At 66.4% G+C, this 113,062-nt stretch carries 110 protein-coding genes and 2 pseudogenes (2 of these 112 only partly in view); 51 read left to right on the top strand and 61 right to left on the bottom strand.

Annotation, left to right across the window (positions count from 1 at the left end; translation table 11 throughout):
* Nucleotides 1-1,339, bottom strand: partial view of a multidrug effflux MFS transporter gene (locus ACIA48_RS25365; RefSeq protein ID WP_396738149.1) — the 5' portion only. The gene continues 5 nt to the left of window position 1, outside the view; 1,339 of the gene's 1,344 nt are visible here — the first part of the coding sequence; its start codon is at nt 1,337-1,339; the stop codon falls past the left edge of the window.
* Nucleotides 1,340-1,484: 145 nt separating this feature from the next.
* On the opposite strand from ACIA48_RS25365, the gene ACIA48_RS25360 reads away from it, so the two are divergent.
* The 3 genes from ACIA48_RS25360 to ACIA48_RS25350 all read left to right on the top strand — a co-directional run bounded on the left by ACIA48_RS25360 (nt 1,485) and on the right by ACIA48_RS25350 (nt 7,094).
* Nucleotides 1,485-2,237, top strand: coding sequence for a hypothetical protein (locus ACIA48_RS25360; protein WP_396738146.1), 753 nt, complete (start codon nt 1,485-1,487; stop codon nt 2,235-2,237).
* Nucleotides 2,238-2,413: 176 nt separating this feature from the next.
* Nucleotides 2,414-6,133, top strand: a complete 3,720-nt coding sequence (locus ACIA48_RS25355) for a multifunctional oxoglutarate decarboxylase/oxoglutarate dehydrogenase thiamine pyrophosphate-binding subunit/dihydrolipoyllysine-residue succinyltransferase subunit (RefSeq protein WP_396738143.1) — start codon at nt 2,414-2,416, stop codon at nt 6,131-6,133.
* A 130-nt stretch (nt 6,134-6,263) separates the two neighbouring features.
* The gene (locus tag ACIA48_RS25350; RefSeq protein ID WP_396738140.1) at nt 6,264-7,094 is read left to right on the top strand and encodes an SDR family NAD(P)-dependent oxidoreductase; all 831 of its coding nucleotides are present in this window, start codon (nt 6,264-6,266) and stop codon (nt 7,092-7,094) included.
* A 10-nt stretch (nt 7,095-7,104) separates the two neighbouring features.
* On the opposite strand, the gene ACIA48_RS25345 is transcribed toward ACIA48_RS25350, so the two are convergent.
* From ACIA48_RS25345 to ACIA48_RS25335, 3 genes are read right to left on the bottom strand one after another with little or no spacing between them, the layout of a single operon-like run.
* Complete coding sequence (locus ACIA48_RS25345) at nt 7,105-7,944, bottom strand: glycine betaine ABC transporter substrate-binding protein (RefSeq protein WP_396738137.1); 840 nt, start codon at nt 7,942-7,944, stop codon at nt 7,105-7,107.
* A gap of 8 nt (nt 7,945-7,952) precedes the next feature.
* Nucleotides 7,953-9,137 (bottom strand): NADP-dependent malic enzyme, encoded by a 1,185-nt coding sequence (locus tag ACIA48_RS25340; protein WP_396738134.1) that lies wholly within the window; start codon nt 9,135-9,137, stop codon nt 7,953-7,955.
* Between the two features lie 48 nt (nt 9,138-9,185).
* Nucleotides 9,186-10,175, bottom strand: coding sequence for a malate dehydrogenase (locus ACIA48_RS25335; RefSeq protein ID WP_396738131.1), 990 nt, complete (start codon nt 10,173-10,175; stop codon nt 9,186-9,188).
* 153 nt (nt 10,176-10,328) lie between these two features.
* Here ACIA48_RS25335 and corA point away from each other — a divergent pair, with 153 nt between their 5' ends.
* A complete protein-coding gene (gene corA, locus ACIA48_RS25330; RefSeq protein WP_396738128.1) occupies nt 10,329-11,432 on the top strand; it encodes a magnesium/cobalt transporter CorA in 1,104 nt (367 codons plus the stop codon).
* Here the strand turns inward: corA and ACIA48_RS25325 are convergent.
* From ACIA48_RS25325 to ACIA48_RS25300, 6 genes are all read right to left on the bottom strand, one after another.
* Complete coding sequence (locus ACIA48_RS25325; protein WP_396738125.1) at nt 11,429-12,022, bottom strand: suppressor of fused domain protein; 594 nt, start codon at nt 12,020-12,022, stop codon at nt 11,429-11,431. The two genes, corA and ACIA48_RS25325, sit on opposite strands and share 4 nt — an antisense overlap.
* A complete protein-coding gene (locus tag ACIA48_RS25320; RefSeq protein ID WP_396738122.1) occupies nt 12,019-13,206 on the bottom strand; it encodes an ABC transporter ATP-binding protein in 1,188 nt (395 codons plus the stop codon). Before ACIA48_RS25320 ends, ACIA48_RS25325 begins: the two co-directional genes overlap by 4 nt.
* A 4-nt stretch (nt 13,207-13,210) precedes the next feature.
* A complete protein-coding gene (locus ACIA48_RS25315; protein ID WP_396738119.1) occupies nt 13,211-14,047 on the bottom strand; it encodes a carbohydrate ABC transporter permease in 837 nt (278 codons plus the stop codon).
* Nucleotides 14,047-14,958 (bottom strand): carbohydrate ABC transporter permease, encoded by a 912-nt coding sequence (locus tag ACIA48_RS25310; protein ID WP_396738116.1) that lies wholly within the window; start codon nt 14,956-14,958, stop codon nt 14,047-14,049. Before ACIA48_RS25310 ends, ACIA48_RS25315 begins: the two co-directional genes overlap by 1 nt.
* Complete coding sequence (locus ACIA48_RS25305) at nt 14,955-16,349, bottom strand: ABC transporter substrate-binding protein (RefSeq protein WP_396738114.1); 1,395 nt, start codon at nt 16,347-16,349, stop codon at nt 14,955-14,957. The genes ACIA48_RS25310 and ACIA48_RS25305 overlap by 4 nt, the downstream gene beginning before the upstream one ends.
* A 204-nt stretch (nt 16,350-16,553) precedes the next feature.
* Complete coding sequence (locus tag ACIA48_RS25300; protein ID WP_396738111.1) at nt 16,554-17,078, bottom strand: general stress protein; 525 nt, start codon at nt 17,076-17,078, stop codon at nt 16,554-16,556.
* 120 nt (nt 17,079-17,198) lie between these two features.
* On the opposite strand from ACIA48_RS25300, the gene ACIA48_RS25295 reads away from it, so the two are divergent.
* Nucleotides 17,199-17,915, top strand: coding sequence for a DUF4190 domain-containing protein (locus tag ACIA48_RS25295; RefSeq protein WP_396738108.1), 717 nt, complete (start codon nt 17,199-17,201; stop codon nt 17,913-17,915).
* Nucleotides 17,916-17,936: 21 nt separating this feature from the next.
* The gene (locus ACIA48_RS25290) at nt 17,937-18,377 is read left to right on the top strand and encodes a DUF4190 domain-containing protein (protein ID WP_396738105.1); all 441 of its coding nucleotides are present in this window, start codon (nt 17,937-17,939) and stop codon (nt 18,375-18,377) included.
* Between the two features lie 4 nt (nt 18,378-18,381).
* Here the strand turns inward: ACIA48_RS25290 and ACIA48_RS25285 are convergent, their stop codons facing one another.
* Nucleotides 18,382-19,338 carry an HpcH/HpaI aldolase/citrate lyase family protein gene (locus ACIA48_RS25285; protein ID WP_396738102.1) on the bottom strand — a complete coding sequence of 319 codons (957 nt, stop codon included), beginning with the start codon at nt 19,336-19,338 and terminating at the stop codon, nt 18,382-18,384.
* A gap of 25 nt (nt 19,339-19,363) precedes the next feature.
* On the opposite strand from ACIA48_RS25285, the gene ACIA48_RS25280 reads away from it, so the two are divergent.
* The 4 genes from ACIA48_RS25280 to ACIA48_RS25265 all read left to right on the top strand — a co-directional run bounded on the left by ACIA48_RS25280 (nt 19,364) and on the right by ACIA48_RS25265 (nt 23,958).
* Nucleotides 19,364-20,659 (top strand): magnesium transporter MgtE N-terminal domain-containing protein, encoded by a 1,296-nt coding sequence (locus ACIA48_RS25280; RefSeq protein ID WP_396738099.1) that lies wholly within the window; start codon nt 19,364-19,366, stop codon nt 20,657-20,659.
* Nucleotides 20,656-21,207: a DUF1003 domain-containing protein gene (locus tag ACIA48_RS25275; RefSeq protein WP_396738097.1), complete on the top strand. Its 552-nt coding sequence runs from the start codon at nt 20,656-20,658 to the stop codon at nt 21,205-21,207. Before ACIA48_RS25280 ends, ACIA48_RS25275 begins: the two co-directional genes overlap by 4 nt.
* 87 nt (nt 21,208-21,294) lie before the next feature.
* Entirely contained in the window at nt 21,295-22,782 is a 1,488-nt protein-coding gene (locus ACIA48_RS25270; RefSeq protein WP_396738095.1) for a lytic transglycosylase domain-containing protein, read from the top strand.
* 33 nt (nt 22,783-22,815) lie between these two features.
* A complete protein-coding gene (locus ACIA48_RS25265; RefSeq protein WP_396738092.1) occupies nt 22,816-23,958 on the top strand; it encodes an Mrp/NBP35 family ATP-binding protein in 1,143 nt (380 codons plus the stop codon).
* Here the strand turns inward: ACIA48_RS25265 and tatB are convergent.
* The 4 genes from tatB to sigE all read right to left on the bottom strand — a co-directional run bounded on the left by tatB (nt 23,955) and on the right by sigE (nt 27,193).
* Complete coding sequence (tatB, locus tag ACIA48_RS25260) at nt 23,955-24,368, bottom strand: Sec-independent protein translocase protein TatB (RefSeq protein WP_396738089.1); 414 nt, start codon at nt 24,366-24,368, stop codon at nt 23,955-23,957. The two genes, ACIA48_RS25265 and tatB, sit on opposite strands and share 4 nt — an antisense overlap.
* Before the next feature lie 2 nt (nt 24,369-24,370).
* Complete coding sequence (locus tag ACIA48_RS25255; protein ID WP_396738086.1) at nt 24,371-25,861, bottom strand: S1C family serine protease; 1,491 nt, start codon at nt 25,859-25,861, stop codon at nt 24,371-24,373.
* Between the two features lie 68 nt (nt 25,862-25,929).
* Entirely contained in the window at nt 25,930-26,331 is a 402-nt protein-coding gene (gene rseA, locus ACIA48_RS25250; RefSeq protein ID WP_396738082.1) for an anti-sigma E factor RseA, read from the bottom strand.
* A gap of 88 nt (nt 26,332-26,419) precedes the next feature.
* The gene (gene sigE, locus ACIA48_RS25245; RefSeq protein WP_396738485.1) at nt 26,420-27,193 is read right to left on the bottom strand and encodes an RNA polymerase sigma factor SigE; all 774 of its coding nucleotides are present in this window, start codon (nt 27,191-27,193) and stop codon (nt 26,420-26,422) included.
* A gap of 177 nt (nt 27,194-27,370) precedes the next feature.
* Between sigE and ACIA48_RS25240 the strand changes: the two genes are divergently transcribed.
* The 4 genes from ACIA48_RS25240 to ACIA48_RS25225 all read left to right on the top strand — a co-directional run bounded on the left by ACIA48_RS25240 (nt 27,371) and on the right by ACIA48_RS25225 (nt 31,344).
* Nucleotides 27,371-28,039, top strand: coding sequence for an O-methyltransferase (locus tag ACIA48_RS25240; protein WP_396738080.1), 669 nt, complete (start codon nt 27,371-27,373; stop codon nt 28,037-28,039).
* Between the two features lie 110 nt (nt 28,040-28,149).
* Nucleotides 28,150-28,839, top strand: coding sequence for a TetR family transcriptional regulator (locus tag ACIA48_RS25235; protein ID WP_396738077.1), 690 nt, complete (start codon nt 28,150-28,152; stop codon nt 28,837-28,839).
* On the top strand, nt 28,811-29,746 hold the full coding sequence (locus tag ACIA48_RS25230; RefSeq protein ID WP_396738074.1) for an ATP-binding cassette domain-containing protein: 936 nt from the start codon (nt 28,811-28,813) through the stop codon (nt 29,744-29,746). The genes ACIA48_RS25235 and ACIA48_RS25230 overlap by 29 nt, the downstream gene beginning before the upstream one ends.
* The gene (locus ACIA48_RS25225; protein ID WP_396738071.1) at nt 29,743-31,344 is read left to right on the top strand and encodes an ABC transporter permease; all 1,602 of its coding nucleotides are present in this window, start codon (nt 29,743-29,745) and stop codon (nt 31,342-31,344) included. The genes ACIA48_RS25230 and ACIA48_RS25225 overlap by 4 nt, the downstream gene beginning before the upstream one ends.
* A 51-nt stretch (nt 31,345-31,395) precedes the next feature.
* Here ACIA48_RS25225 and ACIA48_RS25220 read toward each other — a convergent pair whose 3' ends face one another.
* Together ACIA48_RS25220 and ACIA48_RS25215 are read right to left on the bottom strand one after the other, a co-directional pair.
* Nucleotides 31,396-32,682, bottom strand: coding sequence for an HNH endonuclease (locus ACIA48_RS25220; RefSeq protein ID WP_396738068.1), 1,287 nt, complete (start codon nt 32,680-32,682; stop codon nt 31,396-31,398).
* A gap of 46 nt (nt 32,683-32,728) precedes the next feature.
* Complete coding sequence (locus ACIA48_RS25215; RefSeq protein WP_396738065.1) at nt 32,729-33,739, bottom strand: hypothetical protein; 1,011 nt, start codon at nt 33,737-33,739, stop codon at nt 32,729-32,731.
* 136 nt (nt 33,740-33,875) lie between these two features.
* On the opposite strand from ACIA48_RS25215, the gene ACIA48_RS25210 reads away from it, so the two are divergent.
* Nucleotides 33,876-34,499, top strand: coding sequence for a DUF4126 domain-containing protein (locus ACIA48_RS25210; RefSeq protein ID WP_396738062.1), 624 nt, complete (start codon nt 33,876-33,878; stop codon nt 34,497-34,499).
* Here ACIA48_RS25210 and glgC read toward each other — a convergent pair.
* Nucleotides 34,496-35,710 carry a glucose-1-phosphate adenylyltransferase gene (glgC, locus tag ACIA48_RS25205; protein ID WP_396738060.1) on the bottom strand — a complete coding sequence of 405 codons (1,215 nt, stop codon included), beginning with the start codon at nt 35,708-35,710 and terminating at the stop codon, nt 34,496-34,498. The two genes, ACIA48_RS25210 and glgC, sit on opposite strands and share 4 nt — an antisense overlap.
* A gap of 127 nt (nt 35,711-35,837) precedes the next feature.
* Between glgC and glgA the strand changes: the two genes are divergently transcribed.
* Complete coding sequence (glgA, locus tag ACIA48_RS25200; RefSeq protein ID WP_396738058.1) at nt 35,838-37,001, top strand: glycogen synthase; 1,164 nt, start codon at nt 35,838-35,840, stop codon at nt 36,999-37,001.
* Nucleotides 37,002-37,028: 27 nt separating this feature from the next.
* On the opposite strand, the gene ACIA48_RS25195 is transcribed toward glgA, so the two are convergent.
* The 5 genes from ACIA48_RS25195 to folP all read right to left on the bottom strand — a co-directional run bounded on the left by ACIA48_RS25195 (nt 37,029) and on the right by folP (nt 40,058).
* The gene (locus ACIA48_RS25195; protein ID WP_003406247.1) at nt 37,029-37,196 is read right to left on the bottom strand and encodes a DUF3117 domain-containing protein; all 168 of its coding nucleotides are present in this window, start codon (nt 37,194-37,196) and stop codon (nt 37,029-37,031) included.
* Between the two features lie 124 nt (nt 37,197-37,320).
* Complete coding sequence (locus ACIA48_RS25190; protein ID WP_396738013.1) at nt 37,321-37,902, bottom strand: DNA-3-methyladenine glycosylase I; 582 nt, start codon at nt 37,900-37,902, stop codon at nt 37,321-37,323.
* A complete protein-coding gene (locus ACIA48_RS25185; protein ID WP_396738010.1) occupies nt 37,899-38,273 on the bottom strand; it encodes a DivIVA domain-containing protein in 375 nt (124 codons plus the stop codon). The genes ACIA48_RS25190 and ACIA48_RS25185 overlap by 4 nt, the downstream gene beginning before the upstream one ends.
* 10 nt (nt 38,274-38,283) lie before the next feature.
* Nucleotides 38,284-39,237, bottom strand: a complete 954-nt coding sequence (locus ACIA48_RS25180; RefSeq protein WP_396738007.1) for a glucosyl-3-phosphoglycerate synthase — start codon at nt 39,235-39,237, stop codon at nt 38,284-38,286.
* Nucleotides 39,234-40,058, bottom strand: a complete 825-nt coding sequence (gene folP / locus ACIA48_RS25175) for a dihydropteroate synthase (protein WP_396738483.1) — start codon at nt 40,056-40,058, stop codon at nt 39,234-39,236. The genes ACIA48_RS25180 and folP overlap by 4 nt, the downstream gene beginning before the upstream one ends.
* A gap of 140 nt (nt 40,059-40,198) precedes the next feature.
* Between folP and ACIA48_RS25170 the strand changes: the two genes are divergently transcribed.
* Nucleotides 40,199-40,735, top strand: a complete 537-nt coding sequence (locus ACIA48_RS25170; RefSeq protein WP_396738004.1) for a dihydrofolate reductase family protein — start codon at nt 40,199-40,201, stop codon at nt 40,733-40,735.
* Here the strand turns inward: ACIA48_RS25170 and fadD6 are convergent.
* Both fadD6 and ACIA48_RS25160 read right to left on the bottom strand, forming a co-directional pair.
* On the bottom strand, nt 40,732-42,543 hold the full coding sequence (gene fadD6, locus ACIA48_RS25165) for a long-chain-acyl-CoA synthetase FadD6 (RefSeq protein ID WP_396738001.1): 1,812 nt from the start codon (nt 42,541-42,543) through the stop codon (nt 40,732-40,734). The two genes, ACIA48_RS25170 and fadD6, sit on opposite strands and share 4 nt — an antisense overlap.
* Nucleotides 42,544-42,606: 63 nt before the next feature.
* A complete protein-coding gene (locus ACIA48_RS25160) occupies nt 42,607-43,167 on the bottom strand; it encodes a TIGR00730 family Rossman fold protein (protein WP_396737998.1) in 561 nt (186 codons plus the stop codon).
* A gap of 29 nt (nt 43,168-43,196) precedes the next feature.
* On the opposite strand from ACIA48_RS25160, the gene ACIA48_RS25155 reads away from it, so the two are divergent.
* Nucleotides 43,197-45,284: an AAA family ATPase gene (locus tag ACIA48_RS25155; protein WP_396737995.1), complete on the top strand. Its 2,088-nt coding sequence runs from the start codon at nt 43,197-43,199 to the stop codon at nt 45,282-45,284.
* A gap of 1 nt (nt 45,285) precedes the next feature.
* Here ACIA48_RS25155 and ACIA48_RS25150 read toward each other — a convergent pair whose 3' ends face one another.
* The 4 genes from ACIA48_RS25150 to dapE all read right to left on the bottom strand — a co-directional run bounded on the left by ACIA48_RS25150 (nt 45,286) and on the right by dapE (nt 50,007).
* A complete protein-coding gene (locus tag ACIA48_RS25150) occupies nt 45,286-46,008 on the bottom strand; it encodes a hypothetical protein (protein ID WP_396737992.1) in 723 nt (240 codons plus the stop codon).
* Nucleotides 46,009-46,020: 12 nt separating this feature from the next.
* Nucleotides 46,021-47,145 carry a hypothetical protein gene (locus ACIA48_RS25145; protein ID WP_396737990.1) on the bottom strand — a complete coding sequence of 375 codons (1,125 nt, stop codon included), beginning with the start codon at nt 47,143-47,145 and terminating at the stop codon, nt 46,021-46,023.
* A 76-nt stretch (nt 47,146-47,221) separates the two neighbouring features.
* A complete protein-coding gene (locus ACIA48_RS25140; RefSeq protein WP_396737988.1) occupies nt 47,222-48,859 on the bottom strand; it encodes an ABC-F family ATP-binding cassette domain-containing protein in 1,638 nt (545 codons plus the stop codon).
* Between the two features lie 80 nt (nt 48,860-48,939).
* Nucleotides 48,940-50,007, bottom strand: a complete 1,068-nt coding sequence (dapE, locus tag ACIA48_RS25135) for a succinyl-diaminopimelate desuccinylase (RefSeq protein WP_396737985.1) — start codon at nt 50,005-50,007, stop codon at nt 48,940-48,942.
* A gap of 15 nt (nt 50,008-50,022) precedes the next feature.
* On the opposite strand from dapE, the gene dapD reads away from it, so the two are divergent.
* Entirely contained in the window at nt 50,023-50,976 is a 954-nt protein-coding gene (gene dapD, locus ACIA48_RS25130) for a 2,3,4,5-tetrahydropyridine-2,6-dicarboxylate N-succinyltransferase (RefSeq protein WP_396738481.1), read from the top strand.
* Here the strand turns inward: dapD and ACIA48_RS25125 are convergent.
* The gene (locus ACIA48_RS25125; RefSeq protein WP_396737982.1) at nt 50,973-52,157 is read right to left on the bottom strand and encodes an ROK family protein; all 1,185 of its coding nucleotides are present in this window, start codon (nt 52,155-52,157) and stop codon (nt 50,973-50,975) included. The two genes, dapD and ACIA48_RS25125, sit on opposite strands and share 4 nt — an antisense overlap.
* A 53-nt stretch (nt 52,158-52,210) precedes the next feature.
* Here ACIA48_RS25125 and ACIA48_RS25120 point away from each other — a divergent pair, with 53 nt between their 5' ends.
* Nucleotides 52,211-53,389 (top strand): MFS transporter, encoded by a 1,179-nt coding sequence (locus ACIA48_RS25120; protein WP_396737979.1) that lies wholly within the window; start codon nt 52,211-52,213, stop codon nt 53,387-53,389.
* Between the two features lie 6 nt (nt 53,390-53,395).
* Here ACIA48_RS25120 and ACIA48_RS25115 read toward each other — a convergent pair whose 3' ends face one another.
* From ACIA48_RS25115 to ACIA48_RS25105, 3 genes are read right to left on the bottom strand one after another with little or no spacing between them, the layout of a single operon-like run.
* Nucleotides 53,396-53,986, bottom strand: coding sequence for a M15 family metallopeptidase (locus ACIA48_RS25115; protein ID WP_396737976.1), 591 nt, complete (start codon nt 53,984-53,986; stop codon nt 53,396-53,398).
* Nucleotides 53,983-54,339 (bottom strand): VOC family protein, encoded by a 357-nt coding sequence (locus ACIA48_RS25110; RefSeq protein WP_396737973.1) that lies wholly within the window; start codon nt 54,337-54,339, stop codon nt 53,983-53,985. Before ACIA48_RS25110 ends, ACIA48_RS25115 begins: the two co-directional genes overlap by 4 nt.
* Nucleotides 54,330-55,736, bottom strand: coding sequence for an acyl-CoA synthetase (locus ACIA48_RS25105; RefSeq protein WP_396737970.1), 1,407 nt, complete (start codon nt 55,734-55,736; stop codon nt 54,330-54,332). The genes ACIA48_RS25110 and ACIA48_RS25105 overlap by 10 nt, the downstream gene beginning before the upstream one ends.
* Before the next feature lie 21 nt (nt 55,737-55,757).
* Between ACIA48_RS25105 and ACIA48_RS25100 the strand changes: the two genes are divergently transcribed.
* Genes ACIA48_RS25100 through ACIA48_RS25090 form a run of 3 tightly spaced genes read left to right on the top strand, consistent with a single transcriptional unit; the run spans nt 55,758 to nt 57,280 of the window.
* Nucleotides 55,758-56,294 (top strand): NUDIX domain-containing protein, encoded by a 537-nt coding sequence (locus ACIA48_RS25100; protein WP_396737967.1) that lies wholly within the window; start codon nt 55,758-55,760, stop codon nt 56,292-56,294.
* Between the two features lie 36 nt (nt 56,295-56,330).
* The gene (locus ACIA48_RS25095; protein ID WP_396737965.1) at nt 56,331-56,726 is read left to right on the top strand and encodes a YybH family protein; all 396 of its coding nucleotides are present in this window, start codon (nt 56,331-56,333) and stop codon (nt 56,724-56,726) included.
* 50 nt (nt 56,727-56,776) lie between these two features.
* Nucleotides 56,777-57,280 (top strand): hypothetical protein, encoded by a 504-nt coding sequence (locus ACIA48_RS25090; protein ID WP_396737962.1) that lies wholly within the window; start codon nt 56,777-56,779, stop codon nt 57,278-57,280.
* On the opposite strand, the gene ACIA48_RS25085 is transcribed toward ACIA48_RS25090, so the two are convergent.
* A complete protein-coding gene (locus ACIA48_RS25085; protein ID WP_396737959.1) occupies nt 57,274-58,236 on the bottom strand; it encodes a proline dehydrogenase family protein in 963 nt (320 codons plus the stop codon). The two genes, ACIA48_RS25090 and ACIA48_RS25085, sit on opposite strands and share 7 nt — an antisense overlap.
* Before the next feature lies 1 nt (nt 58,237).
* Nucleotides 58,238-59,866 (bottom strand): L-glutamate gamma-semialdehyde dehydrogenase, encoded by a 1,629-nt coding sequence (gene pruA, locus ACIA48_RS25080; protein WP_396737956.1) that lies wholly within the window; start codon nt 59,864-59,866, stop codon nt 58,238-58,240.
* A 93-nt stretch (nt 59,867-59,959) separates the two neighbouring features.
* Here pruA and ACIA48_RS25075 point away from each other — a divergent pair, with 93 nt between their 5' ends.
* Nucleotides 59,960-61,540, top strand: coding sequence for a PucR family transcriptional regulator (locus ACIA48_RS25075; protein WP_396737953.1), 1,581 nt, complete (start codon nt 59,960-59,962; stop codon nt 61,538-61,540).
* 46 nt (nt 61,541-61,586) lie between these two features.
* Entirely contained in the window at nt 61,587-62,138 is a 552-nt protein-coding gene (gene idi / locus ACIA48_RS25070; protein WP_396737950.1) for an isopentenyl-diphosphate Delta-isomerase, read from the top strand.
* Here idi and ACIA48_RS25065 read toward each other — a convergent pair.
* From ACIA48_RS25065 to ACIA48_RS25030, 8 genes and pseudogenes are all read right to left on the bottom strand, one after another.
* Entirely contained in the window at nt 62,135-63,139 is a 1,005-nt protein-coding gene (locus ACIA48_RS25065; protein ID WP_396737947.1) for a DUF5914 domain-containing protein, read from the bottom strand. The genes idi and ACIA48_RS25065 overlap by 4 nt on opposite strands.
* A complete protein-coding gene (locus ACIA48_RS25060) occupies nt 63,136-64,662 on the bottom strand; it encodes an FAD-dependent oxidoreductase (RefSeq protein ID WP_396737944.1) in 1,527 nt (508 codons plus the stop codon). Before ACIA48_RS25060 ends, ACIA48_RS25065 begins: the two co-directional genes overlap by 4 nt.
* Nucleotides 64,659-65,369: a class I SAM-dependent methyltransferase gene (locus tag ACIA48_RS25055; RefSeq protein WP_396737941.1), complete on the bottom strand. Its 711-nt coding sequence runs from the start codon at nt 65,367-65,369 to the stop codon at nt 64,659-64,661. The genes ACIA48_RS25060 and ACIA48_RS25055 overlap by 4 nt, the downstream gene beginning before the upstream one ends.
* Nucleotides 65,366-65,602, bottom strand: a pseudogene (locus ACIA48_RS25050) (lycopene cyclase domain-containing protein); the annotation flags it as partial. The pseudogene ACIA48_RS25050 and the gene ACIA48_RS25055, both read right to left, overlap by 4 nt.
* Nucleotides 65,600-65,914: pseudogene (locus tag ACIA48_RS25045) on the bottom strand (lycopene cyclase domain-containing protein); the annotation flags it as partial. The pseudogenes ACIA48_RS25050 and ACIA48_RS25045, both read right to left, overlap by 3 nt.
* Nucleotides 65,911-66,861 (bottom strand): phytoene/squalene synthase family protein, encoded by a 951-nt coding sequence (locus ACIA48_RS25040; protein WP_396737938.1) that lies wholly within the window; start codon nt 66,859-66,861, stop codon nt 65,911-65,913. The gene ACIA48_RS25040 and the pseudogene ACIA48_RS25045, both read right to left, overlap by 4 nt.
* Nucleotides 66,858-68,366 (bottom strand): phytoene desaturase family protein, encoded by a 1,509-nt coding sequence (gene crtI, locus ACIA48_RS25035; protein WP_396737936.1) that lies wholly within the window; start codon nt 68,364-68,366, stop codon nt 66,858-66,860. Before crtI ends, ACIA48_RS25040 begins: the two co-directional genes overlap by 4 nt.
* 2 nt (nt 68,367-68,368) lie before the next feature.
* A complete protein-coding gene (locus ACIA48_RS25030; RefSeq protein WP_396738479.1) occupies nt 68,369-69,481 on the bottom strand; it encodes a polyprenyl synthetase family protein in 1,113 nt (370 codons plus the stop codon).
* A 226-nt stretch (nt 69,482-69,707) separates the two neighbouring features.
* Here ACIA48_RS25030 and ACIA48_RS25025 point away from each other — a divergent pair, with 226 nt between their 5' ends.
* The 3 genes from ACIA48_RS25025 to ACIA48_RS25015 are packed head-to-tail and all read left to right on the top strand — an operon-like array spanning nt 69,708 to nt 73,018.
* Nucleotides 69,708-71,201, top strand: coding sequence for a carotenoid oxygenase family protein (locus ACIA48_RS25025; RefSeq protein WP_396737933.1), 1,494 nt, complete (start codon nt 69,708-69,710; stop codon nt 71,199-71,201).
* 9 nt (nt 71,202-71,210) lie between these two features.
* Nucleotides 71,211-72,392: a sensor histidine kinase gene (locus tag ACIA48_RS25020; protein ID WP_396737930.1), complete on the top strand. Its 1,182-nt coding sequence runs from the start codon at nt 71,211-71,213 to the stop codon at nt 72,390-72,392.
* Complete coding sequence (locus ACIA48_RS25015; RefSeq protein ID WP_396737927.1) at nt 72,389-73,018, top strand: response regulator; 630 nt, start codon at nt 72,389-72,391, stop codon at nt 73,016-73,018. Before ACIA48_RS25020 ends, ACIA48_RS25015 begins: the two co-directional genes overlap by 4 nt.
* Nucleotides 73,019-73,028: 10 nt before the next feature.
* On the opposite strand, the gene ACIA48_RS25010 is transcribed toward ACIA48_RS25015, so the two are convergent.
* Genes ACIA48_RS25010 through ACIA48_RS25000 form a run of 3 tightly spaced genes read right to left on the bottom strand, consistent with a single transcriptional unit; the run spans nt 73,029 to nt 75,909 of the window.
* Nucleotides 73,029-73,481 (bottom strand): VOC family protein, encoded by a 453-nt coding sequence (locus ACIA48_RS25010; protein WP_396737925.1) that lies wholly within the window; start codon nt 73,479-73,481, stop codon nt 73,029-73,031.
* Nucleotides 73,478-74,644: a M24 family metallopeptidase gene (locus tag ACIA48_RS25005; RefSeq protein WP_396737923.1), complete on the bottom strand. Its 1,167-nt coding sequence runs from the start codon at nt 74,642-74,644 to the stop codon at nt 73,478-73,480. Before ACIA48_RS25005 ends, ACIA48_RS25010 begins: the two co-directional genes overlap by 4 nt.
* Complete coding sequence (locus ACIA48_RS25000) at nt 74,641-75,909, bottom strand: M24 family metallopeptidase (protein ID WP_396737920.1); 1,269 nt, start codon at nt 75,907-75,909, stop codon at nt 74,641-74,643. The genes ACIA48_RS25005 and ACIA48_RS25000 overlap by 4 nt, the downstream gene beginning before the upstream one ends.
* A gap of 99 nt (nt 75,910-76,008) precedes the next feature.
* Between ACIA48_RS25000 and ACIA48_RS24995 the strand changes: the two genes are divergently transcribed.
* The 4 genes from ACIA48_RS24995 to ACIA48_RS24980 are packed head-to-tail and all read left to right on the top strand — an operon-like array spanning nt 76,009 to nt 79,924.
* Nucleotides 76,009-77,277: a cytochrome P450 gene (locus ACIA48_RS24995; protein WP_396737918.1), complete on the top strand. Its 1,269-nt coding sequence runs from the start codon at nt 76,009-76,011 to the stop codon at nt 77,275-77,277.
* 9 nt (nt 77,278-77,286) lie between these two features.
* Nucleotides 77,287-78,789: a flavin-containing monooxygenase gene (locus tag ACIA48_RS24990; protein WP_396737915.1), complete on the top strand. Its 1,503-nt coding sequence runs from the start codon at nt 77,287-77,289 to the stop codon at nt 78,787-78,789.
* Nucleotides 78,762-79,202, top strand: coding sequence for a VOC family protein (locus ACIA48_RS24985; protein WP_396737912.1), 441 nt, complete (start codon nt 78,762-78,764; stop codon nt 79,200-79,202). Before ACIA48_RS24990 ends, ACIA48_RS24985 begins: the two co-directional genes overlap by 28 nt.
* The gene (locus ACIA48_RS24980; RefSeq protein WP_396737909.1) at nt 79,199-79,924 is read left to right on the top strand and encodes an SDR family NAD(P)-dependent oxidoreductase; all 726 of its coding nucleotides are present in this window, start codon (nt 79,199-79,201) and stop codon (nt 79,922-79,924) included. The genes ACIA48_RS24985 and ACIA48_RS24980 overlap by 4 nt, the downstream gene beginning before the upstream one ends.
* Here ACIA48_RS24980 and dapC read toward each other — a convergent pair.
* Both dapC and fdxA read right to left on the bottom strand, forming a co-directional pair.
* Nucleotides 79,914-81,023 (bottom strand): succinyldiaminopimelate transaminase, encoded by a 1,110-nt coding sequence (gene dapC / locus ACIA48_RS24975; protein ID WP_396738477.1) that lies wholly within the window; start codon nt 81,021-81,023, stop codon nt 79,914-79,916. The two genes, ACIA48_RS24980 and dapC, sit on opposite strands and share 11 nt — an antisense overlap.
* Nucleotides 81,023-81,346 (bottom strand): ferredoxin, encoded by a 324-nt coding sequence (fdxA, locus tag ACIA48_RS24970; RefSeq protein WP_396737906.1) that lies wholly within the window; start codon nt 81,344-81,346, stop codon nt 81,023-81,025. The genes dapC and fdxA overlap by 1 nt, the downstream gene beginning before the upstream one ends.
* A 311-nt stretch (nt 81,347-81,657) precedes the next feature.
* Here fdxA and ACIA48_RS24965 point away from each other — a divergent pair, with 311 nt between their 5' ends.
* The 3 genes from ACIA48_RS24965 to ACIA48_RS24955 all read left to right on the top strand — a co-directional run bounded on the left by ACIA48_RS24965 (nt 81,658) and on the right by ACIA48_RS24955 (nt 85,377).
* The gene (locus tag ACIA48_RS24965) at nt 81,658-82,227 is read left to right on the top strand and encodes a PadR family transcriptional regulator (protein WP_396737904.1); all 570 of its coding nucleotides are present in this window, start codon (nt 81,658-81,660) and stop codon (nt 82,225-82,227) included.
* Nucleotides 82,224-84,233: an FAD-dependent oxidoreductase gene (locus ACIA48_RS24960; protein WP_396737901.1), complete on the top strand. Its 2,010-nt coding sequence runs from the start codon at nt 82,224-82,226 to the stop codon at nt 84,231-84,233. Before ACIA48_RS24965 ends, ACIA48_RS24960 begins: the two co-directional genes overlap by 4 nt.
* Before the next feature lie 106 nt (nt 84,234-84,339).
* Nucleotides 84,340-85,377 (top strand): LmeA family phospholipid-binding protein, encoded by a 1,038-nt coding sequence (locus ACIA48_RS24955; protein WP_396737898.1) that lies wholly within the window; start codon nt 84,340-84,342, stop codon nt 85,375-85,377.
* A gap of 65 nt (nt 85,378-85,442) precedes the next feature.
* On the opposite strand, the gene ACIA48_RS24950 is transcribed toward ACIA48_RS24955, so the two are convergent.
* The 4 genes from ACIA48_RS24950 to mshB all read right to left on the bottom strand — a co-directional run bounded on the left by ACIA48_RS24950 (nt 85,443) and on the right by mshB (nt 90,262).
* Entirely contained in the window at nt 85,443-86,003 is a 561-nt protein-coding gene (locus ACIA48_RS24950) for a YceI family protein (RefSeq protein ID WP_396737896.1), read from the bottom strand.
* 113 nt (nt 86,004-86,116) lie between these two features.
* Nucleotides 86,117-88,696, bottom strand: a complete 2,580-nt coding sequence (locus tag ACIA48_RS24945) for a bifunctional FO biosynthesis protein CofGH (protein WP_396738475.1) — start codon at nt 88,694-88,696, stop codon at nt 86,117-86,119.
* Nucleotides 88,697-88,840: 144 nt separating this feature from the next.
* Complete coding sequence (locus tag ACIA48_RS24940; protein WP_396738474.1) at nt 88,841-89,224, bottom strand: hypothetical protein; 384 nt, start codon at nt 89,222-89,224, stop codon at nt 88,841-88,843.
* A gap of 159 nt (nt 89,225-89,383) precedes the next feature.
* Nucleotides 89,384-90,262: an N-acetyl-1-D-myo-inositol-2-amino-2-deoxy-alpha-D-glucopyranoside deacetylase gene (gene mshB, locus ACIA48_RS24935; protein ID WP_396737893.1), complete on the bottom strand. Its 879-nt coding sequence runs from the start codon at nt 90,260-90,262 to the stop codon at nt 89,384-89,386.
* Nucleotides 90,263-90,302: 40 nt separating this feature from the next.
* Here mshB and ACIA48_RS24930 point away from each other — a divergent pair, with 40 nt between their 5' ends.
* Nucleotides 90,303-91,541, top strand: a complete 1,239-nt coding sequence (locus ACIA48_RS24930; RefSeq protein ID WP_396737890.1) for a chloride channel protein — start codon at nt 90,303-90,305, stop codon at nt 91,539-91,541.
* Here the strand turns inward: ACIA48_RS24930 and ACIA48_RS24925 are convergent.
* The 3 genes from ACIA48_RS24925 to ACIA48_RS24915 form a co-directional block, all read right to left on the bottom strand.
* Nucleotides 91,535-93,400, bottom strand: a complete 1,866-nt coding sequence (locus tag ACIA48_RS24925) for an ABC transporter family substrate-binding protein (protein ID WP_396738472.1) — start codon at nt 93,398-93,400, stop codon at nt 91,535-91,537. The two genes, ACIA48_RS24930 and ACIA48_RS24925, sit on opposite strands and share 7 nt — an antisense overlap.
* Before the next feature lie 65 nt (nt 93,401-93,465).
* Nucleotides 93,466-95,355, bottom strand: a complete 1,890-nt coding sequence (gene typA / locus ACIA48_RS24920) for a translational GTPase TypA (RefSeq protein ID WP_396737887.1) — start codon at nt 95,353-95,355, stop codon at nt 93,466-93,468.
* A 26-nt stretch (nt 95,356-95,381) separates the two neighbouring features.
* The gene (locus ACIA48_RS24915) at nt 95,382-95,600 is read right to left on the bottom strand and encodes a hypothetical protein (protein ID WP_396738501.1); all 219 of its coding nucleotides are present in this window, start codon (nt 95,598-95,600) and stop codon (nt 95,382-95,384) included.
* Between the two features lie 168 nt (nt 95,601-95,768).
* On the opposite strand from ACIA48_RS24915, the gene ACIA48_RS24910 reads away from it, so the two are divergent.
* A complete protein-coding gene (locus ACIA48_RS24910) occupies nt 95,769-96,035 on the top strand; it encodes a hypothetical protein (RefSeq protein ID WP_396737885.1) in 267 nt (88 codons plus the stop codon).
* On the opposite strand, the gene ACIA48_RS24905 is transcribed toward ACIA48_RS24910, so the two are convergent.
* Nucleotides 95,987-97,030, bottom strand: a complete 1,044-nt coding sequence (locus ACIA48_RS24905; protein ID WP_396737883.1) for a helix-turn-helix domain-containing protein — start codon at nt 97,028-97,030, stop codon at nt 95,987-95,989. The genes ACIA48_RS24910 and ACIA48_RS24905 overlap by 49 nt on opposite strands.
* A gap of 113 nt (nt 97,031-97,143) precedes the next feature.
* On the opposite strand from ACIA48_RS24905, the gene ACIA48_RS24900 reads away from it, so the two are divergent.
* Nucleotides 97,144-98,433, top strand: a complete 1,290-nt coding sequence (locus ACIA48_RS24900) for a cytochrome P450 (RefSeq protein WP_396737881.1) — start codon at nt 97,144-97,146, stop codon at nt 98,431-98,433.
* Here the strand turns inward: ACIA48_RS24900 and ACIA48_RS24895 are convergent.
* Entirely contained in the window at nt 98,424-99,500 is a 1,077-nt protein-coding gene (locus tag ACIA48_RS24895) for a hypothetical protein (RefSeq protein ID WP_396737878.1), read from the bottom strand. The two genes, ACIA48_RS24900 and ACIA48_RS24895, sit on opposite strands and share 10 nt — an antisense overlap.
* A 43-nt stretch (nt 99,501-99,543) precedes the next feature.
* Between ACIA48_RS24895 and ACIA48_RS24890 the strand changes: the two genes are divergently transcribed.
* A complete protein-coding gene (locus ACIA48_RS24890; protein WP_396737875.1) occupies nt 99,544-100,320 on the top strand; it encodes a DUF6745 domain-containing protein in 777 nt (258 codons plus the stop codon).
* A gap of 8 nt (nt 100,321-100,328) precedes the next feature.
* Here ACIA48_RS24890 and ACIA48_RS24885 read toward each other — a convergent pair whose 3' ends face one another.
* Entirely contained in the window at nt 100,329-100,718 is a 390-nt protein-coding gene (locus ACIA48_RS24885; protein ID WP_396737872.1) for a (deoxy)nucleoside triphosphate pyrophosphohydrolase, read from the bottom strand.
* A gap of 26 nt (nt 100,719-100,744) precedes the next feature.
* Between ACIA48_RS24885 and ACIA48_RS24880 the strand changes: the two genes are divergently transcribed.
* Nucleotides 100,745-101,029, top strand: a complete 285-nt coding sequence (locus ACIA48_RS24880; protein WP_083123947.1) for a 4a-hydroxytetrahydrobiopterin dehydratase — start codon at nt 100,745-100,747, stop codon at nt 101,027-101,029.
* On the opposite strand, the gene ACIA48_RS24875 is transcribed toward ACIA48_RS24880, so the two are convergent.
* Entirely contained in the window at nt 101,007-102,242 is a 1,236-nt protein-coding gene (locus ACIA48_RS24875) for a mannosyltransferase (protein WP_396737869.1), read from the bottom strand. The genes ACIA48_RS24880 and ACIA48_RS24875 overlap by 23 nt on opposite strands.
* A gap of 98 nt (nt 102,243-102,340) precedes the next feature.
* Here ACIA48_RS24875 and ACIA48_RS24870 point away from each other — a divergent pair, with 98 nt between their 5' ends.
* Together ACIA48_RS24870 and ACIA48_RS24865 are read left to right on the top strand one after the other, a co-directional pair.
* Entirely contained in the window at nt 102,341-102,910 is a 570-nt protein-coding gene (locus tag ACIA48_RS24870) for a hypothetical protein (RefSeq protein ID WP_396737866.1), read from the top strand.
* A 54-nt stretch (nt 102,911-102,964) separates the two neighbouring features.
* Complete coding sequence (locus ACIA48_RS24865; RefSeq protein WP_396737863.1) at nt 102,965-103,930, top strand: hypothetical protein; 966 nt, start codon at nt 102,965-102,967, stop codon at nt 103,928-103,930.
* A 10-nt stretch (nt 103,931-103,940) separates the two neighbouring features.
* On the opposite strand, the gene ACIA48_RS24860 is transcribed toward ACIA48_RS24865, so the two are convergent.
* Nucleotides 103,941-104,087 (bottom strand): DUF1059 domain-containing protein, encoded by a 147-nt coding sequence (locus ACIA48_RS24860; RefSeq protein WP_083123951.1) that lies wholly within the window; start codon nt 104,085-104,087, stop codon nt 103,941-103,943.
* Between the two features lie 33 nt (nt 104,088-104,120).
* Between ACIA48_RS24860 and ACIA48_RS24855 the strand changes: the two genes are divergently transcribed.
* A complete protein-coding gene (locus ACIA48_RS24855; protein WP_396737860.1) occupies nt 104,121-104,780 on the top strand; it encodes a nitroreductase family protein in 660 nt (219 codons plus the stop codon).
* A gap of 109 nt (nt 104,781-104,889) precedes the next feature.
* Nucleotides 104,890-105,276 carry a recombinase family protein gene (locus tag ACIA48_RS24850; protein ID WP_396737857.1) on the top strand — a complete coding sequence of 129 codons (387 nt, stop codon included), beginning with the start codon at nt 104,890-104,892 and terminating at the stop codon, nt 105,274-105,276.
* Here ACIA48_RS24850 and ACIA48_RS24845 read toward each other — a convergent pair.
* Nucleotides 105,273-105,851 carry an HhH-GPD-type base excision DNA repair protein gene (locus tag ACIA48_RS24845; RefSeq protein ID WP_396737854.1) on the bottom strand — a complete coding sequence of 193 codons (579 nt, stop codon included), beginning with the start codon at nt 105,849-105,851 and terminating at the stop codon, nt 105,273-105,275. The two genes, ACIA48_RS24850 and ACIA48_RS24845, sit on opposite strands and share 4 nt — an antisense overlap.
* Nucleotides 105,852-105,889: 38 nt before the next feature.
* Here ACIA48_RS24845 and ACIA48_RS24840 point away from each other — a divergent pair, with 38 nt between their 5' ends.
* From ACIA48_RS24840 to ACIA48_RS24810, 7 genes are all read left to right on the top strand, one after another.
* Complete coding sequence (locus ACIA48_RS24840) at nt 105,890-107,074, top strand: sensor histidine kinase (RefSeq protein ID WP_396737851.1); 1,185 nt, start codon at nt 105,890-105,892, stop codon at nt 107,072-107,074.
* Complete coding sequence (locus ACIA48_RS24835; RefSeq protein ID WP_396737848.1) at nt 107,071-107,832, top strand: LytR/AlgR family response regulator transcription factor; 762 nt, start codon at nt 107,071-107,073, stop codon at nt 107,830-107,832. Before ACIA48_RS24840 ends, ACIA48_RS24835 begins: the two co-directional genes overlap by 4 nt.
* Entirely contained in the window at nt 107,825-108,199 is a 375-nt protein-coding gene (locus ACIA48_RS24830; RefSeq protein WP_396737845.1) for a hypothetical protein, read from the top strand. The genes ACIA48_RS24835 and ACIA48_RS24830 overlap by 8 nt, the downstream gene beginning before the upstream one ends.
* A complete protein-coding gene (locus ACIA48_RS24825) occupies nt 108,196-109,935 on the top strand; it encodes a cation acetate symporter (protein WP_396737842.1) in 1,740 nt (579 codons plus the stop codon). Before ACIA48_RS24830 ends, ACIA48_RS24825 begins: the two co-directional genes overlap by 4 nt.
* Nucleotides 109,936-110,146: 211 nt before the next feature.
* Nucleotides 110,147-110,482, top strand: coding sequence for a DUF485 domain-containing protein (locus tag ACIA48_RS24820; protein ID WP_396738470.1), 336 nt, complete (start codon nt 110,147-110,149; stop codon nt 110,480-110,482).
* The gene (locus ACIA48_RS24815; RefSeq protein WP_396737839.1) at nt 110,479-112,119 is read left to right on the top strand and encodes a cation acetate symporter; all 1,641 of its coding nucleotides are present in this window, start codon (nt 110,479-110,481) and stop codon (nt 112,117-112,119) included. The genes ACIA48_RS24820 and ACIA48_RS24815 overlap by 4 nt, the downstream gene beginning before the upstream one ends.
* 54 nt (nt 112,120-112,173) lie before the next feature.
* Nucleotides 112,174-113,062: the 5' portion of an MFS transporter gene (locus ACIA48_RS24810; RefSeq protein WP_396737836.1), read on the top strand. It continues 302 nt past the right edge of the window; the window shows 889 of its 1,191 coding nt (coding positions 1-889); its start codon is at nt 112,174-112,176; its stop codon lies off the right edge, out of view.

Raw genomic sequence — 113,062 nt, 5'->3', positions numbered from 1 at the left:
CCGGCTCTGGAACGGCGTCGCCGATGACGCCGTCCCGTTCATTGTCCTTGGACACAGGCGCCGGCGTACCCACCGCCCGAGCCCCGCCGCGCAGCGTCAGGGCTAATGCGAACAACGCGATCACCATACCGACCGTCATCACCAGCGCGAGCGCGAACTCATCGTTGCCGAGCACCCCGACGAGCGGCGCGACGGCCGCACCCAGACCGAACTGGACCGCGCCCAGCGCTGCCGCCGCCGTGCCGGCCGCCTCCGGATGCCGGGTCAGCGCCACGGCTGGAGCGTTCGGAATGACCAGACCCATCGCACCGAGGATGGCCCACACCGGTATGACGAATCCGAACAGTCCACCGACGCGGGCAGTTGAAAGACCGACGAACACAATGCCCACCACGGACGCCGCTGCCAGCGCCCACAGCGCAATGGTCTGCGGTGAGAACCGGCGCAACAGCACGACGTTGAATTGGGTGGCGCCGATCAGCGCGACGGCACCTGCCGCGAACACCAAAGCGAAAGCCTGCTGGTCCAACCCGTACCGGCCCTGCAGCACGAAGGCCGCACCCGCGATGTACGCGAACAAGCCGGACATGCCGAGCGCGGCGACGAGGACCAGCACCACGAAGCGGACGTCGCGCAAAACCTCGACGTAGGTCGCGGCGATGCTGCGCACCTTCAGCGGTCGTCGATGTGACACCGGCAGGGTTTCCGGCAACGCCAGCGCGGCCAGCAACAACAGGGCCCCCGCCATGATCACCAGCACGGCGAACACCCAGTGCCAGGAGGCCTTCAACAGCACGACGGCACCCAGCGACGGGGCGAGCACCGGAGCGGCGCCGAGCACGAGCATCACTCTCGAAAAGACCGTGGCGGCGGCCGACTCTTCAAACAGATCCCCGATGGCGGCGAACGCCACGACCATCGCCGCGGCGGCGCCGACACCCTGCAACCCGCGTGCGATGCCGAGTACGGCGATGTTCGGCGCGAACAGGCACAGCAGCGACGCCAGCATGTGCAGGACGATGCCTGCCATCAGCGGCTTGCGACGGCCGAGCGAGTCCGACAGCGGCCCGACGATCAGCTGACCCAGGGCGAGGCCGGCGAGTGTTCCGGTAAGCGTCAGCTGGGCCACCGAAGACGAAACCCCGAGATCATCGGCGATCTTGGGCAGCGCGGGCAGGTACATGTCGATGGTCAGCGGACCCAGCGCGACCAACAGTCCCAGGATCAGAACCATCTTGGTGCGGCTCGGCGACTTGGTCTCCTGGGAGGCCTCCCGCGACGACACCCCGGAGGTCTTCGATTCGGCGGTTGTCGCGGTCACGGGGGGTGATGTTGCCATGAAAGTGGTTAGCGTCGCTTCCCAATATTTTCTTCCCGGTAGCGCAGACAGTGAGCGCGATCATGTTCGGGCACCCGACGCCGGTGGTCGTACGTTTATATAGCGCTAGCCTGAAGGCCAGTCGATTCGGACAAGGGGGCCGCACATGAGTGCCCGGTCAAGCGCCAAGAACCAGTTGCCCGCGACCAGAAATGGCGCCAACGAGAATCCGACCGCCGCGGCGAAAGTGCTTTCGGCCATCATCGAGGGCAGCACCCGCGTCCAGGCGCCCGCCGTCAAGGCCTACGTCGACCGCCTCCGCAGCGCGAGCCCCCACGCGACACCGGCCGAGATCATCGCCCGCCTCGAGAAGCACTACCTCGCCGCGGTGATGGCCAGCGGTGCGGCTGTCGGTTCGGCCGCCGCCTTCCCGGGAATCGGCACGTTGGCCGCCATGTCGGCTGTCGCGGGTGAGACGGTCGTATTCCTCGAGGCGACGTCGGTATACGTGCTGGCCGTCGCCGAGGTATTCGGTATCCCCGCAGACCATCGCGAGCGTCGGCGGGCTCTGGTGCTCGCCGTGCTGGTCGGCGAGGACAGCAAGCGCGCGGTGGCCGACCTGCTCGGACCCGGCCGCACGAGCGGCTCGTGGCTCGCCGACGGCGCGGCGACATTGCCGCTGCCCGCGGTATCACAACTGAACTCGCGTCTGCTGAGGTACTTCGTCAAGCGCTACACGCTCAAGCGCGGAGCGATCGCATTCGGTAAGTTGCTGCCGGTCGGCATCGGCGCCGTCGTCGGCGGTGTCGGCAACCGGCTGATGGGCAAGCGCATCGTGACCAACGCGCGCAACGCCTTCGGCGATCCACCCCCGCGCTGGCCCGCAGCGGTTCACGTCCTGCCTGCCCCGCGAAACTAGCCGTCACCGGCTATGCCTCTGACCACAACGACCATAAGGGCGTTGTCATGGTCTGGTTGTTGCAGGAGCGATAGCCTTTAGTCGGCGGACAGCGGGTACCCGCTGACTACAGGAGAAAATTCGGCGAGCGCCGAGGGCGCTTGCGTGAGGCGAAGGAATCGAGGCGAGTAGCTGCCGTGAGCTCACCATCACCATTCGGACAGAACGAGTGGTTGGTCGAGGAGATGTATCGCAAGTTTCGCGAGGACCCCTCTTCGGTAGATCCCAGTTGGCATGAATTCCTTGTCGACTACTCCCCCGAGCCGACCACCGACAGTCAAACCGGCAATGGCCAGCGGACAGCTGCGCCCGTCGCCCCGCCCGAACCCGCGCCTGCACCGCCGGCCAAGCCTGCCGAGGCCAAACCGAAGGCGGAGAGCAAGCCCGCACCGAAGGCCGACACCAAGTCGGAGGCCAAGAGCGAGCCCGCCGCGAAGCCGAAGCCGAAGCCGGCCCCGGCGCCCGCGGAAGGTTCCGAAACCCAGGTTCTGCGCGGCGCCGCCGCGGCCGTCGTGAAGAACATGTCGGCGTCCCTCGAGGTACCCACCGCAACGAGCGTGCGCGCCATTCCGGCCAAGCTGATGATCGACAACCGGATCGTCATCAACAACCACCTCAAGCGCACCCGCGGCGGCAAGGTCTCCTTCACCCACCTCATCGGCTACGCGCTGGTGCAGGCGGTGAAGAAGTTCCCGAATATGAACCGCCATTTCGCCGAGGTCGACGGTAAGCCGAACGCGATCACCCCCGAACACGTCAACCTCGGTCTCGCGATCGACCTGCAGGGCAAGGACGGCAACCGCCAACTCGTCGTCGCAGGTATCAAGAACTCCGAGAACATGCGGTTCGGCCAGTTCCTCGCCGCCTACGAGGACATCGTGCGGCGCGCCCGCGACGGCAAGTTGACCGCCGAAGACTTCGGCGGTGTGACGATTTCGCTGACCAATCCCGGCACCATCGGCACCGTGCACTCCGTGCCGCGGCTGATGCGCGGGCAGGGCGCCATCATCGGCGTCGGCGCGATGGAGTACCCGGCCGAGTTCCAGGGCGCAAGCGAGGAGCGCATCGCCGAGTGGGGTGTCGGCAAGCTGGTGACCTTCACCTCGACGTACGACCACCGCATCATTCAAGGCGCGGAGTCCGGGGACTTCCTGCGCACCGTGCACGAGCTGCTGCTGAGCGACGATTTCTTCGACGAGATCTTCCGCGAGCTCGGTATCCCGTACGAGCCGGTCCGCTGGCGCACCGACAATCCGGACTCGATCGAGGACAAGAACGGTCGCGTCATCGAATTGATCGCGGCCTACCGCAACCGCGGCCACCTGATGGCCGACATCGACCCGCTGCGACTGGACCAGTCCCGGTTCCGCAGCCATCCGGACCTCGATGTGAACTCCCACGGCCTGACGCTGTGGGATCTGGATCGTGAGTTCAAGGTCAACGGCTTCGGCGGGGCCGAGCACAAGAAGCTGCGCGACGTGCTGGGGCTGCTACGCGATGCGTACTGCCGTCATGTCGGGGTCGAGTACACCCACATCCTGGAGCCTGATCAGCAGAAGTGGCTGCAGGAACGCATCGAGGTCAAGCACGAGAAGCCGACGGTCGCCGAGCAGAAGTACATCCTGTCGAGGATGAACGCCGCGGAGGCCTTCGAGACCTTCCTGCAGACGAAATACGTTGGCCAGAAGCGATTCTCACTGGAGGGCGCCGAAACCGTCATCCCGATGATGGACGCGGCGATCGACCAGGCCGCCGAACACGCCCTCGACGAGGTGGTCATCGGCATGCCGCACCGCGGCCGGCTCAACGTGTTGGCCAACATCGTCGGCAAGCCGTACTCGCAGATCTTCAGCGAGTTCGAGGGCAACCTGAACCCGTCGCAGGCGCACGGCTCCGGCGACGTCAAGTACCACCTCGGCGCGAGCGGCAACTACATCCAGATGTTCGGCGACAACGACATTGCGGTGTCGCTGGTGGCCAACCCGTCGCACCTCGAAGCCGTCGACCCGGTGCTCGAGGGCCTCGTGCGCGCCAAGCAGGACCTGCTGGACAAGGGTGACGGTCCCGACGGCTTCTCGGTCGTGCCGATGATGCTGCACGGCGACGCCGCGTTCGCCGGACAGGGCGTGGTCGCCGAGACGCTGAACCTGGCGCTGCTGCGGGGCTACCGCACGGGCGGCACGATCCACATCATCGTCAACAACCAGATCGGATTCACCACGCACCCGGGCGACTCGCGCTCGTCGGAATACTGCACCGACGTAGCGAAGATGATCGGCGCACCGATTTTCCACGTCAACGGGGACGACCCGGAGGCCTGCGTCTGGGTGGCACGGCTGGCCATGGACTTCCGCCAGAAGTTCAAGAAGGACGTCGTGATCGACATGCTCTGCTACCGCAGGCGCGGGCACAACGAGGGCGACGATCCGTCGATGACGCAGCCGTACATGTATGACGTCATCGACACCAAGCGCGGATCACGAAAGACCTACACCGAAGCCCTGATCGGCCGCGGCGACATCTCGATGAAGGAAGCCGAGGACGCCCTGCGCGACTACCAGGGTCAACTCGAACGGGTCTTCAACGAGGTTCGTGAGCTCGAGAAGCACGAGATCGAGCCGAGCGCGTCGGTGGAGTCCGACCAGATGGTGCCCGCCGGCATGAACACCGCCGTCGACAAGTCACTGCTGGCCCGCATCGGCGATGCCCATTTGGCCTTCCCGGAGGGTTTCAACGTGCATCCGCGCGTAAAGCCAGTGCTCGAGAAGCGCCGCGAGATGGCCTACGAGGGCAAGGTCGACTGGGCGTTCGCCGAGCTACTCGCGCTGGGATCCTTTCTGGCCGAAGGTAAGACGATCCGGCTGTCGGGGCAGGACACCCGGCGCGGCACGTTCACCCAGCGCCACTCGGTGATCATCGACCGCAGCACCGGTCAGGAATTCACACCGCTGCAGCTGCTCACCACAAACTCGGACGGCTCACCGACCGGCGGCAAGTTCATGGTGTACGACTCGGCGCTGTCCGAATTCGCCGCGGTGGGCTTCGAATACGGCTACTCGGTCGGCAACCCCGACGCACTTGTGTTGTGGGAGGCGCAGTTCGGCGACTTCGTCAACGGTGCGCAGTCGATCATCGACGAGTTCATCAGCTCGGGCGAGGCCAAGTGGGGCCAGCTGTCCGATGTGGTGCTGCTGCTGCCGCACGGCCACGAAGGCCAGGGCCCGGACCACACGTCGGCACGCATCGAGCGGTTCCTGCTCCTGTGGGCTGAGGGCTCGATGACCATCGCGATGCCGTCGACGCCTGCGAACTACTTCCACCTGCTACGCAGGCACGGGCTGGACGGGATTCACCGGCCGCTCATCGTGGCCACGCCGAAGTCGATGCTGCGAAACAAGGCCGCTGTCAGCGACCTTCGCGAGTTCACCGAGATGAAGTTCCGCTCGGTGCTCGAGGAGCCCACGTACACGGAGGGCACCGGCGACCGCGACAAGGTCAAGCGAGTCCTGTTGACCAGCGGCAAGATCTACTACGAGCTGGCGGCACGCAAGGCCAAGGAGGAGCGCGACGATGTGGCGATCGTGCGCATCGAGCAGCTCGCCCCGCTGCCGAAGCGACGCTTGAGTGAGACGCTGGACCAGTACCCGAACACCGAGGAGTACTTCTGGGTGCAGGAGGAGCCGGCCAACCAGGGTGCGTGGCCGACGTTCGGGCTGACGCTGCCCGAGGTCTGCGCGGACCGGTTGACAGGCATCACGCGCATCTCACGGCGCGCGATGTCGGCACCGTCGTCAGGTTCGTCGAAGGTGCATGCCGTCGAGCAGCAGGAGATCATCGACGAGGCGTTCGCGCGCTAGCGTCGTCGATGGTGTTGACGGGTTGATCGTCTGCACCTGGCGCGTGGGGTCAACCCCTTAGGGAGCCGCCTTACCCGCTACCGCGAGTACCGACTACCCTCGATTCGAGTCAACGGACACGAGGAGTGGCATGCAGGGCTTCGCGGGAAAAGTCGCCGTGGTGACGGGCGCCGGATCGGGCATCGGGCAGGCTCTGGCGATCGAACTCGGGCGCTCAGGCGCCAGCGTGGCGATCAGCGACGTCGACACCGAGGGCCTCGCGGTCACCGAGGAGCGCCTGAAGGCCATCGGCGCCAAGGTGAAAACCGACCGGCTCGACGTCACCGAACGTGAGGCCTTCGAGCTGTACGCGGACTCGGTGGTCGAGCACTTCGGCAAGGTCAACCAGGTCTACAACAATGCGGGCATCGCGTACGTCGGCGATGTCGAGTTCACGCCCTTCAAGGACATCGAACGGGTGATGGACGTCGACTACTGGGGAGTGGTCAACGGCACCAAGGTCTTTCTGCCACATCTGATCGCCTCGGGCGACGGACACGTGGTGAATGTGTCGAGCCTGTTCGGCATTTTCTCGGTGCCCGGCCAGGCGGCGTACAACTCGGCGAAGTTCGCGGTCCGCGGGTTCACCGAGGCGTTGCGTCAGGAGATGATCGCCGCCGGCCACCCGGTGAAGGTGACCACCGTGCATCCCGGCGGCATCAAGACCGCGATCATGCGTAATTCGACCGCGGCCGAAGGTGTCGACAAAGAGGGTCTGACAAAGACTTTCGACAAGAGGCTGACAATCACCACACCCGAGAAGGCGGCACAGATCATTCTCGACGCCGTCCGCAAGAACCGGGCACGAGTGCTCGTCGGCCCCGACGCGAAGATCCTGGACGTCATCGTGCGGATCACGGGCTCGGGTTACCAGAAGCTGTTCTCGACGGTCGTATCGCGGCTCGTACCCAACGCACACTGACGCGCGAGAGTCAGTCGCCGAGTGGGTGTTCGGCGAGGAACGCGCCCGCGACCAGACCCGGTTCGGTGCCGTCCTCGACCTGAGCGCGCATATCGGCCAGCGCGGCGGTATCCAATACGCCTGCCACCTCGTTGAGCGCCAGCACCTGCGATTCGTTGAGCTCGTTGCGCCGGTAGAGCGGCACCAGGTTCTCGGCACGGATCAGTGACGTGCGGTCTGACAGCATGAGCAGCTCGGTCGGGATGTTCGGGGCCGCCGTCGACGTCCACGCGGCATTCACCTGCCCCGCCCGTACAGCCGCGAACAGGGTTGCGCGGTCGGGATATTCGCGTGGCTTCGGCAGCTTGCAGGTGCCTATGGCGTCGGGCTTGGCCGCCTTCTTGACCACGCCGATCTTGAGTTTGTCGCAGTTGCGGGTCGCCGCCGTCAGATCCCGCCCACCCCAGGCTTGGGCGGTCGCCGCGGTCACGGCCAGCGCGGGTTTGTCCTCGGCCGACGTCGTGTAGTCGCCCGCGGCGATGCCTTCGGGTAGCGCCGACACCATCTCCCGGTAGACCTGCGTCGCCGACCGCGCCGTCGAATCGGGAAAGAACCTGTGCAGCACACGGCCGGTGAAACCGGGGACCACCCGCGCCTCCCCCGAGTCCAGTTTCGTCAGCGGATCCGGTGACGTCTCGACGTGGGCCGGGCTGCCGTAGAACCGCAACGCCTCGGCGTAGATGTGCGCGATCAGCGCCGACTCGGGATCGTCAGTCGACCCGACCGCCAGCGACGGCGTCTCGTGGTGGACGCCGCAACCGGCTGCGCTCACCGCGACGAGCGCAGCGAGCGCGCAGGCGAGCCGGCGCACCGAGAAACCTAGGCCTGCGAGGCCGCGGCAACCGCCTGGGCCACGGCGGGGGCCACCCGCGGGTCCAACACGCTGGGCACGATGTAGTCGACCGCGAGATCGTCGCCGACCACCGAGAAAATCGCCTCGGCCGCAGCCACTTTCATCTCCTCGGTGATGCGCCGGGCCCCGGCGTCGAGCGCACCGCGGAACACCCCCGGGAACGCCAGCACGTTGTTGATCTGATTCGGGAAGTCGCTGCGCCCGGTGGCCACTACCGCCGCATAGTGCTTCGCGTCGTCGGGGTGGATCTCCGGGTCGGGATTGGACAGCGCGAACACGATCGCGTCCGGCGCCATCGTCGCGACGATCTCGGGCGGCACCACACCGGCGGACAGCCCGAGAAACACGTCGGCCCCCTTCAGCGCCTCGGCCATACCTCCGGACAGGCCGTTCGGATTCGTCTGCTCGGCAATGTCGGCCTTGTACGCGTTCAGATTGCCGCGGTCCTTATGCAGGATGCCCTGCGAGTCCAGCAGCGTGATATCGCGAACTCCCCTGGCCAGCAATATCTTTGCGCAGGCAACACCGGCGGCCCCGGCGCCCGAGACGACCACCCGCAGCCCGGTGATGTCCCGGTCGAGCACCTTCGCCGCGCCGATCAATGCCGACAGCACGACGATCGCGGTGCCGTGCTGGTCGTCGTGCATCACCGGGCAGTCCAGCGCCTCGATGACACGCCGCTCGATCTCGAAGCAACGCGGCGCCGAGATGTCCTCGAGGTTGACCGCGCCGAACGACGGCCGCAGCCGCACCAGCGTCTCGACGATCTCGTCGGGATCTTTGGTGTCGAGCACGATCGGGACCGAGTCGAGGTCGGCGAACGCCTTGAACAGCGCGCTCTTACCTTCCATCACCGGAAGCGACGCCGCAGGCCCGATATCGCCGAGGCCGAGGACCGCGCTGCCGTCACTGACCACCGCGACCATGCGGTTGGCCCATGTGTAACGCGCAGCCAAGGTGTGGTCGGCCGCGATCGCACGACTGACCTGAGCAACGCCGGGCGTGTAGGCGACCGACAGCGCACGCTGGGTGTCGAGCGGCGCGTTCAGCGCTACCGACAGCTTTCCGCCCACATGCGCAGCGAAGATCTCGTCGTCATGTAGGACGATCGGGGCTCTCTTGTCAGACAGGTTTCTCACCGCTTGGGACACGGCGCTCAGGTTACTGACGAACTGGTAGGTAACCTAATCGACTTTGTCTCAGATAAGTCCCAGGTCAGTGACGGCTTTCCGCTCGTCAACCAGCTCAGCGGTCGACTTGTCGATGCGCGCACGGGAGAAGTCGTCGATCTCCAGTCCCTGCACGATCGACCAGTTGCCGTCCTTCGTCGTCACCGGGAACGACGAGATGATGCCCTCGGGCACGCCATAGCTGCCGTCGGACAGAACGGCCATCGATACCCAGTCGCCCTCGGGGCTGCCCAGCAGCCAGTCGCGGGCGGCATCGGTGGTCGCCGAGGCGGCCGAGGCCGCCGACGAGGAGCCGCGGGCGTCGATGATCGCCGCACCGCGCTTGGCGACGGTCGGGATGAAGTCGTTCTCGATCCAGTTCTGGTCGTTGACGACCTCGGCGGCGTTCTTGCCACCCACCTCGGCGTGGAAGATGTCGGGGTACTGGGTGGCCGAGTGGTTGCCCCAGATGGTGACCTTCTTGATGTCGGTGACCTTGGCGCCGGTCTTCTGGGCCAGCTGCGAGATCGCCCGGTTGTGATCGAGGCGGGTCAGGGCGGAGAACCGCTCGTTCGGGATGTCGGGGGCGTTGGTCATCGCGATCAGCGCGTTGGTGTTGGCCGGATTACCGGTCACTCCGATGCGGACGTCGTCGGCGGCCACCTCGTTGAGGGCCTTGCCCTGCGCGGTGAAGATCGCGCCGTTGGCCTCGAGCAGGTCGCCGCGCTCCATGCCCGGCCCGCGGGGACGGGCCCCGACCAGGAGCGCCAGGTTCACCCCGTTGAAGATCTTGTTGGCATCGGCTCCGATCTCGACCCCGGCCAGCAGCGGGAACGCGCAGTCGTCAAGCTCCATCACCACGCCTTCGAGGGCCTTGAGCGCAGGTTCGATCTCCAGCAGTCTCAGCTCGATCGGACGGTCTGGGCCGAGCAGTGAACCGCTGGCCAGACGAAACAGCAGGCTGTAGCCGATCTGGCCGGCGGCACCGGTGACCGCGACCTTGAGGGGAGATGTGCTCACGTCAGGTGCTCCTTGGACGGATTTGGATGCCCGCACCGCGGGCGCGTTGCCTTCGGGGACGAAACTAGCAGGGTCGCAAAGTGACGTGCCGCGTAGCATTCATCAAGGCCCATCAGACCTGCGCTGTAGGTCTTGACCAGGGGAGAGTGACCGATGCCATCGTTTCGTCAGCTACCGCCGTCACTTCGACCCATCGTGCGCGCCAAGGCCACCCAACCGGATGCCGCCTCGATCCATGTTCCCGTCGCGCGAGCGATGGTCGATTGCGCCGTCTATTGCCAGGGCACCCGGCTGCCCGGCAAATACACCCACGCCGCGGCGCTGAACAAGGTGCACGAACTCGAGGCGGAGGGCAAGGACGCCTTCGCGTGGATCGGGCTGCACGGACCCGACGAACACCAGATGCAGGCCGTCGCCGACGTCTTCGGCCTGCACCCGCTGGCCGTCGAGGACGCGGTGCACGCACACCAGCGGCCGAAGCTGGAGCGCTACGACAACACCCTGTTCCTGGTGCTCAAGACCGTGAATTACGTAGAACACGAATCCGTGGCGATGGCCCGCGAGATCGTCGAGACCGGCGAGATCATGATCTTCGTCGGCCAGGATTTCGTGGTCACCGTCCGTCACGGAGAACACGGCGGGCTTGCCGGTGTCCGCAAGAAGTTCGACGCCTCGCCCGCCAGTCTGAACCTCGGGCCCTACGCGGTGATGCACGCGATCGCCGATCACGTCGTGGACAACTATCTCGACGTCACGGATCTGATCGAACAGGACATCGACGCGATAGAAGAGGACATCTTCTCCCCCACCCGCAAGACCGACATCGAATGCATATACCTGCTCAAACGCGAAGTCGTCGAACTACGCCGAGCAGTCAGTCCCCTGACTACCGACCTGCAGCGCATCGGCAGCGACTACGAGGACATCGTCTCGATCGAAGTACGGCGCTACATGCGCGACGTGCTGGACCACACCATGAAGGCATCCGAACGGATTGCCAGCTACGACGAACTGCTCAGCTCACTGGTGCAGGCAGCGGCCGGCAAGGTCGCGATGCAGCAGAACGTCGACATGCGCAAGATCTCGGCGTACGTCGCCATCGCCGCGGTCCCGACGGCCATGGCGGGCATCTACGGCATGAACTTCGACCATATGCCCGAATTGCATTGGACCTACGGCTATCCCGCGGTGCTGCTCGTGATGGTCGTCATTTGCGCGCTGTTGTTCCGGGCGTTCCGGCGCAACCACTGGCTCTAGCTCGGCTGCGCGGCTCTCCTGGTCGGATCAAGCACGTCGACGCCGTCCTGCACCCATGCCTCGCGCATGGCTTCGGCACCTTTGAGCCGCACCCACGCCGCCTCGGTCGCGGTGATCGGCGTTGCGCTCAGCACTGTCACCGGCGGCAACGGGTCGGTCAATGCGATGTCATCGATATCGCTGCGGCTCAAGAGAAAAGCGGAGAACGACGCGCCCTCCCACAGCGGTGTCTCCAGATCGATCAGCGCGTCCGGTTCCAGGATCAGACCTTCGACGGCGGGAGCGGCGGCCAGGATCGCCAGTGAGCGGGCGAGGCCCTTGGGCGTCGGCCCGGAGAGCGCGACGACGGCCTCGGCGCGGGGGCCATGCAACGCATCGGTCACCATTTCCGTGGGATCGAACATGGGGTGACGCGAACAGCCAACCGACACATAATGACTGACACCGCCACTGTCGGGGCCGAAGCGCAACACGTCGATCCGCTCGGTGCCCAGAAACGTGACGCTGGCCTCGACAGGCTCAGCGGTGATGCCGGCACGGGTGAAGTGCTCGCGCAGGTGTGCGCGAACGGCGGCCGGTACGTCGATCACTCGGCCGGCGCGGGCGCCGCGTCGGGGAGCGTGAGGTTCTTACCCGTGTCGGCGTCGAAGATCGTCAGCTTCGACGTGTCGAAGGCCAGCGTCACCGTGTCGCCCTGCTTCGCCTGGGATTCGGTGGAAACCCTTGCCACGAACTCGTTTTCGCCGACACCCGACTCGCTGGCCAACTCGGCAAGCTGGGCAGCCTGCGCACCCGCACCCTCGCTCCTGAAATGCAGGTACTTGTCGGCGCCGAGCGATTCGACCATGTCGACCGTCACGTCGAACGTCAGCGCCCTGATGCGCGCATAGCCGTCCATCACCGCGGAGTCCTCGAGGTGTTCGGGCCGGATGCCGACGATCACGTTGTTGGGCGTCTGGTGCCTGGCGACCAGGTCGTGGACTTCCTGGGTCAGTGTGACCTCGCCGAACGGCAGACGCACGCCGACGTCGGTCATGGTGGCCGGAAAGAAGTTCATCGCAGGCGATCCGATGAAGCCCGCGACGAACAGATTGGCCGGGCGGTTGTACAGCTCGTCCGGCGTGCCGATCTGCTGGGCTTCCCCGGCGAGCAGCACCACCACGCGGTCGCCGAGCGTCATGGCCTCGGTCTGGTCATGGGTGACGTAGACCGTCGTGGTACCCAGCTTGTCCTGCAGGCGGGCGATCTCCGAACGCATCTGCACGCGCAGCTTGGCATCCAGGTTCGACAGCGGCTCGTCCATCAGGAACGCCTTGGGATTGCGCACGATCGCCCGCCCCATGGCCACCCGCTGGCGTTGACCGCCGGACAGCTGCGCGGGCTTACGATCCAGAAGCTGGCTCAGGTCAAGAACTTTCGCGGCCTCCTCGACCTTCTGCGCGATCTCGGCCTTGTTCATCTTGGCCAGGGTCAGCGGGAACGCGATGTTCTGGCGCACGGTCATGTGCGGATATAGCGCATAGGACTGGAACACCATCGCGATGTCGCGGTCCTTGGGCGCCTTCTCGTTGACGCGCTCGCCGCCGATCCTCAGCTCGCCGGAGGAGATGTCCTCCAGACCGGCAATCATGTTGAGCGTGGTCGACTTTCCGCAGCCCGAGGGTCCGACAAGGATGATGAACTCGCCGTCGGCGATGGTCATCGAAAGTTCCTTCACGGCCGTAGCGCCGTTCGGGTAACTCTTGGTCACCCGGTCCAACACGATTTCGGCCATGGAACTACCCCTTCACCGCGCCGGACGTGAGGCCGGCGACGATTCGTCGCTGGAAGATGAGAACAAAGATGATTATCGGGATGGTGATGACCATTGCGCCCGCGGCGATCGACCCGGTCGGTTCTTCGAACTGCGAACTGCCGGTGAAGTTGGCGATCGCCACCGGCGCTGTGATCGCACGCTGGGTCGCCGTCAGTGACAACGCCAACAGCAGGTCGTTCCACGCAAAGATGAAGACCAAAATGGCGGCGGTGACGATGCCGGGTGCGGCCAGCGGGGCGATCACCTTGCGGAAAGCCTGCGCCGGTGTGGCGCCATCCATCTTGGCGGCCTTCTCCAGATCCCACGGGATCTCCTTGAAGAACGCCGAAAGGGTGTAGATCGCCAGCGGCAGCGCGAAGGTGATGTACGGGATGATCAGCCCCGGCCAGGTGTCGAACAATCCCAGCCTGCGCTCGATGTTGAACAGCGGTGTCACCAACGAGATCTGCGGGAACATCGCGATCAGCAGAGCCACACCGACCAGCAGTCGCTTACCCGGGAACGCCAGTCGCGCCACCGCGTATGCCGCCATGCCACCGATCACCACCGCGATCACTGTGGTGATCAAGCCGATGCCGATCGAGTTGATCAGCGCCGAGCTGAACGCATCGCCGGAGAAGATTCCCTTGTAGTTGTCGAAGGTGACCTGCGTCGGTATCAGCTTGCCGTCCTTGACACTTGACGTCGGCTTCAGCGACAGGCTCAGGATCCACAGCACCGGCAGCAGCGCATAGACGATGACGATGATGTTGACGACCGTCCAGCCGGTCGCCCGGCCCGCACCAACCCGTTCTCTCATCAACGCCCCTCCTCTTCAGAGCCGGGCGCCGCCGCACCGAAGAGCTTGATGTAGATGAACGCGATGATCGCCACCGACAGAAATATCAGCACGCTGATCGCGGATCCCAGCCCCAGGTTGAACGCCTTGAACAGGTTGTCGTAGCCCAGGATTGAGACCGAACCGGTGTCGTTGGCTCCCCCGGTGAGCACGTAGATGTTGTCGAAGATGCGGAACGCGTCCAGCGTGCGGAACAGCAGCGCGACGAGAATCGCGGGTTTGATCAGCGGCAGGATCACCTTGACCAGCCGCTTCCACGCCCCCGCACCGTCGACTTGGGCGGCGTTGAGCAGATCCTGTGGCACCAGCGCCAAACCGGCGAGCAACAGCAGCGCCATGAACGGCGTCGTCTTCCATACCTCGGCGAGGACCACGATGGCCAGCGACGGCAACTGCTCGGTGAGCGGAGCGCTGCCCTCGGGCAGGAGGTTGGCCAGATACCCGGTGCCGGGCGTCCACGCGTAGTACCAGCTGTAGGACGCCGCGACCGTGACAATACCGTACGGAATCAGGATCGCCGTGCGCACAACGCCTTTGCCGAAGATCGTGCGGTGCATCACCAGCGCCAGTGCCATGCCCAGCACGAACTCGATGGCAACCGACACGACGGTGATCGCCAGCGTGACGACGAACGCAGTCCACCAGTACCTGTCGGACAGCACCGTGATGTAGTTGTCCAGGCCGACGAACTCGACGTCGTCGGGCTGCGCGAGGTTGTAGCGCTGCAGGCTGAGCCACACCGCATACCCGATCGGGTAGGCGGTGACGGCCAGCATCAAGATGACGGCGGGTGCGATTAGCGTGAAGGCCAGGCGCCGTTCGGATTTCGTGTCATCGGTGCCGACCTTGACCGGCTCAGCGGTGGCGGTCACGGAATCAGCCCCTTACCGTCGATCGCCTTCTGCACCTGCACGGTCAACTCGTCGGCCATCCGCTCCGGATCGATGTCCGTCACGGGGGCCAGCGTCGCCGAGATACGGGTGGAGACCGCCTGATAGACCGGCGTCGCGGGCCGGACGGCCGCGTTGGTCAACTGCTCGCGGATGATCTCGTACTGCGGGTACTTCTTTTGGAATGTCGGATCGTCGTAGAGCGATGCGCGGACTGCGGGCAGCCCTCCCTCGACCGATGTGTAGCGCTGATTCTGCGTATTGCGCATGCACCGGATGGCCTCGAACGCCTCTGCGGGATGTTGCGTCGTCTTGGCCACGGCGAGGTTGAGGCCGCCCAGTGTCACCCTGGCGGGCTCGTCGGTCACGCCCGGGTAGTTCGCGAATCCGAATACCTTCTTGCTGGCCTCGTAGGCCGCTTCGAATTGTTCGTCGCTCGGCGAGAAGGTGCCGACGTCGTTGATACTGCCCGCCAGCGCGGGGTCGTCGTTCAGCGGCAGAAACGAAACCCCGCCCTTGACCGCGTTCTCCAGCATCGACGGCAGCACGAACGGCCAGTTCACCTCGAGCGCGGCCTTGCCCTGTTCCAGCGCAAGACGCGCGGTGCCCTCGTCCGTCTGCGTGATCGACGGATCGGCGCCGGGTGCGGTGGCAACCGCCTTCATGATCTCGAGCGCCTTGACCGTCGCGGCACGGTGCTCTTCGGTGTCGGTCAGTGTGACTGTTTTGCCGTCGTCGGAAAGAACTTGACCGCCAGCGCTTTCCAACAGCGTGTTGAACCACACCACCAGACCCTCGTACTGCTTGGCCTGCAGCGCGATCCAACTCGGCTTGCCCTCGGCGTGCAGACGCGTGGCCTCGGCCACCATCGCGTCCCATGTCGCAGGTGGCTCGTCCATCAAGTCTGCTCGGTACCAGAGCAATTGGGTGTTCGTGGTGATCGGCGCGGCATACAGCTTGTCCTGCCACCTCGCGGTTTCCAGCGGGCCCGGCAGGGTGTCGGTGGTCGCATCGGCCTCGGCCTTGCCCGCCGGGTCGTCGGACAGCGGCAATGCCCAACCGGCCTCGGCGAACTCGGCGGTCCACACCACGTCGAGCGCCATCACGTCGAGCGTCTTGTCATTGCCCGTCAGCCGACGCGCCAACTGCAACCGCTGAGCGTCTGCTTCTTTCGGCAGGCTGATCTGCTGGATGGTGAAGCGACCGCCCAACTCCTCGTTGCACCGCTTGGCGACCGCGGTGAACGTGGCCATCTCGCTGGCCGGTGTGTAGTAGTTGATGACGATTCCGCCGCCGGCTGATCCGCACGCCGAAACCATCGACGCCGCCGTCAGTGCGGCCAACGCCGCAGCACCAAGCCGCCGTGGGCGCACCGCTGCCTCCGTCCGGGTCTGATGTCGTCGCCGGGCGACTCCGGGTCCGACGTCGCCGCCGGGGCGGCTCCGGGGAACCACCCCGCGCGGAAACCGTATTGCCAGTTACGCGTGATTTGCAACACTTGCCGCGCGTGCATCCGACACCGTTACGCAATTGCGCGTGTGAGCAAAGTGCCAGCTAACGCCAGCGCGTTCCCGGGACTAGATCTTCAAGCGTGCCAGCAGATCCCGGCCACGCTCGGCGCTCTGCGGGTCGCACAGCACGTCGTAACGTCCGGCGACGAGTTGCATCGTCGAGCTGAAATCTCTTGTGCCACGGGCCATCGCGTACGGAATCGCCGATGTGATGAGGCCGAAGAACACCCCGGCGATGAGGCCGGTAATCAGCGCGCCCCACGGGCTGGGGCTGAAGAATCCCAGGATCAGGCCGATGAACAGGCCCAGCCACGCCCCGGTGAGAACACCGCCGCCAAGCACCTTGGGCCAACTCAGCCTGCCGGTGACGCGTTCCACCTGCATCAGGTCGACGCCGACGATCGTCACCTGTTCGACGGGAAACTCCTGATCCGATAGGTAGTCGACCGCGCGCTGCGCCTCGGCGTAGGTCGGATAGGACCCGATGGGCCACCCTTTCGGCGGTGTGGGCAGAGCCGCGGGCCCCCGTCGGGTGGTCGGTGTGCCTGGCGTTGCGCCGGCCGGCTGTCCAGGCTGGAAGGGGCTGGTCATCGGTAAATCATTCTCCTCTATTGCGCGCCCGGTGTCGCCGCGGTTTCCGCTGGCGATCTCACCCACCACAACGTCTTCGGCTCCGCAAACGTGCCCTGTATTTGCGCTAGGTTGAACAGCATGACAAATCCGGGCGACGACGCTGGCCAAACGGCATCATCCGGCTCCGGCGACGGGGCATCCGAGCCGGCATCGACCAGCTACGAGGCACCGCCGATCGAGCAGAGCCAGGAGCCGTCCGCGGAATTGCACGAAGGTGCGACTCAGGTTTACGAACAGCGGCCGCTCGATCAGCCAACGCAGGTCTACGAGCAGAGGCCATTCGAGCAGCCCGGGTATACGCCTCCGCCGGCGTACGACCCCACACCCCAGTCGGCCCCGGACTATCCGCAAAGCGGGTTCCCGCCGCCACTCGATCAACCCGGTTATCCGCCGCCCCCGCCGTTCGGCACGCCGCCTCCCGGGTTCGGTCCACCGCCTCCCGGCTTCGGTCCTCCGCCTCCGCCTCCGGGCTACGGCCCGCCACCCGGCTTCGGTCCTCCGCCTCCGCCTCCGGGCTTCGGTCCCCCTCCGGGGTATCCGGCTTCGCCGTACGCCGCGTACGGGCCACCAACGGAGAAAACCAACGCGATGGCGATCGGCTCGCTGGTGGCGTCGATCGTCGGATTCTGCTGTGGCATCGGCGCGATCGTCGGCATCGTGCTCGGCATCGTCGCCATGAACCAGATCAAAACGAGCGGTGAGAAGGGCCAAGCCCTGGCAATCGCCGGCATCGCGGTCGGTGTGGTGGCAATCATCCTGAACGGGCTCATCACCATCGGTGCAATGAGCGGTTGATCGTCGGACACGGGCGGACAGATGAACATCAGCGACCCCGAACGTCCGGCGCAGGAGTCGCAGCCCGGCGGCTTCGAGTACCCCAGTAACTATCCCGACTATCCGTCCGAGTCCGGGTTCCCACCGCCGATCTATCCGCCGCCTCCACCACCCGGATACCCGGGCATGCCAGCGTATTACCCGGCGTATGACCCGTATCGACAGCTGACGCCGCCCGGCACGAACGGCAAGGCGATCGCTTCGCTCGTCACGTCGATCGCGGGCTGGGTGTGCTGCGCACCGTTGGCGACCGTCGGGCTGATCCTGGGTGTGATCGGGATGCGCGAGACGAGACGCACCGGACAAGAGGGGTGGGGAATGGCCCTGGCTGGCACGATAATCGGCGGCCTGTTCACGGTCGCGCTGGTGATCGTCTTACTGCTCTACATCGCGCTCATGTTCAGTGGGTGGCAGTGGACCTAGTGCGCTAGCTGGGCGGGCGGAACGGCTCGCCTTTGCGTTCCATACCGGCAGCGCGTCCCTTGCCTGCGATCACCAACGCCATCTTGCGGCTGGCCTCGTCGATCATCTCGTCGCCGAGCATCACCGCACCTCGCGCACCGCCGGCCCGCGAGGTGTGCCACTCGTAGGCCTCGAGGATCAGCTCGGCGTGGTCATAGGACTCCTGGCGCGGGCTGAAGATCTCATTGCCCGCCTCGATCTGGTCCGGGTGCAGCACCCACTTGCCGTCGTAACCCAGCGCCGCGGACCGGCCGGCGATCCGTCGGAAGCCGTCGACGTCGCGCACCTTCAGATACGGACCGTCGATCGCCAAGATGCCGCGCGTACGGGCCGCGACGAGGATCCGCATCAACACGTGATGGTGGGCGTCGCCAACGTCGTAGCCCTCGGGCTGCTCGCCGACCTCGAGCGTGCGCATGTTGAGGCTGGCCGCCATGTCTGCGGGACCGAGCACCAACGCCTGCACGCGCGGGGCCGCCGCGATCGCATCGATGTTCGTCAGGCCTTCGGCGTTCTCGATCTGAGCTTCAATACCGATGCGGCCCAACGGTAATCCGTGCGTCGCCTCGAGTTGACTCAGCAGCAGGTCGAGCGCGTGGATGTGCGAGACGTCGGAAACTTTCGGCAATACGACGATGTCCAGCGACGCTCCTGCCGCCGACACGACGTCGATCACGTCCGCGTGTGTCCACGGCGTCGTCCAGTCGTTCACCCGAACACCGCGCAACTGTTCGCCCCAACCAGGCTCGCCCAATGCCGCCGCCACAGCGGCACGCGCATCGGCCTTGGCGTCGGGTGCGACCGCGTCCTCGAGATCGAGGAACACCTCGTCGGCGGGCAGACTCTTTGCCTTCTCGATCATCTTCGCGCTGCTACCCGGAACCGAAAGAATCGTTCGACGGGGTCGATAGCGGTTTTCCACAACCCCACTCTCTACCCTTTTAGGCATGGCGGCGGTCAACAGGGTCTATGCGGCCCGACTCGCGGGGATGGTGGTGCTGGGGCCTGACGGGGAGTCCCTAGGCCGCGTGCGCGACGTGGTGATCAGCATCAGCATTGTGCGCCAACAGCCGCGCGTGCTCGGTCTTGTCGTTGAATTGCTCACGCGCCGAAGAATTTTCGTACCGATTCTGCGGGTGACGTCCATCGATCCCGGCGCTGTCACATTGGCGACCGGCAGCGTTTCGCTGCGCAAGTTTCACCAGCGCCCCGGTGAGGTGCTGGTGCTCGGCCAAGTGGTCGAAACCCGGGTCAGGGTCGACGATCCCGATCAGGAACATCTGGCCGGCCTCGATGTGTACGTGGTCGATCTCGGCATAGAGCCGACCCGCACGCGCGACTGGATGGTGACCAAGGTGGCGGTGCGCCCGGCGCGGCGCCTTGGCCGCCGCGGCAATGTGCAGATCGTCGACTGGCAACACGTGCAGGGGCTCACCCCGTCGGGCCTGGCGATGCCCGACCAGGGCGTCGCTCAACTGCTCGAGCAGTTCGTGGGGCAGCGCGCCGTCGAGGTGGCCGAGGCGATTCGCGAGCTACCCGAGAAACGCCGATACGAGGTGGTCAACGCACTTGACGACGAGCGGTTGGCCGACGTGCTGCAGGAGCTGCCAGAAGACGAGCAGGCGAACATGCTCAGGCGGCTGCCCCCGGAGCGCGCCGCAGATGTGCTCGAGGCCATGGACCCCGACGATGCCGCCGACCTTCTGGGCACCATGACGCCGACAGACGCCGAACAGTTCCTGCGCCGAATGGACCCCGAAGACTCCGAGGATGTGCGCCGGCTGCTGTCCCACTCGCCCGACACCGCAGGTGGTCTGATGACGTCGGAACCGGTGGTGCTGGCCCCGGACACCACAGTTGCCGAGGCGCTGGCCCGCGTCCGCGACCCCGACTTGACCCCGGCGCTGGCGTCCCTGGTTTTCGTGAGCCGCGCTCCCACCGCCACCCCGACCGGCCATTACCTGGGCTGCGTGCACCTGCAGCGGCTCCTGCGGGAACCCCCCGCAGAGTTGGTCAGCGGGATCGTGGACACCGACCTGCCGAATCTGGCGCCTGAGGACTCGCTGTCGGCGGTGACGCGGTACTTCGCCGCCTACAACCTGGTGTGCGGCCCCGTCGTCGATGAGGAGAACCACCTGCTCGGCGCGGTCTCGGTCGATGACGTGCTCGACCATCTACTGCCTCATGACTGGCGCGAGCAGGAAGAGCCCGAGCTCTTCACCACGGCCGAGGGTGCGTCATGAGCGACATGACGGCGCGCCAGCGTCTGGACACCCCGCGGGTCTCCCGCCGCCGCTTCTCACTCAACGTCGACGCCGAGGCCGTCGGCAAGTTTTCCGAGTCCATCGCACGGTTCCTCGGCACCGGCCGCTATCTCGCGTGGCAGACCATGCTGGTGATCATTTGGATCATCCTGAATCTGTTTGCCGTGGGGCTGCAATGGGATCCGTATCCGTTCATCCTGCTCAACCTCGCCTTCTCCACGCAGGCCGCATATGCGGCGCCGCTGATTTTGCTGGCTCAGAATCGGCAGGAGAATCGGGACCGGGTGTCGCTGGACGAGGACCGTCGGCGGGCCGAACAGACCAAGGCCGACACCGAGTATCTGGCCCGTGAGCTGGCCGCATTGCGATTGGCGGTCGGCGAAGTGGCCACCCGCGACTACCTGCGGCGCGAGCTCGAAGAGATCCATGAGTTGCTCAATCGATTGCAGCCGCCGACGGGGTCCGACAAGCGTGACGGCGCCGCGAAAGCGGAGCCCGGTGAGCGCCGCTCGAAAAAGCCCAGCTGAATCACGTAACGCCATTGCTGTAACGCGCGAGATAAGTACTAGGTATGGTGACTTGGTTCACAAACACCACAGACCAAGGACGGTTGAGTGCACATAGGGGGAGGGCGCGCTCTCAAGGCAGCGCGACGCCAGGCTGAGCGGGCTGCGCACCACGTCGCCGGCGCTGCGTCCCGCGTCCGCACCACCGACATCAGCGGTGCACTGCGACCGTCACATTTGCGCGGCACCCTGACCCCTGCCCGCGCCCGCGCCGCCTCCGGGTTCGCGGTCATCGCGCCGATCATTCTGGTCGGGGCTGTGGGTGCCTCGGTACAGCCGGACACGCCGGTCCGCGACGCCGCGGTGACACCGTTGGCCGCTGTCGAGTCGTCCTCGGTCGACCGCGCGGGCGCGACGGTGGTGGCTGTCACGAAAGAGCCGACCGACTTCCACATCGCCGCGTCCGCAGCGTCTTCTCCGACGCCCGCGATGGGTGTGAACGCGCCTGGAACACTTCGCATTCCGGCGATGGCACTCTCGGCGTACCGCAACGCCGAGCGGATGATGGCCGTGGCACAACCCGGCTGCGGCGTCAGCTGGAACCTGCTGGCAGGCATCGGGCGTATCGAATCGATGCACGCCTACGGTGGCGCCACAGACTCCCGGGGTACCGCCGTGCGGCCGATCTACGGACCGGCACTGGACGGGACACTGCCGGGCAACGAGGTCATCGTCCAGAACCGCAACGCCGAGCGCGTCACCTACGCCCGCGCAATGGGCCCAATGCAGTTCCTGCCCGGTACGTGGTCGCGCTACGCATCCGACGGCGACGGCGACGGCAAGGCCGAGGTGCAGAACCTTTTCGATTCGACTCTCGCGGCGGCCCGCTATCTGTGCAGCGGCAACATGAACCTGCGCGACCAGTCCCACGTGATGTCCGCGATCCTGCGTTACAACAACTCGGTGGCCTACGCGCGCAATGTGCTGGGCTGGGCCGCCGCGTACGCCACCGGCGTCGTGCCCGTCGACCTGCCGCCGATCACCGGGTCGGTCCCCGTACTTGGCGACGATGAGGCCGGCGCCACGCATCTCAACGCATACGAGGGCCTCGGCCCCGGGTTGCCGCTCAACGCGCTCGGCCTGCCCTCGAACGATCCACTGGCACTGATGCCGGTGCTGTCGCGCAGCGATGTCGCCAGCCAGCTCCCCGGATTTGTCCCGGGCCAGCGGCTAGGTCCGCTGCCGGGTCCCGCGCCCGGCCCGCTGGCAGCACCGCCCGTACAGACGCAACAGCCGTGGGTGCCGCCGTGGGTGCAGCCGCCTCCGAAGCCGGAGTGCGCCGTGTTCTGCATCAAGGATCAGCCCGCGCCGCTGCAAGCTGCGATCGGACCGACAGCCCCGCCGGGAATGGCACCGCCACCCGGTCCTCTGGCACCCGCGCCGGGTCCCCTTCCGGCGGCACCTGCGCCGGGTCCGTTGGCACCGCCTCCTGGCCCGCCGCCCGGTCCCGTCGCACCGCAAGGTGCACCTCCGGGACCGGCGCCGGGGCCTGCCGAAGCGCCGCTGCCCGGTCCTGCGCCCGGCCCGACTGGTTAGGACGCGTGTCGGGTCGGCTTAGACTCGACAGTGATGTCTTCTACTTCCTCTGACCTCGAGTCCGCGGTCCGTTCCGGGCTGACGAAAGTGATCGACCCCGAATTGCGGCGGCCGATCACCGAGCTCGGCATGGTGAAAAGCGTCACCATCGAACCGGACGGCGGGGTTCATGTCGAGGTGTATCTGACCACCGCGGCGTGCCCGAAGAAGACCGAGATCTCCGAGCTCGTCAGCCAGGCCGTCGCCGATGTCCCCGGTACCGGCGCCGTGAAGGTGACCCTCGACGTGATGAGCGACGAGCAGCGGACCGAGCTGCGCAAGCAGCTGCGCGGCGATTCCCGCGAGCCTGTCATTCCGTTCGCCCAGCCCGGCTCGTTGACCCGGGTGTACGCCGTGGCGTCCGGTAAGGGTGGCGTCGGCAAGTCCAGCGTCACCGTCAACCTGGCCGCCGCCATGGCCGCGCGCGGCCTGTCGGTCGGCGTGTTGGACGCCGACATCTACGGGCATTCGGTGCCGCGGATGATGGGCACCACTGACCGGCCCACCCAGGTCGAGTCGATGATCGTGCCCCCGGTCGCGCACGACGTCCGCGTCATCTCGATCTCGATGTTCACCCAGGGCAACACACCCGTCGTCTGGCGCGGACCGATGCTGCACCGTGCGCTGCAGCAGTTCCTGGCCGACGTCTACTGGGGCGATCTGGACATCCTGCTGCTCGACCTGCCGCCGGGCACCGGAGACATCGCCATCTCGGTGGCCCAGCTGATTCCCGGCGCGGAGATCCTGGTGGTGACGACGCCTCAATTGGCGGCCGCCGAAGTCGCCGAACGGGCCGGCGCTATCGCGCTGCAGACCCGGCAGCGCATCGCAGGCGTGGTCGAGAACATGTCCGGTCTCCTGCTCCCCGACGGCACGACGATGCAGATCTTCGGTGAGGGCGGCGGCAAACAGGTCGCCGAGAGCCTCTCGCGTTCGGTGGGCGCCGATGTGCCCCTGCTGGGCCAGGTTCCGCTGGATCCCGCGTTGGTGGCCGCGGGTGACGCTGGGGTGCCGCTGGTCCTGTCGGCGCCGGATTCGGTAGCGGGCAAGGAATTACGCAGCATCGCCGACGCACTGTCGAGCCGCAAGCGCGGACTCGCAGGCATGTCGCTGGGCCTCGACCCGGCGGGGCGCTAAGTCGCGTCGCTGTCGTAAGGGGTCTTCGCCGGCGGTGTCTCCGGTGGCGTGGGCGTCGGGGCCGCGGGTATCGGCGCACCGTCGCTGACGGGTTTCTCGATATTGGTTGCCGGGGTGTCGAGTTTGCCCGTGAAAATCGAATCATCGCCGTCGAGAAGATGTTTGGTTAGCGCGGCACGCGGCGTCATACCCCGTAGCTTGTTCAGCTGACTCAACGGCTCGCGAAGGTCGTCGAACTCCGGACCCAGGTCGTCACGCAGCTGGCTGGTGGCGCCGCTGATGTAGTCGCGGGCCTGCCGCAAGGTGCTCGACGTCCACCGGATGGCACCCGGCAGCCGTTCCGGTCCCAGGATCACCAGACCAGCGATCACCAGGACCAGCATCTCGCCCCAGCCGACGTTGGCGAACATCTCTAGGTGCTGTTGTCGGGGCCGGGGTTGACGGTCAGAACGACGGGCCTGCCGTCACGCATGACCTCGATGGGCGCGTCCTGTCCGATCTTGAGTTGGCGCACCGCGACGACGAATTCGTCTGCGTCAGCGACGGTTCGGTCCCCCACCTTCACGACGACGTCGTTCTCCAGGATGCCCGCCTTCTCCGCCGGACTCCCCGCCTTCACGTTGGCCACCTGAGCGCCCGACGCGAGGTCGTTGCTCACCGAGCGGGCGGTCAGGCCCAGCGTCGGGTGTGCGATCTTGCCGTCCTTGATCAGTGACTCGATGACCGTCTTGACCTCGTTCACCGGAATCGCGAAGCCGAGGCCACTGGCACTGTCGGACAACGACTTACCCGCGGTGTTGATCCCGATGACGTCACCATTCATGTCGATCAGCGGGCCACCGGAGTTGCCGTGGTTGATCGAGGCGTCGGTCTGCACGCCGTCGATGACGGTGTCGGTATCCGAGCCATCACCGGACAGCGGGACCGGGCGGTGCAACGCGCTGATGATGCCCTGCGTGACCGTGCTGCGCAGACCCAGCGGGGCACCTGCGGCGATCACCTCTTCGCCGACGAAAAGCTTGTCGGAGTCGCCCAGTTTGGCGACCGTCAGATTGTCGACGTTGTCGACCTTGAGCACGGCGAGGTCGGTCTTGGGGTCACGGCCGACGAGGTTGGCAGGCACTTCCTTACCGTCGTTGAAGACCACGGTCATCTTGTACTTGCTCGCGTTGACCGCGGCCTCTGAAATCACGTGGTTGTTGGTGACGATGTAGCCGCGGCCGTCGACGACGACGCCTGAGCCCTGAGAACCTTCCTCGTCACTCTTGGTCTCGATCGTGACCACCGAATCAGCAATCGCCGCAGCAACTTTGGCGAACCGTCCCTCTGGCGCGTCGCCGACATCGCTGGTCTCCAGGGTCACCTTGGAGGTGGTGAACGCCTGGACCACCTCTGCCGTGGTTCGGCCCACCCAGCCACCGGCGAAACCGATGACGATCGCGACGATGCCGAGGACCGCCAGCGCGACGTAGGACACCTTGCCGCCGAAGAGGACGTCGCGCACACCAAGCTTTCCGGTGTTGAGGTCCGACACCGTGCGTGGCGGCTGGGTCATCGCCGGGGTGCCCAGCTCCACCGGGGCGCCCGGATTGCGCCACGGGTCATCGAATTCGTCGGCGCCCTGCCCGTCGCGCTCGGCGTCCAGGGCGCCGGCGTCCGCCGGGTGACGCTGAAGCGAGTCGCCGCCGGCATACGGTCGGCCGAATGCCTCGGCCAGCACCGGATCGGGAGGCTGATCCTTTGGCGTGAAGGCACCTTGGTCGCGATACTTCTCCGCACCGAGGAAGGACCCGCTCACGCCGTCGGGCCTGCCGAACGCGCGCCGTGACGCCGGGTCGACCGGCGGCCGCGACACCGGTCGCGGTTCGAGACGTTCGCGCCCGGTCTCGTCCAGATTGCTCACCCGTTCATCACCTCTATCCGAACGCCAGCAATGGCCGGCGCACGCCGTTGATCAACTTTGTATCCACCCTACCGGCGCTTACGGCGGCCCTGATGCGCGCCGTCAGCTAACTGCGCGTCCTGCGTCGACGCGGCCGGATCTCCGGCGTTGCCACTGCAGAGCGGAATCTGTGACAGCTGACCCAGCAACGAGCTCGGGATGGCTATCGGATGAGATTCCCGCAGTGCACTCCGTGCCTGACGCTGCGCATCGACCTCTGCGGCGCACTGCGGGCACAACGACAGATGGCTGGCCGCGCGCAGATGTGGAGTCAGGCGCAATTCGTTGTCGACGAACGCCGCGATGGCCTCGGTCGACAGATGCTCAGTGGACCCGAACTGTCGAGGCCCCACGGGCCCTTCGCTCTGTGACGCCAGCTGAGCAGGCAGCCAGGAGAACGCGCGGCGGAACACATGCCCCGGGTCGACCATCGCCCAGCTCCTCTCGGCGTACTCGCGTCGCGTAAACGTTACTGACTCGAATGTAGCGCGGCGCGCGGCGCCAAACACCTGCGAACACTCAGGCTGACTTGGCCGTGTCCCGGTAGTGGGTCGATTCCCCGTCACCGTGACGGGCCAAGTAGTCACGCAGCGCCTGCCGACCGCGGTGGATGCGGCTGCGGACGGTGCCGAGCTTGACGCCCAACGTCGCGCCGATCTCCTCGTAGGACAAGCCCTCGACGTCGCACAGGACGACTGCGGCACGGAACTCCGGCGGCAGCGAGTCCAGCGCGGCCTGCAGGTCAGGACCCAGGCGCGAGTCGTGGTAGATCTGCTCGGGGTTCGGATCGTCGGCGGGCACCCGGTCGTAGTCCTCGGGCAGCGCCTCCATGCGGATGCGGCCCCTTCTGCGCACCATGTCCAGGAACAGGTTGGTGGTGATGCGGTGCAGCCAGCCCTCGAACGTGCCCGGCTGATAGTTCTGCACCGAGCGGAAGACGCGGATGAAGGTCTCCTGCGTGAGGTCCTCGGCGTCGTGCTGGTTTCCGGACAGGCGGTAGGCCAGCCGGTAGACGCGGTCGGCGTGCTGGCGCACCAGCTCGTCCCAGGACGGCATCGTGGTGTGGTCACCCGTGGCGTCGAAGACGGCGGTGCCGGTCAGTTCATCGGAAGGCTCAACCCATTCCCCGTCGGTGTATTGCTCGAGGTGAGCCATCGACGAGGGAGCGTTCTTGGTGGTGGTCGTCAGATCCTCCTGGTCACAGCCGTCAACCTGTATCGACGGCCCGATGTTGGCGGCAACATGAAACTCCCTGCGCTTATTCCCTGCGTCCCAACGTCCGCCGTCGTCCATGCGACATACCGTCTCGAACCCTGGTGTGCCTGGCATATGAGCACACTGAACATTTCCTGAGAAAGATTTTCTACCCATTTTCGACCTGCGAAAACCGAGCGATTCCGACCGAAATCCGCAGTTCGGGGACGGGCGTGTCGCGGGCGTGCCCTTCAGGGGAGGTTCTACGCTGCGGGCATGGCAGGCATCGACGACGTCATCGGGGGCGGACCGCAGCAGAGTCGCGCCGAATCGATCGTCAAGCATGCCGAGCAGTCCATCTCCGAGGACGCGATCGTCGCGGCAGCCCGAGAGCGCGCTGTCGAACTCGGCGCGGGCGCGGTGACCCCCGCAGTGGGCGCATTGCTGTGCGTGTTCGCCAAGATGACCGGAGCCAAGGCGGTGGTCGAAGTGGGTACCGGCGCCGGGGTGAGCGGGTTGTGGCTGCTGTCAGGCATGCGCGAGGACGGCGTGCTCACCACGATCGACGTCGAGCCTGAGCATCAGCGCATCGCCAAGCAGGCGTTCACCGAAGCCGGAGTCGGTCCAGGCCGCAGCAGGCTGATCAGCGGCCGGGCACAGGAAGTGCTCACCCGTCTCGCCGACGAGTCCTACGACCTGGTGTTCATCGACGCCGATCCAGCCGACCAGCCGCATTTCGTCACCGAAGGCGTGCGGCTGCTGCGTTCCGGCGGAGCCATCGTCGTGCACCGCGCCGCGCTGGGCGGACGCGCAGGCGACGCGAACGCGAAAGATGCCGAGGTGGCGGCGGTGCGAGAAGCCGCACGGCTCATCGCGGAGGACGAGCGGCTCACTCCGGTGCTGATCCCGCTGGGCGACGGCTTGCTCGCCGCTGCCCGCGACTGATTTTTCGCCGAACACTCGCCCACGTCAGCGCCGCCTCGGCGCGATCTTTACGGAGTCTTGACGGGTCAACTCCTTGACTGTCGGCTGAACGCGCGTTTAGCGTACTAAACATGCGTTCAGCGCCCGATGATCGAACGGCCATCGCCCGGATCCGCGATGCCGCGATCGACCAATGGGGCCAGCACGGGTTCAACGTCGGACTTCGGCGCGTCGCCGAGGCCGCGGGCGTATCCGCCGCGCTGGTGATCCATCACTTCGGATCCAAGGACGGACTGCGCAAGGCGTGCGACGAATACGTCGCCGAAGAGATCCGTCAGTCGAAATCGGATGCGATCCAGTCGAGCGATCCGGCGAGCTGGTTCGCGGCGATGGCTGAGATCGAGTCGTATGCGCCGATGATGGCCTACCTCGTCCGCAGCATGCATTCCGGCAGCGACCTCGCAAAAACGTTCTGGCAGAAGATGATCGAGAACGGCGAGGAATACATCGAAGCGGGCGTGCGGGCCGGCACCATCAAGCCCAGCCGCGATCCGAAGGCCAGGGCCAAGTTCCTGGGCATGGCCAGCGGTGGCGGCTTCCTGCTGTATCTGCTGATGCACGACAACTCATCCGACCTGCGCGCAGTCCTTCGCGATTACAGCGAAGACATGATTCTGCCCGCCCTCGAGCTCTACACGCAGGGCCTGATGGCCGACTCGACGATGTACGACGCGTTCCGGGCGGCCCGCGAACAAGGCATTCCGTTCAGTAATCCCAGTGAAGGAGATCGAAATGACGGCACCGTCCCTACAAAGGGCTAACGCCGGTGAGCAATCGCACTTGGCGGTCGAGATCCGGGGACTGTCGAAGTCATTCGGGCGCACCAAGGCGCTCGACGGTCTCGACCTGACTGTCGCGCCGGGCGACATCGCCGGCTTCCTCGGACCCAACGGTGCGGGCAAGTCCACCACGATCCGCGTGCTGCTCGGTCTGCTGCGCGCCGATGGCGGAACCGTGCGGCTGCTTGGCGGGGATCCGTGGCACGACGCCGTCGACCTGCACCGCCGAATCGCCTACGTCCCAGGTGATGTGACGTTGTGGCCCAACCTGACCGGGTTGCAAGCCATCGACTTCCTGGCCCGACTGCGGGGCAACGGCGTCGACACCCGCAGACGCGACCAGCTGATCGAGCGCTTTGAACTCGACCCGCACAAGAAGGCACGCACCTACTCCAAGGGAAATCGGCAGAAGGTGGCAATCGTCGCCGCGTTTTCCACCAATGCCGAGCTCTATATTCTCGACGAGCCGACCTCCGGCCTGGACCCGTTGATGGAGAAGGCGTTTCAGCAGTGCGTTCAGGAAGTGGCCGAGCGCGGTGCCGCGGTGCTGCTATCGAGTCATATCCTCGCCGAGGTCGAGAAGCTGTGTGACAGTGTGACGATCATTCGCGCGGGCCGCACAGTCAAGTCGGGATCGCTCGACGAGCTCCGGCACCTGATGCGGACAACGGTGACAGTACGCACCCGCACCGATGGGCAGGCGCTGCAACGTAGTTCGTTCGTTCACGACTTCGCGATCAACGACGGCCACTACACGTTCTCGGTCGACCGCAACGAACTGGACCGTGCCATGGACCAGCTCACTGAACTGGGCATCCTGGATCTGACCGTGACACCGGCGTCGCTCGAGGACATGTTCCTGCGCGAGTACCAGGGAGCCTCGCGATGAGCACCGTCCTTGTCCCGCCCACCACGGGAGCCGGGTTGTGGACGGGCACGGTGAGCCTGCTGCGGCTGGCGCTGCGCCGCGATCGGGTTCGCCTCTCGATCTGGCTGGTGGCCCTGACACTGATGATGGCGTACGCGCCGAACGCGATAAAGCTGGCGTATCCGGACGAGGCACAGCGCCAGGCTCGGGTCAACCTGATGAAGACGCCTGCGGCGATCATCATGGGCGGACCGATGTTCGGCGGCAACGAGACCGATCTCGGCGCGATGATGGCCAACGAGCTGATGCTCACGATGATCGTCGCATCGTCGATTCTGGCCATTCTCACCGTCATCCGGCATACGCGGGCCGAGGAGGAAAGCGGCGCAGCGGAACTGGTGCTGTCCTCGGTCGTGGGACGGTACGCCCGGACCACCGCCGCGTTGATCCTTGCCGGCGGCGTGAACGTCGTGCTGGCAGTGACCATGACGCTGGCGATGGCCTCCACCGGTTTTGGGTTCGTGGACACGGCTGCCATGTGCCTCGGGATCACCGGCGTGGCCATGGTATTCGGTGCGGTGGCCGCGGTCACCGCACAGCTGTGGCGGCAAGCGCGCACTGCGACGGGAGCTGCGATGGCCGCTTTGGCGCTGGCCGTCTTCGTCCGCGGGATCGGCGACGTCATCGACAACTCGGGCAGCGCATTGAGCTGGTTCTCACCGATAGCGTGGGCTCAACAGATGCGAGCCTTCGTCGACCTGCGCTGGTGGCCGTTCGCCTTCCTGGTTGTCCTGACGGTCGGGCTGATCGCGTTGGCGGCCGCCCTGGAGAGCAGGCGGCAGTACGACGACGGCACCATCCCGTCCACTGGAGAGCGCCCCAATGCGCATGCCATCAAATCCGTACTCGGCCTACACCTGACGCTGCAACGCGGCCAGACGATCGGTTGGGCGGTGGGACTGTTCCTGGGCGGCTTGGCCTTTGGGTCGATGACAAAGTCACTGTTGGACGCCGCCGAAGAGAACGAACTGATTCAGCGAGTGCTGGTCGCGCAAGGCACCGACAGCGTCTACACGACGATGACGCAGTTCCTTGCCGCCGCGGCCACCGCATACGTCGTGTCGGCGGTGCTGCGGGTACTCGGTGACGAGGAGAAGGGCCTCGGCGAGTCGGTACTGGCCGGCGCGGTGTCACGGTGGCGCTGGCTGCTCACCGCCGTCGCCTCGGCGCTCATCGGCTCCGCCGTGCTGATGTTCTTCGCAGGCTTCGGCAATGGTCTGGGTGCCGGCATCACCCTCGGCGAGCCGGGATTGATCGTGCGGCTGACGTTTGCAGGTCTCGCGTACGTGCCTGCGATGGCCGTGATGGCGGGTATCGCGGCGCTCGGAGTTGCGATCCGGAGGGCCTGGATCGGCTGGCTTGCAGTCACATTCGTCGTCACGTCGCTGTACCTCGGCGCACTGCTGCGACTGCCGCGCTGGCTGCTCGACCTCTCCCCTGTCGGCCAGACGACAGCGCCATCGGACTACCCGGTGCTTGCGTTGGTCATGATGATCGTGGTCGCAGCTGCACTGGCTCTGCTCGCCGGTGCGGTCTACCGGCGCCGCGACGCCGCGTGAACTGGTCGAAAAGGTGCACTACCGTCTCATGCCCGGCGTCTGGTGAGGCACTCAGGCGGCGGTCAACCCGGCGAGGTGATTGGCGATCATTGCCTCGACGTCACTCGCCCTGAACATGACCACGTCGTTGAGCAATGGTGGTGCATGTGACTCGTGGTGCGCACCTGTCGGCGTGACGTACACCGCCGTGTGCCGCTGGCCGTCATCATCGAAGGTATGGACACGCCAGCCGGGCGCCTCCTTGGCGTAGTTGCACGCCTCACACTCGCCGAGACCGTTGGCTGCCGTGGTCGAGCCGCCGCGTGCGTGTGGAGTGGCGTGGTCGGTGTGCCGAATCGGCGCATCGCAGTACGGGGTGCGGCATGTGTCGTCTCTGAACCCGATGAACGTCGCGAGACCCCTTGGGAAGAACCGTGATCGGGACTCCATCGCCACCAATGCTCCCGAGCCTGGATGGCGATAGAGCCGACGCAGCGTGGCTTTGGACTGCTCGTCAGCGATGGCATCGCCCGCAAGCCGACACGCGATCGCGGCGGGCACCGGACCGTACCCGGGAATGTGCGCCGGCGTGGTGCCGCCGCCCAGCAGAGTCTCATCGGTGATGACGAGGTTAACCGCGACGGGAACCGGGACGTCGGCGGGCTGACCGGTGACGCGCTCGACAAGAGTGTCGGCCATGACCTGACCACGGCCGCGGTCGTCGAAGATGGTGTCGGCTTCGCGCTTCAGAGCGGCATAGACGGATACCCCCTGAGCCATGGGCAATAAAGCGGTCACGTACGTCATCGCGTCGGGGGCCGGTCGCACGGTCACGGTGCGTTCGGATTGGGCACGGACCGCCTTGTCCACGACAGCCTGCGGGTCGAGTTCGTAGGCGATGGTCTTGGCTTTGGCCTCAATCCTCTTGTCACCGAGGCCTTCCAACGCCGACTGGTCGGCGCACATTCTCGCGTCGAGTGTGCGGCGGTCCTCGAGGGACAGGCACGCCGACTCGCGCACGATGAGCGTCGCACGCCATTCGGAGAGCGCACCAGACTCCAACGCGGCCAGGGTGTAGGGCATTTCGTGGACGAGTGCGCGTGCGAAGCCGAGGTGCCGCCCGCCACGGTTGGGGGAATCGTGGCGGGCCAGCGCGATCTCGGCCGCTAGGCCGCGGCCTCGTTTGGTGGCGGGCACGCCCTCGGTCGCCTCGCGAGCTCGGCGGGCCGTGTCGAGATCGGCGGTGACTCTGGCCTGTTCGGCAGCAGCGGCGGATTTCCCGCGTTCGAGCTCCGCGATGCGTTCGACCAGCGACGCCTCATAGGCAAGCGGGTCGAGAACCGCTGCTGATTCGAACATACTTTCGACTCTACTCCAGGAGTCCGACAAAAGTGGTCGTAACCGATCAGACCGCGGTGCCGAACCAGTCGGCGTCGTCGTCGATCCGCTTGAACCGAAGTTGCCTCAGCCACTTGTCTTCCCAAGCGTCAAGCGTCTCGAGCACCTCATCGGTGAGGTCCGAACGGACGCCAGCCTCGTCGTGCGCGAATCGAACGAACGCACGCAGCAAAATGGGGGCCGCCTCCACTCCGTCCAACGAGTAACAATCGGTTTCGTCTAGCACGTGGTCGAACAACCATCGTTTGGCCCGACGTTCGGTCCAGCGCAGAGGGTCTCCGGCGCCGTGTTCAACACCGAACTCGACCAAAGACTCGAGCAGCTCGGCTTGCCGTCGCCCGAATGGTGCACCTCCGGGTGATGCGGAAAACCGTGCGATGAGCGCGGTGACCTCCTTGGAACTCCACTCGGGTCGCGGCAGCGCTGAGCCGCCCGCCGGTAGATCTCGAATCAACCATTCGACCAGCGGGCCGTACTCCGGCCAACCCGAAGCCGCGCGGGGCGCAATCCGCACTTCGAACTCAACGGCGGCGGTCAAACGCGCGCGGATATCGGCGAGATCGACTTCGTCGTGCCGCATGTCAGTTGCCGGTTCGTCTATCCAGTTGACAACCGCCTCGAGCGGCCCGCGGTAAATGTCGACTCGGCGGATGAAGTCTCCGAGATCGAGATCGAAGTCGACCGCACACGTGAATTCGCCAACCGCAGGCACCCGAAACTGCAGGAGAACGATGTCGTTTGGGTCGAGCACGTGACTGACCCGCATGGCTCGATGGACCTTCGTCTGCCCGAGCTGGGCAACCCACTTCGGCGTCAGCGGACGCCGGGCGGCGAGCTCTCCACGGATCTGGTTCGCCAGTTCGTCGTCATCGCCGAGGAACTCGGCCAGAACGGCGAGCACTGTCGAGCCCTGTGCCGTGCACTCCCCGGTCATGTTGGCAACCACGCGCGCGCGATCGAGCGGCTCCGGGGCGCCGACCCGAGCGCGTCGACGTGGATCCGATTCGTACATCATCATGCTCGCGAGTACGAGCAGGCTGAACGGATCTCTACCCGCCTTCCGGACACTCCGTTTATTTCGGTTCCGTCTTGACCCCATGCCGTCAAAGTACGAACACGCACTGACAACTTTCACGCCAACGCATAATGCCTAGATGGAGCTGCTGACTGGACTCGGGTTGGCCACCGCCGCGGGCCTCAACGCGTATATCCCGCTGCTGGCGCTAGGACTGCTGTCGCGGTTCACCGACCTCGTCACGCTGCCCCATGGGTGGACCTGGCTAGAAAACGGTTGGGTGATGGCGATCGTCGCCGTCCTGCTGCTGGTCGAGATCGTCGCCGACAAAATCCCCGCGCTCGACAGCATCAACGACGCGATCCAAACATTCGTCCGCCCGACGGCCGGCGGCATCGTGTTCGGGTCTGGCACGGCGGCGCAGACCAACGCCGTCGCCGACCCAGGTGCCTTCGCGCAATCCGGACAGTGGATCCCCGTCGCGATCGGTGTCGTTGTCGCACTGGTGGTGTCGTTGACGAAATCCGCGGTGCGACCGGCCGCCAACGTCGCCACCGCAGGCGTGGCGGCGCCGGTGCTGAGCACGGTCGAGGACGGCATCAGCATCGGGCTGGTCTTTGTGGCGATCCTGGTTCCCGTGCTGGTGCTGGTGGCCGTTGTCGTGTTGGCGTGGGCGGTGTGGCGCCTGGTACGCCGACGACGCCGCGCAAAGGAAGCGAAGGCCGCCAACCTGAGCCCACCTAAGGTAGGGGACGAACCCTAGATCCAGACGCCCTTGCCCACGGCCACTACGCCACCAGCGCTGATCGCGAAGCGTTCGCGGTCCCTCTCCAGGTCCACGCCCACCATCTCGCCGGGTCCCACGACGACGTTCTTGTCCAGGATCGCGTGGCGCACGACGGCACCACGGCCGATTCGGGTGCCCGGCATGATCACGCTGCCCTCCACGATCGCACCGTCGTCGACGACGACGTTGGAGGACAACACCGAATTGCGCACCGACGCAGCCGAAATGATGCTGCCCGCACCGACCACCGATTCCTGCGCCGAGCCGCCGTTGACGAATTTCGCAGGCGCCAGGTTCGCCGACTCGCCGAGGATCGGCCAGCGCCGGTTGTACAAGTTGAACACTGGATGCACTGACACCAGATCCATGTGGGCGTCGTAGAACGCATCGAGCGTCCCGACGTCGCGCCAGTAGCCGTGATCGCGCTCGGTGGAGCCGGGGACTTCGTTGTCGTTGAAGTCGTACACCGCGGCCATACCGTCGGAGACGAGGCGCGGGATGATGTCGCCACCCATGTCGTGATCGGAGTGGTCCTCGTCGGCGTCGGCCTTGATCGCATCGACGAGCACCTTGGTGCTGAAGATGTAGTTGCCCATCGATGCGAACGTCTGCTCGGGATCGTCAGGTGTACCGGGCGGGTCGGCGGGCTTTTCGATGAACGCCCGGATGCGTCCCGACTCGTCGGAGTCGATCACACCGAACGCACTCGCTTCGGCGCGCGGAACTCGGATACCCGCGACCGTGACGCCCGCGCCGCTCTCGATGTGGAACTGGAGCATCTGCTCCGGATCCATCCGGTAGATGTGGTCGGCACCGAACACGACGACGTAATCGGGGTCCTCGTCGTAGATCAGGTTCAGCGATTGCAGGATGGCGTCCGCGGAACCGGTGTACCACCGCGGACCGAGACGCTGCTGTGCGGGCACCGGGGTGATGTACTCGCCGGCAAGCCCCGAAAGCCGCCAGTTCTGCGAGATATGGCGGTCCAGCGAATGCGATTTGTATTGCGTCAGAACGCAGATCTTCAAGTACCGCGCATTGACGAGATTCGACAGGACAAAGTCGATCAACCGGTACGCGCCGCCGAACGGAACGGCCGGCTTGGCCCGGTCGGCGGTCAGTGGATAGAGCCGTTTGCCCTCGCCGCCCGCCAGGACGATACCCAGCACGTGTGGCAGTTCCCGCATGATTCAAACCTAACTGCAGCCGCGGACGGCGGCTAGCCATTCGCGCCTGTCTGTCAAGGTTATTGACGCCTAGCCTGCTTGCGAAACAAAGCTGCGTTTACGAGATACGGCTACTACCGTCGTCACCATGCGGGTGGCGATGATGACTCGGGAGTATCCGCCCGAGGTCTACGGCGGAGCGGGCGTACACGTCACCGAGCTCGTCGCCCAGTTGCGTCACCTATGCGAGGTCGACGTGCACTGCATGGGCGCACCGCGCGATGGCGCGATCGTCGCGCAGCCCGATCCCGCGTTGCTGGGGGCCAACCCGGCTCTGTCGACGTTGTCGGCGGACCTCAACATGGTCAACACCTCGGGTCAGGCCAGTGTGGTGCATTCGCACACCTGGTACGCCGGGCTGGCAGGTCACCTCGCCGCGCTGCTGTACGGCGTACCGCATGTCCTGACGGCGCACTCGCTGGAGCCGATGCGGCCGTGGAAGGCCGAACAGCTCGGCGGCGGCTACAGGGTGTCGTCATGGGTGGAGAAGACCGCGGTGGAAGCGGCCGACGCGGTGATCGCCGTCAGCTCGGGCATGCGCGACGATGTGTTGCGCACGTATCCGGCGCTGGATCCGAATCGGGTGCACGTGGTGCGCAACGGGATCGACACAGACGTTTGGTATCCGGCCCCGCCGGAGCCGGGCGAGTCGGTGCTCGCCGAACTCGGGGTCGACACGACCCGGCCGATCGCCGCGTTCGTCGGGCGGATCACCCGTCAGAAGGGCGTCCCGCATCTGATCGCGGCGGCACACAAATTCACCCCCGACATCCAGCTGGTGCTCTGCGCTGGCGCTCCCGACACCCCAGAGATCGCGGCGGAGGTCACCGAGGCCGTTCAGGATCTGGCACGCAGCCGCACCGGCGTCTTCTGGGTACGCGAAATGCTACCGATTTCGAAGATTCGCGAAATTCTCTCAGCTGCAACAGTTTTCGTATGTCCGTCGGTGTACGAACCGCTCGGCATCGTCAATTTGGAGGCGATGGCCTGCGCGACGGCGGTGGTGGCGTCCGACGTCGGGGGCATCCCCGAGGTGGTGGCCGATGGTCACACCGGTGTCCTGGTGAAGTACGACGCGAACGATCGCACGGGGTATGAGTCGCGGTTGGCCGACGCGGTCAACGCGGTGGTCGCCGACCCGCAGCGCGCCACACAATACGGTCAAGCGGGCAGGCGGCGCTGCATCGACGAGTTCTCCTGGGCGCACATCGCCGAGCAGACCCTCGAGATCTACCGGAAGGTGACTTCCTAGGCGCGAACGCTCACAGGCACGCGCCGACTAGCTGGTGACGCCCTTGAGTTCGTCGCCGAGCGCGGCCGCCTCATCTGGGGTCAGTTCGACGACCAAACGTCCGCCGCCCTCCAGCGGTACCCGCATCACGATGCCTCGCCCCTCCTTGGTTGCTTCCAGTGGACCGTCGCCGGTCCGGGGCTTCATCGCCGCCATCGAGTGCTCCCTCCACATGAGCCAGCCCGCCGGTGGGCCTAACGAATCCCCTCTATTGTTCCCTATCCGCGCCGTCGCGTGTGCAAAGACCCGGGGATGACGATCTTGACGGCCCGTCGACGGGTCACTGGAATGTCGCTGGCACCCAGCAGTCTGCGGTGTGGTCGTCGACCATTCCGGTCGCCTGCATCAAGGCGTAAGCGGTCGTCGGCCCGACGAATCGGAAGCCTCGCCGCTTCAGTTCCTTGGCCATCGCCTTCGACTCCGGGGTCACCGCCGGGACGTCACCCATGGCCGCGGGGCGCGGCCTTCGCGGTGGCGCGAACGACCACAGCAACTCGCCGAGGTCGGTGTCCAGATCGCCGACCGCGCGGGCGTTGGCGATGGTGGCCTCGATCTTCGCGCGGTTACGCACGATCCCGGCGTCCTCCATCAACCTCGCGATGTCACGGTCGCCGTAACGCGCGATGCGCTCGACATCGAACTTGTGGAAAGCGCGTCGGAAGTTCTCCCGCTTGCGCAGGATGATCAGCCACGACAGCCCGCTCTGGAATGCCTCCAGCGTGACGCGCTCGAAGAGCGCCTTGGAGTCGCGCAGCGGCTGGCCCCACTCGGTGTCGTGGTAATCCCGATACATGACGAAATCATCTGCAGACAAGCGTGATTCGTCGATCCACGCACAGCGGACGCGCTCGTCTGCAGTCACGATTCGCCCTCCGCCTCCGACGACGGCAGCGCGTGCGCACCGCCCTCGATGTGGCGCCGTTCCTCCGCGTCGTCCGCAATCCCGTGCGCCGCGCGAACCGCGGCCAGCTGCCCGCGCACCAAGTCGAGTTCCTGACCCAGTCGGTCGAGCACCCAGTCCACCTCGCTGGTCTTGTAGCCGCGCAACGTCTGACTGAACTTGACTGCCTCCACATCGGCACCGGTGACGCCAGAGGCGGGCAACACGGTGGCCGTTGTATCGCGCGGCAACGGCGGCAAAGACTCGCCGCGTCCGAAGAGCACGCTGCCGAGCGCGAACAGCACGATCGCAATGAGGACCAGCACGACCAGATACAGCAGAACCAGGGTCACGCCCTCGATATTAGGCAGGCCGCAGGCTGTTCATCGGCGGCCGGTCGACGAGTGACACCTCCGAGGTGCGCGGCGTGAAATCGTCGCCGTCGGCGAAGAACTGTGTGAGGCCGACGCCGGAATCCGGCACGCCGCACCGCGAGAACAGGGTCGCGATGACCTGTCGGCTCATCGCGGCCAGTTCGGTGAGCGGCCGGTTGCGGTGCTCGCGGACCCCCAGATTGACCTGCGCAATCGCGTTCAGGCCAAGCCGGTCGTATGTATCGACCAGCAGGCCGATCTCCACGCCGTACCCGGGCGCGAACGGCACCGACGTCAGCAGTTCGCGGGTGCCTGCGTACTCACCGCCGAGGGGCTGCAGCAGACAGGTCAGTTCGGGGCGCAGCGCGGCGAGCAGCGGCCTGGCCACCAGCTCGGTGACCCGTCCCCCGCCATTGGCGTCCTCGCTGCCGCTGACCTTCAGCGGCCGCCGGTAGAACCCCTTGACCAGGTGCACACCATCTGAGGTCAGCAGCGGGCCCAGCAGCTTGGGCACGAACATGGGGTCAGGGTCGATCAGGTCGGAGTCGACGAAGACGACGATGTCGCCGGTCGTGACGGCCAGTGACCGCCACAGCACCTCGCCCTTGCCCGGCTGGGGCGCGACCTCGGGCAGCGCCACCTCGCGGCTGATCACCCGTGCGCCCGCGGCGAGTGCGCGGATCTCGGTGTCGTCGGTCGAACCGGAATCAAGCACGATGAGCTCGTCGACCAGGCCACCGAGCAGCGGTGTGATGGTCTCGACGACGTTCGCGACGGTCTCTTCCTCGTTGAGGGCGGGCAACACCACCGAGATGGTGCGGCCGGCTTTCGCGGCCTCGAGTTCAGCAATCGTCCACATGGGCCGGCTCCAGCTGTTGTCGGCCAGCCAAGGGTGTTCCGCAATGGCGGCGGGCTCCGTTGGCTGTTCAATTAGCACAGTCATGCCAGTCCCCTCACTGTGCGCGTCGGTGGACGCGTTCCCTGGATCGACGCGACCATCTCCAGTACGCGTCGAGTGGGACCCACCTCATGCACTCGGAACATGGCGGCACCATCGGCAGCGGCCAGGGCGGTCGCAGCCAAAGTGCCTTCCAAGCGTTCAGTCAGGTCCACACCCAGAGTTTCCCCGACAAAATCTTTGTTGCTCAGCGCCATCAGGACCGGCCATCCAGTTTTTACAAGGTCTTTTACGTGGCGCAACAAACTAAGACCGTGATAAGTGTTCTTGCCGAAATCGTGGGTCGGATCGATCAAGATGGCGTCTTTCGCGACCCCGCACGCGACCGCGCGCTCGGCTGCCGCCGTCACCTCTGAGATGACATCGTCGACGACGCCGCGTTCGGAGATGCCGTAATTGACGCGGAACGGGCGCGTACGGGGCACGGCGCCGCCAGTGTGCGAACAGACCAGCCCGGCGCCGAACTCCGCGGCGACCTCCGGCAGGCCTGGGTCATGACCTCCCCAGGTGTCGTTGATCAGGTCCGCACCGGCCGCGCAGGCCTGCTTGGCCACCACCGCCCGCCAGGTGTCGACGCTGATCAGCTGATCGGGATAGGTGTGGCGGAGCCACTCGATGAACGGCACGACGCGGGCGATCTCCTCATCGACGTCGACCGAGCTGCCCGGGCCTGCCTTCACCCCGCCCACGTCCACGATGTCGGCACCGTCCTCGATCACGCGATGGGCGGCCGTCTTGGCTGCTTCGTCGGTGAACGTCGCTCCGCGGTCGTAGAACGAGTCGGGCGTGCGGTTGACGATCGCCATGATCAGCGCGCGGTCACCGGCCACCGGGCGACCCAGAAACGTCGACTGCACGCCTTCCAGGCTACGGGCGATGAGGTTTCGCCTGCGGTCCAGTCAACCCAAGCGAGTAATGAGTGCAGAAACCCAGAAGAGGAGTTGCAATGCGCCGGGTCGTCCTGTTTCACATGTGGTCGCTCGACGGTGTTGCCGAGGAGCCCGGCGATTGGGTCTTCGAGGTTGATCAGGCCGTATTCGACAACATCGCCGAGGTGATCGGCCGCCAGGACGCCGTGCTGCTGGGTCGCGGCACCTATGACTACTGGTCGGGACACTGGCCCAACGAAGGTGAAGAGCCCTTCCGGAGCTTCATCAACGCCACCACGAAGCACGTGTTCACGTCGCGACCGCTCGAGCCCGACTGGTCCAACACGGTCGTCGTCGACGGCCCGGCGCAGGCGTACGTCCGCGGGCTCAAGGAGCAGGACGGTGCCGACATCGGTATCCACGCGAGCGTCGGCCTCGCCAAGTCACTCCACGACGCCGGCCTGATCGACGACTACCGGCTGCTCATCGCGCCCACCTTCGCCGGGAGCGGCCACCGGATGTTCGACGGGCAGCAGGAACTACGCCGCCTGGAACTCGTCGACTCGCAGGCCACCGAAAGCGGTGCGCTGCTGCTGCATTACCGGAACCGCTAGTTCTTGGGCTTCTTGCCCGCCGCGACCTCTTCGGGGTACTCGTCGTAGAACTCGACGTAGCCCTCTTCCCGGCCCGACAGGACGTAGATCGGATCGTCGATCTCGACGTCGTCGTCGTCACCCTCGCCCGTGCTGCCGCCGTAACCCTCTTTGCGGAGGTCGACCTTCTGGCTCTTGAACGTCGACGTGTGCGCGAGTTCCTTGACCACCCGCACGAACAGCGGCACCGCATAGCCGGGAAGCTTGTCGTAGACGGCTTTGGCCAACGCCTTACCGTCGAACTCTTCGCCTTCCTTGAGCTGGACCGCAGCCATGCCGGCCCGGCCACCCGCTCCCTCGACCTCGACGCCGAACACCGTGGCCTCCTCGATCTGAGGATCCCTCGACACCGCGGCCTCGACCTCAGTCGTCGCCACGTTCTCGCCCTTCCACCGGAAGGTGTCGCCGAGGCGGTCGGTGAACGCGGCATGCCCGAATCCCTGCGAACGCATCAGGTCGCCGGTATTGAACCAGCAGTCGCCTTCCTTGAACGCGTCGCGGACGAGTTTTTTCTCGGTGGCCTTCTTGTCGGTGTAGCCGTCGAACGGCTGGAAGTTGCTCACCTTCGACAGCAGCAGACCCGGCTCGCCGGTCTTGACTTTGCGCACGCGGCCGTTGTCGTCGCGCACCGGATCCCCGCTTTCGGCGTCGTACTCCACGAAAGCCACCGGCGTCGGGCAGATCCCGGTCGATTTGTCGATGTTGAGCACGTTGACGAACGCGGTGTTGCCCTCGCTGGCGCCGTAGAACTCACACACGCGCGGGATGCCGAAGCGCTTGGTGAAGTCGTCCCAGATGGCCGGCCGCAGCCCGTTGCCGATGATGACCCGAACCTTGTGCTTGCGGTCGGTGTCCTTCTCCGGCTGGTTCAGCAGATAGGCACAGATCTCGCCGATGTAGATGAACGCCGTCGCGTTGTAGCGGATCACGTCGTCCCAGAACTTCGAGGCGGAGAACGACTTGCCAAGCGCCAGAGTCGCTCCCGCGTTGATCGTCGATCCGAGAGCCACCGTCAGCGCGTTGTTGTGATACAGCGGCAGGCAGCAGTACAACACGTCGTCGCTGTGCAGGCGCAGGCCGAGACCACCGAAGCCGGCGAGCGCGCGCAGCCACCGGTAGTGGGTCATGACGCTGGCCTTGGGCATGCCGGTGGTGCCCGAGGTGAAGATGTAGAAAGCCTTGTCCTTGGCCAGCACCGCCGCCGTCGTCGCGGGGTCCTGGGTGGGGGCGGTGGCGGCGAGCCGATCCAACTCCTCGACCGTAATCAGTCCGGTGGTGTCGGCGCCGCTTTCGGAGATCGGCTCGATCAGATCGGTTGCGGCAACGATCGCCTTGGCGTCGAGCAGTCCGATGCTGTGGGACAGCACATCGCCGCGCTGGTGGTAGTTGAGCATGCCCGCGATGGCGCCGCACTTGACCACGGCCAGCATGAGCAGCACCGCTTGCGGGGAGTTGCGCAGCATGACGCCGACGACGTCGCCGTGCCCGACCCCGCGAGCGGCCAGCACCGCGGCGTAGCGGTTGGCCGTCTCATTGGCCTGCCGGTAGGTCAGCTCCTGGTCCTCGAACCGGATGAACGGCTTGTCGCCGTAGCGCGCCGCCCGGTCCTGGAAGACCTTGCCGATCGACGTCTTGGCGGTGGGACGCGCCATGAAACCCGTCATCGCGCCGCGCAACATCACGGGGGCGTCCATCAACAGACGCGGTACTTGGGTGGCGAGGTCGAGCAGTCCGACGCTTTTGCGGACGCCGGATTTTTGGTCGGTCATTGCGGTGCAGTCCCCTCCGGTGTTCGCTTTTGAACACCACCCTATCGGCGCGGGTGAGGACGATCACCCACGCGGTCCGCAGGCGGCAAGAGCCGCCTCGACGTCATCGACGACCACCAACCGGTCCAGCGCCCGCTGGGTGACGTAGCCCGTGTCGATCAGCCCGTGCAGCCAATTGAGCAAACCGGTGTAGTGCCCGAACGGGTCGAGCATCACCACCGGTTTGTCGTGCATACCCAGGTAGCCGGCGGTCCAAGCCTCGAAGAACTCCTCGAGTGTGCCGATACCGCCAGGCAGAGCTATGAACGCGTCGGCGCGGTCCTCCATCACCTGCTTGCGTTCGCGCATGGTGTCGGTGACGACGAGTTCGTCGGCGTCGATGTCGGCGACCTCGCGGTGCACCAGCGCTTTGGGGATCACTCCCACGGTCTGACCGCCGCGCGCTCGGGCCGCGACCGCCAACGCTCCCATCGCCGACACGTTGCCGCCACCGGACACCAGCGTCCAGCCGCGGTCCGCGATCGCGCCACCCACCTGCTCGGCGAGCGTCAACAGCTCCGGATGCGTCGGACCTGACGCGCAATAGACGCAGACCGCCCACTCGCGGTCGGGTTCTGGGGACACACACTAAAACGTAGCCATAGACTCGCGCCGTGCCAGTGGAGTGGGTGACCGTGCCGCTTGAACCGGCACTGAAAGCCCTGGAAACCGGTTGGGGAACCCGGGCCGGGACGGTGATCATCGGTCCCGCGGGAGTCGGCAAGACGACGCTGGCGCGTGCCGCGGTAGACCGTCTGGGCGACCGATTCGACCGCGTCGATTGGGTCACCGCGACGACGCCGTCGGCCGCCATTCCATTCGCCGCGTTCAGCCACCTCATCGACGTCCCCGATGCGGGCAAGACCGCGGAGGTGCTGCGCGCGGCGCGTGCAACGCTCGGCGACGGACGACTGCTGGTGATCGACGATGCGCATCTGCTGGACAAATTGTCCGCGGCACTGGTCTACCAGCTGGCGGTGAGCGGCGCCGCGTCGCTGATCGTGACGGTCGCACCCAACGGGCCTGTGGTCGAAGAAATCTCGGCATTGTGGGATGACGACCTGCTGAATCGGGTCGACCTACAGCCCCCCGGCCACGACGACAGCAGGCTTGCCGCTCTGGTCGACGAGTTCGTCAACGCCCTTCCCGCGTCCGCGCATCGGGTGCTGGAGTACCTCGCCGTCGACGACCCGTTACCGCTGGCGGAGTTGGCCGACCTGGTCGGCCGCGATGCCGTCACCGAAGCTGAGTCGGCGGGCGCCATCACCGTCGACGGCGACCATGTGCGTCCGGCCCACCCGTTGTTCGTCGACGCGGTTCGCGACGCGCAGGGCGGGCCTGAATTACGCCGATTGCGAACCGATTTGGTCGAACGACTCGGTGCCGCACCACCTCGTGATGTGGTGGCGATGCTGCGACTGGCCGTGCTCGGACTGGACAGCGATCGTCCGCAGCCGACCGCCGAAATCGTCGCCGCCGCGGGTGAGGCCCTGCGCCTCGGCGACCTGGTGCTTTCCGAGCGGCTCGGCCAGGTTGCGCTGCAACGTGCGGCGTCCCTGCCCGCCCGGCTGACGCTTGCCTACGCCCTCGCCTGGCAGGGCCGGGGCCGCGATGCCGAATCTGTTCTGGCTCAGGTGGATCCGTCCACGCTGTCGGAACCCGAGTTGATGGCGTGGGCATTGCCGTTGGCCGCGAACCAGTTCTGGATGCTGTCGGAGCCGGAGAAGGCGACCGCGTTTCTGCAGGCGACCCGCAACAAGGTGGCCTCACCCGCCGCCCGAACCACCCTCGACGCGCTGTCAGCGACGTTCGCGATGAATGCCGGCGGTCCGGCCCGGGCGCTGCAGATCGCGGACGAGGTGCTTACGTCACCGTCGGCCGACGACACCGCAATCGGGTGGGCATCGGCTGCGGCGGCGTTGAGTTCGGCCCGCATGGGACGCTTCGGTGAAGTCGACGCATTCGCCGAAAGAGCCATCGCCGCTGGGCATCCGGGACTGCTGCGGTTCACCAGTGGATTCGGCCAGACGACCGCGCTCGTGATGGCCGGCGATCTGGACAGCGCACAGGAACTGGGGCAGCAGCTCACCGACTTCGCCCAGCTGCAGCAGCCCGGACGTGCGATCGGCGAGGTGCTGGTGGCCGATGTGCTGATCGCGAAGGGCGAACTCGATACGGCGGTGCGGCTACTACGGAGAGCGGCGGGGGCGTTGGCGCCGACCGGCTATTCCTGGGGACCGCTCGCGTGGATGCTGTTGGCACAGGCGCTCGGCCAGCAGGGTGCGACGGTCGAGGCAGGAAAGGCGTTGTCCCGAGCTGAGTCTCGACACGGATTGAAGTCGATGCTGTTCGCGCCGGAACTCGCGCTGGCTCGGGCATGGACCATGTCCGCGCGGGGCGACAAACACGGCGCCGTCACGGCGGCGCGCGACGCGGCCCGAAGCGCGGAACGCGGCGGGCAGACAGCGGTCGCGTTGCGGGCCCAACTGGATGCGGTGCGGCTCGGCGATCTTCGCGCTGCCGACGGTATCGCGCGTGCCGGCGTCGAATGCGATTGTGCACTAGGGCAATTGGCGCTCACCTACGCTCGCGCGTTGGTCGGCCGCGACGCGGCGGGACTGCGCGAGGCGTCACAGCAGCTGACGGCGATCGGCATGCACCGTGCGGCCGCCGACGCTGCCGCGCAGGCCGCCGAAAACTGACTTAGAGCCTGCGGCCCAGGTCGTCGTCGGTGGCGGGCCCCGGCGGTGCGACGGGCGCCGCGCCCGCGCCCTCCTGCGGTCCGGACGCCAAGCCGCCCTCGTCGGCGCGCAGCAGCGGTTCGCGCTGCGGCGCTTGCTGCACGGGCTGCTCGGTCGGCCGGTCTTCACGTTCGGCGCGCTCCTCGAGGCGCTCCACCCGCTCTTCCAGCTGGTCACGGCCCGGCTGCGCCGCGGGAGCCGTACCAGGTGGCTGGCCCGGTGCCGGCGCACCACCGGCAGGAGCGCCACCGACCGGCGCACCGCCGCCCGGTGACTGACCACCCTCGCCTCCGCCACCTTGAGCGGCCTTCATCACCTGCTCGATCAGCGATCCGAACATGCCGGACCCGCCCTGAGCCGCCTGTGAGGGCGCACCCGCCATCTGGCCCGCTTGTTCGCCGAGCTTGCCCAGCATTCCGACCACCTGACCGACGGACTGCGATCCGGACTCGTCGCCCGTCGCATACGCCGCCTGCGACTCGACCACCTTGCCCGAGTACATGTGCTCCTTGGCCGCGAGCGTGGCGACGTTCGCCGTCAACTGTGCGGCCAACGTCGGAAGCACAGCCGAGATCGTCGCGCTCATCGCGTCCGCGCCCGGCGGAAGCATTGGGATCTCCGGCAATTCGATCTGTGCCGCAGTCCAGCTGATGTTCTCGGGCTTCTTCAGTGGGCTACCGGTCACTGCTCTCCCCCATCACCAGTCATCGTCGTCGTCGCCCTCGTCCAGGTCATGATCGAGCAGCTCGGGTATCGCGAGCCCCTGCGCTGTGCCACCGCCACCGTCGCCGCGCTGGCCCATCATCGGGCCCATACCGCCCATACCGCCGGCCGCGGCCATCGGTGCCACACCGCCGACCGCACCGGCGCCGGCCAGGGCACCTTCGGGCGGCGCGGTGGACACGGACTTGGTGTTGCCGCCCACCAGGTTCGCCATCAACGGCGTCTGCGACGGCACCCCACCCGACCCGGGCAGCGAGGCCGCGCGGGTCATGCCGGCACCGCCGCCCGCACCGCCCCCGCCGGTCAGCGGGTGATTGGAGAATGACGAGAACGGCAGCCCGGCCGCGCCCATCGCATCCGACTTGCCGCCCTGGCCGAACATCGAGGTCAGCTGCTGCAGCGGTTGGGACAGCTGCTGAAGCGGCTGCATCATCTGCTGGGGTATCTGCATCAGCATCTGTGGAAGCTGCCCTGCCATCTGCCCCATTTGGCTGAGCATCTGCATCGCCTGGTCGGAGCCCCCAGCGGCCTGTTTGGCAGCTTCCTCGGTGGAATCCTTGGCCTCTTTGGAGCCGGGCACCAACCCAGCGCCGGGCAGCGGGAGGCTGGGCGGCACCCCGAGCGTGTTCGCGAGCTCGGTCGTATTGGTGGTGATGTTGGCCATGTTCTGCGAGAGGCCCATCATTGCCCGGCTGCGGGCCAGCTCACCGGCGTTGGGCAAGGGCATCGCTGCGATGGCTTCGCACTCGACCTGCGTCTCCTGCGCGATGGTGTTGGCCAGCAGTTTCGTCTTCACCACCGTGGCCTCCATCGCGCGCAGCTTCACCGCGATCGCGGTGGCGTGCATGGCGTTGGCTTCGTGACCGCCGATGATCGTGGTCGCCTCGCCTGCGGCGGCCAGCGCTCCGGCGCCCTCCCACTCATTGGTGAGCTGCATCAGCTGTCCCTGCTGCTGAGGGACAATCGTGCCGCTGATCTTGGCCGCCAGCGCCTCGAACTTGGCGGCCGTCGCCGCCAGCATCTCTTCGTCGACGTTCGGCCAGCCCGGACCGGTCACTGTCTGACCGCCGTACGGGCTGGTGTCGGGCTCGATCGCCATAGGGACCGAATTTACCGTGCCGGCGGTAGCTGCCCGTCCGCAAATTCTGTCCGTCAAGATCGACGATCAGCGCCGACTAGTCCGATTCCAGCCGTCCTGCCGATAGCCGCAGGGTGCGCTGTACGCCGATCTGCGCCAGGAACCGCTCGTCGTGGCTGACGACCACGAACGCTCCCTCATACGCATTCAGCGCCGATTCCAGCTGCCCGACACTGACCAGGTCGAGGTTGTTGGTCGGCTCGTCGAGCAGCAGCAGCTGCGGTGCCGGCTCCGCGTAGAGCACACACGCCAGCGTCGCGCGCAGTCGCTCGCCTCCCGACAGCGCCGAAACCGGCAGGTGGATGCGGCTACCGCGAAACAGGAACCGGGCCAGCAGATGCATACGCCGGGTTTCGGACAGGCTGGGCGCCCACGCGGCGAGGCTTTGCGCGACGGTCGACTCGGGGTCGAGCAGGTCGAGTCGCTGCGACAGGTACGCCACTCGGCCGTCGGCACGAGTGACGGTCCCGGCGTCGGGTGCCAACTCGCGTGAATCCGATGTCGCCCCCGGGGCGGCTCCGGCGATGATGCGCAGCAGCGTCGACTTACCCGCACCGTTGGGCCCGGTGAGCGCGATGCGTTCGGGACCGCGGATCGTCAGCTCGGCATCGGTGAACAACGTCCTCGGGCCGCGGCGGGCGGTCAGCCCCTCGGCCCGCAGCACTGTGCGGCCGGCGGGCACATTCGTCTCGGGCAGTTCCAGCACCAGCATGTCGTCGTCCCGCAGTGCGCGCTCCGCCTCGTCGAGGCGTGTCTTCGCATCGGCGACGCGCGCAGCGTTGACCCCGTCGATCCGGCCCGCTGATTCCTGCGCGCTGCGCTTCCTCGCGCCGATGAGGATCTTCGGCAGCCCGGCGTCCTTCACGTTGCGCGCGGCCGTGGACGACCGTTTGGCCGCGCGTTCGCGCGCCTGCTGCATCTCGCGCTTCTCGCGTTTGAGATGTTGTTCGGCGTTGCGGATGTTGCCCTGTGCGACGCGCTGCGCCTCGTTGACCGCTTCCTCGTACATCGTGAAATTGCCACCGTAGAACAACATTTCGCCACGGTGCAGTTCGGCGATGCGGTCCATGCGGTCGAGCAGCACGCGGTCGTGGCTGACCAGCAGCAGGCATCCGGTGAAGTCGTCGAGCGCGTCGTACAGCGCCTGCCGCGCGTCGACGTCGAGGTTGTTGGTCGGCTCATCGAGCAGCAGCACATCGGGCTGCCGGAGCAGCTGCGCGGCCAGCCCGATCGTGACGACCTCGCCGCCGGACAGCGAGCCGAGGCGACGGTCGAGATCGACGTGGCCAAGCCCGAGCCGGTCCAGCTGCGCGCGGCTGCGGTCTTCGACATCCCAGTCGTCACCGATGGCGGCAAAAACGTTGTCACGGGCGTCGCCTGCGGCCAGCGCGTTCAGTGCCTCGATGACGGGCGCGACGCCGAGCACTTCGGCGACTGTCATGTCCGCCGAGAACGGCAGCGTCTGGGGCAGGTAGGCGACGGTGCCGTCGACGCTGATCGAACCGCCGGTGGGCTTGCGGTCGCCGACGATCAACTGCAGCAGCGTGCTCTTACCCGCACCGTTGGGTGCGACCAATCCGGTGCGGCCCTCGCCCACGGTGAAGGACAGGTCCGCGAACAGGCAGGCGCCGTCGGGGAACGCGAATGACAAGGCAGAACTGGTAATAGAAGACATGCGAGAGATCTCTCGTAACAGAAAACGACTGGGACACCGGAGTCGTTGTCTCACCGCATGCTTCCAGAGTACGGATCAGGTCAACCGGTTAAATATCTCCGCAGCATGTCGGTGGCAGCGGTGATCGCCGCGGTGTCGACGCGCTCGTCGACGCGGTGCGCCAGATTCGGATCGCCCGGCCCGTAGTTGACAGCCGGGATGCCGAGCGCCGCGAACCGCGCCACATCGGTCCAGCCGTACTTCGCCCGCACCTGTCCCCCAGCCGCGTCGACCAGTGCCGCAGCGGCGGGTGCCGTCAGACCCGGCAGTGCACCGCTGGCCGAGTCGGTCAACTCGATCTCCACGTCGAGCCCGTCGAACACCTCGTGCACGTGCGTGGTGGCGTCGGCGACGCTGCGGTCGGGGGCGAACCGGAAGTTGACGGTTACCGAGGAGGCGTCGGGGATCACGTTGCCCGCGATTCCGCCGTCGATACGAACGGCCGACAACCCCTCGCGGTACGTGCAGCCGTCGATGTCGACGTTGCGTGCTTCATAGGACGACAGCCGGTCCAGGACCGCACCGAGTTTGTGGATTGCGTTGTCGCCCAACCAGGATCGCGCCGAATGCGCACGGGTACCCGAGGCCCTCACAACGACACGAAGCGTGCCCTGGCAGCCGGCTTCGATGTACCCGCCCGAGGGCTCGCCGAGGATGGCGACGTCGGCCTGCAACCACTCGGGCAGTTCGCGTTCGATACGGCCGAGACCGTTGGCGCTCGCTTCGATCTCCTCACAGTCGTACATCACCAGAGTGATGTCGTGCGCGGGTTCTGGCACCGTCGCCGCCAGGTGCAGGAAGACGGCGTCACCCGACTTCATGTCGGACGTGCCACAGCCGTGCAGGACGCCGTCGGCCAGCCGACTGGGCAGGTTGTCGGCGACGGGAACGGTGTCGGTATGGCCCGCGAGCAGCACGCGCGAGGGCCGGCCCAGGTTGGTGCGCGCGAGCACCGCGTCGGCGTTGCGGACGATCTCGAATCCGGTCGTCTGCTCGCGCAGCGCGGTTTCGATCTCGTCGGCGATGCGACGCTCGTCGCGCGATTCGCTGGGGATGTCCACCAGCGCCGCGGTCAGAGCGATCGGGTCGCCGTGCAGATCTAGAGCCACGTGCCTGACGTTAGTCTGAGCGGCGTGACTTCTGCTGCAGGTACAGGCCTGGCGACGATCGCGGCCGACGGAACGGTCCTGGACACGTGGTTTCCGGCGCCGGAACTGGGTGCCGATGGCCCCGCGGGTACGACCCGGCTGTCGGTCGCCGAGATTCCCGAGGAACTGGGCGTCCTGACCGGACCCGACGAGGACCGCGGCGTCGAGATCGTCGCCGTCCGGACGGTCATCTCGTCGCTGGACGACAAGGCGACCGACGCCTATGACGCGTATCTGCGGCTGCACCTGCTGTCGCACCGGCTCGTGGCGCCACACGGACTGAACGCCGACGGCTTCTTCGGCCTGCTGACCAACGTCGTGTGGACCAACCACGGGCCGTGCTCGGTCGACGGCTTCGAGATCGTGCGCGCGCGGCTGCGCCGACGCAGTCCGGTGACGGTGTACGGCGTCGACAAGTTCCCCCGGATGGTGGATTACGTGCTGCCGACCGGCGTGCGCGTGGCCGACGCCGACCGTGTCCGCCTCGGAGCGCACCTGGCCTCGGGCACCACCGTGATGCACGAGGGCTTCGTCAACTTCAACGCGGGAACACTGGGCAATTCGATGGTGGAGGGCCGCATCTCGGCGGGCGTGGTCGTCGACGACGGGTCCGACGTGGGCGGTGGCGCGTCGATCATGGGGACGCTGTCCGGCGGTGGTACCGAAGTGATCTCGGTGGGCAAGCGCTGCCTGCTCGGCGCGAATGCCGGACTGGGCATCTCACTCGGCGACGACTGCGTGGTCGAGGCCGGGCTCTACGTCACCGCAGGCACCAAGGTACAGACCGCCGACGGTCAGACGGTCAAGGCGCGTGAGCTCTCGGGTGCGAACAACCTGCTGTTCCGGCGTAATTCGACGACCGGCGCCGTGGAGGTCGTCAAGCGTGACGGCACCGGCATCACGCTGAACGAGGCGCTGCACGCCAACTAAACGTCCTGCAGGGCAACCCAATCCGCGACACCTGCCGGCGTGACGACGTGGTCGAGCGCGAGTTCGACGGCGCCGTGCAGGGGTCCGTCCTCACCATGAACGCCGTCGCGCACGGGTGGTGGCGTCGGTTTGCGGAACGTCATCAACGCGTCGCGGTACGCGTCGGCGAAAGCCTCCGGCGCAGCGGCGCGTAACGGCACCGCTGCGCCGCCGAGCGTGACGATGTCGGGATCGTGCAGGTTCACCAGCGCACCGATACCCCGCCCAAGCGATGACGACACGGCGGCCAGGGCGCGCCGGGTGCGCGCATCCGGATTGTCGATCATCGCGTGCACGTAGCCGACCGCGTCGTCGGGTGGCGGGTCGCCAAGGTGACGCGCGAGGGCGCGTCCGTCGATCGTCAGATCCCAGCAGCCGCGCGCGCCGCACGGACATTCCAGATCCGGTGCGGCGAAAGGGATGTGGCCGTATTCGCCCGCCGCGCCGTGGGCACCGGTCACGGGTTCACCGTTGACCACCAGCGTGCCGCCGATACCCTGCGCGACGATAAGGTGCAGCGCGGTGGCCGCTTCACGCGCGGCACCGGTGCGCGCCTCGGCCAGCCCCGCCAGCGTCGCGTCGTTGCCCACCACAAGGCCGATGTCAGCGCGATCGCTGACCTTCGCAGTGAGCACGGACAGGTCCACGTCGGTCCATCCCCGGGATGGGAACTGGCCCAACCGCACACCACTGACGGGTCCCGCGACCGCAATCGCAATCGCCCGCAGGCGCTTCGTGTTCCGCCGGTACACCGTTCCAATCGCCTTGGCCACCCGTGCGAGTGCGGCATCCGGATTGTCGGCATACCCGGACTGGGTGACGACTTCTGACTGCCCGTCGACACCTGCCAGCGCCAGCCGCCAGTCACTGGCCCGCAGATCGACCGCGAGCACCAGCGGCCCTTCGGCGTGCGCACCGAGCAGGGTTGTCGGCCGACCACGTCCCTGCGCCGGCGCCGGTTCCTCGTCCAGCAGCTTGGCGTCACGCAGCCGGGTCGCGAGCTCCGTCGCGTTGCCGCTGCCGATGCCGAGGCGCTGAGCGGCGGCGGTCCTGGTGATGCCCGGCTCGGATCGCACGACATCGAGCAGCGCTGCGGCACCCAGCCAACGCGACTGTGCCGACTGCCTCGGTTCGTGAGCCATCAGCGGGAGTATCTCATTTTATTTACTCGCCGAACGAGTATATTCTCGTCGGCGTGACCCTGACCACCGATCGCGCCGCTGCCCCCGGGCTCCGAAGCCGCCTACCCGGCCTGCTGTCGCTCGCGCTGGCCTCTGGCCTGGCGGTGACCACCGAGATGCTGCCCGTGGGTCTGCTGCCCCAGATCGGTGCGACGTTCTCCACATCCGAATCCATCACCGGACTACTGGTCACCCTCTACGCGGTGATGGTGGCCACCCTCGCGGTTCCGCTGACCATCGCCACCACGCGCTTCGGCCGACGCCCCCTGCTGCTGATGACCGTGCTTGGCTATGTCGTGAGCAACGCGCTCGTCGCCGCCGCGCCCACGTTCGAGGTCGTAGCGGCGGGTCGCGCGATCGGCGGCCTGACGCACGCGCTGTTCTTTTCCCTGACGATCGGATACGTACCGCGCCTGGTTGCGCAGTCCGATGTCGGCCGCGCACTCGCGATCGTTTCCGGTGCCGCGTCGGCGGGATTCGTTCTCGGAATGCCTCTTTCGACGTCACTCGGGACCGCCGCGGGGTGGCGGATGTCGTTCACCGTGCTGGCCGTGCTGTCATGCCTGACATTCATCGCGGTGTACAAGCTGCTGCCCCGGGTGGATTACACGCCGCATAAGCATCGGCGGAACCAGAAGGGCCGGGGTGCACTCGTGGCCGTCTGCGCATCCAATCTGCTGACGTTCCTCGGGCATTTCACGGCCTACACGTTCATCAGTGTGCTGCTGCTCGCCGGCGGCGTCAGCCCGGCATTCCTCGGCCCGATTCTGTTGGCGTGCGGCGCGTGCGGGCTGATTGGCCTGTGGTGGGTCGGACGCAATCTGGACCGCAGTCCACGTCGCACCGCCGCGGTAGCACTCGGTGGCGTCATCGTCGCGGTAGTGGCACTTGGCATTTCATGGCCGATGCTCGCCGCGGTGCTGGCCGCGACGGCGTTGTGGAGTGCCGCGTTCGGCGGCATTCCGTCGATCTATCAGGCGGCCGCGGTGCGCACGCATGCGCTGCCGCCCGAACAGGCGGGAGCGTGGGTCAACTCCACGGCCAACGTCGGCATTGCCGGCGGCGCCGCGATCGGTGCGGCACTGCTGCCGACCGCGGGGCTGATGTCGCTACCCTGGGTGGCGGCCATCCTGGCCGGTCTCGGGCTCGCCGTGGCCTTGATGGCACGAAAGGCGTTCCCGCAGAAGGTCTGACGCCCCTCAGCCGGTCGCGTTCGGCTTCAGCGGCGGGCAGCGGCCCTGGTCGTCGGTCGCGAGTTCGAAATGCCAGATCTCATTCGCAAAGATTTGACACAGCCCGAATTGCTTGCCATTGGCGATCAGCCATTTGTCGGCCTCCACCGGGGCGATGTCGACGGCCTTGCCCTCAACGTGTTTGGACGTCTCCGGCGACGCGACGAACTGCCGGGCCGCGTCGACGCTGCCGTAGAAACGCACCCCGTCGTCAAACAGACGCTGCTGGAATCCCCTCGAGCGCCATCCCGAATTGATCCGGATGTCGACCTTCTCGGTCGCGGCCTTACGCGTAGCGTCCTGAATCGCCGTGAGCAGCGCCGGATCCAACAATCCGACAATCGGGTTGTCCACGTCGAACGGGCTCAGGGTGATCCCGTCGGGCAGCCAGCCGCCGAAGGTATCGATGGCCCCGGTGCCGATGTCGAGGGATCCGTTGGTGTCGCTCGGCGCCGGCGGTGGCGGAGGTTGCGCATGCGCCGTCGCGACCGTGGCCAGCAGCAGTAAACCCACCGCCGCGAAAGCGCTGAATGTCGTGCGAACTGCCGGCGCGGTCAATCGTCTGCGGCAGCGAGGATGCAGAATTCGTTGCCCTCCGGATCGGCCAGCACCACCCAGCTCTCGTCCCCGCCCTGCCCGACGTCGACCCGTCGCGCACCAAGGCCCAGCACTCGCTCCACCTCGGCCTGTTGATCGTCGGGGCGGAAATCCAGGTGGATGCGGTTCTTCACCACCTTCTCATCGGGGTTCGCGATGAAGATCCAGGGCACGCCCGCACCTCGAGGTGGGTGCAGTCTGACGTCGCCGTCCTCGTCGACATCGTGCGGCCAGTCCAGCACCTCTGACCACCAGCGTCCGAGGGCGGTCGCATCGCGAGCGTCGATGCAGATCTCGTCGAACCTCAGGCCCATCGCGCCAACTCCTTCTTCAACACCTTCCCCATGGCGTTGCGCGGAAGGCTCTCGACCACCCGCACCTCCCGCGGCCGCTTGTGCACCGAAAGCTCCTGGGCAACATAGTCGATCAGCGCCTGCGGATCGGCGTCACCGACGATGAACGCGACGATGCGCTGGCCGAGATCGTCGTCCGGGATGCCCACCACCGCGGCTTCCGTCACACCCGCATGTCCGAGCAGCGCGGTCTCGATCTCACCGGCGCCCACCCGGAAGCCGCCGGTCTTGATGAGGTCGACCGACTCGCGACCGACGATGCGGTGCATACCGTCGGCGTCGACGACCGCGACGTCGCCGGTGTGATACCAGCCGTCGGCGTCCAGCACATCGGCGGTCGCGTCCGGACGATTGAGGTAGCCGTCGAACAAGGTTGCGCCCCGAAGATGAAGCCGCCCAATGGTTTCACCGTCATGTGCGACCGATGCACCGGACTCGTCGAGCAACCGCGTCTCAATTCCGTTCAGCGGTAGACCCACCCACCCCGGACGGCGCTCACCGTCGGCACGCGTGCTGATCGTGATCAGCGACTCGGTGGATCCGTAGCGTTCGATGGGTTGGTGGCCGGTCAGCTCGGCCAGTCGCTCGAAGACGGGCACCGGTAGCGGCGCACTTCCGGACACCAATAGGCGCGCCGAGCGCAGCGCCGACGCCGCGGCGGAGTCCTCGACCACCCGCGACCACACGGTCGGAACGGCGAAGTACAGCGATCCGCCCGCTGCGGCGTAGAGGTCGGGTTTCGGTTTTCCCGTGTGCACGAACCGATTTCCGATCCGCAGCGATCCGAGCAGCCCCAACACCAACCCATGCACGTGATACAGCGGCAGGCCGTGTACCAGCGTGTCGTCAGGCGTCCACTGCCAAGCTTGCGCCAAGGCGTCGATGTCCGCAGCGATCGCACGCCGGCTCAGGACCACACCCTTCGGCGGACCCGTGGTGCCGGACGTGTAAATGATCAGCGCAGTTGCATTGGGCTGCGGCTCGGCATAGCGGTGCCATGACCGCGCGTGTAACCGCACGGGGATGTGGGCAAGACCGCCGGTGTCGGTCGGCTTCTCCCCCAGCCACGCCTGCGCTCCGGAGTCGGCGAGGATGTGCGCGCGTTCGGCGGCGCCGACGTCGGCGGGTACCGGGACGACGGGCACGCCGGCGATCAGGCAGCCTGTCACGGCCAGCACGGTCGTGGCGGTCGGGGTCGCGAGGACCGCGACGCGTTGCGCGCCTGCCACGCGCTCGGCGACAGAAGTCGCGGCACCGACCAGGTCGCTGCGGCTCAGTACCGCTCCATCGATGCGCACAGCGTCGCTGATATCGGCGCCTGCCGCCACTGTCGCGGGGTTCAAGGAGGACAGCAGCACGTTCGTGAGGATACTGGGCTCGTGAATCGGATCGAGACAGTTGCCTCGCGGGAGATCTACCGAAACAACTGGCTCACGCTGCGCGAAGACGACATCCGGCGACCCGACGGCACCGACGGCATCTACGCGGTCCTCGACAAACCGACGTACGCGCTGGTGATCGCCCAGGACGGCGACCGGTTCCACCTCGTCGAGCAGTTCCGCTACCCGTTGGGCATGCGGCGATGGGAGTTTCCCCAGGGCACGGCACCGGGTTTGAAGCACCTCGAACCCGCCGAGCTCGCCGCACGGGAACTGCGCGAGGAGACAGGCCTGCGCGCGGACACGATGACGCGGCTCGGCCAGCTGGACGTGGCGCCGGGCATGAGCAGCCAGCGTGGCTGGGTGTTTCATGCGACGGGTATCACCGAGGGCGAACACGACCGGGAGGACGAGGAACAGGACATGCGCAGCGCGTGGTTTTCCCGTCCCGAGGTGGAGCGGATGATGCGCGACGGCGACATCACCGACGCTCAATCCATCGCGGCGTATGCGCTGTTGCAGTTGTCGCAGTGCTGATCGATGAGTTTCGAACCGCGCCGCGGTCTACCTGGTATGAGTGACGAGGCCACCATCCGCGAACTGATCATCGATTGGGCCGCTGCGGTACACGCGGGCGATCTTGATTCTGTGCTGACAGACCATGATTCGGACATCGTGATGTTCGACGTCCCGCCGCCGCACCGGGGTCTGCGTGGCATGGATGAGTACCGCGACGCGTGGCCGCCGTTCTTCGACTGGCAGCGCCAGGGCGCGGCGTTCGAGATCGAGGAACTGGACGTCACCGCGGGCGCCGACGTCGCGTTCGCGTGGGCGCTGTTGCGGTGCGGGAAACCCGAGGACTTCGAGACCAACCCCGACAACCGCCTGCGGTTGACGATCGGCATGCGGAAGCGAGACGGCCGGTGGGTCGTCACCCACGAGCACCATTCGTTCTGCTCGACCGACTAGCGCGGCGCGCCGTAGACGCGCCTTGGGCGCGTGCGGATACCGTCACGATCGTGTTCAGGCGACCCAAGTTCCTTGTCGCGGCGATCGTCGCCGCCGTCCTCGGCAGCCTCGTGATAGCACCGCACGCCGCAGCGACCGGACAGATCTGGAACGGCAAGTTTTCGCTGCTGCGGTACGCGGCCTCGAAGACCGGCACCAGCATGGCCGCCCGCCAGTACGAACCCGACTTCAGCGACGTCTATCTGTTCGCCACCGACTGTTCGACGGGTACCTGCGTGTCCACCGTCCTCGACGGCCCCAAGCCCGCGAACCCCACGCTGCCATTGCCACCCCGCTACACATGGGACGGCACCCGATGGGTGCACGTCTACGACTGGCAGTGGGATTGCTATATGGGTGAGGGCGTGCCGAAGCAGTGGAACCCCGCGCATTCGGTCGCGTACTACACCCCGCAGGCCGATGGAACGCTGCGCGGAGTCTGGCGCACCGACATCAACGGCGGACCGTGCGACGGCAGCGTCATCATGAACGTCGCGGCATATCCCGCTCAGTGACGCCTTTCGGCCAGCGCGCGCAAGAAGAAGGTCAGGTTGGCGGGACGCTCTGCCAGGCGGCGCACGAAATAGCCGTACCACTGCGTGCCGAAGGGCACATAGACCCGGACATGGCTACCCTCGTCAGCAAGTCGACGCTGCTCGGCGTCGCGAATTCCGTAGAGCATCTGATACTCGAAATCATCTACGCCCCTGCCGAACTCGCGGACCAGCGTCGGAACAGCCTCGATGATCTCCGGATCGTGTGAGGCGACCATCGGATAGCCGTCACCGGCCATCAGCACCCGCAGACACGCGAGGTACGACGCGGTGACGTCCGCACGATCGCGATACGCCACCGACGCAGGCTCGTCATAGGCGCCTTTGCACAGCCGAATGCGCGCACCGGACGCGGCGAAGTCCCGGCAGTCGGCCTCGGTGCGCCGCAGATAGGCCTGCAAAACGGTGCCCAGCCAACCGAATTCGGTGCGCAGATCGCGGACGATGGACAGCGTCGAGTCCGTCGTCGTGTGATCCTCGGCGTCCACGGTCACCCACGCGCCCGCACGCTGTGCCCGCTCGCAGATGGTGTGCGCGTTCTCCAGCGCGATCTTCTCACCGTCGCGGGGCAGCGCCTGCCCCAGCGCCGACAGCTTCAACGACACCTCGAGCGGCCGCACTGCCGTTGCGCGCTCGGTACGACGGTCCAGCGCGTCGAGCAGTGAAAGGTAGGCGTTGACGGTGGCGTTCGCCGCGTCGACGTCGGTGACGTCCTCGCCGAGATAGTCGATCGACACCAATCGGTCCGAATTTCGCAGCTGCGCAACGGAGTCCAGCGCGTCGGCCACCGTCTCACCGGGCACGAACCGATGCACCACAGCCCGCGTGACGGGCAAACGTTCGGCCGTGCGACGCAACCCGCTCGACCGGCTGGCGGCCATGATCGCCGGGCGGGCGACCTTGTCGAACACGCTCACGTCAAACACCCATGTGGGGGTAGGTGTGGTTCGTCGGCGGGACGAACGTCTCCTTGATCGACCGCGCGGACGTCCACCGCACGAGGTTGAGCGCCGAACCCGCCTTGTCGTTGGTGCCCGATGCCCGGGATCCGCCGAACGGCTGCTGCCCCACCACCGCACCGGTCGGCTTGTCGTTGACGTAGAAGTTGCCCGCTGCATGGCGTAACCGCTGCTCGGCCGTCAGCACCGCCGCACGGTCATCCGCGATCACCGCTCCGGTCAGCGCGTACCGCGCGCCGTTGTCGACCACGTCGATGATGCGCTCGTAGTCGGCGTCCGGGTACACGTGCACCGACAGGATCGGCCCGAAGTACTCGGTGCTGAACGACTCGTCGGCCGGGTCGTCGGACAGCAGGACAGTGGGCCTGACGAAATAGCCCTCACTGTCGTCGTATTCGCCGCCGACTGCGACGGTGACGTTGGCAGCGCTCTTGGCGCGCTCGATGGCAGTGACGTTCTTCTCGAACGCCCGCTCGTCGATCAGCGCACCACCGAAATGGGTTAGGTCGGTGACGTCGCCGTAGCTCAATGCTTCGGTGGCAGAAAGGAAATCGTCGCCCATCTGCTGCCACACCGACCGGGGGATGAACGCGCGGGATGCCGCCGAGCACTTCTGCCCCTGGTAGTCGAACGCCCCGCGGATGAGCGCGGTGCGCAGCACGTCGGGCCGTGCCGACGCGTGTGCCAGGACGAAATCCTTGCCGCCGGTCTCCCCGACCAGTCGCGGATAAGTGTGGTAGCGGTCGATATTGGCGCCAACTTCACGCCACAGGTGCTGGAACGTTCCCGTCGACCCCGTGAAGTGAATCCCAGCGAGCCGCGGATCGGCAAGTGCCACATCAGAAACCGCGATTCCGTCACCGGCCAGCAGGTTGATGACGCCGGGCGGTAGACCGGCCGCCTCGAGCAGCTGCATGGTCAGGTACGCGGCGAACGTCTGGGTCGGCGACGGCTTCCACACGACGGTGTTGCCCATCAGCGCGGGCGCGCTGGGCAGGTTGCCTGCGATCGCGGTGAAGTTGAACGGCGTGATCGCGTAGACGAATCCCTCGAGCGGCCGGTAGTCGGTGCGATTCCAGACACCGCGCGTGCTGATCGGCTGTTCGGCGTGGATCTCGCGCGCGAAGCCCACGTTGAACCGCCAGAAGTCGATGAGTTCACACGCCGCGTCGATCTCGGCCTGGTAGGCGGTCTTGGACTGGCCCAGCATCGTTGCGGCGCACAACTTCTCCCGCCAGGGTCCGGCGAGCAGATCGGCGGCACGCAGGAAGATCGCGGCGCGCTCGTCGAACGGTGTGGCTTCCCAGCCGGGCTTGGCGGCCATCGCGGCATCGATCGCGGCCGTCGCGTCGGTGTGCTCGGCGTTGGCGAAGGTGCCCAGCCTCGCGCTGTGGCGGTGTGGCTGTACCACGTCGGCGCGTGCTCCGCCGCCCATACGGTGGGTGCCGCCGATGACGTGGGGTAGGTCGATCGGGTCGGCGGCGAGCGACGACAGGGCGTCGGTGAGCCGGGAGCGCTCCCCTGATCCAGGGGCGTAGTCGAGTACCGGCTCGTTGGCCGGAGCGGGCACGTCGGTGATGGCGTCCATGCAGTAAGGATCCCGCTCACCAGGCGTTGATCCGATGGTCGATCCGACAAAGGAGGCACGGCTCTATAGTGGGATCAGACAAAGGAGCGTGCGATGACGGCACCGTCTACCGGCCTCGGGCTCGGCAAGCTGCTGCTGGCCCTGGACCGCACGATGGTGACGCTGGTCGAGGCGCCCCGCGGGCTGGACATGCCGGTCGGCTCGGTGGCCCTCGTCGACGCCGACGACGTCCGGCTGGGCCTGGCGGTCGGTGCGGGTGCGGCCGACCTCTTCTTCCTGCTCGGCGTCGCCGACGTCGAAGCGGTGCGCTGGCTCGAGCAGCAGTTCGCGGGTTCCGGCAAGGTACCGACGGCGATCTTCGTCAAGGAACCCACCGACGCCGCGGTGGCGCGGGCCGTCGCGCTAGGCACCGCGGTCGTGGCCGTCGATCCGCGGGCGCGGTGGGAGTCGCTCTACCGCCTCGTCAACCACGCCTTCGAGCATCACGGCGACCGGGACGACCGGGACTCGGGCACCGACTTGTTCGGGCTCGCACAGTCGATCGCCGACGGCACCCGCGGCATGGTCAGCATCGAGGACGAACAATCGCACGTGCTCGCGTACTCGGCGTCCAGCGACGACGCGGACGAACTGCGCCGCTTGACGATCCTGGGGCGCGCCGGCCCGCCCGAACACCTGGAGTGGATCGGTCAGTGGGGGATCTTCGACGCGCTGCGCGCGGGCAGCGATGTCGTACGCGTCGCCGAGCGCCCCGAGTTGGGTCTGCGCCCGCGCCTCGCGGTCGGCATCCACTTGCCGAGCACCGATGCACGCCGTCCACCCACGTTCGCGGGCACGATCTGGCTGCAGCAGGGTTCGGCGCCGCTGGCTGAGGACGCCGAGGAAATTCTGCGGGGCGGGGCGGTGCTGGCGGCGCGGATCATGACCCGGCTGGCAGCCACTCCGTCGACCCATGCGGTGCAGGTGCAAGAGCTGCTTGGGCTAGCCGGAGACGACGTCGATACCGCCGCGATAGCGCGCGAACTGGGAATCGCCGCCGATGGGCGGGCTGCGCTCGTCGGATTCCAGGGTGGTCCAGCTGTGCCGACAGGCGTCATCGCGTTGAGCGCCAGCGCCTTTCGCACCGACGCCCAGACAGTCTCGGCCGGTGACCGCGTCTATGTGTTGTTGCCCAAGATCGGCGCACCCTCGTCGGTGACATCCTGGGTGCGCGGAGTCGTGACCGCCATGCAGCGTGAACTCGGCCTGACACTTCGTGCCGTCGTCGCGGCCCCGCTCGCCGGACTGGCGGGCACGGCGGCCGCCCGCACCGAGGTGGACCGCGTCTTCGAAAGCGCGGACCGCCATCCCGGCGCGATCGGACAGATCACCTCGCTGGACGAGGCGCACACCACCGTGCTGCTCGACGAGATCGTGTCGCAGATCGCCGGACGTCCCAAGCTCGTCGACCCCCGGGTGCGGCTGCTGCGCGACGACGATCCGATGCTCGCCGAAACGCTGCGGGTCTATCTGGACGGGTTCGGCGACGTCGCCGCGGTCGCGAAGCACCTCCACGTGCACCCCAACACCGTGCGGTACCGGGTGCGGCGCATCGAGAAGCTGTTGTCCACCACGCTGGACGACGCCGACGTGCGGCTGCTCTTCTCGCTGGGACTGCGCGCCACCGAGCCGTAACCGCGCGGCACGCATCGTTTGTGCATCACCCGGGTATTGATGGCAGATGATCGAAACGGCACACCCAGGCGCCCAGGAACTCGTGGTCCTCCTCGATGAACAGGGTGATGCGATCGGCACCGCGGCCAAGGCATCCGTGCACCACAGGGCAACGCCGTTGCACCTCGGATTTTCCTGTTATGTGTTCGACGCCGACGGCCGCGTTCTGATGACGCGCCGGGCATTGGGGAAGCCGACTTGGCCCGGCGTATGGACGAACTCGTTTTGCGGGCATCCGGCACCAGGTGAGCCGATCCGGGACGCGGTGCACCGGCGCGCACGCGAGGAGCTGGGTCTGACGATCGACAACCTCGTGTGTGCGCTCCCCGATTACCGTTATCGCGCGGTCGCCGCCGACGGCACGGTGGAAAACGAGGTGTGTCCGGTGTTCTGCGCGAACGCGGTTGGCGCGCTGGTTCCCTCACCGGACGAGGTGGAGGATCACACCTGGGTGTCCTGGTCCGAGGTGCGTTCGGCCGCAGGCCTTCCTTGGACCATCAGCCCATGGGCCGTCGAGCAAATCCCCTTGATCGAAGCGTCTGGCGTCCTTGCCGATTAGCGGGTGCGCAGCTTGAAGATTCGCTCGGCGTACTCGAGATCGTCACGCCACAACCGTGTTGCGGCATGCCGCATGAACGGCTTGATCAAGGCCGCCGCGCGGGCCGCATACGCGAAGCCCGGTCGGCTTGAATGGGCGATCACGGCCTCGAGCACCGCCGTGCGCGGCACTCCGTCCGGGCCCGCACCCAGCGGCGTGGCATGGGTTTCCACCACGCTTCCCGTTCCCTCGCCGTCCACGATGCGCATCACGATCGTCCGAGGCTCCGGGCTGGTGAATTCGGCGACGACCGGCACGCCCAATCTGCCGATTCGAAATGTGACCGCGACGAGGAAGCGGTCCAGTTCCTCCGAGAGGTCGGAATCGGTGGGTGGAGCCGAAAGCACTTCCAGACGGCTGAACGAGTACGGGTGAAACCACGACCCGTGCCAGGGATCCATCCGGTTGGCGATGACGTCGCGCGGCTCGCATGTACCGACGAGCCGTGCCACCGCGTGCATCTGCTCGCCGTCGGGACGCACCGGCAACACGGGCGCCTCGGTCGGTGTTTCTTCTCCGACGCTGTCGAGCCGCACCCACGTCAACACTCCATCGTCATGCGAAGGGTAAGGCCGCCAACCGAACTCCCGACCGCCCTCCAGTCGCAGCCCATGCCACGGGCATATCAGGGCCCCGCAGTCGACACTTCCGGTGGCGAGGTCCGCGCCCAGATGGGGGCACGCGCCGGGCCCCACGTTCACGGCTCCGTCCTCACCACGCCAGGCAACCAGTTCCTGCCCCGCGACCGACGTACCGTACGGCCGGCTCTTGATCGAATCGCTGGCGGCGAACACATACCAGTTGCCGCTCGGGCGCTGTTGTGAACGCCGCAGTGCGGAGTCGATCACCGCAGGAACCGCGTCACGATACGTCGCTCGCTGCGCGGGCCAGGACAGGGCGGGCAGCAGGTCGAAGGGTACCGACTTGGACAGCCGCGCCCGCAGATTCGTGATCCTGCTCATCTCGTAATTCGCCTTCCTCGTTCGGCGAGTCGACTCAAGAGCCCCATCCGGCCACGATTCGGAACCGTCTGCAGCGGATGGCCCCGAATGCCGAATTTCTCGAGCAGTAGGTTTGCCGCCGACCATCCTGTTGTCGCAGCGCGTTCCATCAGCGCGACAGGAAGGTCGATGCGGATACCGTCACCGGCAAGTACCAGTCCGTCGTCGGGTGCTCTCACCCCGGGCCGGTCGGCGAAGTCACCCGGCGCGAACCGCGGACAGTCGTTGTGGGACAACACCTTCTCGGCCACGATCTGGGCGCCGCGGGTCTCGGGATAGAGTTCGTAGAGGCGGTCCAGCAGCCGCTCGCGCAGCCTGCCGTCGGGCGTCTGCACGGCGTATGAGTGCAGCTCCACCACCGATCCCCCGTGCTCGTGCGACCAGTCCGCCGCCCCGCGTTCGTATCGGTCGAGGACGCTGACGTTGTCCAACGGCGGCCTGCCGCCGGTCCCGACAAACGGCGCTCGGTCGGGATTCACCTTCTTGTCCAGCCACAGCCGGTGCACAATGAACGGCGGTGCGTTCCCGAGCTTCGCGACACTCTTGCGCCAATCGTCAGTTCCGACACCGGCGGAATTCTCGACGATGCGTTGCAGGCCGGCGACATCGGTGGCCAATACGACACCGTCGGCGTGAAGGTTGGCTCCGTTGTCAAGAGCGACCGCCCAACCTTCGCCCGGTCGCAGGTCGCTCACCGAGGTCTTGCGGTGGACGCGAACACTTAACGTCTCGAGATACGCACCGAGTGGATTCCACAGCGCCACATCGAAGTTGGCATCAGCTACGTCGAATATCAGCCCCTCACGAGAGCCTAGAAAGTAGATGTGGAACATCGCCGCCAGTTCGGCCGCCGACAGATCAGTCGGCTCTGCGAAGAAGCTTCTGGAGAAGACCTCGAACGCGAGATGCCGGGCCGCTTCGGGAAAGTTGATGTCGCGGAGGAACGAGTCCGCGTCTCGGTGGTCGAGGCGGTCATAGATTTCCGGTACCGACACAGCGGCGAGCGGAGCTGCTGCGCGCGCGTCGAGTCGCACCAGATCGCGAACGCGGAACGTGGGGCTACGCAGGGCGAACATCATCGCGTTGAGCGGCGGCGACAACGGCAGATTCCGGAACGTGTCGGTGCGGCCTTCCGCGTCGACCAACGGATAGTCGTCCACCGGCGTGAGCATCCCGAGCGAGGGATCGATGCGCCGCAGGAGGTTTCGCAGATTGTAATACTGGCGGAAGAACGCGTGAAAGCCACGATTCATCGAGACCTGGGCACCGTCGGGCAACCGCTCCGTCCAGCCGCCGACCCGGCCGCCGAGGTAGCCCTCTCGCTCGATGAGGTCGACCGCGACCCCACGTTCGGCCAAGCCGGTGGCGGCGGCCAGACCCGCGATGCCGGCACCGACCACGACGGCGCGGGGGCGCTCCGCGAGTTCAGACGCGTGCGCCACACCAGATGGGGCGGGAAGAATCTGAGCGCGCGGATCGCTCATCGCGGCGCCTGCGCCAGGAAAGTGTGCACGATGTTGCGCTGCCACCCCGGCATGGTCTCGCTGCGAACTGACTCGAAGCCGTTGGCCTGCATCCTGTATCGGAACGCTCGCGCGCCGTCGAACGCGTTCACACTGCGCCGGAGATAGGTGTACAGAGAGGCGTCGCCACTGCGCAGTCGACCGCTGGGGATGATGATCGTCGCACACACGGCGTTCCACACCGCAGTAGCGAGTTTGGAGTCGCGGACCGAATACTCGTGCACGGCAATAGTTCCGCCTGGCCGCAGGAGCCCGCGAAACCTGCGTAGCTGACCGTCGCGGTCAGCGACGTTGCGGATCAGGTAGGCCGCCAAGATGCCGTCGAACGGCCCTCCCACGCCGGCATCGGCGAGGTCCTCGATGCGACTGTGCACGAAACTGACCGTCGACGGCCACGACTTCGATCGCGCTTGCGCCAACATCCCCTCCGACGCGTCGACCGCGACGATCTCGGCCTGGGGCGCGGCCGCCAGCAGCGCTGCGGTCGACGCCCCGGTCCCGCATCCGGCGTCGAGGAGACGTAACCCGCGACCCTCGTCGGGAATTTCCATACGCTGCGCCGACAGTCGCAGGTGCAGGTGATAGCCGGGATTGGCGCCGACGAGCTTGTCGTAGGCAGACGCCCCGACGTCGAACGCACCGGGAATCTCGTTGGAGGACAGGCTCACGACGTCTCCTTTGCCTGATCACGAAGCCGTAGACGCTGCCACAGCATAAGCACCGCGGTGACCATCGCCCAGCCGAACAGGAAGTCTTCGACCGGGATGTCGAGCGGAAACCGCACCCCGGTCGTGTGCCGTTCGTCATAGAGGACGATCGGCGCGCTGAGCTTGGTGAGCCAGCCGTCGACGGGAATCTGGAACCCCAGCACGATCACCATCGAGATCCAATAGGATGCGCGGACTCCTCCAAGCAGGCCGTCTACGGCGTTGTACGTCAGTAAGCCGCACAGCGGTATGACCACGAAGAACAACAGTTCCTCGATGGGCATCCGCCCCGGTAGCTGCAGCCCTGTTACGTACTGCGGGTTGTAGGACCAGACGTCCGCTGCGATCGCGACCAGATCCCAGATCACGAACATCGCGGCGACCGGAAGGACCGCAAGGGCAGTGCGTTTGGCGTAGCGGTAGACGCCGGGGCCGAGAAACTCCAGCGGCGCGGTGATGACGAGACACGCCGCGAGCACGAGCAGGTATTGCCAACGGTCCATCATCCCGTCCCGGAATGGCGAATTCGCGCGATCCAGGACTCCACAAACCCGCGGCCGGCGACCTGGAGTCGCCGCGCCGTGCCGACGGTGGCGCGGTTGTCGAACACCGCGAAGTCGAGTTCTTCGATGCGGTCGAGGATTTCGGAGTACAAAGTGAGCGCCGCGGAGATGCAGGGTCTGGATCGAGGATGAAGCAGCGCGATGCCCTGCTCGGCGAACCTGTAGATCCGTCTGGTCTCCGCGTGTTGTTCCTCCAGAGCGCGGCGCACGCGAGAATCGGTACGGCGATGGTCGTGGCACCATGTCAGGAGTTCGCGATCCACCTGGTGGACAGCTAGTTCGTCGGCGGGTAGATAGATCCGGCCGCGCTGGAGGTCTTCGTCTATATCACGCAGGAAGTTGGTGAGCTGGAACGCCTTTCCGAGCGCAGCGGCGTAGGGAGCGGCTCCTGCGGAATCACCCACGGTACCGAGCACGGGCAGCATCTGAAGTCCGATCACTTCAGCGGAGCCGTACATGTACCGGTCCAGTGCGCCGCGATCCGGGTAGTCGGTGGTCGTCAAGTCCATTCGCATCGATGATAGAAAGTCGTCGAAGTACTCCCACGGGATGTCATATCTGCGCGCGGTGTCGACCACGGCCGCCAACGACAGATCACCGTCATCGGCAACGTCGGCCGTCATCCGGTTGAACAACCGGGTAGCCAACCGCTGCAGTTCATTAGCCCGCTCTGCAGTCGATACCGAAGGGTCGAAGTCGTCGAGGATGTCATCGGCCCGTCGAGCAAATCCGTACAGTGCGTGCACGGCGGGCCGCTGCTGCGGACTGAGCAATCTCGTGGCGAGGAAGAAGGTGCGTCCGTGTTTCGAGTTCAACGTGCGGCAGCGCCGGTAGGCGTCTCGCAATGCGCGGTCGTGGACGCCGGCGGCATGGAGTTCTGAGCTGATCATGGTTGCACCACCCGTAGTTGGCGTCGCTGGGTCACGGCGCCGGTGATTCTGTCGGCGGCAAGGCGGCCCGACATCATCGCTGTGGGAACACCTACCCCCGGCACGGTCGAAGATCCAGCCAGGACGGCGTTGTCGATACCGCGCACGGTGTTCGCCGGCCGAAATGGACCGGTCTGCCCGAAGGTGTGGGCCAGCGCGAACGGCGTACCCGCGAGCATGCCCTGGCGCGCCCAGTCCGAAGGGTCGACGACGTGCAGCAGTTCGGCATCGACGCCGAGCGACGGCATCCGGTCACGAACGGTTCGCAGGATGCTGTCGGTGTAGGCGGGACCCGTCGCTGACCAATCGACATTGCCCACCGCGGTATTCGGCGCGGGAGCCAGGATGTAGAGCAGGTCGCGACCAGCGGGTGCCAGCCCCGCGTCACCCGCCGTCGGCCGGGTGACCAGCAGCGACGGGTCGGCCATCACCTGTCCGTCGTCGATGATGTCCTTGAACGTCTCCTGCCAGGCCTCGCCGAACAGAATGGTGTGGTGGCCGACATCGGGATCGACTGTCTGGCAACCGATGTGCGCGACGACTGCCGACGGCGCGGGCCGAAGCCGAGACAGCCTGCGCGGTTCGCGTCCGAGGAGGCGGTAGGTTTCGGGTAGCTCTGTGGTCAATACGACCGCATCCGCGGGGACCCTCTCACCAGTGCTGGTCTGTACGGCTGTCACCTGTGATCCTCCGCGTTCCAGCGCGGAAACTGCGGCACCATAGCGGAATTGGACACCGGCGTCGGCAGCGGCCGCCGCCAGTGCATCGGGCAGGGCACGCACGCCGCCGCGCGGGAAGAAGACTCCGGAGATGGTGTCCATGTAGGCGATGACGGCGTAGACGGCCAATGCCCGCTGCGGTGGAACCCCTGCATATAGCGCCTGAAAGGTGAAAACACGCTGCAGCCGCTCGTCGCTGATGAACCTGCGCACCATGCGCTCCCAGCGCCGGAAGCCGCCGATCGCCGTCAATCGCGCGAGCGCAGGGGTGAGCAGAGACAGCGGTGAATCGAAATTCGCGCCGATGAATCCGTCGAACTCGACGTCGTAGAGCCGGGTCAGCCAATCGCGAAGCTGCAGATAGCCATCGACTTGCCCGCGACCCGCGAACCGCTCGATCTCGGCGGCCATCATTTCGCGGTCACTGTGCACGTTCAAGGAGCTGCCGTCGGCGAACGACGCGTGATACGCGGGATCGACCCGCATGATGTCCAGGCGATCGGACAGCGATTCGCCGACGGCTGCGAATGCCTCATCGATGATGTCAGGCATTGTCAGGACGGTCGGGCCGGTATCGAGCCGATATCCGTCGATGTCGAGCCGTCCTACCCGTCCCCCAGGATGTGGTGCGCGTTCGATGACGGTGACCTCCCGGCCACGGCCTGCGAGATGCAGAGCGGCCGACAGCCCCGCGAGACCCGCGCCGACCACCACCACATGGTGTGCGTTTCCTCTGATGGTCTTCACGGTCACGCCGTCCGCTCGGTACAAGCCGTGGCCATGTGCGCCAGGACAACTCGGACGTCTGATCGCACGTCGGCACGGTCGACGAGCGTGAGGGCATGTGTGAGCCGCGAGTCGATCAGTTTCTCGATCCAGTCGACGGCACCGGTGACGACGATCAACTCACGCCAGCGGTTGATGTCATCGGCAGCAAGGACGTCCGCACGCATAAGGTCACGTAGCTGCCTGCGCACTGCCCGGTCGGCCAGGTGATAGGCGGCCGCTACGACGGTCGTGGCCTTGCCCTCCAAGAGGTCACTGCCGCTGGGCTTTCCGGTGATCGAAGGAGATCCGAAGATTCCGAGCAAGTCGTCGCGCATCTGGAAGGCCTCACCGATCGCGTCGCCGTAGCCACCCAGCATCGCCAGCACCGACGCGTCGCAACCGGCCATCGCAGCGCCCATTTCGAGTGGTCGACGCACGGTGTAGTTGCCCGACTTGCGGCGTGACACGGCGAGCACCTGATCAAGGGTGGGGAACCTGCTCGCATCGTTGATCAGGTCGGCGAACTGCCCGATCGCGAGTTCGGTGCGCATCGCGTCGTAGCGAGGCCAGACCCTCTCGAGCGCCTCGGTGGAGACTCCGCTTTCGCGCATCATCTGCGCCGCCCAGACCAGGCACAGGTCACCGAGCAGCACCGCGGCAGATTCGCCGAACCGCTCCGGTGACCCGCGGAGCGGCCTCCGCCTGTGCCACTGTGCGAACGCGATGTGGCCGGCGACCCTGCCACGACGCATTGCCGAGCTGTCCATCACATCGTCCTGCAATAGCGCGAACGCATGCAGGAGTTCCAGGCCGGCGGCGGCTCGCAGCGCCGCTCGATCGTGGTCGGCACCGCACAGCCAGCCTACGTACATGAAAGTCGGGCGCACGCATTTACCGCCCTCGATGAATTCGCTCAAGACGTCGGCTGCGATATCGACCCCGGCAGCCTGAAGTTGGGGTGCGCACCGGGTGCTGACGAACTCGGCGACGATCCCCTGCACCACACTGCGCAAGCCGGCACGCCATTGCTCGCTTCCCGGGTCTGCGGCCGGTTGCGAACCATTGGCCGACTGCGATGTGAGTTGTTCAAGCATGCGTGCGCCGGTCGCTGACACGCGCCACTCCTTCCGCAGTATGTGGTTTGCACTTACCCCGCGCCGAAGCGCCCAACCACAAACGTCCATACCCGCTTCAGAGCATTTTGCATCGCTTTTGCATCGATCAATTCGGCGCGGCCGCCGCGCTGTCCACCGGTCGACGGACACAGCAATCAGTCCCAAGGTGGTCGCGTGACCGCCGCCGCCGGAGCACGATCAATGCATGACGACCGCAGCCCGGACCCGCATCTCGGAAAATCCCTACCTCAGCGGCAACTATGCGCCGGTGACCGAGGAAATCACCGCCCTCGACCTAGAAGTCACCGGAGCCATTCCGGAGTATCTCGACGGCCGCTATCTGCGCATCGGACCCAACCCGATCGGCGACCAAGACCCTGCCAATTACCACTGGTTCCTCGGCGACGGAATGGCGCACGGACTGAGGCTGCGCGGCGGCAACGCGCAGTGGTACCGCAACCGTTGGGTGCGCTCTGCTTCCGTGGCACGCAAACTGGGTGAGGCCTGGCGTGGTGGTCCGAGCGCAGGTGGCTTCGACTTCGCGGCGAATACCAACATCCTTGAACAGGGCGGAAGGACGCTGGCCATTGTCGAGGCCGGCGCGCGCCCCTATGAGCTGACCGACGAGCTGGAAACCGTGGGTGCCTCCGATTTCTGCGGGACGCTGTTCGGCGGATATACGGCCCACCCGAAGCGCGACCCGGTGACCGGTGAGCTGCACGCTGTCTCGTACTCCCCGGTGCGCGGAAACATCGTGCGATACACCGTCACCGGCGTGGACGGCAAGGTCCGCCGCACGGTCGACATCCGCCTCAAGGCCCAGACGATGATGCACGACTTCTCGCTGACCGAGAAATACGTCGTGCTCTATGACCTACCGGTCGCTCTAGATCTCCGCAGTCAGACTCAGACTCCGGCCGCGAAGGCCGCCGCGGGTCTGCTCACCCATGTCGTCGAGCGGCACGCGTTACCCGACTTCGTCCTGCGACGCGCCATGCGAAAGACCAGCCAGGGCGGCGGCGCACCATCGGGCGGCATGCCCTACCGCTGGGCCCCCGAGCGGCAGGCCCGCGTCGGGGTGATGCCCCGCGAGGGAACCTCTTCTGACATTCGGTGGTTCGAGGTCCAGCCGTGCTACGTGTTCCACCCACTGAACGCCTACGACGTGGCTTCTCCCGAAGGCGACAGCATCGTGCTCGACGTGGTCCGGCATACCTCGGTCTTCACGACCGGCACCAGCCTGGTGCCCGGCACGCAGTCGCTGGACCGGTGGACCGTCGATCTGGCCACCGGCAGAGTCCGCGAAGAACGCCTCGACGACACCGTCCAGGAGTTTCCGCGGGTCGACGAGCGGCGAGTCGGTCGGCCGCACAGGTTCGGGTATGCGGTCGGGTACGTCGGGGGCTCCGAGGGAATCACCGAAGCGAACTCGATCCTGAAGCACGACCTGCACACCAACCGCACCCAGTCCGCGACCTTCGGAGCGGGTCGTGAACCCGGCGAGTTCGTCTTCGTCCCGTCCAGCGCGGACGCTGCCGAAGACGATGGCGTGGTCATGGGGTTCGTTTATGACCCGGCCACCGACCGCAGCGACCTGGTGCTACTCGACGGCCAGACGCTGGAAACGGTGGCAACGGTGCACCTTCCGGCCCGTGTACCGCACGGCTTTCACGGCAACTGGGCACCGACTGCGGGATAGATTGGCCGCATGGACCACGACGCGCCCGACGGCTGGCCGCGCGGGGGCGAGTGGAACTGGCTGTGGGAGGCCTATGTTGTCGGCCTCGCCGTCGTCGCCATCGTCGCCGTGGTTCTGCTGAACCCTCGGTTTCCCGGCAACGTGGTCGGCGCCGCGGCAGCACTGACGGCAATGGCAGCGGTCGTGCTGATCTTCGGTCGCCGGGTGACCCCGCTGCCCGAAGGTGACTGGCGCACAATCACGTTCGCCGGCTCCGTGGTCGTACTGTGGATCCTGGCAATGGTGGCATCGCCGGTTTCCGTGGCGGCCGTACCGGCGATATATCCGATCGTGTTCTCCGCGCTGCCGCTCGGTGTCGCATTGGTCGTGACGACGATCGTGAACGTCATTCCACTGCTGATGTTATTGCTCGGCAACGGTATAGAGTCACCGAACCTGCCGATCGCGATCGCCATCACTCTCATCGGCGTGGTGGGCACGCCGGTCATCGGCACCGTGATCATCACGTCGATGCGGCAACGTCGGCAGTTGGCCGCTTTGGTCTCCGAATTGGCAGCCACCCGCGCCGAGAGCGCCCGCTTGTCACGTGAGGCGGGTACCGCGGCCGAGCGGGAACGACTGGCGCGCGAGATCCACGACACGCTCGCTCAGGGCTTCACCAGCATCGTGATGCTCGCCCAAGCCGTCGAACCGGAATTGGACACCGATACCGCCGCGGCGAAACGGCACCTCGATCTGATCGGCGCCACAGCGCGCGAAAACCTCGCCGAAGCTCGCGCGATGGTGGCCGAACTGACGCCGAGCCCCCTGGAGGAGACGCTGCCCGCCGCCATCCAGCGACAGTGCGATCGCTTCACCGCCGAGACCGACGCGACGGTCACGGCACGCATCGCCGAGGACCTGCCCGCTCAGAGCATGGTCGCCGACGTGGTGCTGTTGCGTGCCACGCAGGAGGCGTTCGCGAACATTCGCAGACACGCGCACGCCAGCGCCGTCACCCTCGAACTGGTGCCGACGGCCTCAGGTGTCCGGCTTACGGTGGCAGACAACGGTATTGGAATGGACAGTGAGCACCCGGAAGGATTCGGGTTACGTGGGATGCGGGCGCGGGTGGCGCAGGTAGGTGGCGCGATGACCGTGTCCGCGGCTGCCGGCGGCGGGACGACGTTGACGGTCGAGGTGCCGACATGACCGCCGCCACGAAGGTGCTGCTCGTTGACGACCATCCGGTGGTCCGCGAGGGACTGCGCGGCATGATCGACGCCGAGGCCGACCTCACCGTCGTCGGCGAAGCCGGCTCGGGCGCGGAGGCGGTCGTCATGGCCGAATCTCTGCAGCCCGACGTCATTCTCATGGATCTACGGATGCCGGACGTCGACGGCGTGACTGCCACCGAGCGGATCCTCGCGGCGCTGCCGGGGACGCGCATCGTCGTCGTCACCACCTATGAGTCCGACACCGACATCCTGCGCGCGGTCGAGGCCGGTGCGGCGGGTTATCTGCTGAAGGACGCGTCACGATCCGAACTCGCCGAAGCAGTTCGGGACGCCGCGCGCGGCAAGACGGTGCTGGCACCGACAGTCGCCGACCGACTGGTTCGCTTTGTGCGCCAACCTGTTCCGGCGGCACTTTCCAGCCGAGAGGTCGAGGTGCTCGCCCTGGTGGCCACCGGTAAGACCAACGCCGAAATCGGTCGTGAACTCCACATCAGCGAGGCCACCGTGAAAACCCATCTGTTGCGGACGTTCAACAAGCTCGGCGTCTCGGATCGCACCGCGGCGGTGACGACCGCGATGTCGCTTGGCCTGCTGTCCTAGCCCTGTCCGATCAGGGCCGAGGGGGCAAAACGGACAGCCAACCGTCGGAGAGCAATTCGAGCAGTTGCCCATCCGGGTCGCGGATCATGGCCGACGCCTCCGATACCGTCTGCGTCACCACCGACCCTCCGAAACCGTCGACCAACTCGAGGACGCCCGCGAGGTCGGACACCGACAGCGAAAGATGCGTCAGCCCGGCTTCGTCCATCACGCGATCGGCTCCCCGCCGCACGTCGCGTCCCGAGTAGTCGAGCAATTCGAGCACCAGCCCATCACGCACCAGATAGGTGGCATGCAACCCGACCGGCTTGTCGAGCTGGAGCAGCCCCGCGGTGCCGTCGTCAGGGGGATCGAGGTCCCACCAGAACTGGAATCCCAGCAGCTGTTCGTAGAAGCGGCGTGACCGTGCACGGTCGGTGACGCAGAGCCCGACATGGTTGAAAACCGTTCGGTGACTGCTCATAACACCCTTCCGTAGCGCGTGATGGGCGACGGTCCACCGCCATTGATTCGCACGGTCGCCCGCTCCAGGCATCCCCCGACGCCCTCCTCGGTGACCCACGACTGGACGCTCAGGACCATGCCTTCCTCCAACGTGGCTCCGCGGCCCCGGCCCAGGCCGATCAGTGGCGGCTCGGCACCGAGTCCCACCCCGTGCGCCAGGGGCACGGGTGAATCATCGTTGTCCGCGTCCTGCCACGCGCGGTAGAGATCGGCACCGGTATTGCCGGCACGGCACACGTCGAGCAGCGCGTCCATCGACCGGGCGCACCGGCTCGCTAATCGCGCCGCCGCTGGTGTCACGGCGCCGCCGGCAATCCGGGTACGCGCCAGCCCGGCTTCATATCCCGCGTACAGCGCGCTCGGTGCGAGTACCACGAGTTCGCCTTCTCCGATGGGTCGATCGGAGGCCAGCTGCCTGAATGCCACGGGACCGGTGGGTGCGGTGGCGAAGCACACGCTCTCCGACGGGGCGATCGGAGTTCCCCGGTCCGCGATCCGCTCGTAGTAGACGCCGAGCAGCTCTCGTTCGGTCACGCCGGGGACCAACGCGTCCTCGAGCGCACTCAGCGCGGATTCCGCGATGGCCGCCGCGACATCGACGCAGGTGAACTCGTCGTATGTCTTGGTGCGCCGGACAGCTGCCAACAGGGCTGCGGCATCGGCGATTTCGGCAGATGGTAGAGCGGACGACATCATGGCCGTGAACATCGGCGTCAAGCCGTCGGTGCCGATCCGCCATGCTTCGCCGACGCCGGGAATCCCCGCCACCGAGGCGATCAAATTCTCCGGATTCCACGTCAGTCCGTAGAGACTGTCTCGATCGATCTCTGGCGGCACCCCCTCGTCCCACGTCGACAGCAGATGGACACGCTCGGTCGCCCGCACCACCACTGCCACGGGTGCGAAGGGAAGGACGCCTGCCCGACCGAGTGAACGTGCACCCGAGACGTATCGGACGTTGCCAACCCCACCCAACATCAGAGCGTCGAGATCGCGATCCTTCATGGCGTCGAAGACCCGGGCGCGCCGCGCACGGCGTAACCGGTCGAAATCGACCCGAGCGTCGTCTTCGAGCGCCATCACCCCCGTCGACAGCCCGCGGTCGCGCGCGACGGGACTCACGCGGATACTCCGTACGGTTCGTAGGTGGATCCGCTGAGCTTGACCCATCCCGTATCGGTCACAGCGACGATGTCCTCCGATCGATACCCCGCCGCACCTTCTTCCCAGATGACAGGTTCGAACACGATCACCATTCCCGGAGCGACGATGAGTTGTTCGTCGAACTGCTCACCGAGATCCGTTCCTATCAAGGGCATTTCGGCACTCTCGGTGCCAACTCCATGCGCCAGGTAGAAGTGTTCGATCCAGGGGCGGGTACCGCCGTTGGCCTCGATGGCGACTCGACCGAGCTCACGGCCCGAGACTCCGGGCCGAAGGATCCCCAACGCGGCATCCACGACGGAACGCCAGCGCCGGAAGTGTGCCTGCTGCTGCGCATTTGGGAAGGGGTCGACGCTCGTGATCCATGTCCGGCCGTAGTCGGACGCGTACCCCTGCCACGTGATGCCGGAGTCCACCCAGATGACGTCGCCTTCACGTAGGAAACGATCGGTGGTGACGGTCGGATAGGCGAGCCCGCCGTGCAACGTCCACGGACCGAGGTCGCGGTTGGGCGCCATCACCTGCCAAATCGGATCGATACCGTTCGCGCATGCGCCGAGCTCGAAGATGCGGCGAAGAAACACCGCGCTCAGGTCGACCTGCCGTGTCCCCGGTCGCAGGATTTCCAAAGCGTCGACCATCGCCAGTTCGTTGATCCGCTGCGCTTTACGGATGCATGCCACTTCGTCGGGCGTCTTCGTCACCTTCGCAGCGCCCAGCACGGGTGCGGCGTCCATCCAGGTGAATCCGCCCACGCCACGCAGCATCGAGTGGGTCTGGTCGTCCACGCCGATGCGGGACCCGCGGGAGAAGTGGGCGCCGAGCACTGCGGCGAACTCATCGATCCCGTCGTCGAGATCCGGGAACAGCGGGCCATGCCGGTGATCGTCGGGAAGCTCAGCAGGGACCCCGTCGGCCACCGACGTGTAGACGTGCGGCGCCGCGTCACCGTGGGCGACCACCACCACCGTGCGGAACAGTGCGGCGGTGTCTCCGTCGCGTGCGGGTTCGTCGACGCCGCTGGCGTATGCCACGGAGGCGGACCCCAGGAGTACGAGCCCGTCGACGCCGCGAAGTTCGAGCTGGTCCTGCAGTCGGCCGAAACGCTGGGCGCGCATCCGAACGAGGTCCGGCTCGGCGGGGATGGCCGCCCCGGCGATCGTCGCTCCCGCGAACGCGTCACCCCAGTCGTCGATGGCACTTCCCCTCGGTGCAAGATGCATAAAGCTATAAAAATAGTTGTTTAGAGCTGCTAGCCTAGCGGTAACGCGGTTCTCGCGGTGGCGGAATACGCTGATCCGCCTGTGCAGGAGGGCTTTTCGATGGCTGTCCGTCCCGGACTATCCCCAGGGGTTGTGGTCGATTTCGACCATCATTCGGACGAGTTCAACAGGAACGAGCTGACGGTCAACGCCGATCTGCGGCGTCGCTGTCCGGTGGCGTGGAACGAAAACTACGGCGGCTTCTGGTTCGTGTCGAGTTACGAAGGGGTGAGCCAGATCGCCCGCGACGGCGATACCTTCGCGCACAAGTACGAGCCCGACTGCCCCGACGGCATCAACTACCAGGGCGAAATGGGTGTCCCCCGACCCGAGGGCCAGCCCGCCCTCGGCATCGGTGAAGTCGACGGGCCCTATCACCAGGCGTTGCGGCGGGCACTGGCTCCCTTCTTCTCGCCACGCGCCGTCGAGGCCAAGCGGCCGTTCATGGAGCAGTCGACGCACTGGTTCCTCGATCAGAAGGTCGCCGATGGGCAGATGGACCTCGTCCTCGACTACGCGAGCCCGGTTCCCGCGATCCTGACCATGCGGTTGATGGGTCTGCCGACCGACAACTGGCAGGTCTACGCCAATCTCTTTCACTCGGTGATGGCGGCACCCCAGGACAGCGACGAGTACGCTGCCGCCGTCGGCGAGGTCCCGGCGATGATGGACGGACTGCAGGCCTTCCTGTCCGAGCGCCGTACCGATCCCGGTGACGACTTGACCAGCTTCCTGGTCCAGTTCGAGTTCGACGGCCGCCACCTCGAGGACTCCGAACTGCTGAACATCCTGTGGAATCTGATCGGCGGGGGTGTCGACACCACGACGTCACAGACCGCGCTGAGCCTGCTTCACCTGGGCACGCACCCGCACCTACGGGAACAGCTGATCGAGCGGCCGGACCTTTACGCCACCGCGGGCGACGAGTTCCTCCGCTACTTCTCGGTCAATCAGCAGTTGAGTCGCACAGTCACGCGTGACACCACGGTCGGCGGCCAGGAGCTGCTGCGCAACGACCAGCTGATCATCAGCTGGCTCGGCGCCAACCACGACGAGCGGCAGTTCGACCGGCCCGATGACGTCGTGCTGGACCGGACGCCGAACCCGCATGTCGCATTCGGGCTGGGGCCGCACAGGTGCATCGGCTCGCACCTCGCCAGGTTGATGTTCGAGGTGATGGTGAAGGCGGTGCTGGACCGCATACCGGACTATTGCGTGGACGTGACCGGCGTCGACGAGTACCTCGGGAACCCGAGCATGACCGGTCTGGCGAGACTTCCGGTCACCTTCACACCCGGCCGACCCGCCGAGACCGAGCGCCCGTTCTGATGCGAGCCGATGAACAGTAAGCCGACGGTCGCCGTCATCGGCGCCGGACCCGGCGGCATCGCCGCAGGAGTCCAATTGCGGTCCGGTGGTTACGACTTCACCATCTTCGAACGGGGTGACGGGTTCGGCGGCACCTGGCGGAACAACACCTATCCGGGCGCGGCGTGTGACGTACCGTCGCACCTCTACTCGTTCTCCTTCGCGATGAATCCGTACTGGAGCAAGACATTTGCCAACCAGCCGGAGATCCTCGCCTACCTCGAACGTATCGCCGCCGACTACGGCCTCGGCGACCACCTTCGCGCACGGACCCGCGTGGCCGAGCTGAGGTGGTCGGACTCCGACCGGCGATGGACGGTGACGACCAGCGACGGCGACAGGCTCGAATTCGATGTCGTGGTGAGCGCGGTGGGCATGCTCGACAAACCCCACACTCCGGACATCCCCGGCACCGAGCAATTCCGCGGACGTATCTTCCATTCATCTGAATGGGATCACGCGAAATCAACTGCGGGCGAACGTGTCGCCTCGATCGGCACCGGTGCCAGCGCCATCCAGTACGTACCGGAGATCGCCGCCGAGGCCGCGCAGCTGACGGTGTTCCAACGCTCGCCCACCTGGGTCGGGCCGCGCTACGACGAACCGTTCACCGCCGAACAGCAAGAGCTGTTCGAGCGTGACCCAGCGGCAGCGCAGAAGGTCCGGGATGCGGCGTTCGCGGCCTACGAGTCGGGTGACTTCGGTATCGATTCCAACATGACGAAAGAGTTGACCAAGTTCGTCAGCCAGTTCGTCGTCGACAGCGTGAAGGATCCCGATCTTCGCGCCAAGCTCACGCCGTCTCACCCCGTCGGCTGTAAGCGACCGCTCTTCTCCCAGAACTGGTTTCCGACATTTGAACGTCCCAATGTGCGGTTGGAGACCAGCCCTATCGAGGAGTTCACCGAACGGGGCCTGCGCACGGCCGACGGTGCGGAACACGAAGTCGACACCGTCATCTACGGAACAGGTTTCCGGGCGGCCGACTACCTCGGCAGTCTCGAGGTCTACGGGCGCGGCGGCCGCAGGCTTCATGACGACTGGTGTGACGGCGCCGAGGCGTATCTGGGCACCGCGGTGCCGGGCTATCCGAACCTGTTCACTCTCTATGGCCCCAACACCAACGGCGTTCAATCGATCATCTACATCCTCGAGGTGCAAACCGTGTTCGTAAGACGCCTGCTGGATGCGATGGTGACCAGCGGGGTGCAGGCCGTCGACGTCCGGCAGCAGGTCCACGACGTCTACAACAGTGAGATCCAGGCGGCACTCGCTGGAACGGTCTGGCTCGCTGGATGCAGCAACTACTTCAGCCACGAGAGCGGCAAGGTCGTCACCCAATTTCCCTACCACGGAGCGGAATTGGCCGCGCGCCTCGCCGAGGTCGACCTCGATCAATTCACCTGTCAGTCATTCAACGGTCAGCGTCAAGAGGAAGCAGGCTCGTGCGAGGAATCCACCATTCGGCAATAGTCACCACCGACGTCGGACGCTCCAGGCGGTTCTGGCAGGACGGGTTGGGTCTGACCGAACTGTTCGACATCGAGTTCCAGGGTGACTGGCCGACGCTGTTCGGCGCCGACACCGATCGTCTACGGTCGGTGTTCCTCGCCGATCCGGAGCATCCGGAGACCGGGATCCTCGAGTTGGTCATGTTCGACGGTGCACAGGAGGCGGCGCCACCATCGGATAAGCCCCGCGCCGGATTTTTTCTGCTGTCCCTGGAGCGGGAGGTCGAGGTGACCTTGACAGGTCTGGCCGAACTCGGTTTCACCGAAGGCGTGCGCAGGATCTCGGTTCCTGCGCCCAACCACATGTCGGTAGACATGGCGGTCATCACCGCGCCCGACGGTGTCACGGTCGAGTTGATCGGCTCACCGCGATGACAACCATCGTCACCGGCGGCGGGTCCGGCATCGGTAGCGCAACCGCCACACGGTTACGCGGCGCGGGTGTCGACGTCGTGGTCTGGGACCGAACGAACGGCGATATCGACTGCGACATCAGTGATCCCGACTCGGTGTCGGCAGCAGTCGAACAAACCGTCGCCGAACGCGGCGTGCCGGATCAGCTCGTCGCATGCGCAGGGATCGGCGCCAGCGACACGCTGTTGGACCAGGATCTCGATGGCTGGCGGCGGGTACTCGATACCAACCTCACCGGCACCTGGCTGACGATGCGCGCCGTCGCCCGCGTGATGATCGATGCCGGCCGCGGCGGGTCGATCGTCGCCGTGTCGAGCATCAGCGGAACGGTCGCCGACAGGGCGATGGGGGCGTACTGCGTATCGAAGGCCGGTGTCGACATGCTGGTACGGGTGGCGGCGGCCGAGTGGGGCGCACACGGCATCCGCGTCAACGCCGTCGGTCCCGGCGTCACGCGAACCCCGATGCTCGCCCGGCCCGAACAGCTACCCGGGTGGGTGGAGGGCCTCACCGAACGGACCTCGCTCGGTCGTCTCGGCGAGGCCGACGACATCGCTGAAGCGATCGTCGCGGTGCTCGGAATGTCTTGGGTCACGGGTCAAACCGTTTTCGCCGACGGCGGCCTTGCCCTGCAGAGTCCAATCGATGCGTTCGGCCAGACGCAGCGTCTGACTAATCCTTGAGTCGTTGCACAGCGGCGGCTATCCGTTCGTCCGTCGCCGTCAGAGCGACGCGAACATGCTGCGCACCGGCAGGACCGTAGAACTCGCCGGGCGCGACGAGGATGCCGCGCTGCGCCAGCCAGGCCACGGTGTCGCGGCAAGGCTCGCCGCGGGTGGCCCAGATATACAGTCCCGCTTCGGAATTGTCGACAGTCAGCCCCGCCGCCTGCAGGGCGGGCATGAGCACCGCCCTGCGCCGCTCGTACCGCTCACGCTGCTCACGTTCGTGCTCATCGTCGTCGAGCGCGGCGACCATCGCGGCCTGGATCGGCGTCGGCATCATCATGCCCGCGTGCTTGCGCACGGCCAGCAGCTCGGCCACCACCGACGGGTCGCCGGCGACGAAACCGGCGCGGTACCCGGCCAGCGACGACGTCTTCGACAACGAATGGATGGCCAGCAGCCCGGTGTGGTCGCCGTCGCACACGTCGGGATGCAGCACCGACAAGGGCGCGGCGTCCCAGCCCAGCCCGAGATAGCACTCGTCGGAGGCGACGAGAACTCCGCGTTCCCGCGCCCAGCCGACGACCTTGCGCAGGTGGTCGACGCCGAGCACCTTGCCCGTCGGATTGCTCGGCGAGTTCAGATACACCAGCGCGGGCGACCGCGGACCCAACTGCGTCAGCGAATCCGCACGCACGAACGGTGTTCCCGCCAGCCGCGCACCGACCTCGTAGGTCGGGTACGCCAGCTCCGGCACCACGACCAGATCATCGGGTGACAGGCCGAGCAGCGTCGGCAACCACGCGATGAGCTCCTTGGTGCCGATCACCGGGAGCACCGCGCCGTCAGCCAGCCCGGTGATGCCGTAGCGGCGTTGCAGCGCTGCCACCGCGGAAGCCCGCAACGCGGGCGTGCCCGCGGTCGTCGGGTAGCCCGGGGCGGAACTGGCCGCGGCCAGCGCCTCACGGATCACCGGGGCCACATCGTCGACGGGGGTTCCGACCGACAGGTCGACGATGCCGTCAGGGTGTGACCGGGCGAGCGCGGTGACGTCGGCCAGGGTGTCCCAGGGGAACACCGGCAATGACGCCGATACGCGCCGCTGACGAGCCGTTATCAGTCCTCGCCTTGGGGCGGCAGATCCTTGATCGGCTGCGGATCGTTGTCGGTCTGGCCAACCTTGGAGGCGCCACCGGGCGAGCCGAGCTCAGCGAAGAAGTCAGCGTTGTACTGCGTGTAGCTGGACCACTGGTCTGGCACATCGTCCTCGTAGTAAATGGCCTCCACCGGGCACACTGGCTCGCAGGCACCACAGTCCACGCACTCATCGGGGTGGATGTAGAGCTGCCGGGCGCCCTCGTAGATGCAGTCCACTGGGCATTCCTCGATACACGCCTTGTCTTTGATGTCGACGCAGGGTTCGGCAATCGTGTACGTCACAGGTGCTCCTCGATCTCCTGTCCAATGGGGCTGCCATCTTGGGTCAAGGCCCTAGAGTTCCCGCAAGTATGCGCAGTCCATACCTGGACGGTCGTCTCAGTGTGCCCTAACTTTCACGCGCCGCCCGGTTAGGGGTGGCGCGTGGTTACTGATACTAGACGTCGCAGATACACATAGACCAGCCGCCACACCCATCATCTCGACGATGCTGTTCAACTGCTCAGCAGTACATCCGCGAGCCCGTTATCCCTATGCGCACAGATGCAGTGCAACAAGTTGCATATCAAGGATCGCGGACCTACGCTGCGCCTGTGGCCTTGCCCCACGCGATCCTCGTCGCCCTATGCGAGCAATCCGGTTCCGGATACGAGCTCGCGCGCCGGTTCGACCGGTCCATCGGGTACTTCTGGGCGGCGACCCACCAGCAGATCTACCGCACACTTCGCGCAATGGAGAACGACGGCTGGGTGCACGTCACCCCCGTCAGTCAGCAGGGCAGGCCGGACAAAAAGGTGTACACGGTGTCCGACGCGGGGCGTGGCGAACTTGCCCGCTGGATCGCCGAACCACTTTCGGGACGCGGCAGCACCGTCGCCGACAACCGAACCCGGGATCTCGCCGTCAAAGTACGCGGAGCCGAGCACGGCGACGTCGATGCGCTACGCGTCCAGGTCGCATCGCTGCGTGCGGAGCGAGCCGAGTTGCTCGACATCTACCGCGGGTACGAGAAGCGGCAGTTCCCCGACCCGGGCGCGCTCAGCGGTGCCACCCTGCACCAGTACCTCGTGCTGCGCGGTGGCGTCCGGGCCGAGGAGAGCGCTATCGACTGGCTCGACGAAGTCGCCGCCGCGCTCAAGCGGCCCTCGGAGGAGAACCGGTGAGCTATCCGAACTTGTTGTCGCCGTTGAATCTTGGCTCCACCATCCTGCGCAACCGCGTCATCATGGGGTCTATGCACACCGGCCTGGAGGATCGTGCCCGCGATACCGACCGGCTCGCCGCCTACTTCGCCGAACGCGCCCGCGGTGGCGTCGGGCTCATCATCACCGGTGGCTACGCGCCGAACCGAACGGGCTGGCTGCTGCCGTTCGCGGCGCAGATGCTGTCGTCCTCGGACGCCCGCAGGCATCGCACGATCACCCGAGCCGTTCACGACGAGGGCGGCAAGATCCTGCTGCAGATCCTGCATGCGGGACGCTATGCCTACCATCCGTTGTCGGTGAGTGCATCGGCCCTCAAGGCACCCATCAACCCGTTCCGGCCGCGCGCACTGCGCGACGTCGAGGGCACGATCGACGATTTCGTGAACTGCGCGCTGCTGGCCCGCGACGCGGGTTACGACGGTGTCGAGATCATGGGTAGCGAGGGCTATCTGCTCAACCAGTTCCTGGCACCGCGAACCAACAAGCGCAAAGACAAGTGGGGCGGATCTCCCGAGAATCGCAGGCGCTTCCCCGTCGAGATCGTGCGCCGCACCCGCGCGGCCGTCGGCGCGGACTTCATCATCTGCTACCGGATGTCCATGGCCGACTACGTCGAAGACGGCCAGAGCTGGGACGAAATCGTCGCGCTGGCAAAGGAAGTCGAGGCCGCGGGCGCGACGATCATCAACACCGGCATCGGCTGGCACGAGGCGCGGGTGCCGACGATCGTCACCTCGGTCCCCAACAGTGCGTTCGTCGACATCAGTAACGCGATGGCCGAGCACGTCAGCGTTCCGGTGGTGGCATCGAACCGGATCAACATGCCGCAGGCCGCCGAACAGATCCTCGCCGAGGGGCACGTCCAGCTGATCTCGATGGCGCGTCCGCTGTTGTCGGATCCGGACTGGGTGCGCAAGGCCGAGGCCGATGCCGCCGACGAGATCAACACGTGCATCGCGTGCAATCAGGCCTGCCTGGATCACGCGTTCGTGCACAAGACCGTCTCGTGCCTGCTGAACCCCCGCGCCGGTCACGAGACGACGCTGGTGCTCGGCCCGACGCGACGCGCCAAACGCATCGCGGTGGTCGGCGCCGGGCCCGCGGGACTGGCTACCGCCGTCAGCGCGGCACAGCGCGGTCATCGGGTGACGCTGTTCGAGGCGGGTGACGCCGTCGGCGGTCAATTCGATTTGGCGCGAAGGATTCCCGGCAAAGAGGAGTTCAGCGAGACGCTGCGCTACTACAACCGCATGCTCGACAAGTACGACGTCGACGTCCGGCTGCGCACGCGGGCGAGCGCCGAAGAACTCGCGGGTTTCGACGAGGTGGTGCTGGCGACCGGGGTCTCGCCGCGCATGCCCGACATCCCCGGCATCGACCATCCGATGGTGCTGTCCTACGCCGAAGCCATCAGCGGTTCGCCGGTCGGAAAGGCGGTGGCGGTCATCGGTGCGGGTGGCATCGGTTTCGATGTCAGCGAGTTCCTCGTCACCGACGAATCACTCACGTTGAACCTCAAGGAGTGGAAGGCCGAATGGGGCGCAGCGGACCCGCAAGAGACCCGCGGTGCGCTGACGACACCGATTCCCGCTCCGTCGGCCCGCGAGGTGTACCTGCTGCAGCGCACAAAAGGGCCGCAGGGCAAGGGGCTCGGCAAGACGTCGGGCTGGGTACACAGGGCCGCGCTGAAGGCCAAAGGAGTCCAACAGCTGTCCGGGGTGAACTACGAGCGCATCGACGACCACGGCCTGCACATCAGCTTCGGGTCCGATAGGTCCAACCCCAGGGTGCTCGATGTCGACAACGTGGTGATCTGCGCCGGCCAGGAGCCGGTGCGCGATCTCGAGGACGCGTTGCGCTCGCAGGGCATCCGGCCGCACGTCATCGGCGGTGCGGCCGAGGCCGCCGAACTCGACGCCAAGCGGGCGATCAAGCAGGGCACCGAGCTGGCCGCCCGTCTCTAGTCCGGGCCGCCACCAAATCCATTAAGGATTCTCCAAGCGCCTCCGGACAGTCTTTCCGTCAATGCCACGACCACCTCGTCGCGATTGACCACACGGAGACCACCACATGAACCACCCCATGTACGCACAGAACAGGTTCGCCCCGGCGCACGGACCGCAGTTCCATTCCGCGCCCACTCAGGACCATCCGATGCGGCCGGCGCAGTTCCATTCCGCAATCCATTCCGCACCAACTCAGAGCTATGCCATGCGGCCGGCCCCGCAGTTCCAGCCGCCGGCTCCACCGGCTCCCCCGGTTCAGCCGCCGGCTCCCCCGGCGCAGCCGCCCGCAAAACGCAAGCGCGGTCGCGGTCCGCTCGCGATCGTCTTGATCCTCGTGATCGTTCTCGCGACCGCCGCCGCCGGTGTGCTCGGCGCCGAGTTCTACGCACGCACCGTCGCCGTCGACAAGATCAAGTCGGCCGCCGCATGCTTCATCGAGGGTTCCGAGGGCTCCGTCGACGTGACGTTCGAGACCTCGCCACCGGTTCTCATGCAGTACTTCGATGACAAGTACTCCGGATTCACGATCGCCACCGATGGACCCATCCGCGGCGTTGACGGGGTCACCGCGGATATCGCGGTCGACGACCTCGACCTGAACGGCGGCGCGAACGACCGCGGCACCATCGGCGCGATCAACGCGACCGTCGATTGGACGTCCGAAGGGATGCGGCAATCCGCCAACACCGCCCTCAAGGAGGCCATCGACGAGTACCTCGAGGACAGCTTCTTGAGTTTCCTGTCCGACTGGATCTCGACGGACGAGGTCGTGACGAGTGTCGAGACCGATCCGTCGACCGGGATCGTCACCCTGCACGGAATGTTCGACAGCACCATCGCGGTCAAGCCGGAGACCACCGCTGACGGCGGCATCAAGCTGGAGATTCAGCCCGACGGCTTCACGCTCGGCGGCGACCTGGACCTTCCTCAGGAAGACCTGCAGTCCAAGCTCGACGAGATGACGAGCGACCTCACCAACAACAAGTACAACCTCCGCGTGGATTCACTCGAGGTCACGAACAGCGGTGTGGTTGCCCAGTTCTCGGCGAAGAACATCGACATCCCGGCCAGCGACGGCGGGAGCAGCTGCCTGGACATTTAGCCCGGAACACAGCTAGCGCGCCTGCAGGAATCGGCCTGCAGACGCGCTAGTTCGTTGTGCGGGGGTTATGCCTGACGGAGTGCTTCGATCTCCAGCGTGATGGTGATCTTGTCGCCGACGACGGTGCCACCGGTTTCCAATGGCATGTCGATGTCGATGCCGAAGTCCTTGCGGTTCAGCACCACCGACGCCTCGAACCCGGCGACCTCGCCGTGTCCCATACCGGGGTTGACGCCGTTGAAGCCCAGTTCCAGGGTGACCGGCTTGGTCACACCTTTGAGGGTGAAGTCGCCATCGACGAGGTAGTCGTCGCCGTTGGACCGGACTCCGGTCGAGGTGAAGGTGGCGGTCGGATACTGCTCGGTGTTGAAGAAGTCGGCAGACCGGACGTGGGCGTCGCGCTGTTCGTTGCGGGTGTTGATCGAGTCGACGACGATCTCGGCGGTCACCGACGGTGTGCCGTCCTCGGCGACGACGATCGCGCCGCTGAACGTGTCGAAGGTGCCTCGCACCTTGCTCACCATGAGGTGGCGTACGGAGAACCCGATGGTGGAGTGGACGGGATCGATGGCCCAGGTACCGGTCGCGAGCTGGGCGGTTCCGGTGGCCCCAGTGGCAGTGGTCATGTCGTGAATCTCTTCCTCTACGGAGCGCCGGACTCCCCGGCACCTTCGTAGGGATAAACGGACCTCAGTCCGGATATATTTCCCCGCGGTTCGTTGCATCGCGGGAACGACCGTCAGGCAGCCAACGGCGCGTACGTTGTGGAACGTTGTCGTGCCGGGCGCCCGATACCCTCGGCGATCGAGGTGAGCTCCTCGACGCTCTTGGCCGAGCCGAACTCCGATCCGGCCATCCGCGAGATGGTCTCCTCCATCAGCGTGCCGCCGAGATCGTTGGCGCCGCCGTTGAGCATCACCTGAGTGCGCTCGGTGCCGAGCTTGACCCAGCTGGTCTGAATGTTGGAGATCCTGCCGTGCAGCATGATCCGCGCCAGCGCATGCACGGCGCGGTTGTCGCGGTGCGTGGGACCGGGCCGCGCGCCGCCCGCGAGGTACAGCGGTGAGCTTTGATGCACGAACGGCAGAGGGACGAATTCGGTGAATCCGCCGGTGCGGTCCTGAATCTCACGCAGTACGCGAAGGTGGCCAACCCAATGCCGCGGCGAATCGACGTGGCCGTACATCATTGTCGAGCTTGATCGCAGCCCGACCTCGTGCGCGGTGCTGACGACCTCGACCCACATCGACGTCGGCAGCTTGCCCTTGGTCAGCACCCAGCGGACCTCGTCGTCGAGGATCTCGGCGGCAGTACCGGGAATGCTGCCAAGGCCTGCCTCGCGCAACGAGGTTAGCCACTCACGGATCGAAAGCCCGCTCTTGGTCACGCCATTGGCGATCTCCATCGGCGAGAACGCATGCACATGCATCGACGGCACGCGCGCCTTGACCGCCCGCACCAGATCGGCATAGCCGGTGACCGGAAGCTCAGGGTCGATACCGCCCTGCATGCACACCTCAGTCGCACCCGCGACGTGCGCCTCCCACGCTCGGTCGGCAACCTCGTCGACGGAAAGCGAGAACGCGTCCGCGTCACCCTTACGCTGCGCGAAGGCGCAGAACCGGCAGCCCGTGTAGCAGATGTTGGTGAAGTTGATGTTGCGGTTCACCACGTAGGTCACGTCGTCGCCCACCGCGTCCCGCCGCAGCGAATCAGCCAGTGCTGCAACGGCATCCATCGCCGGACCGTCTGCCATCGCCAGCGCCAGATACTCGTCGTCGGACAATCCGGCCGGATCGCGCTCGGCCGAGCGCAACGCCGCCAGCACATCGGTGTCGATGCGCTCAGGCGCTTGGGCCGCGAGCTCGTGCACCTTCTCGCGGATGGATTCCCAATCGCCGAACGCACTGCCCAGATCGCTGCGCGTCTCGGTGAGCCGGCCCGAGGAGTCGATGGCGGCGTGAAGATCGGTGCGGCCAAGGGATTCCCAGGCCTCATCGGGTTCCTGCCACGGCCTGCCGACGGGATTGACGTCGCGAGCCAGACCGGTGTCCGGGTCGGCCAGTGCGTCGACATGGCCGCGTACCCGCGGATCGATCCACGCCGCGCCAGCCTGCACGTACTGCGGCTGTGCCGTCAATCGCTGCACCAGGTCGTAGCCGGCCTCCGCGGTCACGGCGGACAACTCGTCGAGCGCGGGCCAGGGCCGCTCGGGATTGACGTGGTCAGGAGTCAGCGGCGAAACGCCACCCCAGTCGTCGACCCCCGCGCCGATCAGCGCCAGGCACTCGGACCGCGACACCAGGTTCGGCGGCGCCTGGATACGGACCTTGGGTCCCATCACCAGACGCGTGACAGCGACCGTCGCCACGAAGTCCTCAAAGCCCGCATCCGGCTTCGCCGCCATCGCGGTGTGGTCCTTGGCGCGGAAGTTCTGCACGATCACTTCCTGAACGTGTCCGAACTCCTTGTGCGATCGACGGATCGCATGAATGGTGTCGGCGCGCTCTTGAAGCGTCTCTCCGATCCCGACCAGAAGCCCCGTGGTGAACGGAATGGAAAGGCGGCCCGCGTCGGCGAGCGTGCGCAGCCGGACCTCCGGGTCTTTGTCGGGACTGCCGAAATGGGCGAGGCCCTTGGTCTCGAACAGCCGTCGCGAGGTGGTCTCGAGCATCATGCCCATCGACGGCGCCACCGGCTTGAGCCGGGAGAGCTCCGACCAGCTCATCACGCCGGGGTTCAGGTGCGGCAGCAGCCCGGTCTCCTCCAATACGCGGATCGCCATTGCCCTGACGTAATCCAACGTCGAGTCGTAGCCGCGCTCGTCGAGCCACTGCCTGGCCTCTTCCCACCGCGCCTCGGGCCGGTCGCCGAGCGTGAACAGGGCTTCCTTGCAACCCAATTCGGCACCGCGACGCGCCACCTCGAGGATCTCGTCGGGCTCCATGTACATGCCGACGCCCTGCGCGCGCAGCTTGCCGGGAACGGTGACAAACGTGCAGTAGTGGCACGTGTCGCGGCACAGGTGGGTGACGGGGATGAACACTTTGCGCGAATAGCTCACCGGCAACCGTCCGCCTGCGCCGCGGCGGTCGGCGGCCTCCAGCCCCGCATCGCGAACGCGGGCCGCACTGGCACACAGGTCCGCGAGGTCGTCGCCGCGCGCGGTCATCGCGATCGCGGCTTCCTCCGTGTTGAGCGCCACCCCGTCGCGGGCTCGGCGCAGTACGCGACGCAGGCTGGCGGGACTCGGCGTGCCGGATCTCGGTGGGACCACCGGGCTGGGCAGGTCGGCGCCGTGCTGGGGGTTCAGAGCCACTCCCGTGTAACCCCACGTCCGTCGAAGATCATCCGCGCGTCTCACATTCTGAAACATGGGCGCCTGACATATCGGTCACATTAGTCCGCCTATTGACCCAGTCGGCACGCTGCCGTCGGAACGGGCCTGCCACCGAATAGGAGCTCAGGCGTTCACATGACGCCACAGCACCGCAGCGGGGGGCAGCGTGCCAAGGATGATCAGCAGCAGGGTGCCGTACGCCATCAGCCCGGCGCCGCCGTAGACGATGTCGTCGCCGGGGCCGCCCAACGACAGCACCGCCACCGTCACCAGCCAGGTGAACAGCGGTAATGCCGCCGTCCTCGGCGAGGAGGTCCAATGCAGCGCGGCCCACACCAGGGCCGCGTTCACCAGGCCACCGATCAGTGCGCTGATCGGAAACGGCCATGTGCCGATGTAGGTCGGGAGAAAGAACGACGCCAGGAGCGCGCAGAGGACACCGTCGATGGCGAGCAGCGTCAGAACAGTGATTCGCGGATAGTCAGCGCTGGGTGGGGACGAGGTCAGGTCGGGATGCTATCGATGACGCTGGCGATCGAACCGATGACCCACTGAAAGTTGTCGAGCCGGTCCTGCCAGTGCTGCAGGTTCGGATCCAGATCCGGGTCCATGGTCGTCCCTTCCACACACGCGAGTTGTCGGGGAGCTTACCCCGTTGTGCCCTCGCTATTCGAGGTTCAGGCCCGCGAGCAGATCGGTTTCCCATCCGCGATGGTCTCCGGGACCCGCTTCGCCCGACACCAGGATGTAGTGCTCGACGGCGCCGACCGGCAACGCGATGTTGTTCGACAGCGCCAGCGACCGGTCGTTGGGCGCGACGGTGACCTGCGTGGCGTGCGCCCGCAGCGCGGCCACCTTGGCAGGCAGTTGGTCGGGGACGTCGATGATCGCGTCGATCGCCTCGTCGGGATGGCCGAACGACACATCGTCGATCGACACCCGGATCCATTCGTCGGGCACCTCGTCGTCGAGCGCGTTCAGTCCCTCGGCGATCGCGGTCGTCGACAGGACGGTCCAGTACACCTTCGGCACGGTCCACGGCTCGCCCAGATATTCGTTGCCCGGCGACGCCGCAACCGCCGCCATCGTCACGTCGTGGGTGTGGATGTGGTCGGGATGCCCGTAGCCGCCGTTCGGGTCATAGGTGACTACGACGTGAGGGCGCAGCTCACGGATGATCGCCACCAGTGCACCCACCGACTCCGCGGGATCGGCGTCGACGAACCGCTGATGGTGCCGGGCCGGCGTACCTTCCATCCCCGAGTCGCGCCAGCGACCCGCACCGCCGAGGAACACCGGCTCGTCGACGCCGAGCGCCCGCAGCGCCGCAGTCAGCTCACCGATGCGGAACCCGCCGAGTTGGTCGGCGTTGTCGACGGCTAGGTGCGCCCACCGGTCGCCGATCACCTCGCCCTCCTCGCCAAGCGTGCACGTAACCACCTGCACCCGCGCGCCGCGCGCGACGTAATGCGCGATGGTCGCGCCTGTCGTCAACGTCTCGTCGTCGGGATGCGCATGAACGAACAGCAGCCGCGGGCACTCCATTGACACAGCTTGCACGATGATCGGCGGTTAGATTCAGCTGGTGTCGCGCCGCTCAGTCGAATTCATATGCGCGATCATCATCGTCGGCCTGCTCGCAGGTGTCGCGGGCGCGGCCACCACGCTGCTGTTACACGCCATCGAACATCTGACGTACCACTACTCGTTCGGCACGCTGCTGTCCGGCGTCGGCGGCAGCAGCCCGGTTCGACGCGCGGTCGGTCCGATGATCGGCGGTGCGCTCGCCGGCTTGGGATGGTGGATGCTGCGACGGCGGACCACCGTTCCGCCGTTGGCCGGGACCATCAAGGCGCACCGGCCGATACCCCGAATTGCGATGTCCATCGACGCGTTCCTGCAAGTGTTGCTCGTCGGCGCGGGTGCGTCGCTCGGTCGCGAAGGCGCACCGCGCCAATTGTCCGCTGCATTCGGCGATTTCGGCACCTCGCGGCTGTCGCTCACGGCGCGAGACCGCGAGATTCTGCTCGCCTGCGCGGCCGGCGCCGGGTTGGGCGCGGTCTACAGCGTGCCGCTGGGCGGAGCGTTGTTCGCCGCGCAGATCCTGCTCGGCAGCTGGCATCCGCGGGTGTTGGGTACGGCGTTGATTACGTCGAGCCTCGCAGTCGCGGTCGCCGCGCCCGTCACCCATCTCGAGCACCCGCTGGACTGGCCGGACGTGACGACGTCGTATCTGTTCGCGTTTCTGGCGCTGGCCGTCGCGCCGCTGGCCGGCGCCATCGGCCTGGCGTTCAACCGGGTGATGGACGCTGCACGTCCCAAGGTGCAGTACAAGTCCTGGATCCTGATTCCGACGATCGCGACGGCTGGTCTGGTGACCGGCATCTGCTCGATCTGGTTCCCGGAACTACCGGGCAACGGGCGAAGCATTTTGACGGTGGCCGTCGACAGTGGGATGACGCTCGGAGCCGCCTGCGCGATCCTGTTGTTGAAACCGCTTCTGACAGCCGGGTTTCTGCGCGCCGGGGCCGTTGGCGGCCTACTCACCCCCGCGCTGGCCACGGGTGCTGCCACCGGATCGGTGGTGGCTCTTGCGCTCAATCAGCTGGCGGGCACCGAGATCCACGTGTCGGCGCTGGCGCTGACGTGTGCGGCCGGAGTCTTGGCGATCACGCAAAAGTCACCGCTCTTTGCGGCCCTGTTCGTGTGGGAACTGGCGCACCCGCCGTATTGGTTCCTGTTCGTGTTCGCCATCGCCGCGTATGCCGCGCACGGACTGCGGTTGATGCGCGAACGCCACCAGGCCGCATTGCCCTCTCACTGACGGGTTTTCACCCACGTTCCGGCATCGCCGACGATGCCGATCGGTACCGCACCGGACAGCTTGACGTTCTGCACGCTCGGGCCGGCTGCGACGATCGTGGTGTCCTGCAGGATCGGCAGCACCGTCGACATGTTCCACAGTCGCGGTTCGACGGCGGTGATCACGGCGTCGATAGGCTCCCGTCCGTCGAGCGCCGCGTCGATCTTCGGCTGCAGGCTGCGGTCGCAGATACCGGTGATATTGCTTGGCGCCTGGACCAGTTCGCCGGATTCCGGCGCGGGGCTCGCGGGGGTGGTCGATGTCGCTGTCGTGGTCGGGGCCGATGTCGTCGGCGCGGTGGGGGTCGTGGTCGACGTCGGCTTCGGGGTCTCCGGTTTATCCGAGGTTGGTGGGGCCGGCGGATCAGGAGTATCGGGCGCGGCCGTCGCCACCGCGGTGGCCTCGAGCGCACGGCAGCCGTACCGCGATGCGAGCGAGGTGGCGAGGTCACCGCCGGCCTGATGCCAGCCGACCACGGCGTCGACGCGATTGTTCGTCAGCGCATCCCCGTAAAGTGCGACCGGATCGAGCGCCGATACGGACGCCTCAATGCCCACGTTGCGCAATTGGTCAGCGGCCGTGTTGGCGACCGCGACCGATGTCGGATCGTTGGCGGCGACACCGAGCACCAGCGACAGCGGCTCACCGTCCTTGATGATGCGGCCGCGATCGTTGTCGGGGGTGGGCGTGCCCGGTGTCGGAGGTGCCGGCGTTGCGACGGGCTCCACCACATACCCGGCGTCGACGAGCAGAGCGAGCGCATCCTCTTTGGAGATCGCGGGCGGCGCTGTCGGGACGTAGCCGGGATCGGACGGAGACCGCACCTGCGCCTGCGCCAACGTCACCGTATTGTCGTCGCCCGCACCGACCGCGGCGAGCAGGTCGACGTCCAGGAGACCGAAGATCGCCTTGCGCACTTGGGTATCCGCGAGTGCGGGTTGTTGCCCCCGCAGCGACAACTGCATGACGCGCGGCGTGACGATCCGCGCGGTCCGGACATCCGGAATCGCCGACAGTTGAGCGAAAGTGGCCGCACCGCCGTGTACCTGGGCCACCTGCGTGTCCCCGTTGCGGATCGAGTCGGCCAGCGCGGCCGCGTCACCGCCGCGGCGCAACAGGATCAGGTCGGGTTTGGCGGGCGCGCTCCAGAAGCGGTCATTGCGGGCCAGCAGGATCTCGTCGCGTTGGGGGTCGATGTTCTCGACCCGAAACTGACCGCCGGTCACGGGCAGGGTGCGCGCCAGGCCCGCGGCGAATCCGCCGGGGATGTCCTTGACGATGTGGGCGGGCAGGATGTTGTTGAACAACTCACGCCAGGCTGGATACGGCTGTGAGAAGGTCACCACCGCGGTCTTGCCGCCCTCGATCGATTGCACTCCGGTGATGAGGTCATAGCCGGCGGGGTCGACCACCCCGGGCTGGCTCACCATCTGCTGCCACAGGTACCAGAAGTCGTCGGCGCCGATCGGGGCGTTGTCGGTCCACGACGCCTCGGGGCGGATCTTGTACGTGACGGTGAACGGATTCTCACTGGTGACTTCGGCCGACTCCAGCAGCGTGGTGTCGAGTACCCACCGCGATCCGGCCGGGGTGTTCGGATCCGGCACCGGCCGGAAGGAACTGGGCAGCACCAGAGAACTGATGGCGGCGTTCACCGGCGATTGATCGGCCAGCAGGTGCGGATTGAAGCCCGGACCGATCCAGTCGATGGCCATGATGATCTGTGACGCCTTCGGCGGAGGCGCAGCCGTCGTCTCTGTGGTGTCGGTGCTCTGCGGCGCCGGCGGCGGGCTGACGGTGCAGCCGGATATCAGCGTCATCAGCGCGGATATCGCGACTATGACGCGTACTGGCCTCGGCACGTCGTTCAGGGTATCGGCAGCCGCTAGCCGCGGGCTTTGGCGCGGGCCTTCGCGCGGGCGCGCATCGTCGCATCCAACTCGACCTTGCGCACGCGGACCACCTCGGGCGTGACCTCCACGCACTCGTCCTCGGCGCAGAACTCCATCGCCTGTTCGAGCGTCAGCTCCAGCGGTCGGGCCAGCGTCTCGATGACGTCGGCCGTCGATGACCGCATGTTGGTCAGCTTCTTCTCGCGGGTCACGTTCACGTCGAGATCCTCGGCGCGCGGGTTGATGCCGACCACCTGACCCTCGTAGGTGTCCTGGCCCGGTTCGACGAAGAACTGACCGCGGTCGGCCAGCTGAATCATGGCGAACGGCGTGATCGAGCCGGACCGGTCCGACACCAACGACCCGGTGTGGCGCGCCTTGATCTCCCCCGCCCACGGCCGGTAGCCGTCGAACACGGCGTTGGCGATGCCGGTGCCGCGGGTCAGCGTCAGGAAGTCGGTGCGGAATCCGATCAGACCGCGGCTGGGCACGATGAAGTCCATCCGCACCCACCCGGCGGCGTGGTTGGTCATCTCCTCCATGCGACCCTTGCGGCCGGCCATCAACTGGGTGATGGCGCCGACGAACTCGTCGGGACAGTCGATCGTCATCGCCTCGAACGGCTCGTGCAGCTTGCCGTCGATCGTCTGGGTGACCACCTGCGGCTTGCCCACGGTGAGCTCGAAGCCTTCGCGGCGCATCTGCTCGACGAGGACGGCCAGTGCGAGCTCGCCTCGGCCCTGCACCTCCCACGCGTCGGGCCGGTCGATGTCGACGACCTTGATCGACACGTTGCCGACCAGTTCGGTGTCCAGGCGCGACTTGACCATTCGGGCGGTGAGCTTGTGCCCGGACACCTTGCCCGCCAGCGGTGAGGTGTTGGTGCCGATGGTCACCGAGATTGCGGGCTCGTCGACGGTGATGCGCGGTAGGGCGTGCGCGTGCTCGATGTCGGCGAGCGTGTCGCCGATCATGATCTCCGGGATGCCGGCGACGGCCACGATGTCGCCCGCGATGGCCTCGTCGGTGGAGGTTCTTTCCACGCCCTCGGTCACGAGCAGTTCGGTGATTTTGGCGTTGGTGATGACGGGATGGCCGTCGACCTCGCGCATCCAGGCGACCTGCTGCCCCTTCTTGATTCGGCCCTTGTAGATCCGGATGAGCGCGAGGCGACCGAGGAACGCCGACGCGTCGAGGTTGGTCACCAGAGCTTGCAGCGGAGCCTCGGGATCGCCCTTGGGCGGCGGAATGTGCTCGAGCAGCACGTCGAACAACGGGTCGAGGTTCTCGCCCTCGGGGTTTTCGCCGTTGGCGGGTTCGACGGTGCTGGCGATCCCCGCCCGGCCCGACGCATACAGCGTGGGCAGGCCGAGCGCGTCCTCGGCGGCCTTCTGGGCCTCCTCGTCAAGGTCGGAGGCGACATCGAGCAGTAGATCGTGGCTGTCGGAAACCACTTCGGCGATGCGCGCGTCCGGCCGGTCGGTCTTGTTGACCACCAGAATCACCGGCAGGTGCGCGGCGAGCGCCTTGCGCAGCACGAAGCGGGTCTGCGGCAGCGGGCCCTCGGACGCGTCGACCAGCAGCAGCACCCCGTCGACCATGGACAGCCCGCGCTCGACCTCACCGCCGAAGTCGGCGTGACCCGGGGTGTCGATGACGTTGATGACAGTCATGTTGCCGTCGGGGTGGTGACGATGGACCGCAGTGTTCTTCGCCAGGATGGTGATGCCCTTTTCCTTCTCCAGGTCCCCCGAGTCCATCAATCGCTCGATGGCATCATCTCCGCGGTGAGAAAGCGCGCCGGACTGTCGCAGCATCGCATCGACCAGGGTCGTCTTCCCGTGATCGACGTGCGCAACAATGGCGACATTCCGAAAATCCACGCCGGTAAGTGTCGCAGTGCGGGTACTCAAACGCGAAAACGGGAGAGACAGGTCACTTGAAGGCCAGCAAGCTGCTCGACATAAAACCGAAGAAAAAGTGTTGTCGCAGCAAGCCCAGGTGCAAAAAATGCCCGCTTGTTCTGCACAAAGTCCGTAAGGCCGAGTTGATGGGCATCCGCGGCAAGGAGCTCGAAAAGATCTACAAGCGCGCCCGCAAGAACTGAGCCCGCGGCGTCGTCGTTCATACCTTCGCCGAGCCTGCTGACAGATCGCGAAATTCCGTCGAATCGCGATCTGTCAGCAGGGTCGGTTGGGGTTGATCCAACGCGTCAACGCGACCGCACGACCCCGGCCCGCGGCGTACCGTTAAAGCGTCCGCCAGGTGTTCTCACTTGCGGTTGGAGGTACCGGATATGACGGTCTACGAGGTTCTCACCGTTGCGCTGATCTTCGTGGTCGCTTCGGCCGCGACGCTGGCGATCTACCTCGGCTTGCTCAACTGGATGGGCCGGTTCCACGTGGTGCATTGCTCCGCGTGCCATCACCTGACCACAGCGTCGACGAGGCAGCCGCAGGCGTCCTGCCCTCATTGCCGCCACCCGTTGCTGCTGCATCCACTGCACGCGGCGACTCACCCGAATGCGCGGGTGCGGGTGCTCACCGACTCGCTGCGGTACTGAGCGCCGGACCGGAAATCGCTGGCCGGCTTGCCCGTCCAGCGCCGGAACGCGTGTGAGAACGCCGTGGTGTCGCTGTAACCCAGCCGGCGCGCCACCTCGTTGACCGATAGTCCTACAACACTGAGCAATTCGACGGCCAGGGTGTGCGCGACGTCGTTGCGCAGCTCCCGGTACGACGTGTGCTCGTGGTCGAGTTGACGCCGCAGCGTGCGGGTACTCATGTGCAGTTCGGCAGCCAACTCCTCGATCGTGGGCATGGACTCCGGGCTCTGCGCGAACCGCGACCGCACAGTGGCCGACAGTGTGGGCGCTGACTCCAGGGTGTGCACCAGGCGTTCGCATTCCCGCGCGCACGCGGCGCGGGTGATCGGGTCGGCGGTCGGCAGCCGCAGCGCCAAAGCACCGGTGGGAATGCGGAAACGGTATTGCGCCGCACCGGTTTCCACGTCGAACGGACGCAGTGCGGCACGCAGTCGCTCGCCCTGCTCCCCGTCGAAGGGGACCTCCACCGTCAGCGGAGCCGTGGCCAACCCGGACATCCGCAGTAGCAACGGTAAGGCTGAAAGATCGCGCGCCGCATAGTATTCGCGGACGTCGACGGGCAGATGTTCGTACCGCAGCAGCACGATCGTCACGTCGCCGACCTGAACCGACTGGGGGTTGAACACTGTCGGCGACAACGTCGCGTAAGCCAGTGCGACCGCCAGCGCCTCCCTTGCATTGGCACTGGACAGCAGTGCGTAACCCCAGATGCCCAGATCGCCGACGGTGAACTGCGATCCGACGCGGATCCCCGCAGCCAATGGGTCGCCGAGTTCGCGGGCAAGGTTGGCGGTCAAGACGAACTCATCGTCCTGATCGATGCGATAGCCGGCGGCCACGACCCCGTTCTCGGTCCAGTGGGTTCCGGCGAGCAGTCGTTGGAACGGCACGTCGGCGTCGCGCGCTACCGCGAACGCGTAGCGAATACCCGCCGGACTCCTGGTCACCGTCATTGCCTGCGATGGTGTCACGCTCGGCCACTTGAACCATGTGGTTGGCCGAATCGACCACCTAGTTGGCCGTCGCAATCATGTCGTTGCGGCATGCGGGCGCACATCCTTGCTCTATGCGTACTCCGACGTTGCCGGTGGTCGGGTCGACGATGCGCGACTTCGGACTGATGGTCGGCCAGGGAGCGGTCCGGGACCTGCGGCGTGCGCGGGTCGGTTCGGTCAACAAAAGCGTGCCGCGCACCACCTTCGATCCCACCGCGACCGACACGATCAGGGATCCATTCCCCGCGCTGGCGCGACTGCGCGAACACCCCGTACATGTCAACGAGAAGCTCAATGTGTGGATGCTGGCCCGCCACGAGGATGTCACCGCCGGGGCGCGGGCACACGACGTCTTGTCGTCGAGTTCAGGAGTTCTGCTGCGGTCTACGGTGATCCCGAGCGTCGTGTCCACCGACGAACCCGATCATGCCCGGTTGCGCCGAGTGGCGGCGCCGTACTTCACGCCGTCGGCGATGCGCCGGCTCGAAGGGTCGCTGGCGCAGTTCGTCGATCCCAGCGTCGATGCCCTGGCTCGCGGTGAGGTCGTCGACATGGTGCCCGCTCTGACGGTGCCGCTGCCCGTCTCGGCGATCGCGCTGCTGTTGGGCGTCGACCGTTCCCGTTGGCGTGATTTCCGGGCGTGGTCCAACGGCGTCACGGCGCTGTTCGGCGCGAGCTCGCTCACCGAAGTCACGCTGACCGTCGGCCAAGCGCTGCCGGGCATCCTGTCACTACGAAGCCTGATCCTCGACGAACTGCGCAGGCGCCGACACGAGGAGCACGAGGACGTGCTCGGCGGTATCAGCAAGGCGCTTGCGGCACGAGAGATCACGCCGGTGGAGGCGCTCAGCGCCGCCTTGATCGTGTTGGTCGCGGGCAACGAGACGACCACCAACCTGCTGGGGATCCTGCTCATCCAGCTGGCGAGCGACCCGGAACTGTATGCGCGGCTGCGGGATAACCGCGACCTCATCCCAGCCGCCGTCGAGGAGACACTGCGCTGGGGCTCCCCAGTGCAATGGGTGACGCGTACGACACTGGCGCCGTATGCAGTCAGCGACACCGTGATTCCGGCCCGCTCGCGGGTGGTGCTGTTCTACGCGGGCGCCAACCGCGACCCGCGTCGCTTCGCCGATCCCGACCGTTTCGACGTCGAACGAAAGCCTGTCGGCCACACCGGCTTCGGCCACGGATCACACTTCTGCATGGGTGCGCACCTGGCCCGACTCGAGGTCGTCGTTGCTCTCAACGGAATATTCGACCGCATCGCCGGCCTGGAGCTGGCGGGGCCCGTGCGGTGGACGACCACGCCGTCGCTGTCCGGGCCGACGTCGCTGCCGATGCGCGCCGTCTACGGGTAGGACAGCAGCAGCATCACGCGACCGTCGGACGGCGGATCGCCGAAGTCGCCCTCGTCGAAGCCGTAGTACTCCTCCTGGTCCTCGGTGATGGTGTCGATCACCTTGCCCTGTGTCTTTATCTCACCGTTCGTGACGTCCTCCATGACACCGTTGAAGTCGGGCACCGACAACGACTCGGCGAGGAGCAAGGCCTCACCGCCGGAGGGCAATTCGACGAGGACCCCGGCACCGGAGTAGTTGTTGCCGCCGCGCCCGGTCCCCCGCGGCGCCCAGTACACCGGCTCGGAACCCAGGGAGCCTTCGACGCGGAAGTACCTGCCGGCGTCGACGGTGTCGTCGACCGTGACGACGGGAAGTGCGGCGATCTTGCGGTCCTGCTGCCAGAACATGATGCCCAGCGGTATGCAGACGATCGCGTACATCATGACCATCAGCATCAGCACGGGCTTCCAGGCGATCTCCCACCCGAGGCGCCACTCGGACACGCCTTTGGCCTGAGCCTGGCTGCCGAGTTGGCGCCGGCCGAATCGGAAGACATACCAAGCCAGTAGGCGCGCCAGCGCCATCAGCGCGAGGATGGTCAGCCCGACGATTCCTGACACCCGCCAGTAGAACGTGCTGTCGCCGTGGTTGATGGTCATCAGCACCATCGTGGCCGGGATCGGGACGGTGATGAGCAGCAGAAGCGCGTACGACGGGTGGCTGGTCAGATAGTCGTAGCTCGTCGTCCAACTCCGATTGCCGCCGTACACCGTGACGTCGCCGATGTCGGCGCTGACCATCGGAGTCCACGACCCGCGCACCACGCGTGGACGTATAAGGCTGCGGAAGAAGAAGAAACCGAACACCAGCGAGACCACTAGCGCACCCCAGAAGACACCAGGCAGCGATTCACCGGTTCCGGGCACACCGAACGCACCACGGATGTCGATGACCTTGCCGATGAAGAACATCAGCGGCACGGCGAAGAAGAACTCGATGAGCCAGATCTGGATGAGTTGCGGTATTCGGCTGCCGACCCGGTCAAAGGCCAGCACTCCTCGCCAGATGAAAGCCAGCACGCGCATGGAGCGGAAGAATAATGTGAGCCGACGAGTTTGAGGGCCGAACATGGGACGAACGCCGAACGACGAAGAGCGCGAACTGCTGGATTTCGTGCGCGACGAATGGGTTGCCGAGGGATTGTCCACGACGCCGGCAGAGCGCGAGCGGACGCAGTGGTCGGTGCTGTCGGCGTACGAAGAGATCGGCCACGGCACCGGAAGCCACATGTTCATCTGGGTGGATTCACCGATGGCGGGAGTGATCGCATCGACGTCGATCGGTTTCGCGCTGAACGAACCGCTGAAGCCGAAGCTGATGAAGCACCTCGAGACCGCGACATCGCCGAACATCCCCGCCGCCAAGAAGATTCGCAAGGACGTGGATCAGCAAGTGTGGCACAGGGTCCGCAACGCGGTGCACAAGCAGGTGGCTGCAGAGCTGGCGACCCGTCAGACGAACGACGACTGGCAGAGCATGAAGCGCCACGTCTGCAACTACACCTGGAATCGGGCGTGGGAGATCGTCGGCGACCCGATTTTCGGGCAGATGTTCGACGATGACGCACGGGCGTCCGACGGGCTGTTCGAGGAGAACCTGCAGCCGTGGGCCGACGCCATGATGGAGGGCCAGTTCAGCGCGGGCACGATGGCGCAACTCGATGCGCTGAACCTCTTGGGCGGACTTGACCTCAAGCCCTTCGCGGGCTTGCAGAAAGTGGCCCGCAACTGCAGCTGGTGGTGGGCCTTCGACACCGGCGCCGTGTTGTGCGATCGGCCGACGAAGATCGAGGTCGCCGGCAACCGGGTGACGATCGAATTCCGCGACGGCTGGCGGGTCGGCTAGGTCGTCAGCTAGGTCGTCAGCTCCGCGCGCAGTTCGGCAAGCCAGGTACGGTCGGCGGGCACCCAGTCCAGGTCGTCGAGTTCGTCGACGGTGATCCATTTGATGGCGCGGTGGTCGTTGGGGTGCAGTGCGCCACCAGTCTGGGTGACCAGGTAGGCGCGCAACGCCGTCGCCGAATTGAGTGCGACGTCCACGCCGATGCGTGCACCGACGGTCACGTCGACGCCGAGTTCCTCCTTGAGTTCACGGGCGAGCGCGGCCTCGTCCGTTTCACCATCGGCCACCTTGCCGCCAGGCAGTTCCCACAAGCCGGCGAGCGCGGGCGGCCGGTCACGTTGAGCGACCAGCAGCGCGTTACCCGCGATGAGGGCACCGGCGACAACGGTCTGGTTTGACATCGCGGCTGACGGTATACCTAACCAATATGGCTGTGTTAACGGACGACCAAGTAGACGCCGCACTGCCCGACCTCGACGGCTGGGAGCGCGCCGACGGCGCACTACGCCGATCGATCAAGTTCGGAGCATTCCTCGACGGTATCGACGCGGTGCGGCGCGTCGGCGAGAAGGCCGAGGAGAAGGATCACCACCCCGACATCGACATTCGTTGGCGGACAGTGACTTTCGCATTGGTGACGCATTCCGAGGGTGGCATCACCGACAAGGACGTCGAAATGGCGAAAGAGATCAACGCGATCGTCGGCCAGTAGCCGCGATCCACGCCAGCGTCGCCAGCGTGGCGACGATGTAAATCAGCCCTGCCCAGGCCAGGTACCAAGGCCGGGAGATGACCCAGATCGTCGGCTGCGCGAAACTCAGCAGCCACGGCACCCCGATCAGGGTCAGCGCCAGCCACCCCCAGCCCAACACCCTCGCGCCGAATCGTTCCCGCAACGGCCCATGCAGCAGCCAGATCATCAACGGGATGAGCCATACCCAGTGGTGCGTCCACGAGATCGGCGAGAGCAGAAGGCCGAACAGCTGCACGACGACGATCGCTCCGAGCCGGTCCGACGCCCCGCCGATCGCACGCCACGCCAGCACCGCCAGTACCGCGGTCACCGCGATGCCGGCCAGCACCAGCGGCCCGTAGCCCGCGTCGTGCCCGAGGATTCGGGAGATCCCGCCCCGCCACGACTGATTGAACGACGTTCCGATTGGTCCCACCCGGGACGCGTCGCCCAGCAATTCGGTGAAGTAGTAACGGGTTTCGCCGCCGATGATCAGCCACGAAATCCCGATCGTGCCGAGAAACACGACCGCCGAGAACGCGACGGCGGCCCACCGGCGGGCGCCGAGGAAGTACAGGCCGGCCACCGCGGGCGTCAGCTTCACCCCGGCCGCGAGGCCGACCAGTAGCCCCGAAACCCACCATCGCGTGCTGCAAACCGCGTAGAGCACCGCGAGCACCAGCAGCACGTTGATCTGGCCGTAGTCGAACGTGCTGCGCAATGGTTCGATCCAGATACCGACGGCGGTCCACAGCATCGCCGTTCGGTGGTCGCCGGAGCCCAACAGCCGCTGGCTGATCCGCACGACTCCGTACAGCGCCGCGAAAAGCCCGATCTGCCAGGCGAATGCGACGAGTCCGAACGGCAATAGGTGCAGTGGGTAGAACACGATCGCCGCGAACGGCGGATACGTGAAAGGCAGCGGGAAGTCCGGAGTCTGATCGGCGTAGACGTAGTCGTAGAGCGTGCCGGGATCGTCGAGCATGCCGGCGCCGCCGACGTACACGTGCAAATCGACGAAGTTGGCCCCGTTGGGAACCAGGTACGTCCACGCCAGGCGCGCGACGATGCTGATCACCAACAGAGTCGGCGCCGCGGCGGCCAGTCGGGCAGGCAATCGCGAAGCGGTCGGGGCGGTCGTCGGCGTGTTTATCACTCGACTGTATCGAGCGGTAACCGTTCGCCTTCGCATCCGTAACGGTTGCATAAATGCCACACGTGTCACTTGAGCCACATCAGTAACTCCGTAATTTCGGCCTAGGCGTGCCGACCAACCTGAATGGGAGAACCATGTACAGCACCAGAAAACTGTTCGCGACCACGATGATTGCGGCCGCGGGAGCCGTCACGGCTGCACTGGCTTTCAGCGGAACCGCCTCCGCCCAGCCGGCAGCACCTGCACCGACCCCCGGCGTTCCGGGCCTGCCGTTCATCCAGCAGCTCGCGTCCAACCCGGCCGCAGCGACGCAGCTCGTCCAGGGCTTCACGTCGATGCTGAACACTGCCGCCGCACCGGCCGCACCCGCCACGGCGCCGCAGACGGCGACTGCGTCGGTCACGCTGCCGCAGGCTCCGGCACTGCCCGGTGCCGCACCGGTTGCCTCTGCGGCTGCGCCTGCGACCAACCCGGCCAACCTGCTTACGGAGGCCGCGTCACCGCTGACCGGTCTCGCCTCGCTGCTGCCCACAGGAACGCCGTTGGCCGGCCTCCTGCCTGCGGCGTCGACGGCCGCTGCACCCGCCGCTGCCGCTGCACCCGCGGTCGCCCCGGCGCTCACCGCACCCGCGGCCGCAGCCGCCGCACCCGCCGCGGCACTTCCCTCTGCACCGCTGATGCTGCCGCTGTCGGCACTGCCCTGACGGCGGCGGCGACGTCGACCGAGAAGACCACTACAACCACTCTTTGGGGGAGTCATGTCAACCAGGACGATGTTCGCCACTGCCGCCGTCGCGCTCGGCGCATCGGTCACGCTGATCTTCGGCGTGACCGGTGTGGCCGGCGCGGAGCCGGCCCCACCCGCGCCGGCTCAGCCGATCGATGCGCTGCAGGCACCGGGCTTGCCTGCGGTGCAGAGCCTCGGGCCGATCATTCAGCAGGCAGCTGCTGATCCGACCAGTGCGGCCTCGACGTTGATGGCAGCCGCCGCCGTGTTCGCCGGCGACGCCACCGCTCCGTCCGACTCCAGAAATGTCGCGACGGCCGTCAATCAGTTCGTCGCCCACACCCCGGCTCCGGGTGCGACGCCGGGCACCGTCGCGCACCTGCCCGCGGGGGTCAACCCCGCCCACGCCGTCGGCCCCGCGCCCGAGGAGCTTGCCGCCCCCGCGCCCGAAGCCGCACTGCCCGCTCCCGCTCCCGCTCCTGCACCGGAGGTCGCGGTTCCGCTTCCCGCGCCTGCTCCGGCACCCGGCCCGGACCCGGCAGCCGCCGCACCAGCGGCAGCACCCGGCGGGCCGGAGTTCGGTCCGGACGCCCCGACGACGCAGGACTTCCTGTACCCCTCGATCAGCAACGGGTGCCTGAAGGACGGCGGAAACGTGCTCGCCACCGCCATTTCGGTGGCGGGTCCGGCCAAGATCCCGACGCCGGGACCCGGCCCGGGCCAGACGGCCTACGTGTTCACCGCGATCGGCACCCCGGGACCCGCCGCGGAACAGAAGCTGCCGCTGAACGTCACCTGGGTGAACCTGACGACCGGCAAGTCAGGCGGTGCCACGCTGCAGCCACGGTCGGACATCAACCCGCAGGGGCCGACCACGCTGACGGCGATCGCCGACACCGGCTCAGGCAGCATCATCTCGACGATCTTCGGTCAGGTCACCACGACCGAGAAGCAGTGCCAGTTCATGCCGACCATCGGTTCGACGGTCGTTCCCTGACGCGCTTGGCTCAGTAGGCCATGAAGAGGATGGCGTCCCGGTCGTAGTCGCGGCCGGGATGCACCTCTGAGAGATGGGCCTGGGCCTTCTCCACGAGATCGTCCTCGTTCTCACCGCGGATCGCCTCGCCGCACGGGCAATTCAGGTGTGTCTTCATACGTAGAGCTTCCCACAGCCCATGATGTTGGGCATGGAGCTTTCTGACGTCATGCGAACAACTGGTGCGGTTCGTCGATTCACCGACGAGCCTCTGCCCGATGATGTGCTCGAACGCATCCTCGACAACGCCCGGTTCGCACCGACCGGCGGCAATCGCCAGGGCACCCATGTCATCGTGATCCGCGACGGCCAGACCCGTAAGGCGCTGGCCGATCTCAGCGTGACGGGTGCGCGCCGCTATACGGCGCAGGTCAATAACGGCGAGTTTCCGTGGAATCCGACGAAGCCCATGGAGGTCACGCCGGAGGAAGTCGCCGCGACGGAGGCGGGCCCGTACCTACCCTTCGTCTACTGCGGCGCTGTGCTCGTGGTGTGCGTGGACCTCAATGTGTGCGCCGCGTTCGACCAGTACCTCGACCGCATCGGGCTCATCGCGGGCGCGTCGGTGTACCCGTTCGTGTGGAACATCCTGTTGGCCGCGCGCAACGAGGGCTATGGCGGCGTGCTGGCGACCGTGACCGTGGCCGAGGAGCCCCGCGCCAAGGAACTCCTCGGCATTCCCGAGGACTACGCGATCGCCGCGCTACTGCCGATCGGCAGGCCGGTGAAGCAGGTTCGCAAGCTCACCCGCAAGCCGGTCGACGAGATCGCCACCCGCGAACGCTTCGACGGTGAGCCGTTCCGGGCCTAGCGCGCGGTTTCGGCCGCTAGGTCGACGTTCGGTAACAGTTCGGCAGTTAGCCAGACTCGAAGGCGTCGCGCCTCTTCCCCACCCGTGAAGGCCGTGGGACCTTGAATACATGACCTGCATGTTGGGTTACGCCGCCGCGAGTGCTGCCGGGCAGAACCTCGAGGGTCAGCTCGCCGCGCTCAGCGCCGAGGGCGTCGACCCCAGGCGGGTGTTCACCGACAAGCTGTCCGAATCCGCCGACCGCGCCCGCGCCGGGCTGCACGCGATGTTGAGCTACGCCCGCTCCGGCGACACCGTCATCGTTGTCGCGCTCGACCGTCTTGGCCGCTCGACAACCGAGGTGACCCGAACCATCGCCGACCTCACCGACCGCGGATTGCGCCTGCGCGCGTTGCGTGAGGGTTTGGACACCGGCACGTCGACAGGCCGGGTCGTCGCCGCAATCCTTCGCACTCTGGCGGACCTGGACCTGCAGCCCGACCGCCAAACCCGTTAGCCCTTCGCGGCCTTGGCCGCCGCCTTGGCCTGCTTCTTGTAGTTCCGGACCTTCTCGAGCGAGCCGGGATCGACGACGTCGGCCACCGACAGGAACGATCCGGCCTTGCCGTAATCGCCCGCGGCTTTGCGCCAGCCGTCTGGTGTCACCCCGTACTGCTTGCCAAGCAGGGCCAGGAAGATCTTCGCCTTCTGCTCACCGAACCCGGGCAGCGCCTTGATCCGGCGCAGCACCTCGGCCCCGTCCGGGTCGCCCGATGTCCACAGCGCCGACGCGTCACCGCCGTAGTCCTCGACGATCAGCTGGGCGATGGCTTGGATCTTCTTGGCCATCGAGCCCGGAAAGCGATGTATCGCCGGCGTTTTCGAACACAACGCGGCGAACTCGTCGGGGTCGTAGTCGGCGATCTCGCGTAGATCGAAGCCGCCGAGGCGGTCGGCCATCTTCTTCGGTCCCGCGAAGGCGTGCTCCATCGGGTACTGCTGATCCAGGGTCATGCCCACCAGCAACGCGAACGGATTCGACTCCAACAGTTCGTCGGCCGCGGGATCTTGAACTAGCTGCAGTTTCGCCACCTCGCCAGTTTAAATTGAGCTCTATCCGATGAGGTGAGATGTCCGGCGAGCTCGCGATAATCCTGGCGGCGGTACTGCTGCTGGCCGCGGTGGCCGCCGCAGTCATCACGGTGCGCACACGCCGCGTGGTCGCCACCCCCACTGAACGCGCCGTCCACGCCGCGCTGCACACCGCCTCGCTGGCCGCCCGTGCGCTGCGCCAGGGCCTGGACACCGAATCCGCCGAGGGCGCCGCCCCGTTCCTGCGCGGACTCACCGGTACCGAGGGCGTGGCCGTCTTCTCCGCCGACGGCCGCCTGCTGGCCCAGGATCCCGCCGACAACGCGCTGTGGACGCCCGACGTGCTCGACGCGTGCGAACGCGCGGCCCGCGAGTCGATCTCAGGAGGACGACGGGTGCTGACGCCCGCGCGAACGTCGACGGTCGTCGCGCAGCCGATGCTTGCCGAGGGCGGCGACGCACTTGGCGGCCTCGTCGTCGTGACCACCCGCTCCCCTGCGCCCGGCCTGCTCGGGGCCGTCGGCGAGGTCGCCCGGTACGCGACGAGCCAGATCGAACTCGCCGAACTCGACGCCTCCCGCGCCCGCCTAGACCGCGCGGAAGTGCTCGCGCTGCGCGCGCAGATCAGCCCGCACTTCATCTACAACGCGCTCAACACGATCGCGTCGTTCGTGCGCACCGACCCCAATCGCGCCCGCGAACTCATCCTCGAATTCGCCGATTTCACCCGCTATTCCTTCCGTGCCGCCGGGCAGTACACGACGCTGGCCGATGAACTGCGCAACATCGACCGCTATCTCACGCTGGAACGCGCGCGATTCGGCGACGCACTCAAGGTCAGGCTTCAGGTAGCGCCGGAGGTGCTCAACGTCGTCGTACCGTTCCTCGCCCTGCAGCCGCTGGTGGAGAACGCGGTCCGGCACGGGCTCGCCGGGCTGGGCGGGGGCGAGATCGAGATCATCGCCCGCGACGAGGGCTCAGACTGTGTCATCACGGTCGAGGACGACGGCGTCGGAATGGATCCCGACACATTGCGCACCGGGCACGGCGACGCTTTGGCCGACCAGAAGAAGGACTCCGCACACGTCGGGCTGACGAATGTCGATCACCGCCTGCGCGCGGCGTTCGGTAACGACTACGGTCTGGTGGTCGAAACAGCAATCGGCGCAGGCACAAAGGTCGTGATGCGAGTACCTAAATTCCGCGCGGGCGTGCGCGTATGAACAAGGCCCTCACGGTGCTGGCAGTCGACGACGAGGCGCCCGCGCTGGACGAGCTCGCTTATCTCCTCGAACAACACGACGACATCGATAAGGTGCTGCGCGCCGGTGACGCGACATCGGCGCTGCGCGAACTCAACCGCTGCCCCTTCGACGCGATCTTCCTCGACATCAACATGCCGGGGCTGTCCGGAATCGAACTCGCCGGTGTGCTCGCCAACTTCTCGCACCGGCCTGCCATCGTGTTCGTCACCGCCCATGACGACAAGGCCGTCGCGGCATTTGACGTCGGCGCATTGGATTACCTGCTCAAGCCGATCCGTCAGGACCGCCTGGACGAGGCGGTGCGACGGGTGCTGACAGCACGAGTCGCCGAACCCGATCAGACCGACGACGACGTGATCCCGGCCGAACTGGGTGGTGTCACCCACCTCGTGCCTAGGGACACCATCGGCTGGGTGGAGGCTGAGGGCGACTACGCCCGGCTGCACTCCGCATCGGGGTCGCATCTGGTCCGCATCCCGCTGAGCACACTCGAAAGCCGTTGGCGCGACAAGGGTTTCCACCGGGTGCACCGGTCCTATCTGGTGGCGCTGCGACTGGTCACCGGGCTGCGAAACAGCGACGGCGGCGTGCTGGTGCGGCTGCGTGCCAATGGTGCTTCACCCGCAGTCGAATTGCCCGTCAGCCGGCGCCAGGCCCGCGAACTGCGTGACCGCGTGGTCCGCGACCCGATGCGGAACCTCAAACCCGATGACTAGCGACGAGCGGCCCCAACGCGAACGCGTCGTGCTGTCCCAGCGTCGCGGCGCCCGCATGGTCCGCACCCGCGTGGAGGTGCAGGAGCAGACCCAGGTCGGCGACGCGCTCGTGCGCGGACTCGTGCGCGCACAGCTCGGGCTGGCGCTGCGCCTGGCCGCCGTCGTCGTGTGCGCCGTCGTATCAATTCCGTTGCTGAACGCGGCGTTTCCGGGCCTCGCGGCCATCACCGTATTCGGTATCCGGCTCAACTGGCTGGTGCTCGCGGTCCTGGTGTATCCCTTCTTCTACGGCGTCGGACGGCTCTACGTGCGCCTGGCCGAACAGGCGGAGCGGGACTTCGTCGGCGTCGTCGACAGCGAACCATGACCGGCTCACCGTTGACCGCGGCCGCCCTGCTCCTGGCGGTCATCGCGACCGTCGCGATCGGTGTCTACGGAGTTCGGTTCTCCCGCACCACATCCGACTTCCTGGTCGCCTCACGCACGGTGGGCCCCCAGTGGAACGCCGCCGCGATCTCCGGCGAATACCTCTCGGCCGCATCATTCCTCGGCGTAGCCGGCCTGATCGCCAAGTACGGCGCCGACGCGCTGTGGTATCCAGTCGGTTTTACCGCCGGCTATCTCGGCCTGCTGCTGTTCGTCGCCGCGCCGTTGCGCCGCACGGGTGCCTACACGGTGCCCGACTTCGCCGAGTTCCGGCTGGGCTCGGCGCGGCTGCGCAAAGTCGCGATGATCGTCGTCGTCGTGGTGTGCATCTACTATCTGGTGCCGCAGTATCAGGGCGCCGGTCTCGCGCTCAAAGCGCTTCTCGGTCTGCCGGTCTGGGTGGGCCCGTTGGTGGTCGGCGCCATCGTCATCTCCAACGTGGTGGCAGGTGGCATGCGCTCGATCACGTTCGTCCAGGCGTTCCAGTACTGGTTGAAGCTGACCGCGATCGCGATACCCGCATTGGCGCTACTCGGCCTGTTCGTCGCCGACCGCGGTGATCTCGGCGGCCCGCTGCCGCCAATCGTCACCGCGGAAACAGCCGTCGCGATCGAAACCGACGTGGTGGTGCGGGTCGCCGAACCGGCGGGCATCACCGTGACGGGCGTGCTGGACGGCACACCCGTTGACGCCCAGCCGATCCCGGCATCCGGCGACCACACCCTCGACGCGGGCACAACGCTGATTCTCGCGGCAGGCGCCCAGACACCCGTGGTGGCGGGCACCCCCAGCAGCGGCACCGAATGGATCGCGTCCGGCGGCGGTCTCGGCGGCGGCCATCCGCTCTATCAGGTGCTGTCGATCATCGTCGCGACGTTCCTGGGCACCATGGGATTACCGCACGTGCTCGTGCGCTTCTACACCAACCCCGATGGGCAGGCGGCCCGCCGGACGGCGTTGGCCGTCATCGCGCTGCTGTCGTTCTTCTATCTGTTCCCGACTCTGCTCGGGGTGTTCTCCCGGTTGTACGTTCCGCGGGTCCTGATCACCGGGAACGCCGACGCCGCCGTCCTTCTCGCGCCGTCGAGCGCGATCGGCGGGGCTGCGGGTCAACTGCTCGCCGCGCTCGTCGCCGCCGGGGCCATCGCGGCGTTTCTGGCGACATCGTCCGGTCTGTTGGTCAGTATCGCGGGCGCGCTGGCGACGGACGTGTTGCGTGGGCGGGTCCGCGACTTTCGGGTGGCCGCTCTCGTGGGCGGGCTCATCCCGATCCCGTTGTCGTTGGCCACCACCGGCGGGCTGGAGTTGTCGCGCAGCGTCGGATTGGCTTTCGCTGTCGCCGCGTCCACGCTGTGCCCGCTGCTCGTCCTCGGCATCTGGTGGCGCGGGCTGACCGCGTGGGGCGCCGCGTGCGGCCTGGTGGTGGGCGGCGTGCTGTCGGGCACCGCGGTGACGGTGGCGGTGGCGGGCGGGATCGACGACGACGTTCTCGGCGGTTGGCCCGCGGTGATGATCGGCTACCCCGCCGCGGTCACCGTCCCGCTGGCGTTCGCAACGATGATCCTGGTCAGCCGCTTCGGACGCACCGGCCCGCCTGCTGATGTCGCGCAGATCTTCGCCCGCATGCACGTGCCGGAACGGCTGGGCATGGGTGTGGAGCGCGTGCCCCGCGGATGAGCGCTTGCGCGAAGACCAGACGATGCGGGTGAGCGCTTGCGCGAAAACCAGACGATGCGGATGAGCGCACCGTTCGTCGTCGCCGATCGACCGTTTACCGCATCACCCACGGGTTTCGCCGTGTCAACGCCGTATGCACTGGGTATGTGACCTGCATCTCATCTAGTTTCTCCAGTTGAGCCGGTTCACATTCGACGTTCAGGAGCAGACGATGCCGACAACAGAAACCGCGGTGAGCGGTGAGGAGTATCTGGCCGTCCAAGCCAGTCCGGAGTTCCAGGAACTGCGAAGCCGATTGCGGCGCTTCGTGTTCCCGATGAGCGCACTATTCCTCGTCTGGTACGCGGTCTATGTGATCCTCGGTGCGTTCGCCCATGACTTCATGGCCACGAAGGTGTGGGGCGATATCAACATCGGCCTGATCATCGGCCTCGGCCAGTTCGTGTCCACATTCCTCATCACCTTCATCTACGTCCGCTTCGCCAACCGGGAACTCGACCCGCGCGCCGAGGCGATCCGCAACAAGCTCGAAGGTGATGCGGCATGAACCACGTCGGCGTCCTCGCTCAAGACGGCACTACGGTCGGCAACCCCGTCGCGAACATCGCGATCTTCGGTCTGTTCGTCGCCGTCACGCTCTTCATCGTGATCCGTGCGAGCAAAAAGAATGCCACTGCGGCCGAATTCTTCACCGCGGGAAGGTCTTTCACCGGGCCACAAAACGGCATCGCGATCTCCGGCGACTATTTGTCCGCGGCTAGCTTCCTCGGTATCGCGGGCGCCATCGCCGTTTACGGCTACGACGGCTTCCTCTACTCGATCGGCTTCCTGGTGGCATGGCTGGTCGCATTGCTTCTGGTGGCCGAATTGCTGCGCAACGCAGGCAAGTTCACGATGGCCGACGTATTGAGCTTCCGACTCAAGCAGCGCCCGGTCCGGCTTGCCGCCGCAACCACCACGCTCGCCGTATGCCTGTTCTACCTGCTGGCGCAGATGGCGGGCGCGGGCGGCCTGGTGGCCCTGCTGCTCAACATCACCAGCGATATCGGCCAGGCGCTGGTCATCGCCGTCGTCGGTCTGCTGATGATCGCGTACGTGCTGATCGGCGGCATGAAGGGCACGACCTGGGTGCAGATCATCAAGGCTGTCCTGCTGATCGGCGGCGCGGCCATGATGACGGTGTGGGTGCTGGCCAAGTTCGGTCTCAACTTCTCCGAGATGCTCGGCGCGGCGCAGTCCGCGGTCTCGGGCTCCACGAACGAGGCCGTCGCCGGTCGTGACGTGCTGGCACCCGGCGCCCAGTACGGCGCTTCGCTGACGTCGCAGGTCAATTTCATCTCGTTGGCGCTGGCGCTCGTGCTCGGCACCGCGGGCCTACCCCACGTGCTGATGCGCTTCTACACGGTGCCGACGGCCAAGGAGGCTCGCCGCTCGGTGGTCTGGGCGATCGTGCTCATCGGCGCGTTCTATCTGTTCACCCTCGCGCTGGGGTATGGCGCCGCTGCGCTCGTCGGACCCGACGCGATTCTGGAGGCACCTGGCGGCCAGAACGCCGCCGCACCCTTGCTGGCCTTCCAGCTTGGTGGCGTGGTGCTGCTCGGCATCATCTCGGCCGTCGCCTTCGCGACGATCCTCGCGGTGGTCGCGGGCCTGACCATTACGGCGGCAACGTCATTCGCGCACGACATCTACGCGAGTGTGATGAAGAGCCATCAGGTGAGCGAGAGCGAGCAGGTTCGGGTATCCCGCATCACCGTGGTGGTGCTGGGCATCCTGTCCATCGGCCTCGGCATCCTCGCCGCGGAGCAGAACATCGCGTTCCTCGTGGCGCTCGCGTTCGCGGTAGCCGCCGCGGCCAACCTGCCGACCATCATCTACTCGCTGTACTGGCCGCGGTTCAATACCCGAGGTGCGCTGTGGAGCATGTACGGCGGTCTCATCTCGACGATCGTGCTGATCATCTTCTCGCCCGCGGTGTCCGGCGCGAAGACCGCGATGCTCCCGAACGTCGACTTCGCCTGGTTCCCGCTCGCCAACCCCGGCATCGTGTCGATCCCGCTGGCGTTCATCCTGGGTATTGTCGGCACGCTCAGCTCGCCCGACCGCGGCGATCCGGAGGTCAACGCGGAGTTCGAGGTGCGCTGCCTGACGGGCGTCGGCGCTGAGAAGGCCGTCAGCCACTGAGCTCGGGTGATTTCGCGGGGATTAACCTGCCTCGGATCTGAGTTGAGTTCACGCGTGACCCCACAACGCCTGGCCTTCCCGCTACTGGCGTACGCGTTCGCCGCGATCATGGTGGGGACAACGCTGCCGACACCGATGTACTCGCTCTACGGCGAGCAGATGAACTTCTCGGTGCTGACGACCACGGTGGTGTACGCGACGTACGCCGGCGGCGTGCTGTTCGCCCTGCTCGCGTTCGGCCGCTGGTCCGACGCCATCGGCAGGCGGCCCGTGCTGGCGGCCGGCGTGGTCTTCGCGCTCGCCAGCGCCGTGGTGTTCCTACTGGCGGACTCCGTGTCGATGCTCCTGGTCGGCAGGGTGCTGTCCGGCTTGTCAGCCGGTGTCTTCACCGGAACGGCCACCGCCGCCGTCATCGAGGCCGCGCCGCCGAACTGGCGCACGAAGGCCGCCGCGGTCGCCACAATCGCCAATGTCGGGGGCCTCGGCGCCGGACCCGTGGTGGCCGGCCTGCTGGTGCAATACGCGCCGCATCCACTGCATCTCAGCTTCGTCGTGCACATCGTGCTGGCCGCGTTGGCGGGAATCGCGGTGGCGGTGGTCCCTGAGACCTCACAGCGCACCGGCAGCATTGGAGTCCAGCGACTCTCCGTGCCCGCCGAGGTGCGGTCGGTGTTTGTCATCGCGGGTCTGGCCGCGTTCGCGGGGTTCGCGGTCACGGGACTCTTCATGGCCGTCGCGCCGGCGTTTGTGGACGACGTCGTCGGTATCGACAACGATGCGCTCGCCGGGTTCGTCGCCGCTTCGATCTTTGCCGCGTCGGCGGTCACTCAGATCGGCGCGAGGGGCATTTCACCGCAGCGTGCGGTCGCGATCGGGTGCGGAGTCCTGGTCACTGCGATGGCGATTCTCGTAGTCGCGCTGCACTTCTCGTCGCTGGCGGGAC

This window comes from Mycobacterium sp. NPDC051804, assembly GCF_044452905.1.
Lineage (GTDB): Bacteria > Actinomycetota > Actinomycetes > Mycobacteriales > Mycobacteriaceae > Mycobacterium.
The sequence above is the reverse complement of the archived record's forward strand: the minus strand, read 5'-3'. Positions and strand labels throughout refer to the sequence as shown.

Excerpts from the sequence above, each read along its gene's own strand:
- ACIA48_RS25360 (WP_396738146.1), top strand. The coding sequence starts at position 1,485 with ATGAGTGCCCGGTCAAGCGCCAAGAACCAGTTGCCCGCGACCAGAAAT.
- ACIA48_RS25350 (WP_396738140.1), top strand. The coding sequence starts at position 6,264 with ATGCAGGGCTTCGCGGGAAAAGTCGCCGTGGTGACGGGCGCCGGATCG.
- corA (WP_396738128.1), top strand. The coding sequence starts at position 10,329 with ATGCCATCGTTTCGTCAGCTACCGCCGTCACTTCGACCCATCGTGCGC.
- ACIA48_RS25320 (WP_396738122.1), bottom strand. The coding sequence starts at position 13,206 with ATGGCCGAAATCGTGTTGGACCGGGTGACCAAGAGTTACCCGAACGGC.
- ACIA48_RS25315 (WP_396738119.1), bottom strand. The coding sequence starts at position 14,047 with ATGAGAGAACGGGTTGGTGCGGGCCGGGCGACCGGCTGGACGGTCGTC.
- ACIA48_RS25300 (WP_396738111.1), bottom strand. The coding sequence starts at position 17,078 with ATGACCAGCCCCTTCCAGCCTGGACAGCCGGCCGGCGCAACGCCAGGC.
- ACIA48_RS25295 (WP_396738108.1), top strand. The coding sequence starts at position 17,199 with ATGACAAATCCGGGCGACGACGCTGGCCAAACGGCATCATCCGGCTCC.
- ACIA48_RS25290 (WP_396738105.1), top strand. The coding sequence starts at position 17,937 with ATGAACATCAGCGACCCCGAACGTCCGGCGCAGGAGTCGCAGCCCGGC.
- ACIA48_RS25280 (WP_396738099.1), top strand. The coding sequence starts at position 19,364 with ATGGCGGCGGTCAACAGGGTCTATGCGGCCCGACTCGCGGGGATGGTG.
- ACIA48_RS25275 (WP_396738097.1), top strand. The coding sequence starts at position 20,656 with ATGAGCGACATGACGGCGCGCCAGCGTCTGGACACCCCGCGGGTCTCC.
- ACIA48_RS25265 (WP_396738092.1), top strand. The coding sequence starts at position 22,816 with ATGTCTTCTACTTCCTCTGACCTCGAGTCCGCGGTCCGTTCCGGGCTG.
- tatB (WP_396738089.1), bottom strand. The coding sequence starts at position 24,368 with ATGTTCGCCAACGTCGGCTGGGGCGAGATGCTGGTCCTGGTGATCGCT.
- rseA (WP_396738082.1), bottom strand. The coding sequence starts at position 26,331 with ATGGTCGACCCGGGGCATGTGTTCCGCCGCGCGTTCTCCTGGCTGCCT.
- sigE (WP_396738485.1), bottom strand. The coding sequence starts at position 27,193 with ATGGACGACGGCGGACGTTGGGACGCAGGGAATAAGCGCAGGGAGTTT.
- ACIA48_RS25240 (WP_396738080.1), top strand. The coding sequence starts at position 27,371 with ATGGCAGGCATCGACGACGTCATCGGGGGCGGACCGCAGCAGAGTCGC.
- ACIA48_RS25235 (WP_396738077.1), top strand. The coding sequence starts at position 28,150 with ATGCGTTCAGCGCCCGATGATCGAACGGCCATCGCCCGGATCCGCGAT.
- ACIA48_RS25230 (WP_396738074.1), top strand. The coding sequence starts at position 28,811 with ATGACGGCACCGTCCCTACAAAGGGCTAACGCCGGTGAGCAATCGCAC.
- ACIA48_RS25225 (WP_396738071.1), top strand. The coding sequence starts at position 29,743 with ATGAGCACCGTCCTTGTCCCGCCCACCACGGGAGCCGGGTTGTGGACG.
- ACIA48_RS25220 (WP_396738068.1), bottom strand. The coding sequence starts at position 32,682 with ATGTTCGAATCAGCAGCGGTTCTCGACCCGCTTGCCTATGAGGCGTCG.
- ACIA48_RS25215 (WP_396738065.1), bottom strand. The coding sequence starts at position 33,739 with ATGATGATGTACGAATCGGATCCACGTCGACGCGCTCGGGTCGGCGCC.
- ACIA48_RS25210 (WP_396738062.1), top strand. The coding sequence starts at position 33,876 with ATGGAGCTGCTGACTGGACTCGGGTTGGCCACCGCCGCGGGCCTCAAC.
- glgC (WP_396738060.1), bottom strand. The coding sequence starts at position 35,710 with ATGCGGGAACTGCCACACGTGCTGGGTATCGTCCTGGCGGGCGGCGAG.
- glgA (WP_396738058.1), top strand. The coding sequence starts at position 35,838 with ATGCGGGTGGCGATGATGACTCGGGAGTATCCGCCCGAGGTCTACGGC.
- ACIA48_RS25195 (WP_003406247.1), bottom strand. The coding sequence starts at position 37,196 with ATGGCGGCGATGAAGCCCCGGACCGGCGACGGTCCACTGGAAGCAACC.
- ACIA48_RS25180 (WP_396738007.1), bottom strand. The coding sequence starts at position 39,237 with ATGACTGTGCTAATTGAACAGCCAACGGAGCCCGCCGCCATTGCGGAA.
- folP (WP_396738483.1), bottom strand. The coding sequence starts at position 40,058 with ATGGCGATCGTCAACCGCACGCCCGACTCGTTCTACGACCGCGGAGCG.
- ACIA48_RS25170 (WP_396738004.1), top strand. The coding sequence starts at position 40,199 with ATGCGCCGGGTCGTCCTGTTTCACATGTGGTCGCTCGACGGTGTTGCC.
- fadD6 (WP_396738001.1), bottom strand. The coding sequence starts at position 42,543 with ATGACCGACCAAAAATCCGGCGTCCGCAAAAGCGTCGGACTGCTCGAC.
- ACIA48_RS25145 (WP_396737990.1), bottom strand. The coding sequence starts at position 47,145 with ATGGCGATCGAGCCCGACACCAGCCCGTACGGCGGTCAGACAGTGACC.
- ACIA48_RS25140 (WP_396737988.1), bottom strand. The coding sequence starts at position 48,859 with ATGTCTTCTATTACCAGTTCTGCCTTGTCATTCGCGTTCCCCGACGGC.
- ACIA48_RS25125 (WP_396737982.1), bottom strand. The coding sequence starts at position 52,157 with ATGGCTCACGAACCGAGGCAGTCGGCACAGTCGCGTTGGCTGGGTGCC.
- ACIA48_RS25110 (WP_396737973.1), bottom strand. The coding sequence starts at position 54,339 with ATGGGCCTGAGGTTCGACGAGATCTGCATCGACGCTCGCGATGCGACC.
- ACIA48_RS25095 (WP_396737965.1), top strand. The coding sequence starts at position 56,331 with ATGAGTGACGAGGCCACCATCCGCGAACTGATCATCGATTGGGCCGCT.
- pruA (WP_396737956.1), bottom strand. The coding sequence starts at position 59,866 with ATGGACGCCATCACCGACGTGCCCGCTCCGGCCAACGAGCCGGTACTC.
- ACIA48_RS25075 (WP_396737953.1), top strand. The coding sequence starts at position 59,960 with ATGACGGCACCGTCTACCGGCCTCGGGCTCGGCAAGCTGCTGCTGGCC.
- idi (WP_396737950.1), top strand. The coding sequence starts at position 61,587 with ATGATCGAAACGGCACACCCAGGCGCCCAGGAACTCGTGGTCCTCCTC.
- ACIA48_RS25065 (WP_396737947.1), bottom strand. The coding sequence starts at position 63,139 with ATGAGCAGGATCACGAATCTGCGGGCGCGGCTGTCCAAGTCGGTACCC.
- ACIA48_RS25060 (WP_396737944.1), bottom strand. The coding sequence starts at position 64,662 with ATGAGCGATCCGCGCGCTCAGATTCTTCCCGCCCCATCTGGTGTGGCG.
- ACIA48_RS25040 (WP_396737938.1), bottom strand. The coding sequence starts at position 66,861 with ATGATCAGCTCAGAACTCCATGCCGCCGGCGTCCACGACCGCGCATTG.
- ACIA48_RS25030 (WP_396738479.1), bottom strand. The coding sequence starts at position 69,481 with ATGCTTGAACAACTCACATCGCAGTCGGCCAATGGTTCGCAACCGGCC.
- ACIA48_RS25025 (WP_396737933.1), top strand. The coding sequence starts at position 69,708 with ATGACGACCGCAGCCCGGACCCGCATCTCGGAAAATCCCTACCTCAGC.
- ACIA48_RS25020 (WP_396737930.1), top strand. The coding sequence starts at position 71,211 with ATGGACCACGACGCGCCCGACGGCTGGCCGCGCGGGGGCGAGTGGAAC.
- ACIA48_RS25015 (WP_396737927.1), top strand. The coding sequence starts at position 72,389 with ATGACCGCCGCCACGAAGGTGCTGCTCGTTGACGACCATCCGGTGGTC.
- ACIA48_RS25010 (WP_396737925.1), bottom strand. The coding sequence starts at position 73,481 with ATGAGCAGTCACCGAACGGTTTTCAACCATGTCGGGCTCTGCGTCACC.
- ACIA48_RS25000 (WP_396737920.1), bottom strand. The coding sequence starts at position 75,909 with ATGCATCTTGCACCGAGGGGAAGTGCCATCGACGACTGGGGTGACGCG.
- ACIA48_RS24995 (WP_396737918.1), top strand. The coding sequence starts at position 76,009 with ATGGCTGTCCGTCCCGGACTATCCCCAGGGGTTGTGGTCGATTTCGAC.
- ACIA48_RS24990 (WP_396737915.1), top strand. The coding sequence starts at position 77,287 with ATGAACAGTAAGCCGACGGTCGCCGTCATCGGCGCCGGACCCGGCGGC.
- ACIA48_RS24980 (WP_396737909.1), top strand. The coding sequence starts at position 79,199 with ATGACAACCATCGTCACCGGCGGCGGGTCCGGCATCGGTAGCGCAACC.
- ACIA48_RS24955 (WP_396737898.1), top strand. The coding sequence starts at position 84,340 with ATGAACCACCCCATGTACGCACAGAACAGGTTCGCCCCGGCGCACGGA.
- ACIA48_RS24950 (WP_396737896.1), bottom strand. The coding sequence starts at position 86,003 with ATGACCACTGCCACTGGGGCCACCGGAACCGCCCAGCTCGCGACCGGT.
- mshB (WP_396737893.1), bottom strand. The coding sequence starts at position 90,262 with ATGGAGTGCCCGCGGCTGCTGTTCGTTCATGCGCATCCCGACGACGAG.
- ACIA48_RS24925 (WP_396738472.1), bottom strand. The coding sequence starts at position 93,400 with ATGACGCTGATATCCGGCTGCACCGTCAGCCCGCCGCCGGCGCCGCAG.
- ACIA48_RS24915 (WP_396738501.1), bottom strand. The coding sequence starts at position 95,600 with ATGAACGACGACGCCGCGGGCTCAGTTCTTGCGGGCGCGCTTGTAGAT.
- ACIA48_RS24910 (WP_396737885.1), top strand. The coding sequence starts at position 95,769 with ATGACGGTCTACGAGGTTCTCACCGTTGCGCTGATCTTCGTGGTCGCT.
- ACIA48_RS24905 (WP_396737883.1), bottom strand. The coding sequence starts at position 97,030 with ATGACGGTGACCAGGAGTCCGGCGGGTATTCGCTACGCGTTCGCGGTA.
- ACIA48_RS24900 (WP_396737881.1), top strand. The coding sequence starts at position 97,144 with ATGCGTACTCCGACGTTGCCGGTGGTCGGGTCGACGATGCGCGACTTC.
- ACIA48_RS24895 (WP_396737878.1), bottom strand. The coding sequence starts at position 99,500 with ATGCGCGTGCTGGCTTTCATCTGGCGAGGAGTGCTGGCCTTTGACCGG.
- ACIA48_RS24890 (WP_396737875.1), top strand. The coding sequence starts at position 99,544 with ATGGGACGAACGCCGAACGACGAAGAGCGCGAACTGCTGGATTTCGTG.
- ACIA48_RS24885 (WP_396737872.1), bottom strand. The coding sequence starts at position 100,718 with ATGTCAAACCAGACCGTTGTCGCCGGTGCCCTCATCGCGGGTAACGCG.
- ACIA48_RS24880 (WP_083123947.1), top strand. The coding sequence starts at position 100,745 with ATGGCTGTGTTAACGGACGACCAAGTAGACGCCGCACTGCCCGACCTC.
- ACIA48_RS24875 (WP_396737869.1), bottom strand. The coding sequence starts at position 102,242 with ATGCGAAGGCGAACGGTTACCGCTCGATACAGTCGAGTGATAAACACG.
- ACIA48_RS24870 (WP_396737866.1), top strand. The coding sequence starts at position 102,341 with ATGTACAGCACCAGAAAACTGTTCGCGACCACGATGATTGCGGCCGCG.
- ACIA48_RS24865 (WP_396737863.1), top strand. The coding sequence starts at position 102,965 with ATGTCAACCAGGACGATGTTCGCCACTGCCGCCGTCGCGCTCGGCGCA.
- ACIA48_RS24860 (WP_083123951.1), bottom strand. The coding sequence starts at position 104,087 with ATGAAGACACACCTGAATTGCCCGTGCGGCGAGGCGATCCGCGGTGAG.
- ACIA48_RS24855 (WP_396737860.1), top strand. The coding sequence starts at position 104,121 with ATGGAGCTTTCTGACGTCATGCGAACAACTGGTGCGGTTCGTCGATTC.
- ACIA48_RS24850 (WP_396737857.1), top strand. The coding sequence starts at position 104,890 with ATGACCTGCATGTTGGGTTACGCCGCCGCGAGTGCTGCCGGGCAGAAC.
- ACIA48_RS24840 (WP_396737851.1), top strand. The coding sequence starts at position 105,890 with ATGTCCGGCGAGCTCGCGATAATCCTGGCGGCGGTACTGCTGCTGGCC.
- ACIA48_RS24835 (WP_396737848.1), top strand. The coding sequence starts at position 107,071 with ATGAACAAGGCCCTCACGGTGCTGGCAGTCGACGACGAGGCGCCCGCG.
- ACIA48_RS24830 (WP_396737845.1), top strand. The coding sequence starts at position 107,825 with ATGACTAGCGACGAGCGGCCCCAACGCGAACGCGTCGTGCTGTCCCAG.
- ACIA48_RS24825 (WP_396737842.1), top strand. The coding sequence starts at position 108,196 with ATGACCGGCTCACCGTTGACCGCGGCCGCCCTGCTCCTGGCGGTCATC.
- ACIA48_RS24820 (WP_396738470.1), top strand. The coding sequence starts at position 110,147 with ATGCCGACAACAGAAACCGCGGTGAGCGGTGAGGAGTATCTGGCCGTC.
- ACIA48_RS24815 (WP_396737839.1), top strand. The coding sequence starts at position 110,479 with ATGAACCACGTCGGCGTCCTCGCTCAAGACGGCACTACGGTCGGCAAC.